This is a genomic window from Leucogemmata humicola, assembly GCF_055379415.1.
In genome coordinates, this window is the sequence record NZ_AP040875.1 from 1,090,184 (window position 1) to 1,205,526 (window position 115,343).

At 63.0% G+C, this 115,343-nt stretch carries 101 protein-coding genes and 1 tRNA gene (2 of these 102 running past the window's edge); 54 read left to right on the plus strand and 48 right to left on the minus strand.

The genetic code is table 11. The features are described 5' to 3' along the window. From AC6H4Z_RS04530 to AC6H4Z_RS04550, 5 genes are all read left to right on the plus strand, one after another. Positions 1-988 carry the 3' portion of a sensor protein KdpD gene (locus tag AC6H4Z_RS04530; RefSeq protein ID WP_497545546.1) on the plus strand. 143 nt of this gene lie to the left of the window's left edge, so only the last 988 of its 1,131 coding nucleotides appear in the window; the start codon falls outside the window, past its left edge; it ends in the stop codon at positions 986-988. Further along, a complete protein-coding gene (locus tag AC6H4Z_RS04535; RefSeq protein ID WP_497545547.1) occupies positions 985-1,950 on the plus strand; it encodes a sensor histidine kinase in 966 nt (321 codons plus the stop codon). The genes AC6H4Z_RS04530 and AC6H4Z_RS04535 overlap by 4 nt, the downstream gene beginning before the upstream one ends. Positions 1,951-2,018: 68 nt before the next feature. After that, positions 2,019-3,101 (plus strand): ABC transporter substrate-binding protein, encoded by a 1,083-nt coding sequence (locus AC6H4Z_RS04540; RefSeq protein ID WP_497545548.1) that lies wholly within the window; start codon positions 2,019-2,021, stop codon positions 3,099-3,101. A 95-nt stretch (positions 3,102-3,196) separates the two neighbouring features. Further along, the gene (locus AC6H4Z_RS04545) at positions 3,197-4,174 is read left to right on the plus strand and encodes a FecCD family ABC transporter permease (protein ID WP_497547014.1); all 978 of its coding nucleotides are present in this window, start codon (positions 3,197-3,199) and stop codon (positions 4,172-4,174) included. Between the two features lie 13 nt (positions 4,175-4,187). Continuing rightward, positions 4,188-4,934: an ABC transporter ATP-binding protein gene (locus tag AC6H4Z_RS04550; RefSeq protein WP_497547015.1), complete on the plus strand. Its 747-nt coding sequence runs from the start codon at positions 4,188-4,190 to the stop codon at positions 4,932-4,934. Between the two features lie 9 nt (positions 4,935-4,943). On the opposite strand, the gene AC6H4Z_RS04555 is transcribed toward AC6H4Z_RS04550, so the two are convergent. Further along, entirely contained in the window at positions 4,944-7,310 is a 2,367-nt protein-coding gene (locus AC6H4Z_RS04555; protein WP_497545549.1) for an ABC transporter permease, read from the minus strand. After that, positions 7,303-8,124 carry an ABC transporter ATP-binding protein gene (locus AC6H4Z_RS04560; protein WP_497545550.1) on the minus strand — a complete coding sequence of 274 codons (822 nt, stop codon included), beginning with the start codon at positions 8,122-8,124 and terminating at the stop codon, positions 7,303-7,305. The genes AC6H4Z_RS04555 and AC6H4Z_RS04560 overlap by 8 nt, the downstream gene beginning before the upstream one ends. Before the next feature lie 39 nt (positions 8,125-8,163). Here AC6H4Z_RS04560 and AC6H4Z_RS04565 point away from each other — a divergent pair, with 39 nt between their 5' ends. Genes AC6H4Z_RS04565 through AC6H4Z_RS04575 form a run of 3 tightly spaced genes read left to right on the plus strand, consistent with a single transcriptional unit; the run spans position 8,164 to position 10,553 of the window. Next, positions 8,164-8,757 (plus strand): hypothetical protein, encoded by a 594-nt coding sequence (locus AC6H4Z_RS04565; RefSeq protein ID WP_497545551.1) that lies wholly within the window; start codon positions 8,164-8,166, stop codon positions 8,755-8,757. Between the two features lie 45 nt (positions 8,758-8,802). Then, a complete protein-coding gene (locus tag AC6H4Z_RS04570) occupies positions 8,803-9,819 on the plus strand; it encodes a sensor histidine kinase (protein ID WP_497545552.1) in 1,017 nt (338 codons plus the stop codon). Beyond that, positions 9,816-10,553, plus strand: a complete 738-nt coding sequence (locus tag AC6H4Z_RS04575) for a LytR/AlgR family response regulator transcription factor (RefSeq protein ID WP_497545553.1) — start codon at positions 9,816-9,818, stop codon at positions 10,551-10,553. Before AC6H4Z_RS04570 ends, AC6H4Z_RS04575 begins: the two co-directional genes overlap by 4 nt. Positions 10,554-10,562: 9 nt before the next feature. On the opposite strand, the gene AC6H4Z_RS04580 is transcribed toward AC6H4Z_RS04575, so the two are convergent. After that, positions 10,563-11,408, minus strand: coding sequence for an intradiol ring-cleavage dioxygenase (locus AC6H4Z_RS04580; protein WP_497545554.1), 846 nt, complete (start codon positions 11,406-11,408; stop codon positions 10,563-10,565). Positions 11,409-11,525: 117 nt separating this feature from the next. Between AC6H4Z_RS04580 and AC6H4Z_RS04585 the strand changes: the two genes are divergently transcribed. The 4 genes from AC6H4Z_RS04585 to AC6H4Z_RS04600 all read left to right on the plus strand — a co-directional run bounded on the left by AC6H4Z_RS04585 (position 11,526) and on the right by AC6H4Z_RS04600 (position 16,420). Then, complete coding sequence (locus AC6H4Z_RS04585; RefSeq protein ID WP_497545555.1) at positions 11,526-13,001, plus strand: ABC transporter substrate-binding protein/permease; 1,476 nt, start codon at positions 11,526-11,528, stop codon at positions 12,999-13,001. Further along, complete coding sequence (locus AC6H4Z_RS04590; RefSeq protein ID WP_497545556.1) at positions 12,998-13,666, plus strand: amino acid ABC transporter ATP-binding protein; 669 nt, start codon at positions 12,998-13,000, stop codon at positions 13,664-13,666. Before AC6H4Z_RS04585 ends, AC6H4Z_RS04590 begins: the two co-directional genes overlap by 4 nt. A gap of 67 nt (positions 13,667-13,733) precedes the next feature. After that, complete coding sequence (locus AC6H4Z_RS04595; protein WP_497545557.1) at positions 13,734-15,131, plus strand: lanthionine synthetase LanC family protein; 1,398 nt, start codon at positions 13,734-13,736, stop codon at positions 15,129-15,131. A gap of 509 nt (positions 15,132-15,640) precedes the next feature. Then, complete coding sequence (locus tag AC6H4Z_RS04600) at positions 15,641-16,420, plus strand: hypothetical protein (RefSeq protein WP_497545558.1); 780 nt, start codon at positions 15,641-15,643, stop codon at positions 16,418-16,420. A 12-nt stretch (positions 16,421-16,432) separates the two neighbouring features. Here AC6H4Z_RS04600 and AC6H4Z_RS04605 read toward each other — a convergent pair whose 3' ends face one another. Further along, complete coding sequence (locus AC6H4Z_RS04605; RefSeq protein WP_497545559.1) at positions 16,433-18,133, minus strand: sensor histidine kinase; 1,701 nt, start codon at positions 18,131-18,133, stop codon at positions 16,433-16,435. Positions 18,134-18,301: 168 nt separating this feature from the next. Between AC6H4Z_RS04605 and AC6H4Z_RS04610 the strand changes: the two genes are divergently transcribed. After that, on the plus strand, positions 18,302-18,640 hold the full coding sequence (locus AC6H4Z_RS04610) for a circadian clock KaiB family protein (RefSeq protein ID WP_497545560.1): 339 nt from the start codon (positions 18,302-18,304) through the stop codon (positions 18,638-18,640). Further along, on the plus strand, positions 18,637-20,220 hold the full coding sequence (gene kaiC / locus AC6H4Z_RS04615; RefSeq protein WP_497545561.1) for a circadian clock protein KaiC: 1,584 nt from the start codon (positions 18,637-18,639) through the stop codon (positions 20,218-20,220). Before AC6H4Z_RS04610 ends, kaiC begins: the two co-directional genes overlap by 4 nt. 8 nt (positions 20,221-20,228) lie before the next feature. Here kaiC and AC6H4Z_RS04620 read toward each other — a convergent pair whose 3' ends face one another. Both AC6H4Z_RS04620 and AC6H4Z_RS04625 read right to left on the minus strand, forming a co-directional pair. Continuing rightward, positions 20,229-21,815, minus strand: coding sequence for a DHA2 family efflux MFS transporter permease subunit (locus AC6H4Z_RS04620; protein WP_497545562.1), 1,587 nt, complete (start codon positions 21,813-21,815; stop codon positions 20,229-20,231). Then, positions 21,812-23,059, minus strand: a complete 1,248-nt coding sequence (locus AC6H4Z_RS04625; RefSeq protein ID WP_497545563.1) for an HlyD family secretion protein — start codon at positions 23,057-23,059, stop codon at positions 21,812-21,814. Before AC6H4Z_RS04625 ends, AC6H4Z_RS04620 begins: the two co-directional genes overlap by 4 nt. A 51-nt stretch (positions 23,060-23,110) precedes the next feature. Between AC6H4Z_RS04625 and AC6H4Z_RS04630 the strand changes: the two genes are divergently transcribed. Next, a tRNA-Arg gene (locus AC6H4Z_RS04630) sits at positions 23,111-23,184 on the plus strand. A 55-nt stretch (positions 23,185-23,239) separates the two neighbouring features. On the opposite strand, the gene AC6H4Z_RS04635 is transcribed toward AC6H4Z_RS04630, so the two are convergent. Further along, positions 23,240-25,216 carry an HD-GYP domain-containing protein gene (locus AC6H4Z_RS04635; RefSeq protein ID WP_497545564.1) on the minus strand — a complete coding sequence of 659 codons (1,977 nt, stop codon included), beginning with the start codon at positions 25,214-25,216 and terminating at the stop codon, positions 23,240-23,242. A 74-nt stretch (positions 25,217-25,290) separates the two neighbouring features. On the opposite strand from AC6H4Z_RS04635, the gene AC6H4Z_RS04640 reads away from it, so the two are divergent. Then, complete coding sequence (locus tag AC6H4Z_RS04640; RefSeq protein WP_497545565.1) at positions 25,291-25,797, plus strand: YidH family protein; 507 nt, start codon at positions 25,291-25,293, stop codon at positions 25,795-25,797. Here AC6H4Z_RS04640 and AC6H4Z_RS04645 read toward each other — a convergent pair. Then, the gene (locus AC6H4Z_RS04645) at positions 25,794-26,633 is read right to left on the minus strand and encodes a helix-turn-helix transcriptional regulator (protein ID WP_497545566.1); all 840 of its coding nucleotides are present in this window, start codon (positions 26,631-26,633) and stop codon (positions 25,794-25,796) included. The two genes, AC6H4Z_RS04640 and AC6H4Z_RS04645, sit on opposite strands and share 4 nt — an antisense overlap. 96 nt (positions 26,634-26,729) lie before the next feature. On the opposite strand from AC6H4Z_RS04645, the gene AC6H4Z_RS04650 reads away from it, so the two are divergent. Both AC6H4Z_RS04650 and AC6H4Z_RS04655 read left to right on the plus strand, forming a co-directional pair. Continuing rightward, entirely contained in the window at positions 26,730-27,680 is a 951-nt protein-coding gene (locus tag AC6H4Z_RS04650; RefSeq protein ID WP_497545567.1) for a tetratricopeptide repeat protein, read from the plus strand. A gap of 181 nt (positions 27,681-27,861) precedes the next feature. After that, a complete protein-coding gene (locus AC6H4Z_RS04655) occupies positions 27,862-28,521 on the plus strand; it encodes a hypothetical protein (RefSeq protein ID WP_497545568.1) in 660 nt (219 codons plus the stop codon). On the opposite strand, the gene AC6H4Z_RS04660 is transcribed toward AC6H4Z_RS04655, so the two are convergent. Continuing rightward, positions 28,498-29,700, minus strand: coding sequence for a glycosyltransferase family 87 protein (locus tag AC6H4Z_RS04660; RefSeq protein ID WP_497545569.1), 1,203 nt, complete (start codon positions 29,698-29,700; stop codon positions 28,498-28,500). The genes AC6H4Z_RS04655 and AC6H4Z_RS04660 overlap by 24 nt on opposite strands. A gap of 143 nt (positions 29,701-29,843) precedes the next feature. On the opposite strand from AC6H4Z_RS04660, the gene AC6H4Z_RS04665 reads away from it, so the two are divergent. The 4 genes from AC6H4Z_RS04665 (at position 29,844) to AC6H4Z_RS04680 (ending at position 34,748) form a co-directional block, all read left to right on the plus strand. Beyond that, a complete protein-coding gene (locus AC6H4Z_RS04665; protein WP_497545570.1) occupies positions 29,844-30,932 on the plus strand; it encodes a peptidyl-alpha-hydroxyglycine alpha-amidating lyase family protein in 1,089 nt (362 codons plus the stop codon). Between the two features lie 13 nt (positions 30,933-30,945). Next, positions 30,946-32,418: an aldehyde dehydrogenase family protein gene (locus AC6H4Z_RS04670; protein ID WP_497545571.1), complete on the plus strand. Its 1,473-nt coding sequence runs from the start codon at positions 30,946-30,948 to the stop codon at positions 32,416-32,418. 81 nt (positions 32,419-32,499) lie between these two features. After that, on the plus strand, positions 32,500-33,696 hold the full coding sequence (locus tag AC6H4Z_RS04675; RefSeq protein ID WP_497545572.1) for a pyridoxal phosphate-dependent aminotransferase: 1,197 nt from the start codon (positions 32,500-32,502) through the stop codon (positions 33,694-33,696). 62 nt (positions 33,697-33,758) lie between these two features. Continuing rightward, complete coding sequence (locus AC6H4Z_RS04680) at positions 33,759-34,748, plus strand: YncE family protein (RefSeq protein ID WP_497545573.1); 990 nt, start codon at positions 33,759-33,761, stop codon at positions 34,746-34,748. Here the strand turns inward: AC6H4Z_RS04680 and AC6H4Z_RS04685 are convergent, their stop codons facing one another. Beyond that, a complete protein-coding gene (locus tag AC6H4Z_RS04685; RefSeq protein ID WP_497545574.1) occupies positions 34,749-35,330 on the minus strand; it encodes a hypothetical protein in 582 nt (193 codons plus the stop codon). A 210-nt stretch (positions 35,331-35,540) separates the two neighbouring features. Between AC6H4Z_RS04685 and AC6H4Z_RS04690 the strand changes: the two genes are divergently transcribed. Continuing rightward, complete coding sequence (locus AC6H4Z_RS04690; RefSeq protein WP_497545575.1) at positions 35,541-36,461, plus strand: YybH family protein; 921 nt, start codon at positions 35,541-35,543, stop codon at positions 36,459-36,461. A 9-nt stretch (positions 36,462-36,470) separates the two neighbouring features. Here AC6H4Z_RS04690 and AC6H4Z_RS04695 read toward each other — a convergent pair whose 3' ends face one another. Then, entirely contained in the window at positions 36,471-36,749 is a 279-nt protein-coding gene (locus AC6H4Z_RS04695) for a hypothetical protein (RefSeq protein ID WP_497545576.1), read from the minus strand. Between the two features lie 231 nt (positions 36,750-36,980). Between AC6H4Z_RS04695 and AC6H4Z_RS04700 the strand changes: the two genes are divergently transcribed. Together AC6H4Z_RS04700 and AC6H4Z_RS04705 are read left to right on the plus strand one after the other, a co-directional pair. Then, the gene (locus AC6H4Z_RS04700) at positions 36,981-38,072 is read left to right on the plus strand and encodes an OmpA family protein (RefSeq protein WP_497545577.1); all 1,092 of its coding nucleotides are present in this window, start codon (positions 36,981-36,983) and stop codon (positions 38,070-38,072) included. A 159-nt stretch (positions 38,073-38,231) separates the two neighbouring features. Then, the gene (locus AC6H4Z_RS04705) at positions 38,232-38,744 is read left to right on the plus strand and encodes a CHRD domain-containing protein (protein ID WP_497545578.1); all 513 of its coding nucleotides are present in this window, start codon (positions 38,232-38,234) and stop codon (positions 38,742-38,744) included. 140 nt (positions 38,745-38,884) lie between these two features. On the opposite strand, the gene AC6H4Z_RS04710 is transcribed toward AC6H4Z_RS04705, so the two are convergent. The 10 genes from AC6H4Z_RS04710 to AC6H4Z_RS04755 all read right to left on the minus strand — a co-directional run bounded on the left by AC6H4Z_RS04710 (position 38,885) and on the right by AC6H4Z_RS04755 (position 52,394). Continuing rightward, the gene (locus tag AC6H4Z_RS04710) at positions 38,885-39,733 is read right to left on the minus strand and encodes a L,D-transpeptidase (RefSeq protein ID WP_497545579.1); all 849 of its coding nucleotides are present in this window, start codon (positions 39,731-39,733) and stop codon (positions 38,885-38,887) included. 373 nt (positions 39,734-40,106) lie between these two features. Then, positions 40,107-40,934, minus strand: coding sequence for a putative outer membrane beta-barrel protein (locus AC6H4Z_RS04715; RefSeq protein WP_497545580.1), 828 nt, complete (start codon positions 40,932-40,934; stop codon positions 40,107-40,109). 326 nt (positions 40,935-41,260) lie between these two features. Continuing rightward, positions 41,261-42,115, minus strand: coding sequence for an outer membrane protein (locus AC6H4Z_RS04720; protein ID WP_497545581.1), 855 nt, complete (start codon positions 42,113-42,115; stop codon positions 41,261-41,263). 540 nt (positions 42,116-42,655) lie between these two features. Further along, complete coding sequence (locus tag AC6H4Z_RS04725; protein WP_497545582.1) at positions 42,656-43,612, minus strand: hypothetical protein; 957 nt, start codon at positions 43,610-43,612, stop codon at positions 42,656-42,658. Positions 43,613-43,964: 352 nt separating this feature from the next. Further along, on the minus strand, positions 43,965-45,302 hold the full coding sequence (locus AC6H4Z_RS04730; RefSeq protein ID WP_497547016.1) for a sensor histidine kinase: 1,338 nt from the start codon (positions 45,300-45,302) through the stop codon (positions 43,965-43,967). A gap of 37 nt (positions 45,303-45,339) precedes the next feature. Next, positions 45,340-46,707: a sigma-54-dependent transcriptional regulator gene (locus tag AC6H4Z_RS04735; protein ID WP_497545583.1), complete on the minus strand. Its 1,368-nt coding sequence runs from the start codon at positions 46,705-46,707 to the stop codon at positions 45,340-45,342. A gap of 82 nt (positions 46,708-46,789) precedes the next feature. Next, entirely contained in the window at positions 46,790-49,243 is a 2,454-nt protein-coding gene (locus tag AC6H4Z_RS04740; RefSeq protein WP_497545584.1) for an ABC transporter permease, read from the minus strand. 249 nt (positions 49,244-49,492) lie between these two features. After that, complete coding sequence (locus AC6H4Z_RS04745) at positions 49,493-50,167, minus strand: ABC transporter ATP-binding protein (RefSeq protein WP_497547017.1); 675 nt, start codon at positions 50,165-50,167, stop codon at positions 49,493-49,495. A 177-nt stretch (positions 50,168-50,344) separates the two neighbouring features. Further along, the gene (locus tag AC6H4Z_RS04750; RefSeq protein ID WP_497545585.1) at positions 50,345-51,097 is read right to left on the minus strand and encodes an ABC transporter ATP-binding protein; all 753 of its coding nucleotides are present in this window, start codon (positions 51,095-51,097) and stop codon (positions 50,345-50,347) included. Positions 51,098-51,137: 40 nt separating this feature from the next. Continuing rightward, on the minus strand, positions 51,138-52,394 hold the full coding sequence (locus AC6H4Z_RS04755) for an efflux RND transporter periplasmic adaptor subunit (RefSeq protein WP_497545586.1): 1,257 nt from the start codon (positions 52,392-52,394) through the stop codon (positions 51,138-51,140). Between the two features lie 322 nt (positions 52,395-52,716). On the opposite strand from AC6H4Z_RS04755, the gene AC6H4Z_RS04760 reads away from it, so the two are divergent. Both AC6H4Z_RS04760 and AC6H4Z_RS04765 read left to right on the plus strand, forming a co-directional pair. Further along, positions 52,717-53,256, plus strand: a complete 540-nt coding sequence (locus tag AC6H4Z_RS04760; protein ID WP_497545587.1) for a hypothetical protein — start codon at positions 52,717-52,719, stop codon at positions 53,254-53,256. Continuing rightward, complete coding sequence (locus AC6H4Z_RS04765; RefSeq protein ID WP_497545588.1) at positions 53,253-54,401, plus strand: CapA family protein; 1,149 nt, start codon at positions 53,253-53,255, stop codon at positions 54,399-54,401. Before AC6H4Z_RS04760 ends, AC6H4Z_RS04765 begins: the two co-directional genes overlap by 4 nt. A gap of 55 nt (positions 54,402-54,456) precedes the next feature. On the opposite strand, the gene AC6H4Z_RS04770 is transcribed toward AC6H4Z_RS04765, so the two are convergent. The 7 genes from AC6H4Z_RS04770 to AC6H4Z_RS04800 form a co-directional block, all read right to left on the minus strand. After that, a complete protein-coding gene (locus AC6H4Z_RS04770) occupies positions 54,457-55,044 on the minus strand; it encodes a C40 family peptidase (protein WP_497545589.1) in 588 nt (195 codons plus the stop codon). A 109-nt stretch (positions 55,045-55,153) separates the two neighbouring features. After that, positions 55,154-55,783: a 7-carboxy-7-deazaguanine synthase gene (gene queE, locus AC6H4Z_RS04775; protein WP_497545590.1), complete on the minus strand. Its 630-nt coding sequence runs from the start codon at positions 55,781-55,783 to the stop codon at positions 55,154-55,156. A 14-nt stretch (positions 55,784-55,797) separates the two neighbouring features. After that, entirely contained in the window at positions 55,798-56,490 is a 693-nt protein-coding gene (gene queC / locus AC6H4Z_RS04780; protein WP_497545591.1) for a 7-cyano-7-deazaguanine synthase QueC, read from the minus strand. Then, entirely contained in the window at positions 56,490-57,611 is a 1,122-nt protein-coding gene (locus AC6H4Z_RS04785; RefSeq protein ID WP_497545592.1) for a trans-sulfuration enzyme family protein, read from the minus strand. Before AC6H4Z_RS04785 ends, queC begins: the two co-directional genes overlap by 1 nt. A gap of 160 nt (positions 57,612-57,771) precedes the next feature. Then, positions 57,772-59,481 carry a methyl-accepting chemotaxis protein gene (locus AC6H4Z_RS04790; protein ID WP_497545593.1) on the minus strand — a complete coding sequence of 570 codons (1,710 nt, stop codon included), beginning with the start codon at positions 59,479-59,481 and terminating at the stop codon, positions 57,772-57,774. After that, positions 59,478-60,566 (minus strand): ABC transporter substrate-binding protein, encoded by a 1,089-nt coding sequence (locus tag AC6H4Z_RS04795; RefSeq protein WP_497545594.1) that lies wholly within the window; start codon positions 60,564-60,566, stop codon positions 59,478-59,480. The genes AC6H4Z_RS04790 and AC6H4Z_RS04795 overlap by 4 nt, the downstream gene beginning before the upstream one ends. Before the next feature lie 97 nt (positions 60,567-60,663). Beyond that, positions 60,664-61,068 (minus strand): OsmC family protein, encoded by a 405-nt coding sequence (locus tag AC6H4Z_RS04800; RefSeq protein WP_497545595.1) that lies wholly within the window; start codon positions 61,066-61,068, stop codon positions 60,664-60,666. A gap of 196 nt (positions 61,069-61,264) precedes the next feature. Here AC6H4Z_RS04800 and AC6H4Z_RS04805 point away from each other — a divergent pair, with 196 nt between their 5' ends. The 4 genes from AC6H4Z_RS04805 to AC6H4Z_RS04820 all read left to right on the plus strand — a co-directional run bounded on the left by AC6H4Z_RS04805 (position 61,265) and on the right by AC6H4Z_RS04820 (position 68,979). Next, positions 61,265-61,933: a hypothetical protein gene (locus AC6H4Z_RS04805; RefSeq protein WP_497545596.1), complete on the plus strand. Its 669-nt coding sequence runs from the start codon at positions 61,265-61,267 to the stop codon at positions 61,931-61,933. 245 nt (positions 61,934-62,178) lie between these two features. Further along, positions 62,179-62,988: a hypothetical protein gene (locus AC6H4Z_RS04810; protein ID WP_497545597.1), complete on the plus strand. Its 810-nt coding sequence runs from the start codon at positions 62,179-62,181 to the stop codon at positions 62,986-62,988. 106 nt (positions 62,989-63,094) lie between these two features. Then, positions 63,095-67,801 (plus strand): tetratricopeptide repeat protein, encoded by a 4,707-nt coding sequence (locus AC6H4Z_RS04815; protein WP_497545598.1) that lies wholly within the window; start codon positions 63,095-63,097, stop codon positions 67,799-67,801. A gap of 143 nt (positions 67,802-67,944) precedes the next feature. Further along, positions 67,945-68,979, plus strand: coding sequence for a sigma 54-interacting transcriptional regulator (locus AC6H4Z_RS04820; protein WP_497545599.1), 1,035 nt, complete (start codon positions 67,945-67,947; stop codon positions 68,977-68,979). 85 nt (positions 68,980-69,064) lie between these two features. Here the strand turns inward: AC6H4Z_RS04820 and AC6H4Z_RS04825 are convergent, their stop codons facing one another. From AC6H4Z_RS04825 to AC6H4Z_RS04845, 5 genes are read right to left on the minus strand one after another with little or no spacing between them, the layout of a single operon-like run. Continuing rightward, complete coding sequence (locus AC6H4Z_RS04825; protein WP_497545600.1) at positions 69,065-69,742, minus strand: dienelactone hydrolase family protein; 678 nt, start codon at positions 69,740-69,742, stop codon at positions 69,065-69,067. Between the two features lie 24 nt (positions 69,743-69,766). After that, on the minus strand, positions 69,767-70,807 hold the full coding sequence (locus tag AC6H4Z_RS04830; RefSeq protein WP_497545601.1) for an agmatine deiminase family protein: 1,041 nt from the start codon (positions 70,805-70,807) through the stop codon (positions 69,767-69,769). A gap of 23 nt (positions 70,808-70,830) precedes the next feature. Beyond that, on the minus strand, positions 70,831-71,766 hold the full coding sequence (locus AC6H4Z_RS04835; RefSeq protein WP_497545602.1) for a carbon-nitrogen hydrolase: 936 nt from the start codon (positions 71,764-71,766) through the stop codon (positions 70,831-70,833). A 53-nt stretch (positions 71,767-71,819) separates the two neighbouring features. Continuing rightward, a complete protein-coding gene (locus tag AC6H4Z_RS04840; RefSeq protein ID WP_497545603.1) occupies positions 71,820-73,148 on the minus strand; it encodes a DUF4147 domain-containing protein in 1,329 nt (442 codons plus the stop codon). Positions 73,149-73,158: 10 nt separating this feature from the next. Further along, on the minus strand, positions 73,159-73,764 hold the full coding sequence (locus AC6H4Z_RS04845; protein WP_497545604.1) for a peroxiredoxin: 606 nt from the start codon (positions 73,762-73,764) through the stop codon (positions 73,159-73,161). Positions 73,765-73,980: 216 nt separating this feature from the next. Here AC6H4Z_RS04845 and AC6H4Z_RS04850 point away from each other — a divergent pair, with 216 nt between their 5' ends. Beyond that, on the plus strand, positions 73,981-74,481 hold the full coding sequence (locus AC6H4Z_RS04850) for a YMGG-like glycine zipper-containing protein (protein ID WP_497545605.1): 501 nt from the start codon (positions 73,981-73,983) through the stop codon (positions 74,479-74,481). A gap of 81 nt (positions 74,482-74,562) precedes the next feature. Beyond that, complete coding sequence (locus AC6H4Z_RS04855; protein ID WP_497545606.1) at positions 74,563-75,180, plus strand: DUF1003 domain-containing protein; 618 nt, start codon at positions 74,563-74,565, stop codon at positions 75,178-75,180. A 90-nt stretch (positions 75,181-75,270) separates the two neighbouring features. Here AC6H4Z_RS04855 and acnA read toward each other — a convergent pair whose 3' ends face one another. From acnA to AC6H4Z_RS04870, 3 genes are all read right to left on the minus strand, one after another. After that, positions 75,271-77,997, minus strand: a complete 2,727-nt coding sequence (acnA, locus tag AC6H4Z_RS04860; protein ID WP_497545607.1) for an aconitate hydratase AcnA — start codon at positions 77,995-77,997, stop codon at positions 75,271-75,273. Positions 77,998-78,148: 151 nt separating this feature from the next. After that, entirely contained in the window at positions 78,149-79,339 is a 1,191-nt protein-coding gene (locus AC6H4Z_RS04865; RefSeq protein WP_497545608.1) for a DNA glycosylase AlkZ-like family protein, read from the minus strand. 10 nt (positions 79,340-79,349) lie between these two features. Further along, positions 79,350-80,537 carry a glycosyltransferase family 2 protein gene (locus AC6H4Z_RS04870; protein WP_497545609.1) on the minus strand — a complete coding sequence of 396 codons (1,188 nt, stop codon included), beginning with the start codon at positions 80,535-80,537 and terminating at the stop codon, positions 79,350-79,352. Between the two features lie 210 nt (positions 80,538-80,747). On the opposite strand from AC6H4Z_RS04870, the gene AC6H4Z_RS04875 reads away from it, so the two are divergent. Further along, a complete protein-coding gene (locus AC6H4Z_RS04875; RefSeq protein ID WP_497545610.1) occupies positions 80,748-81,770 on the plus strand; it encodes a M20/M25/M40 family metallo-hydrolase in 1,023 nt (340 codons plus the stop codon). On the opposite strand, the gene AC6H4Z_RS04880 is transcribed toward AC6H4Z_RS04875, so the two are convergent. Together AC6H4Z_RS04880 and AC6H4Z_RS04885 are read right to left on the minus strand one after the other, a co-directional pair. Next, positions 81,767-82,864 (minus strand): patatin-like phospholipase family protein, encoded by a 1,098-nt coding sequence (locus AC6H4Z_RS04880; protein ID WP_497545611.1) that lies wholly within the window; start codon positions 82,862-82,864, stop codon positions 81,767-81,769. The genes AC6H4Z_RS04875 and AC6H4Z_RS04880 overlap by 4 nt on opposite strands. 42 nt (positions 82,865-82,906) lie before the next feature. Then, positions 82,907-83,299 (minus strand): hypothetical protein, encoded by a 393-nt coding sequence (locus tag AC6H4Z_RS04885; protein ID WP_497545612.1) that lies wholly within the window; start codon positions 83,297-83,299, stop codon positions 82,907-82,909. Between the two features lie 124 nt (positions 83,300-83,423). On the opposite strand from AC6H4Z_RS04885, the gene AC6H4Z_RS04890 reads away from it, so the two are divergent. From AC6H4Z_RS04890 to AC6H4Z_RS04900, 3 genes are read left to right on the plus strand one after another with little or no spacing between them, the layout of a single operon-like run. Next, positions 83,424-84,770: an APC family permease gene (locus AC6H4Z_RS04890; RefSeq protein WP_497545613.1), complete on the plus strand. Its 1,347-nt coding sequence runs from the start codon at positions 83,424-83,426 to the stop codon at positions 84,768-84,770. Beyond that, positions 84,767-85,963, plus strand: coding sequence for an aminotransferase class V-fold PLP-dependent enzyme (locus AC6H4Z_RS04895; RefSeq protein WP_497545614.1), 1,197 nt, complete (start codon positions 84,767-84,769; stop codon positions 85,961-85,963). Before AC6H4Z_RS04890 ends, AC6H4Z_RS04895 begins: the two co-directional genes overlap by 4 nt. Then, complete coding sequence (locus AC6H4Z_RS04900; RefSeq protein WP_497545615.1) at positions 85,960-86,853, plus strand: serine hydrolase; 894 nt, start codon at positions 85,960-85,962, stop codon at positions 86,851-86,853. The genes AC6H4Z_RS04895 and AC6H4Z_RS04900 overlap by 4 nt, the downstream gene beginning before the upstream one ends. 117 nt (positions 86,854-86,970) lie before the next feature. Here AC6H4Z_RS04900 and AC6H4Z_RS04905 read toward each other — a convergent pair whose 3' ends face one another. Beyond that, on the minus strand, positions 86,971-87,165 hold the full coding sequence (locus tag AC6H4Z_RS04905; RefSeq protein ID WP_497545616.1) for a hypothetical protein: 195 nt from the start codon (positions 87,163-87,165) through the stop codon (positions 86,971-86,973). 81 nt (positions 87,166-87,246) lie between these two features. Between AC6H4Z_RS04905 and AC6H4Z_RS04910 the strand changes: the two genes are divergently transcribed. The 8 genes from AC6H4Z_RS04910 to AC6H4Z_RS04945 all read left to right on the plus strand — a co-directional run bounded on the left by AC6H4Z_RS04910 (position 87,247) and on the right by AC6H4Z_RS04945 (position 101,682). After that, the gene (locus tag AC6H4Z_RS04910; protein ID WP_497545617.1) at positions 87,247-88,170 is read left to right on the plus strand and encodes a pseudouridine-5'-phosphate glycosidase; all 924 of its coding nucleotides are present in this window, start codon (positions 87,247-87,249) and stop codon (positions 88,168-88,170) included. Positions 88,171-88,279: 109 nt separating this feature from the next. Then, positions 88,280-89,422, plus strand: coding sequence for a tetratricopeptide repeat protein (locus tag AC6H4Z_RS04915; RefSeq protein WP_497545618.1), 1,143 nt, complete (start codon positions 88,280-88,282; stop codon positions 89,420-89,422). Continuing rightward, the gene (locus AC6H4Z_RS04920) at positions 89,419-90,462 is read left to right on the plus strand and encodes a tetratricopeptide repeat protein (protein WP_497545619.1); all 1,044 of its coding nucleotides are present in this window, start codon (positions 89,419-89,421) and stop codon (positions 90,460-90,462) included. The genes AC6H4Z_RS04915 and AC6H4Z_RS04920 overlap by 4 nt, the downstream gene beginning before the upstream one ends. 90 nt (positions 90,463-90,552) lie before the next feature. Further along, positions 90,553-93,183 (plus strand): M16 family metallopeptidase, encoded by a 2,631-nt coding sequence (locus AC6H4Z_RS04925; protein WP_497545620.1) that lies wholly within the window; start codon positions 90,553-90,555, stop codon positions 93,181-93,183. A gap of 217 nt (positions 93,184-93,400) precedes the next feature. Next, on the plus strand, positions 93,401-93,730 hold the full coding sequence (locus AC6H4Z_RS04930) for a PadR family transcriptional regulator (RefSeq protein WP_497545621.1): 330 nt from the start codon (positions 93,401-93,403) through the stop codon (positions 93,728-93,730). Between the two features lie 9 nt (positions 93,731-93,739). Then, the gene (locus tag AC6H4Z_RS04935; RefSeq protein ID WP_497545622.1) at positions 93,740-96,385 is read left to right on the plus strand and encodes an ABC transporter permease; all 2,646 of its coding nucleotides are present in this window, start codon (positions 93,740-93,742) and stop codon (positions 96,383-96,385) included. 733 nt (positions 96,386-97,118) lie between these two features. Then, entirely contained in the window at positions 97,119-100,250 is a 3,132-nt protein-coding gene (locus AC6H4Z_RS04940; protein ID WP_497545623.1) for a SusC/RagA family TonB-linked outer membrane protein, read from the plus strand. Positions 100,251-100,272: 22 nt separating this feature from the next. Continuing rightward, positions 100,273-101,682 (plus strand): hypothetical protein, encoded by a 1,410-nt coding sequence (locus AC6H4Z_RS04945; RefSeq protein WP_497545624.1) that lies wholly within the window; start codon positions 100,273-100,275, stop codon positions 101,680-101,682. A gap of 81 nt (positions 101,683-101,763) precedes the next feature. Here AC6H4Z_RS04945 and AC6H4Z_RS04950 read toward each other — a convergent pair whose 3' ends face one another. From AC6H4Z_RS04950 to AC6H4Z_RS04960, 3 genes are read right to left on the minus strand one after another with little or no spacing between them, the layout of a single operon-like run. Beyond that, positions 101,764-103,284, minus strand: a complete 1,521-nt coding sequence (locus AC6H4Z_RS04950) for a hypothetical protein (protein ID WP_497545625.1) — start codon at positions 103,282-103,284, stop codon at positions 101,764-101,766. After that, positions 103,281-103,622 (minus strand): S-adenosylmethionine decarboxylase family protein, encoded by a 342-nt coding sequence (locus AC6H4Z_RS04955; protein WP_497545626.1) that lies wholly within the window; start codon positions 103,620-103,622, stop codon positions 103,281-103,283. The genes AC6H4Z_RS04950 and AC6H4Z_RS04955 overlap by 4 nt, the downstream gene beginning before the upstream one ends. A gap of 22 nt (positions 103,623-103,644) precedes the next feature. Next, the gene (locus tag AC6H4Z_RS04960; protein WP_497545627.1) at positions 103,645-104,109 is read right to left on the minus strand and encodes a cyclic nucleotide-binding domain-containing protein; all 465 of its coding nucleotides are present in this window, start codon (positions 104,107-104,109) and stop codon (positions 103,645-103,647) included. An 87-nt stretch (positions 104,110-104,196) separates the two neighbouring features. Between AC6H4Z_RS04960 and AC6H4Z_RS04965 the strand changes: the two genes are divergently transcribed. Both AC6H4Z_RS04965 and AC6H4Z_RS04970 read left to right on the plus strand, forming a co-directional pair. Next, entirely contained in the window at positions 104,197-104,724 is a 528-nt protein-coding gene (locus AC6H4Z_RS04965; RefSeq protein ID WP_497545628.1) for a CDP-alcohol phosphatidyltransferase family protein, read from the plus strand. Further along, positions 104,721-105,203, plus strand: a complete 483-nt coding sequence (locus tag AC6H4Z_RS04970; RefSeq protein ID WP_497545629.1) for a hypothetical protein — start codon at positions 104,721-104,723, stop codon at positions 105,201-105,203. Before AC6H4Z_RS04965 ends, AC6H4Z_RS04970 begins: the two co-directional genes overlap by 4 nt. A 71-nt stretch (positions 105,204-105,274) precedes the next feature. Here AC6H4Z_RS04970 and AC6H4Z_RS04975 read toward each other — a convergent pair whose 3' ends face one another. From AC6H4Z_RS04975 to AC6H4Z_RS04985, 3 genes are all read right to left on the minus strand, one after another. Next, positions 105,275-105,541 carry a hypothetical protein gene (locus tag AC6H4Z_RS04975; protein WP_497545630.1) on the minus strand — a complete coding sequence of 89 codons (267 nt, stop codon included), beginning with the start codon at positions 105,539-105,541 and terminating at the stop codon, positions 105,275-105,277. 126 nt (positions 105,542-105,667) lie between these two features. Then, on the minus strand, positions 105,668-106,477 hold the full coding sequence (locus AC6H4Z_RS04980) for an alpha/beta fold hydrolase (protein ID WP_497545631.1): 810 nt from the start codon (positions 106,475-106,477) through the stop codon (positions 105,668-105,670). An 88-nt stretch (positions 106,478-106,565) separates the two neighbouring features. Continuing rightward, a complete protein-coding gene (locus AC6H4Z_RS04985; RefSeq protein ID WP_497545632.1) occupies positions 106,566-106,799 on the minus strand; it encodes a hypothetical protein in 234 nt (77 codons plus the stop codon). Positions 106,800-106,885: 86 nt separating this feature from the next. On the opposite strand from AC6H4Z_RS04985, the gene AC6H4Z_RS04990 reads away from it, so the two are divergent. Both AC6H4Z_RS04990 and AC6H4Z_RS04995 read left to right on the plus strand, forming a co-directional pair. Then, a complete protein-coding gene (locus AC6H4Z_RS04990) occupies positions 106,886-107,695 on the plus strand; it encodes a DsbA family protein (protein WP_497545633.1) in 810 nt (269 codons plus the stop codon). Beyond that, entirely contained in the window at positions 107,692-108,135 is a 444-nt protein-coding gene (locus AC6H4Z_RS04995) for a vitamin K epoxide reductase family protein (RefSeq protein WP_497545634.1), read from the plus strand. The genes AC6H4Z_RS04990 and AC6H4Z_RS04995 overlap by 4 nt, the downstream gene beginning before the upstream one ends. Here AC6H4Z_RS04995 and AC6H4Z_RS05000 read toward each other — a convergent pair. From AC6H4Z_RS05000 to AC6H4Z_RS05010, 3 genes are all read right to left on the minus strand, one after another. Beyond that, positions 108,122-108,532, minus strand: coding sequence for a hypothetical protein (locus AC6H4Z_RS05000; protein WP_497545635.1), 411 nt, complete (start codon positions 108,530-108,532; stop codon positions 108,122-108,124). The genes AC6H4Z_RS04995 and AC6H4Z_RS05000 overlap by 14 nt on opposite strands. Before the next feature lie 67 nt (positions 108,533-108,599). Then, on the minus strand, positions 108,600-110,564 hold the full coding sequence (acs, locus tag AC6H4Z_RS05005; RefSeq protein ID WP_497545636.1) for an acetate--CoA ligase: 1,965 nt from the start codon (positions 110,562-110,564) through the stop codon (positions 108,600-108,602). 24 nt (positions 110,565-110,588) lie between these two features. After that, positions 110,589-111,809 (minus strand): alkaline phosphatase family protein, encoded by a 1,221-nt coding sequence (locus AC6H4Z_RS05010; protein WP_497545637.1) that lies wholly within the window; start codon positions 111,807-111,809, stop codon positions 110,589-110,591. 63 nt (positions 111,810-111,872) lie between these two features. On the opposite strand from AC6H4Z_RS05010, the gene ccmA reads away from it, so the two are divergent. The 5 genes in view from ccmA to cobA are tightly spaced (each overlapping or abutting the next) and all read left to right on the plus strand, a layout consistent with a single transcriptional unit that may run on beyond the window. Then, the gene (ccmA, locus tag AC6H4Z_RS05015; protein ID WP_497545638.1) at positions 111,873-112,616 is read left to right on the plus strand and encodes a heme ABC exporter ATP-binding protein CcmA; all 744 of its coding nucleotides are present in this window, start codon (positions 111,873-111,875) and stop codon (positions 112,614-112,616) included. Further along, complete coding sequence (locus tag AC6H4Z_RS05020; RefSeq protein ID WP_497545639.1) at positions 112,613-113,308, plus strand: heme exporter protein CcmB; 696 nt, start codon at positions 112,613-112,615, stop codon at positions 113,306-113,308. Before ccmA ends, AC6H4Z_RS05020 begins: the two co-directional genes overlap by 4 nt. Continuing rightward, positions 113,305-114,033, plus strand: coding sequence for a cytochrome c biogenesis protein (locus AC6H4Z_RS05025; protein WP_497545640.1), 729 nt, complete (start codon positions 113,305-113,307; stop codon positions 114,031-114,033). The genes AC6H4Z_RS05020 and AC6H4Z_RS05025 overlap by 4 nt, the downstream gene beginning before the upstream one ends. Further along, positions 114,023-114,151 carry a hypothetical protein gene (locus tag AC6H4Z_RS05030; protein WP_497545641.1) on the plus strand — a complete coding sequence of 43 codons (129 nt, stop codon included), beginning with the start codon at positions 114,023-114,025 and terminating at the stop codon, positions 114,149-114,151. Before AC6H4Z_RS05025 ends, AC6H4Z_RS05030 begins: the two co-directional genes overlap by 11 nt. Further along, positions 114,148-115,343, plus strand: the 5' portion of a protein-coding gene (gene cobA, locus AC6H4Z_RS05035; protein ID WP_497545642.1) for a uroporphyrinogen-III C-methyltransferase. Its footprint extends 316 nt past the window's final position; 1,196 of the gene's 1,512 nt are visible here — the first part of the coding sequence; its start codon is at positions 114,148-114,150; the stop codon falls past the right edge of the window. The genes AC6H4Z_RS05030 and cobA overlap by 4 nt, the downstream gene beginning before the upstream one ends.

The window sequence follows — 115,343 nt, forward strand, 5'->3', positions numbered from 1 at the left end:
GCGGCCGGAGACCGACGCGCAGATTCGCGAGCTCGAGGTCGTGCCGCGGCAACGAATCGAGTATCGAGGAGTTGTCCTCGAAGAGATGGACGTCGACGCGGTCGCGCGCCGCCAGCCGGAGGTCGCACTGGTCGACGAGCTGGCGCACAGCAACGTGCCCGGCACGCAACACCGGAAGCGGTGGGAAGACGTCATGCAGTTGCTCGACGAAGGCATCAACGTGATCTCAGCGGTCAACGTCCAGCATCTCGAGTCGCTCAACGACGTCGTCGCATCGATGCTCGGCGTCACCGTGCGCGAAACGGTGCCCGATTGGGTCGTCGCGTCTGCGGATCAGGTCGTCAATCTCGACATCTCGTCGGAGGACCTTCGCCAACGGCTTCGCGAGGGAAAGATCTACTCGGCGGACAAAGTCGACGCGGCGCTGCGCAACTTTTTCACCGACGAAAACCTCACGACGTTGCGAGAGCTCGCGCTGCGTGAGGTTGCCGGTGCTGTCGATAGGACGCGCGAGGCCATCGTTCGCCGAGAGACCGGCGAGACGCCAGCCGTCGCCGCACGATCGGCTCAGCGGATGCTCGTCGCAATGTCGAGCAGTCCGCCGTATACGGCCGCGCTCCTACGTAAAGCAAGCCGAATCGCCGGGCGCCTGAATAGCGACTGGTACTGCGTGTATGTACAGACACCCGACGAACGCGCCGATCGAATCGATAGCACCGTACAGCGCATGCTCGTCGACAACATTCAGCTCGCGCAGTCGATGGGTGCTGAAGTCGTGAAGCTCGAAGGCACCGATGTCGCCGACACGATCCTTCACTTTGCCGCGAAGCGTGGAGCGAGTCTCGTCGTGGTCGGGCAGAGCAAGCGGTCGCGCTGGCATCATCTCATGAAGGGATCGGTCGTCGATCGGCTCGTCAACAACAACGAAGGGGTCGACGTGCTTGTCGTCTCGTTCGATCCGATCACGGCAGGAGGCCGACAGCAATGAAGATCGGCTATCGCCTGTATCTCACCGTCACGCCAGCCATCATCGGTGTGTTGTTGATGGCCGGATTGTTCTATTGGGGACAGTATGCGCACGCGGCACCCACCGCCGTGCTCCTCGTTGGTACGGTCGCCGTCGCCGCGTCGGCGATCCTTGCCTGGATCAACGCGCGCTTTGTCGCGCAGCGAATTGAGCGCCTTGCCACGAGCCTTGCGCCAATGGAGGCCGACGGCGCGCCAGACGAGCTGGATCGAATCTCTCGAGGCGTCAATCGCCTGAGCACCGACGTACAGATCGCCGAAGCTGACCGCGTCGATCGAGAGCGTCGACTCGTCGAGCGCACGCGGGACTATGCAAAGCTGCTCGCGAGTATCGCCGACGACACGGCTGGGCGTCTCGAGGAGATTCGGCTTCCGCTGCACATCCTCCTCGAGAATCGTTTCGGAGACCTCAACGAAAACCAGGAAGAGATGCTCGGCGCAGCGCGCGTGGCGGCCGAAGCGGCCGACGCAGACCTCGTGAGTCTGCGCCAGATCGCGGAGCTCGACCTTGGCGATCATCCGCTTCGGCGCGATCGCATGAAGCCGTCTGATCTTGTCGATGCGTTGCGGCCGATGCTCGTTGCCGCCGCCGAGTCGGCAGGGGCGACGGTTGAAATCAACGTGGCGCCGTTGCTGCCGGCGATCATCGGCGATCGCGCGCGCCTTCAGGATGCGCTGGCGACCATCCTCGGGGGTGCTGTTCGCGCGAGCCCCGCCGGTGCTCACGTCCGTATGTCGGTGGAGCAGCAGCAGGACAATCTCAGCGTGGAGATGCTTGGGAACCACGGCGCGCCGTCGTCGGTGCGGTCGACGGCCGCCGCTCGCGTCATCGACGCTCATGGCGGCACCGTCGATCGAAAGGAGGAAGGGATGCGCTTGACCCTCCCACTCGAGAACAGGGGTCGATTTCAGCCCGGGAAATAGGCAAGGGCGCGCGAGACGATATATTCCCGCCGGTACATCGACTCCCCTGTCGACACGGAGTTCTCCCGGTGAGACGTAGCTTCATTTCGCTCTGTGCCCTCACGGCTGGCGCGACGCTGACCGTTGCCGCGGCGGCGCACCAGACGCAGTCGATCACCGATCAGCGTGGAAAGACATTCATCTTCACTGAGCCGGCGCGCCGCGTGGTGACGATCGCGATTCCGCTCTTCTGGACGTTCATGACGGTGGACGGGAGCGATGCGCGCGTTGTCGGAACGAACTCCGTTGCGTCGGCGCAAATGCGCGACGGCATTGTCGGTCGAGTCTTTCCGCGCGCGGGGCAGGTGCCGACCGAGATCACTCGCGGCGGAACGTTCACACCGAATCTCGAAGCGCTCTTGGCGCTGCGTACAGACGCTGTCTTTCAGTGGGCAGACCGCGGCGACGAGTTGATCAACGCGCTCGATCGCGTCGGCCTTCGTGCGCTGGGCGTGAAGAATACCAGCAGCGATTCCGACATCGAGGCATGGATCCGGATGAGCGGCGTGGTTGCTGGGCGCGAGGCACGCGCGGATTCGATGATCCGATGGATGCAGGCTGGGAATCGTCGTTTCGATTCGCTCACCGCATCGATTCCTGATGCAGAGCGTCCGCGCGTCCTCGTGCTCGTCGAGTACTCGCGCGCGATTCGCATCGACGGACCCACCAGCTATTCGACCGGAATGCTTCGACGCGCCGGCGCTGTGAACGCGGCGACGAGCGATGGAAACGTCGGGATCGAAGAAGCGTTGCGATGGAATCCCGACGTGATCGTGCTCTCGCACTTCGAGGCGAAACGGCCGTCAGACCTGATCGCAGATCCGCGTTGGGGACAGACAAAGGCGGCGCGGAGCGGCCGAGTGTACAAGCTTCCGTTTGGTGTCACGCGATGGGGAGGATATGGGCCGGAGTCGCCACTCTTTCTCGGATGGCTGACCAACCTCCTCCATCCTGGTCGGTTCGATGTTCCGCTGCGCGCTGAGATGCGCACCGCGTATCGCACGCTCTTTCACTACGACGCGTCGGACGCTGATCTCGATCGCGTGCTGCAGGTGGAGGAGAATGCAACGTCAGCCGGCTATTCGCGGCTCATGAGCCGCTCTACGCGGTGAGTGTTTCCGCGCTCGAAGCGTCCATCACGCCACTTGCGAGCCGAACTCGCGCGCGACTCATCGTCACGGGCCTCATCATCGCGCTCGGCGCGGTGATGTTGCTATCACTCCGTGTTGGCAGATACCCCGTTGCGACTGATACGACGTTGCGGATCCTGTGGGCGTTGTTGCGCGGCGGCGCTGACCGGGCGCGGGCGTCGTCGTGGACCGACACCGAGTTCATTGTGATTTCCACAGTGCGATTACCGCGCGTTCTCGTGGCGGCGATCGCCGGTGCTGGACTCGGTTTGAGTGGCGCCACGTTGCAAGGATTGTTTCGCAATCCGCTCGTTGGCCCACAGGTGGTTGGTATCTCGAATGGCGCGGCGTGGGGTGGAGTAGTCGCGATCCTCCTTGGCGCGAGCGCGACGGGCCTCGTCGGCTGGTCATTCGGTTTTGCACTCCTCGCTCTCGTCGCCGTTTTCATGCTCAGCCGATTGAGCGGCTCGGCGAATATTCTCTCCATCGTGCTGGCCGGCGTAATCGTCAGCGCATTCTTCTCGGCGTTGGTGGGGCTCGCGCAGTTCTTTGCCGACCCAGAGCGACAATTGCCGGGCATCGTTTACTGGCTGCTCGGCAGCTTCGCGTCGGTATCGGCGAGGTCAGTGGCGATCATCGCCGTTCCAACGCTCATCGGTGGAGGCGTTTTACTGCTCCTCCGATGGAGAATCAATATTCTCTCACTCGGCGACGCCGACGCCGCAGCGCTCGGAGTCAACGTCACTTTGTTGCGTTGGATGGTTCTCGGCCTGGTCACACTGATCGTGGCGGCGCAGGTTGCGGTGAGTGGCGCGATCGGTTGGGTAGGGCTCGTCGTGCCGCATCTCGCGCGACGCCTGGTTGGTCCGAATCATCAGCATCTGATACCAGCGTCAGCCGCGCTTGGGGCCGTTTACCTGCTGCTGGTTGATGACATCGCGCGATCGATCGCCGCGCAGGAACTTCCGATCGGCGTGTTGACCGCGCTGCTTGGCGCACCGGTCTTCGCGGTCGTGTTCTGGCGGTCGCAGTCGCGAGGATGGTCGCGTGACTGACAGCTCGTCTAGCATGGCGGTCAGCCTCGACGGGGTGTCTTTCGCCTACCGACACACGACGCCGATTCTACGCGGCTGTAGTGTTGGCGTTCGCCGCGGTCGCGTGATGAGCATTCTTGGCCCAAATGGCAGTGGGAAAACGACGCTGCTCAAGCTCATCGCCGGAATCCTCCGTCCGTCGACGGGAAGCGTTGTCGTGGATGGACGCATCGGGTACGTGCCCCAGTTCATCCAGCTCAGCTTTGCGTATTCGGTGATGGACGTCGTGCTCATGGGACGGGCACGCCAGATTGGGACGTTCGCGACTCCATCGCGCAAAGACGAAAATGCGGCCGCGTCGGCGCTCGATCGCGTCGGCATGCTCTCGTTCGCGCGCCGAGGCTTCGACGATCTCTCCGGGGGAGAGCGACAGCTCGTCGCCTTCGCGAGAGCACTCGCCGCAGAGGCCGACATTCTCGTGCTGGACGAGCCGACGGCGTCGCTCGACCTTCGCCACCAGGAAGTTGTCCTGCGGTGGATGCGTCGTCTCGCGAAGGATGACGGTCTGACGGTGATCTTCAGTACGCATCAACCGCAGCATGCGGACGCCGTCTCCGATGATGTCGCGCTCATTTTCTCTCCGGAGCGCGTCGTCGTCGGAACGCCAGTTGACGTGCTAGAGCCTGGGCTGCTTGCTGAGTTGTTCGGTGTCGACCTTCGCCGCGTGTCTCGGCCTGACGATTCACGCGGCGATCTCGTGCCGACCTGGAAGCTAGGTTAAGCGCGCGCTCTACTCGTACGCGAGCGCCTCGCGAACCTGGATCGTCGATGCACGTCGTGCGGGCAGCAGAGCCGCAACGAGACTGACCGCCATGACAATACCGAGCCATTGCCCCACGCTTACAACGCCTGGGAGCACGGCGACCCGCACGGGCAGCATGATGCGCCCGAAGGCGTCGCCGAGTCCGCGGCCGATCGGAATCGACAGCGCGATTGCGACGAGCGAGCTCAGAATCACGATGAACAAGCTCTCGACGTGAACGAGGAGCTGAATCATTTGCGGCGTCGCTCCGATCGCGCGTAACACGCCGATTTCGCGCGTTCGCTCGATCGCCGCAATGCTCATCGTCGAGGCGAGTCCAAGTCCGCCAACGATGATCATCACCTGGGCCATGATGCCGAGAAACGACACCACCATCACGAGATGATCTTCGAGCGCGGCGCGACCAGCATCAACGATCTGCGCCGAACGAACGTTGAGGCCGGCGATGCGCAATGCTTCGCGAACACGACGGATGTTGTCAACGCGACCGACCGACGTCGTGTCGCCCATGTCCATCACAACGCTCGACGCATTCGCGTGGCCTGATACGCGGGCGAGCATGTCTCGCGTCGTGTACGCACTGCCATCGATTCCTGTCTCAGCGACGCCGACGACCGTCCACTGCTCGGTTCGATCGCCAATGCGCACCGCTGCTCGCGAGCCCACGGCGATCGACGGCTCTTCGGAGAGGAGTCGCTTGCTGACGACGAGGCCGTGATCGTCGTTCGCAGCGAGCCAACGTCCGGCCACGAGTGGCGGACGCAGCATGCGCGTGTTTGCGGGTAGGCCGACGATTGAAAAGGTGTTGCCGAAGCTGCCGTCGGCAAAGCTCATTCGCCCAGAGCTTCGCGACCACGCCTCCGCGCCGCGGACGCCATTCATGAGTCGCAGCGCCGACTCGATGGAGTCGACAGCATGAGCTTCGGTGAACCGCATCGTGAAATCGAAGTGGTAAATCGTGTACGAGTCGTCGACCGCGTGCATCACGCCGTCGCGCAGCGAGCGGGCGCCGAGAAAGACACCGCCTCCAACCGCGAGCGTGAGCATCGCCATCGCGCTGCGTAGCGGACGCCGCGCGACCATCCGTAGCGCCAGTGCGAGCGGCTTTGGCATGCTCTCGAAGCGCATCCATCGTTGCAATCGCGACCCAATGCCGTCGTCCAGAGTTGGCCCGCGCAGCGCCGCGGCGACAGAGATGCCGCAACCGCGAGACACGGGGATCGCCGCCGCAACAACCGGCAGCAGAATGCCAGTCAGAATCTGAATTGCGAGCGCCCAAGCGGGGATCGGAACGTGCGTCACGTCGAAGTTGAGCAGTTGCGCCGTGAACTGGGCGTACGCGCGGCCAACGATCGCCGCGGTTGGAATTGCAATTACACTCGCGACGATCCCGAGGACCGCGGCGAGCGTGAGGTACAGTGTCGAGATCTGTTCGCGTCGTCCACCGATCGCCTTCATGATGCCGATTTCGCGAACCTGACCGGCAAGCATTGCGCCGATGAGATTCACGACGAGAAAGGCACTCAACGCCGTCGCGAGCAGTCCGAACGCGCCCTGCGTGAACAGCAGGGAATCCATCTGCGCTGCGTGCGGATGTCGGCCTGGTTGCGGAACGTCGATGCTCAGGACCCTGTGTCCGGCATGTTCAATCGCCGTGGCGACGTCGCGTGACGCGTGACGTACGACGGCAATATCTCGCGGCGCGCCGCGAAGTGTGAGCTGAATCTCGTCGAACGACTGGTTGATGCCGAGATACTTGAGCGCTGCGCGACCTCCGAACGCCGTGACGTCGTGATCCATCCATCCCGGGGGAATGCTCACGTCGCGGGCAATTCCGGAGATGAAAAAACGTCCAGACTCGCCAGCGACGGTGCGAAGATCGGTCGAGCCGCCGAGCGCAACGCCAGCGAAGTCGACCGACGAACGCTCGAAGACAATGGAGCTATCGTTTTGCGACCACTGACCTTCCTCGAGCGTGAGCGCTCCAATTCGGCGATCCGCTGGGTCGTCGAGAATGATCAGCGAGCCGCTCGCGACGCCAGACGCTGCACGAAGCGTGATTGGAACTGCTCGCCGCCGCCGTGCGGATGCGACACCAGGCAGCGAACGCACGAGGTCGAGTAGCGCGATGTCCACTGAGTCGACGCGCAGTGTCATTGCGGGCGGATGACTTGCCAGATACTGCTCGGCGGTCGCCCGTCGCACGAGCGACCAGGCGTCGAGCACCGTGCCGGAGCCGACGAGTCCGATGACGATGGCGAGAAGAGCCAGCGTGGTTCGTGTTTTGTGAACCCACGCGTCGCGCGCGATCTTCTTCCATCGCGGACTAAACAAGCGCACCTCGCAGCGGCAATTCGAGCGATGCATCCGCCGCGGCGACGCGCCCGTCAGAAAGGCTGATCGTTCGTGTCGCTTGAGCGCGCGCGGCGGCGTCGTGTGTCACCATCACGACCGCGCGGTCTCCGGTCGCTAAGCTGGCCAAGACGTCGATCGTCTCACGCGCCGTGCGCGAATCGAGGTTACCCGTGGGCTCATCGGCGAACAGAACCTTCGGATCGTTGGCCAGCGCGCGTGCAACCGCGGCGCGCTGTTGCTGTCCGCCCGACAGTGTGGCTGGGCGTTTGTCGGCTTGATCGGCGATTCCCAATCGATCGAGCAACTGCATTGCCCGCTCGAGGCGTTCACGTCGCGGCCACCGCGCGCAGAGATCCATCGGTAGCATGACATTCTCTGCGACGGAGAGGGTCGGCAGCAATTGGAAGAATTGGAAGACGATGCCGATATTCGTGCCGCGCCAGATGCTCGCTGCTCGCTCAGTGAGTCGCGCGATGCTGGTGCCGTCAACGATGACGTCGCCACTCGTCGGTCGATCGAGGCCAGCGAGGAGATTGAGTAGCGTCGACTTGCCGCTGCCGCTCTGACCAACGATGGCGACGAACTCCGCCGCCTCGATGGTCAGCGTGATGTCGGTCAACGCGGCGAACGAGCCGTGCGGCGTCGAATAGGTCTTTCCAACCTGATGAAGTTCGATCATGTGCCGACGATACAATCGGCGCGTGCCCGTGAGCCATGGCTCCAGGCGCCGTTCGACGCACCCGCGATACCGTTCAGCGAAATGGCGCTGGCCACGCGGCGTGTTCGAGCGCATTCATCGTCTCCACACGCCACGTTCACCACCGGAGATCGTATGCGCCGTTCATTGCTCGTGACTGCTCTCTGCGTCACGCTTCCGTCCGTCTCGTTCGCGCAGCACGGTGGCGCGTCAATCGCCCTTCCGTCCACGACGCCGCCGCGCGAAGCGATGCAGTTCGATTTCCTCGCTGGAGAATGGTCGGTCGCGGCAGTTCAGCGCTTCGCGGGTCTCGCCGGAATGATTCATGGCGGACCCAAGATGACGGGAACATGGAAGGCGCGTCGCGCGTTCGATGGCTTTGGCGTCGAAGACGAACTTCGCCTCGCCGACGCGTCGGGCAATCCCGTTCTCTTCGCCAACGCGATGCGCGTCTTCGACGCCGCGGCGCACCGCTGGTCGGTCTCTTCTCTCGACGTCTACAGGACGCGCTTCTCACCGAGCACCGCCGAATGGCAAGACGGCAAGATGGTGGTCACGACGCAGGCGACTGACGCCGACGGGAAATCGACGCTGACCCGCATTCGCTTCTTCGACATCAAGCCCACGAGCTTCTCCGCGTGGCAGGATCGATCAAACGACGGCGGCAAGACGTGGGACGAGGGACGACTGCGGATGGAAGCGAAGCGCACGAAGCCTGCACAACCCTGACGCGACGTCGTTGCGCACGCGCCGTCGCTCTCCCAGTTTGTCCGAATGAAGCGCTCCGGACTCTGGCCGCAGCTGATGATCGCCTGGCTTCCACTCTGGGCGTTCTTCACGCTATCGATTCTCGTTCTGCATCCCGGAACGCGGCTCGACACCGGCGTGTCCACGGCGCTGCGTTTGATCACGACGGCCGTAGCCCTCGGCTCGATCGTCTACGCGTTCGTCGGCAAGTACCCGTGGCCGTCGCCCGTGCGCGCTTCGTCGCTGGCGTTGCACGTCGGCCTCGCGGTGTGTTTCGCCGCTGCGTGGGTGGCGATCAACGCAGGCATCGACGTGTTGATGCATCCCCGTCGCCCAGTTGGATTCGGACCTGGACTCGGGCCATACATCATCGTCGGCATGTGGGTGTATTCGATGATCGCCGGCGCGAGCTACGCGACGCACGCGAGCGAGCGCGCAGCGCGGGCCGAAGTAAACGCTGCGCGAGCGCAACTGTCTGCGTTGCGAACGCAGCTCAATCCGCACTTTCTGTTCAACGCGCTGCACACCGTCGTTCATCTCATTCCCGTCGAACCGGCCAGAGCATCGCAGGCCGCCGAGCAAATATCGAATCTGCTGCGTACGGCCATCGATGAAGATCGCGATCTCGTTCCACTCGACGCAGAGCTCCGTTTCGTTCGGCGCTATCTCGACATGGAGCGCCTGCGCTTCGGCGATCGGCTCGATGTTCACGTCGACGTTACCGCGGGCGCCGAGCCGTTGCTCGTCCCCTCGTTCGGCGTGCACTGTCTCGTGGAAAACGCGGTGCGTCACGGTGTCGAGAACACCATTGGCCAGACGCGAGTGAGCGTATCCGCCGCGGTCGATGCAAACGTGCTCACGATCGTCGTGCGCGATTCGGGTCAGCCGTCGACTCCCCACAGTGCGACCAGCGGCACTGGCCTCGCACGCCTCCGCGAACGGATTGCGGTGCTGTTCGGCGATCGAGCCGCGCTGGTCGCAGGCCCAGTGACCTCTGGCTATGAGGCGCGGTTGACGCTACCGGCCCGAACGGACGACGCATGAAGGTCACGACGCTCATCGCCGACGACGAGCCGATAGCCCGCGCCGGACTTCGTCGGCTGCTCTCGACGATTGAATGGATCGACGTGATTGGCGAGGCGGAGAATGGGCCAGCGACCGTCGCCGCGATCGACGCGCTGCGACCAGAGCTCGTGTTCCTCGACATCAAGATGCCGGGGTTGCTCGGCACCGATGCGCTTCGCGCAGCCGCGCATCGGCCGCACGTGGTATTCACGACGGCGTATCTCGAGCACGCGGCGACAGCGTTCGAGCTCGGCGCGCTCGACTATCTGCTCAAGCCATTTGGCGCCGAGCGTCTCACTTCGGCACTCGACCGTGTACGCTCCGCGCTTGGCGAGCCGGCATCGTCATCAGCACTCGAGCGCATGCACGATGTCTTCGGCAGCGGACCAATGAGCCGCCTGTTCGTTCGTTCCGGCCGCGCAATCACACCGATCGCCGTCGCCGACGTGACGCATTTCGACGCCGATGGCGACTACGTGATGGCGCACACCGATCGCGGTCGACATCTGCTGCACGTCGCGATCAGCCGGCTCGAACGCCGGCTCGATCCAGCGACGTTCGTGCGCGTGCATCGTGCGCACATCGTCAACCTCAATCGCGTCGTTTCGTTCAAAGCGGGAACGCGCGGCCAACTCTTCGCACACTTCGACGATGGCACGCGCGTTCCGGTGAGCCGCGGTCGAGCGCAGGAACTTCGCGCACTCGGCCTGTGAGTCGAGCCTCTACGCTGCGACTGCGACCGTTAGCGTAGAGGTCAGTCCCGTCGCGATATTGCCAGTGATGGTCGCCAGCTCGAGCGCCGAGCCGTCGCTGAACACCATGTCGCTCGCCAGCGTGACCTGTGAGAGATTTCGAACGCTCTGTTCGTAACCCGTCGTTGCGTACACGAGGTCACAGGTTGCTTTCGGAAGCGCCAGCTGGGATGTCGCGATCTTGTTAGACACGCTGGTGGCCGCCGTCAGACTCCGGTACACCTCGAAGTGAATGTGCGGCCAACGCCCCGAGTAGCACGCTGGAAAGATCGACGTGAACGTCACCTTGCCGTTTGCGTCCGCCTGTTGCACGCCGCGCAAGTAGTTCTGGTTCGTCACGCCAGGCGAGTACAGCGAGTAGTTACCGCCGCGATCGCAGTGCCAGATGTACACCGCGTAGTTGGCGAGCGGGTTGCACGTCGTCGCAGACACGATCGTCAGTGCGATCGAGAGGGGAATGCCGGCCGCGGTGCCGCTGAGACCCGCGAAGCTCGTGCGGATGTCGCTGCGCACAACGCCCGTCTGATTCAGCACATTCGGTCCGTTGGAGCTGTCGCCGGGATACGGGCCCGCGGTCTCCTCGGGGACCTTGCTACAACTTCCGTTGCTTGTGGTATTCGACGGATCAGTGCCCAAGGCGCTCGTTACGCTGTCGCCCGAGCAACCGAGGATAGTGAGCGCGCCAAGTCCAGCGCCAACGCCAGCAAGTCGAAGCAACTGTCGTCGGTCCATCGCTGCACCGGTACTGAGAAGATCTCGGTGCAATCCGCCAAAATCATCATGATCGTCGTCGTCGTGCTTGTGTCGGTGCTTCATCTATCTACCTCGAACGAATCGGTGAGTGGGTGCTCGCTTGTAGGACACGCGACTTCGGCCATCCCCCTGATGGTGCCAATGCCGCGCCCGAAACCGATCTGATGTAAATTTGATCGCGTGAAACTGATCGCGATCGTTTCGCTCTTCGTCGTCACTGCGACGGCGCCACTGGCCGCGCAGAATGGCGCGCGTCCGCCGCTCCGCTGGGGCGGCGACGCCGAAGGCGGTGCACCATTCGTCGAAGCCGATCCCAGCGATCCGTCGAAGGTGCGCGGCTTCGACGTCGAGATCGCGCGAATGATTGCGCACGGTCTCGGACGCGAGCCGCAGTTCGTTCAGGTCCAATGGTCGTCGATCGAACAGTCGCTCGAACGCGGCGACTTCGACCTCGGCATGTCGGGCCTGGAGGATAGACCAGAGCTGCGCGCGCGGCATTCCGTTTCCATTCCGTATTTCGAATTTCGCGAGGTGCTCGCCGTCCGAACGGCCGATAGCGCACGCTACCGTCGGCTGTCCGACCTGCGCGGCAAGCGCATCGCGACATTGGGTGCGACCACAGCCTACCAGATCCTGCTCGACGCACGCGACAGTCTCGGCATCACGCCGATTTCGTATGACGACGACGTCCATCCGTACGCCGATCTCGTCGCCGGTCGCGTCGACGCGGTTCTGCTCGACAACATCATCGCCGATCGATCGCGGCGGCGGCTCAGTGGCTTCGTCGTAGAGCCTGACCCCGTCGCAATCGGCCACTATGTCGCCGTGTTCCCGCTCGCCAAGGGGGCCGAGCGCGACTCGGCGGACGTGATTCTTCGTGCGCGCATGCGGGACGGATCGCTGGAGAAAGTGTTCCGCACCTGGAATGTGTGGGACGACACTCAGGCGAAATACTTCCAGCGGGCAATCGCATCCGCGCCCGAGCAAGCCGCACCGACAAAGTCTGGTGCAACCACTGCGGCGTCGGCCGCGACGTATCTGCCCGCGCTACTGCGCGCCGCGGGAATCACGCTGCTGTTGTCCTGCCTCGCGATGCTGCTGGCCGTGAGTATTGGTATTGGCGTCGCTGCGGGGCGCGTCTACGGTCCGCCGCTCGTTCGCGCGTTGCTCACGATCTACGTCGAAGCAATACGCGGCACGCCCGTATTGTTACAGCTGTTCGTCATCTACTACGGTCTCTCGAGTGTCGTACGCCTGCCCGCGTTCGCTGCCGCGGTCCTCGGACTCGGCCTCAACTATGCTGCGTACGAATCAGAGATCTATCGTTCCGCGCTCGAGGCCATCTCGCGCCAGCAACTCGAGGCGGCGCGCACGCTCGGGTTGAGCGAGTACCAGATTCTTCGACTCGTCCGTGGACCGCAGGCGCTGCGACTCGCGCTCGCGCCGATGACGAATGATTTCGTCGCACTGCTCAAGGATTCGTCGCTCGTATCGGTGATCACCGTGGTCGAGCTCACGAAGCAGACCGCGATCTACGCGACGAACGTCGGAAGCTGGGTCGTGCCCGGGCTGCTCTGCGCGCTCGCATACCTCGCGCTGTCGCTGCCGCTGTCCCACGCCGCGCGCAGCCTGGAACGACGCTGGAGCGCCCCATGACGCTTTCCATACGCGGGCTGCGTGTGATGCGCGCCGATCGCGAGGTGCTGCGCGGGGTCGATCTGGACGTCGCCCCGGGAGAGATCTGCGCCCTCATGGGTGCGTCAGGCGCAGGAAAGACGACGGTGCTTCGTGCTGTTGCTGCGCTTCAGTCGTTCGACAGTGGCAGCATCGCCATCGATGACGTCGTGCTGCGACCTGGTTCGCTACCACCGCAATCGCAGCTCGGTGCATTGCGACGGCACGTTGGAATGGTGTTCCAGGCACACGCGCTCTTCGAACATCTGACGGCGCTCGACAACGTCACGCTCGCGCTAATTCACGTGCTGCGCTGGGATCGCGCGCGCGCCGAGTCGGTCGCGCGTGATCTGCTCGAATCCCTTGGCGTGGGTGCCCGAGCGAGCGCGTTGCCGCGGCAGCTTTCCGGCGGCGAGGCGCAGCGCGTCGCGATCGCCCGAGCACTCGCGCCGAATCCATCATTGCTTCTCATGGACGAGCCCACAGCCGCGCTTGATCCGGCGCGACGCGGCGCGCTTGGCGAGAAGCTTCGCGAACTCGCGAAGCAGGGCAGGGCGCTGCTCGTGTCGACGCACGACATCGATTTCGCACGCGGATTCGCCGATCGGGCCATCACGCTCGCGGATGGGGCGATCGTCAACGCGTAGTGCACGACCTACGCTGTCCGAGCTTCGCGGAGTAAATTGCATGGTCTTCCATGGAACCTAGAGGGCCATGCTCGGACTGAATGTCACGCGACGCGAGATGATTGCGATGAGCGCCTGCGCCGCGCTGTCGCGCTTCGCGCTTCCCTCGCCGGCGCCGAGCAACGTCGACGTGGCGCTCGCGGCGGCACGATGGATTCGTCGGTCGCGCATCACGACGAAGGATGGCGTCACCTGGCCCACCGATCCCACGAAGCCTGACTCGGTTGGGCTCGACCTGTTCGATGGTTCGCCGGGAATCGTTCTATTCCATCTCGAGCTGTTCGACGCAACGCGCGACAGCACCTGGCTCGACGACGCACGACTCGGCGCGAACGAGTTGATCGCCAAGCTGCCCGTGTTGCAACAATCCGAATCATGTGGATTGTATGATGGACTCGCCGGCGTCGCATTCGTGCTCGAGGAGACCCATCGCGCGACCGGCGATGGTCGATACCGCGACGCGTCGAAGCTCGCGATCTCGATGATTCACGGTCTGGCGCGCCGCGGAACCTCGGGCGCCGAGTGGTCTGGACGCAGCGCCGGCCCCGACATCGTGAGTGGGTCAGCCGGAATCGGACTGCTGCTGCTCTGGGCGGATGCGGTGATGGACGATGCCCCGAGTCGCGCGCTCGCCCTGGCAGCGGGGCGGCGATTGCTCGAGACCGGAGTTTCCGATCGCGGTGGCACGAAGTGGGTGTCGCTCAAAGATCGAGGCGTGTCGTTTCCGAATTTTGGGTTCGGCACCGCCGGAGTTTCGTATTTCCTTGCGGAGCTCCTGCGTGCCACGGGAGATCGCACGTGCATGGCCGGCGCGCTGTCGGGCGCGCAGTACCTCGAGCGATTGGCGAACACCGACGCAAAGGGGTTCAAGGTGTTTCACTATGAGCCGGGTGGTGAAGGCGTCTATGAAATGGGTTGGTGCCACGGTCCCGCCGGAACCGCGCGCCTGTTTCGCGAGCTTGGCGCAGTTACGGGGCGGCCGAAGTGGATGGACCTCGCGCACTCGTGTGCACGCGCGATCGTTGCGAGCGATGGCACCGACTCACCCCGCCCTGTCGATCAGTGCAGCGGAAGTGCCGGAGTCGGTGAGTTCTTCATCGCGTTGCAGCGAGAAACGCTATCGGCGCCGTACGCCGACATGATCTCTCGCGCATCGGCGAACATCATCGCACGCTCGGTCGCCGACGGCGATGGTGTGAAGTGGAATCGGTCTGATGAAGTGTCGTTGCCGCGCGCGGAAACGGGATTCATGCACGGTGCCGCTGGCATGGGAACGTTTCTGTTGCACGCGGATGCACTGGCGAATGGACGAACTCCTGCGATTCACTGGCCGGACTCTCCGTGGTCGCGCCCGTGCGCTGCGCCGAAGGCGAAGACGGCGCGCGACATGTCGGATCTCACCGGTGGCACGTCGCGCGCGTGTTGAATCGTCGCAAACGATCGGTGTGACTTCGGTCGACGTTGGAGCGGTTGTGCCAATGACACCGCTTCGACTGGAGGGAATTCGTAATGCGCCTATCTCGTTTGCTTATTTGTATTTGCCTATTGACTGCCTGTTCTAACTCTACCGAGCTCGGCGGCCAGGCCCGTGGTACATCCCCTGGCACCGAGCGTTTTTCTGTCAGTCGCGGCAGGCTGGCCCTCGCGCCAGGGCGCGACGCGTGGCTCTCGGTCTCCGCATACGTGGTTGTGAGTGCAACAGCGATGACGTATGTCGAACCGAAATTTACGTTAGAAAGTTCGAATACGTCCGTTGCAACGGTGAGTGCTGACAGTGGTATCTATGCTCACGTGGTGGCAAAGGCCTCTGGCAGCGCGACGATAACCGTACGCTCCACCCGTGAGCCACAGAACGTCGTCACCGTCGCCGTAACCGTGCAACAGGCACCTACGAGTAACGACGTTGGTGTAAGGTACTCAGCGACTGCCGCTCTCGTGCCGACGTCCACGACGCCCATGGCGTCGCGGCTTGGGCCGTCTGAGCTGTCGGTCAACGTGACGGTGGTCAACCCAACGACTGGTATACGAGACGTGTTGCTCGCTGGCTGCCCCGCCTGGATTCGTCTCTACGACAATGCCGGCTACTCCGGGAAACCCGTCGCGGACATCCCGCGTGGGGTCGAATGTTCGGTGGATCCACGTCGTCTGTCGCTTGCAACGGGGCAATCCGAGAGCTTCCCGGCTGAAGGATTCCGGCTGACTCTCTCGGGGCAGTCCATCGTGCCGGGCCGCTACTACGCCGCTGCTGCGGTCGATCGCGTGAACGATCTGCTAAGCGTTCCGGCTGGTCCTGTCGATATTGTCGACCCGAATGCCGGCTTGGCTTTTATGGCAGCGACGACAGTAAGCGATGGACAGCTTCGATCGACTGTGTCATTCACGAACACGAATAGCGACCCGGTTCGGCTCGAGTTCGGCGCTTGCCCAGTGTCGTTGCAGGCCTATCGCACTGCTGATCGAAGCGGAACCCCAGCCTGGGATTCGAATCGGCGACAGGATGCCAACGGCTTCGGGGCGGTCTGTGTGAGTTCTCTCACGACGACGGCGATTGCACCGGGCGTGACTGCGTCCTCGAAGGAGTACAGCCCAACGTTCCCGGTAGCCAACATGCTAGGCGACTCGCTTCCTGCGGCGCACTACTACTTCAAGGTAACGGTAGGTCTCAACTGGCGTTACGTCGACGTCGTCGCCGGCGACGCTGACGTGAAGAAGTAGCCGGCGCTCGATCTACGAACGGTGCGGCACCACCAGCGACGTCGGTCGCTCAGCTGTCGCACGTTCGAGTGCGCGCGCACTAACCTCCACGCCTTGCGCAATGATCCGCTCGACGATCCGCAACGCTTCGCCGAGTGCGGGCTCGAGAAAGCCACGACCGTTCAACCGTAGCAGTCGTTCGACCTCCTCGCGGAGAATCGTCCATTCGCGCCGCAGCCGGTCGGTCGTCCAACCCAACTGACTTCGCTGACGCCCGTGGAATTCGGCGATCGCCGCATGAATCTTCGTCGCGTCGGCGACCTCGATCGACATTTCGCCACTCATTTCCTCGACTGCAATCAACGTCGCCGCGATCGCCGCAACGTAGGCGATCATGTGGTTCGACAGCTGGCAGCCACGCAGCGCGCCGACGCCGTCGATGATCGGCTCGTCACGTAGACGCGTTGTGAACGCATCGAGCAAGGATTCTAGATCTCTCACAAGGACCTTCCCCACCTCGCCGAGGCCCTGGAGCCGCGCCGCCGCTTGTGGCGAGGTGGCGTTCCATCGAGCGGCGCGCTCCGCGGTGTGAGATCCGTCACGCAACCAGAGCGTGAACGTCGATCCACGACCTGCTTCGCTGCTGACCACCAGATCGCCGTTCATGAGTCGAGCCAATCGGCGGCTGATCGTGAGCCCCAGGCCGGACCCGTCCTGCGAGCGCGTGTGTCCCTGTTCGACCTGCACGAACGGATCGAAGATCGCCCCGAGTTTATCGCGCGGAATGCCGCGGCCCGTGTCGGTGACGCTGAAATACGTCCACGGTCCCGACCCCATGAGTTTCGCGTCGGCCGGCCCTCGATCGGCGGCGCCGCACTCGAGGTGCACACGTCCGCCGCGCGGAGTGAACTTTACCGCGTTGTTGAGGAGGTTCACGAGCACCTGGCGTACTCGGTCTTCGTCGCCCTCGAACGCCGCTTTGACGATCGACGACGCGTTCGACGTCAGGCTGATCCCGTGACTCTCGGCGATCGGATGGACGAGCGTCAGCGCCGCGTCGAGCACGCGCCGGCCTTCGCCAATGCCGAGATGCAACGATAAGCGGCCGGCTTCGACTCGAGCGAGATCGAGCACCTCGTTCACGAGGCCGAGCAGGTGCTGTCCACTCAGACGAATTCGGGAAACCTGACGGTGCTGATTGTCGGAAAGCGTTCCGCCGATTCCGAGGTCGAGCAACTCCGCGTAGCCAATGACGGCGTTGAGCGGCGTGCGAAGCTCGTGACTCATCAGCGCGAGGAATTCCGATTTCGCATGGTTCGCGGCTTCCGCTTCGGATCGAGCGGCGCGTTCACGGCTGAGCTGCGCGACGCGTTCTTCATGGCGCTTGCGGTCGGAGACGTCGCGAAGGGAGACGAGCAGTGCACTCTCGCCATCCCAATCAGTATCCACGATTCGTAACTCGGCGGTTACCGGGCCACCCGACGGCCGCACGACATCGACCTCGATGCTCTCGCCAGCGACGACGGGAAACCCCAGGTCGCGGCCGATCAAGTCGTCGGCGTCGCGACCGAAGAGTTCCGCGGCGGCACCATTGGCAAAGCGAATCACGCCATCACGATCGACAATCGTGATTCCGTCAGGCAAGCGATCGATGATCGATCGCAATCGCTCCTGGTTCGATCCGCCTCGCTGTTGGTCTGTCGCCTGCCGAACGTTCGCCATCGCGGCTTCCATCGCAGAATGTGTCGGGCGCGCCGTCGCGTTTGACCGTCCATTGTCAAACTCCGTGCCTTCGCCGACTGACCGGAGCAACGCGATCGCGGACTGGTCCGGATTCTGCATTTTGCCGCCGCAACCCGATACGAGCCGAATGACAACGCCGCCCCTCTGGAGTCGTTGGAAATGAGTATTCCGAAGACGGCTACCGAGTCGGAACGCCGGTTCGTGCTCAAGCTGTTCGTCTGTGGTGTGAGCCCGCGCACCGATTCCGCAGTCGCGAATCTCCGACACCTCTGTGAGGAGGAGTTGCAGGGGGATTGCGTCCTCGAGGTGGTCGACGTTCTCGAAGAGCCGGATCTCGCCGAGGAGTCGAAGGTCCTGGCCACGCCGACGCTGATCAAACTCCTTCCGCCGCCCATCCGTCGGATTATCGGCGATCTGTCGGACCGCGAAAAACTGCTCGTCGGTCTGGAGATCGGCCGCGGCGATCTACGATCCAACCTCGAACGCGATCCGAAATGACCGACGACACCGAAGCGGAACTCGTCAAGCTTCCGACAGGCATCGAAAGCTTTGACCTGATCGCCAAGGGCGGCCTTCCCAAGGGTCGGACCACGCTCATCTCCGGCACCGCGGGCAGCGGCAAGACAGCACTCGCCGTTCAATTCCTGGCCGCCGGAATTCGGCAGGGGCAGAACGGCGTTCTGGTCACCTTCGAGGAATCGGTCGCCGACATCCGAACCAACATGCGCGGCTTCGGATGGACACTCTCGCAGTGGGAACGTGAGGGAAAGTTGGCAGTGGTGGACGCATCGCCCGATCCGAACATCGAGACCGTCGAAAGCGGGAGCTTCGACCTCGGCGCGCTGCTCGCACGCGTCAAACGCGCCGTCGAGCGCGTTGGCGCAGAGCGCGTGTCGGTCGATTCACTCGGCGCGGTGTTCTCGCAGTTCTCCGATCAGTCGATCGTTCGCCGCGAGTTGTTTCGTATCGCCTGGGCGCTCAAGTCGATGGGCGTCACCGCAATTCTCACCGCCGAGCGCACCGCTGACTACGGGCCGGTTGCGCGTTTCGGCGTCGAAGAGTTCATCGCCGACAACGTGATGATTCTGCGCAACGTTCTCGAAGGCGAGAACCGCCGGCGAACGATCGAGATTCTGAAGTTCCGCGGCACGGATCACCAGAAGGGCGAAGTCCCGCTGACGATCGTCGCAGGAACGGGCGTGGTCGTGATGCCGCTGTCCGCCATGCAGCTCCGTCAGAAGTCGTCCGACGTGCGCATCTCGTCGGGCAACGAAGACCTCGACAAGATGTGCGGCGGAGGATTCTTCCGTGATTCGGTGATTCTGGTCTCAGGCGCGACGGGTACAGGAAAGACGCTGACAGTCGCACAATTCCTCAAGGGCGGCGCCGCAGTCGGAGATCGAGTTCTCCTCTTGGCGTTCGAAGAGAGTCGCGAACAGCTCTTTCGTAACGCGATTGGCTGGGGCGTCGATCTCGACAAGATGGAACGCGACGGCTTGCTGCGCGTCGTGTGCGAGTATCCGGAGACGGAAGGTCTGGAGGATCGGCTGCTATCGATCCAGCGGATGATTGCCGAGTTCAAACCAAATCGCGTTGCGCTCGACAGTCTGTCGGCGCTCGAACGAGTCGGGACGATCAAGGCGTTCCGTGAGTTCGTGATCGGGCTGACATCGTTCATCAAGCATCAGGAAATCACGGGATTGTTCACCGCGACGACCGCTTCGTTGATGGGCGGCACGTCGATCACCGAAGCACATATCTCGACGGTCACCGATTCGATCATTCTGCTCCGCTACGTCGAGATGTTCGGCGAGATGAAGCGCGGTATGACGGTGCTCAAGATGCGCGGCTCGGTGCACGACAAGGGCATTCGAGAATTCCGGATCGACCAGACGGGCATGCATTTGGGCGTTCCGTTCCGCAACGTCACCGGCATCATGGCGGGAACGCCATCCTACGTCTCGCCTGGCGAGCTGACGCGCGTCTGGACCGAGTTTGACGAGCAGCGCGCGGGCAGTGAGCCGGTGGGCGCTGCGCCGCCGGTGGACCGTAGGGGCGGGGAAGATCGACGGCGGTAGCGCGAGCGTTAATGCGCGGCGACCTGGCCGCCCGCTCCTGGATCGTTGCGTTTGAGCGCGAACGATAGAACGAACATCACGACCGACGCGAAGCCAAGCAGCCAGAACGTGTCGATGTACGCCAACGTCTCGGCCTGTGCGAGCACCGATTGGTAGACGCGTGCGATCGCTTGCCGCTGCGCTTCATAACTGCTCAGGCCTGCGTGCGCCAAGCTTCGCGTGATCGCGGCAAGCTGCTCCTGAAACGTCGGATTGTCGGACGCGACGTGCGGCACCAACTGCACCTGATGGAGCTGTGCGCGTCGCGCAATAATCGTCGTAACGAACGACGTGCCGATGCTGCTCCCCATGTTACGCATGAAGTTCAGCAGTCCCGCCGCATTCGTGTTCTTGTTGGCTGGCAGTCCGACGTACGCGGCGAGCGTGATCGGCACGAAGAGCAGTGGAAGTCCCGCCGCCTGAAGAATTCGCAGCCAACGCGCCGTCTCGAAGCTGATCGTCAAATCGAGCCACTTGGCCGAGATGAACATGGAGCCGGCGATCAACGCCCAGCCGGCCGCGACGAGATACCGCGCCTGAAAGTGCGACGTGAGCCGCCCGACGATCGGGAGCATCGCGAGCAGCAGAATGCCGCTGGCCGATAGGACGAGCCCAGCTTTCTCGCCCGTATACCCAACGAGCGTCTGCAGAAAGCGGGGCATCATCACGAGGCTGCTGAAATAGACCACGCCCAACATCAGCAGCATGAGATTGCTGCTCGTGAAGTTCAGGTTCTTGTACAAATGCACATCGACGATCGGGTGCTCGTGAAACCACTCCCACACCACCATCGCGACGAGGCAGACGACGGCGATGATGCTGAGCACGACGATGAATCGCGATGAGAACCAGTCGTCCTGCTGACCCTTGTCGAGCGCGACTTGAAGCGCACCGACGCCGAGCGCGAGTAGGCCGAAGCCGATGTAGTCGAGCTTCACACCACCACGCGCGAGTCGCTTGAGATACGGCGGGTCCTCGAGCACGTGGAAGACGAGCACCAGCGCGAGTGCGCCAACCGGAACGTTGATGAGAAAAATCCAACGCCACGAATAGTTGTCCGTGAGCCAGCCGCCGAGGGTCGGGCCCACGAGTGGCGCGAGCACTGCGGTGACGCCATACAGGGAGAACGCTACGCCGCGTGTTTCCGGTGGAAAGGTGTCAGCCAGAATCGCCTGCGCCATCGGCTGCAGTCCGCCACCCGCAGCGCCCTGCAGAACGCGGAAGAACAGGAGCAACCCCAAGCTCGGTGCGATGCCACACAGAAATGAGCTGATGCTGAACAGGAGGATGCAGGTCATGAAGAACCGCTTCCGCCCAAAGATGCTCACGAGCCAGCCGCTGATCGGCAGCACGATCGCGTTCGCTACGAGATACGAGGTGAGTACCCACGTGCTCTCGTCGTAGCTCGCGCTCGTTGCACCGGCGATGTGAGGCAGGGCGACGTTGGCGATGCTCGTGTCGAGCACCTCCATGAACGCCGCCATCGATACGACCACCGTGATGAGCCACGGATTGTGCGTGGGGCGCCAATGCGCCTCCGCGGCCGGTGCCGTCATCGCACTCTGACGGTGGGTACCGCGGACATGCCCGGCCCGAGCACCACGTGCGCCGGATCGGGCCGGTCATCGATGACGATCTTCACAGGAACGCGCTGAACGACTTTGACGTAATTCCCCGTGGCGTTCTCGGGCGGTAGCAGGCTGAACGCCGCGCCACTGCCGGCCTGAATGCTCTCGACGTGTCCGTTGAAGATTCGATTCGGATATGCGTCGAATTTCACCGTCGCATGCTGCCCGCGTCGAATGGTCTTGAGCTGCGTCTCCTTGAAGTTCGCCACGACCCAGACATCGTCGGGGACGAGTGACAAGATTCGCTGCCCAGGCTGCAGATAGTCGCCGACTTCCACGTTCCGGCGCGTGACGCGCCCGTCGGTCGACGCGTAGATCTTCGTGTACGAGAGTTCGAGCTCTGCCAGCCGCACGGCCGACTCGAGCTGCGACACCTGGGCTTCTGCTTCCTGCGCCTGTGCCTTGCTGTACGCGATCTGATCGGGCGCACTGCGGGCTTCAGAGAGCTTCGCCATCGCCTCGTCGACCTGCCCCTCGGCCTGCGCGAGCGCGGCCTTCGCGGCCTGTTCGCTGCGAATTGCCGCGTTGAGTCTGGCATTCGCCGTCCGGTGCGTTGCCACGGCATTGTCCGTCTGCTGACGGGACACCGCGCTCGTCTTGAGTAATGTCTGATACCGCTGGACGTCGGCACCCGATCGCGTGGCCTCGGCCTCAGCCGCGACGCGCTCAGCCTGCGCGGCGCCGATCTGCGACCGCGCCCCGTCCGCCGAACTGCGCGCTGCGGCTACGGCGGCTTCTGCCTGACGGATCCCGGCGTTCGATGTCTTAGATACGACGCTGACGTTGATCGATGCGGCCGAGTGTTGCGCAGCTCCCGCGGCGAGATTCGCACGAGCCTGACTCAGCTTTGCTTGAAAGTCGCGCGGGTCGAGCTCGACGAGTAGCTGTCCCTTCGTGACGTGCGTGTTGTCGTCGACGAGCACTCGTGCGGCGTAGCTCGACACGCGCGGGCTCACGGCCACGACATGCGCGTCGACGAACGCGTCGTCGGTCGTCTGGAAGTTCCGTGCGTTCAGAAAGCGTCGGATGCCGAAGAATGCTCCGAACACCAGCACACCGGCGATCAGCGCGAGCACGAGCGGCCGCCGTAACAGCGATCGCTTCGGTTTGACTGCTACGGGTTCCTTCGGCGTCTCACCAGCACCAGGCATCGGGCCCTGGTCGGGCAACAAGAAGGCCACTCCGTGTTAGATTCCATGGGCCGCGCTCGTTGCGGCCGTGTCGCGCCCATAGCTCAATCGGATAGAGCGTCTGACTTCGGATCAGAAGGTTGGGAGTTCGAGTCTCTCTGGGCGCACTGTAACGCCGCCGTCACCCGCTGCTCGGGTACGGCGGCGTTCCTGTTTTCAGAATCAGAGCTGACGCCAGTCGTGCTGCAGAACGTCCTCGTACGGCTTGCTGTCGGCCATGACGCGGACGAGTTCGGAGTCGAGCCGTCCAGCCTCCGCTTCCGACTTGAGAATGTCGATCGCCTTCTCGGGCGGAACCGCTCGTTTGTACGGTCGATCGGACTCCGTCAGCGCGTCGAACATGTCGGCGACGGTGATCATCCGCGTTTGCAGCGCGATCTCGTTGCCGTGGAGCCCGCGCGGATAGCCGACGCCGCTGAGCTTCTCGTGATGTCCGTACGCGAAGTGAGCGAGATGCTTCAGATCGTCCGTCCATGGAATGCGCACCAGAAATCGATATGTCTCGCTGACGTGCGACTCGACCTCGGCGCGCTCGCGTTCATCGAGCGTTCCATGAGTGATCTGGAGAAAGTGTAGTTCGTCCTCGGTCAGATACGGCGAAACGGTGCCATCGGGCAGCGTGAACATCCGTCGAGATATGTCCACCAGTTCTGCAGGTGGTGGCTCATCAAGCACGGCCGGCTCATTCGCTTTGTCCACCACGCGTCGCATTCGTGCGAGTTCCTCGATCTGCCCGGCGAATTCGGCGTCGAGGCGCGCTGTCGCTTGCGGATCCGACGCAGCGGCGAGCCGCCGTTTGTAGTACTCGACTTCGAGGGTGCGATAGATGAGGTCAAATCGACCCTGTGTGCGCACCCAGAGAGCCGGAGGCAGCTTCTTTGCCTTCAGCAGCACGGCGTCACTGACCGTGACTTTGCCGAAGTCGTGCAACAACGCCGCAAAGCGAAGCTCACGCATTTGCTTCGCGGAAAAGTGCACGTCGCGATAGACACCACTCGTCTCGCGCTGCACGGCGGCAGCAAGCCGCGTGGTGAGCGCGGCGACACGCACGGAGTGGCCGGAGGTCGTCGGATCTCGCTGGTCGATGGCCGATACCGCCGCCTTGACAAAACTCTCCAGCATTCGCTCGATCTGCCCGTACAGTCGCGCATTCTCGATCGACACCGCCGCTTCTCCCGCCAACGACTCGGCGAGGCGCACTTCTCGAGCCGAGTAGGGAATCACGTAACGGTCGCAATCCTCTTCCGTCCTGATGATCGCGTCGCGCTTCGTCTTGCGATTCACAAAGAGGAGAACGCCAACGACGTGATGCAGCTGATCGACCATCGGGACGATCAACATCGATCGGCGGTGATACCCGTACTGCTCGTCGAACGTGCGGCTGGCCTCGAAGCCAATGTCTGCTGGAAGGTCGTACGCGTCAGCGACGACGACCGTTTTGCCCGTGAGCGCAGCGTGGCCGAGGATGGTCGAATTGTCGATGGGCAGCCTGCGGTCCATCATTCCGGACACTTCAGTGAGCGAGTCGAATTCGTGAAGTGCCATGCGTAGCACGGGCGCTTCGCCTTCGTTCCTCTCCACCAGAATGAGAACGCCGGCATCGCTCTCGGTAAAGCGCTTTCCCACCTCGAGGATCTTGTGGAGCAACGCAGTTCGATCGTGCTCGGTCATCAGTGCCATGCCGATGCGAATCAACTCGTCGAGCTCACGATTGCGTCGCATCATGTGCCGCCAGCGAGTCACTGCGGTGGATCGGGCACAGGCGAGTTCGCAGGCAGCCTGGAGAATGCCGAACCGTGCGGCCGCGTCTGTGACGCCGGCCATCGAGATGTGCGCCCCGCGCCCGAGCGCCCTCTCGGCGTCGCGATCGGTGACGACGACGACGACGTGACGCGGCAGGTGCCGTACGGCCTCCATGCGATCGAGCATCGAGCCATCAGCGAGAACGACCGATGGCTGGGGGCGTGCCTTTGAGTCGAGCAGCGCATCGACCGAGCGCCATTCGACGTCGCCAGCAACCTCTGGTCGGGTCGCGCCGTGATACACGGGGCAACTCAGCGGCCGCTGGTCGCCATCAGACGGGTGGGTCATGGCGGCAATGAGCGCACCGAGTGTGCCGATTGACGTTGTAACGAGCATCGGCGCAGCTCGCGATCGCCGCATAGGCTCTTGGCCCACTGGCTCCGATTGACGTTGGCTCGCCAACGTCAGTGATGGCCGACGGATCATCTGCGGAAAAGCCCAAGCCGCCGTTCGAAGTGCCGCCAGCGCTCGCCGCCGGCGCCGATGCCGATTCGATCTCGGTCGAGCTCTCGGCTCGCCGCACCGGAATGTCGTTTCAGCGAACGCGGATGAGCGCGGATCGCACGCTGATGAGCGTGATTCGAACGTCACTCTCTCTCATCAGCTTCGGCTTTACGATCTACCAGTTCTTCGAGCACCTGCAAGAATCCAAGGTCGTGAGCGGGACGCACTCCGCGAGAAATTTCGGCGTCGCCCTGGTATGGCTTGGCGTGGCGATGATCGCGATCGGAATCATCTTCCACCTGCAGTTCATGGTCGGGCTGCGCAAAACTCGGCGCGAAATGGCCGACGCCGGACTCATTCACGCACAGAGCCACTTCCCGCCGTCGTTCACGTTGGTCACAGCCGTTCTCCTGCTGCTCCTCGGGCTCGCGGCCATCGGCAGCGTCGTGTTCAAGGTCGGTCCGCTCTCCTAGTCGTGTAGCAGCGCCCGCAGCGCGCGCGGCGTATTTCCGAGCGAGCGCCGGCATATGCGAACGAGATGAGAATGGCTCGCGAAGCCAACCGCGTGCGCGACGGCGGACAGCGTTCCGTCACCCACCAGCTCGAGAGCGGCGCGCACTCTCAGTTCGGTACGGTAGTCATGCATCGTGCGCCCCGTCTGCGCGCGAAAGACACGGCACAGGTGGAAGACCGACGTTCCAATCTCATGGGCGACGTCGCTCGCCGGGCGATTGACCGGCAGCGTGCGCAGTAACTCGGCCTTCGCATGCTCGGTGAGTTCGCGCTGACGACGAGCCGCTGTTGCGCGACGAGCGAGTGGGCGTGGCGGGGCGCGATGCGCCAGGCCAATCACCTGCGCCACGATTCCGATGACAGTTTCCTCAATTTCGAGAGAATCCACGTCGCTGCGACGCACGCGCTGTATCAGACGTCGCTGCCTCAGGTATAGCTCCGGCGAGCTCGGCCCGCGCTCGAAGCGAAATGCGGGCGCGGGTGCGTCGGCGACCGCGGGGTCGAACGATGCGGCAATGTCGCGCGCCAGGTCGTCGGACACGCCAAACCAATCGCACCTGTCACCCTCCGGAGCGATCGCGAACCGCTCGTATCGTTGGCCGCGATTGTAGATCGTGACGAAATTCGCGTCGGCGACGAACGAGTCGGATCCCTCATGCTTGATCCACACGCTCGTTCGCGGAAATACCACGATCGACCGCTCGATGGGCCCGGAGTCGCGAAAGGACGGATGATGCACCGGACACCGAAACTCTCCGATCGACGCCGCGTCGCCGTCGAACAGGAGACGATCCACTGGCAATGTGTCCCGCCGAATCGAGCAATGGGGTGGAAGCGCGCGACCATGCAGCGCGCTTGTATGTGCAGACACCATTTCGTCGGAGATCACCACATGTGTCACAGCCGTCGCGTCCTGTTCGCGTTGCTCTGTTCAATGTCGGCCGAGCGCGTTGGGGCGCAAGCGATCACCCCAGCGTCGCAACAACCACAGACCGAGGAATTACAACGCGCTAACGCGCTCTTTACCCAAAGTGATTGGTCGGCCACGCTCGACGCATACACGGCTCTCGCCAAACGATATCCGACGCATGCGCTCTCTCGGTTTCGCATCGGCGTCGCGCTGGTCGGCCTCGGTCGTTTCGCCGAGGGCGAAGCGAACCTCCGTCAGGGCGAGCAGCTCGGCGTCCCCGTTCCGCAAGCAGGATTCCGTCTGGCCGAGTCGTTGGCCGAGCAACACAAGAGTGACGCGGCGATCGCTGAACTCCTACGCTCGGCCGCCGCTGGTGCCCTAATCGGTCCACAAGCCGTCGAGAGTGACGCGCATTTCAGTTCACTCAAAACGCACCCCAAATGGGCTGCGGTGCTCGACGCCTTCGACGCCGTCGTGCAGCCGTGCAAGCACGACGCGCGCTTTCGCGAGTTCGACTTCTGGGTCGGCGACTGGGACGTTCGGCCCACTGGCGTGACGAATCCGGCCGGCCCTCCCGCTCGAAATACTGTCACGGCCGAGGACAACGGGTGCGTGGTGATGGAGCACTGGACAGCGCCGAGCGGAAATGCCGGCCAGAGCTTCAACATCTTCGACCGCTCGGTCGGGAAATGGCGCCAGACGTGGGTCGACAACTTTGGTGGCCAGCACGACTACCGTGGCGGCCTCGTGAACGGCAACATGGTTCTCATCGGTGACACCCCGGCGCCGAATGGTGGCCTTGGGCGTATTCCGACGCGGCTCACGCTCTTCCACATCAGCGGCGATTCGGTTCGCCAGTTCTTCGAGACTTCGCCGGACAGCGGCCGTACGTGGGTGACTAGCGCTGACCTGATGTACGTCCGCCGCAAATAGGCGTGATCTGTATCACTTCGATGCAGCGCTGCAACGAAATCACGTGATCCAAATCACGTTGATGCGAACATGCAACAACAGCGATCCGTGATGCGAATCACGAAGACCTGGCGCGCACACGCAACACCGGTTCGATTGCACCCACGGCCCAGGCCGGCGTGTGGCTTCCTACTGCGTGATGATGAAACGACTCGATCCTGCCCTTACCAACGACCCCGCTTTCAAAGCCCTCAAACGGCTGACGTCGCCCAAGATGGTGCAGGACTTCCTCGACCGCATTCCAATCAACATGGAGCCGGACGGGGAAACGTGTACCTCGCCATTGGTCACGCTACGCCGCAACACGGCGCATTGCCTCGAGGGGGCGCTGGTCGCTGCGCTAGCGCTGTGGATGCAGGGGCAGCGGCCGCTGATCATGGACCTCAAGACGACGGATGACGATGTCGACCACGTCGTGACGCTGTTCAAGCAGCACGGCCACTGGGGCGCGATCACCAAGACGAACCACGCCGTGCTGCGCTTCCGCGAGCCGATCTATCGCAATCTTCGCGAGCTCGCCGCGTCGTACTTTCACGAGTATTTCCTCGTGAACGGCAAGAAGACCCTTCGTTCTTACTCCACGCCCTTCGACCTGGCGAAGTATCGCGGCGACTGGATTACGTCGGAGGAAGATCTCTGGGCGCTCGAGCGCGCCATCGATCGCGGACCGCACCGCGCACTATTGAACCGGCGTCAAATTGCGGGGCTGCGACGCGCCGACGCGATCGAGATCGAGGCCGGCGAAATCCGCGAATGGCGAAAGGGGCGACGGCCAGGACTACGCCGCGATCTGCGCCGGTGAAGCGTCGATTTGCGCTCCTTCTCGCACCGGAGTATCGCCGACGATTGACATCCACACCGCCAGCGCGCCGACGAGCGGGGCGTATACGTACGCCTGCGTGACCATGGGCAGCCAGAGCTTGAGCTGCGGCAACGGTCGCGGCAAGAGCGCGGCAACGATTACGAACGGGACTGTCTGCAGCGTCGCGCGCGACAAGGCGTACCACGCCACGGGCAGCAGCGCGACGTATGAGTAGTCTTTCATGCGCGGCATAACGAGCGCATACACCGCGAGCGTCACCAGAACGATCACCACGCGATCCGTCGTGCCGTTCGCGCGAGTTCTCTGCCACCAACGCACGGTGTACACGAACACCGCCGCGACCACAGCTGCGTAGAGGATGTACGCCACGGTCATCGGCACAGGCAGCTTGAGGCCGTTGAGCTGATCGACCAGATCCTGAAATACGCCGAGCGTCGAGGGGTCACCCCATCCACGTTCACCAAGCTGCGACACGCTGGCAATGAATTCCTTTGTCGCCGCGGGCATGAGGAGCGCGTTCGCGCCAAGCAAGGAAACGAAGAACGCCGTTCCGCCAACGAAAGGCTTCCAGAGCGGACGTTCATCAATGACGAGCAGCGTGCCAAGGAAGAAAATCGGCGTGAGCTTGAATTGTGCGACGAGCACGACGAGTGCCGCGAACAACCAGGGACGTCGCGCGAGCAGTGCCGTGAACGCCAGCCAGAGTCCGAACTGTTCGAATACGGCGATGTTACCCGCCGTGAAATCCACCAGTGCCGCCGAGCCAAACGCGAACGTGAAGAAAAAGATCGGTGGCATGAGCGTCATGCGCGCATTGATCGCTCGCATCCAGAGGCGTAGCGTGATCGTGAACGCCAACGCCTTCGCGGCTATCCATACCAGTTTTGCAACGAGGGGATTCAGCTGCCCCAAGGGCGCGAAGGCCGCGGCGGTGAGCGGCGTGTATACGTAGTGGAAGTACGACGCCTGCCCCGGCATCACGCTGTACAGCGAATGGCCGGCGGTGAGTTCATGGCCGGCCCACCAGTAAACCATCACATCCCACTGGTACGCGGCAAGACTCGTAAACACCTGCACGGCCGCCGCCAGCAAAATGGCGATGGCCCAGGCGTCGAGCGCGACATGCCATCGAGGACGGTCCGAATATCGAAGCAACACGGGCGTGAGGACGAAAGGGCGAAGGCGGCGCAATTGCCACACGAAATGCGACGATTCCCTCGACGCCGGGGTCACTCTACGCTCGACCCGGAGCCAGTAGCGCGGTAACTTCGGCGGTCTTCAGCAGCTCCGATCGCCTCAACATGGCGATCGACGCTCTCACCACCGAGGCGCTCTCCATGAAGCGACTGACGCTGGCCGTTCTGACCTGTCTCGCCGGCACATTGGGCGCGCAATCCGTGCCCGAAATCCGATTCGACGCCACAGCGGATTTTCTCAAGCTGCCGACGAATACCAATTTCGGCGAAGTCGCCGGCGTCGCGATGGACGCGCGCCGTCATCTATTCGTATTCAGCCGCACCGGAGTGCGCAGCACGTTGCACGGTCAATCGTCAGCGCAACTCTTCGAGTTTGGCCCTGACGGTGTGTTCATCAGAGAAATCGGAAAGGATCTCTACAGCTTCGCCTTCGCTCACACCGTGCGCATCGATCGCGACGGCAACATCTGGGCGACCGACGAAGGCACGAACATGATCACGAAGTTCAATCCCGCCGGCAAAGTGCTCATGGTACTTGGCCGACGCGCCGAGGCCGTGGAAGAAGCTCCGCCGCGCGCTCCCGGCGCACCCGAGCCCCGGCCGGGCTGGGGAAGCTTCAATCGCCCCACCGACGTCGCGTGGGACCTCGCCGGCAACCTGTTCGTCGCCGACGGCTACAACAACTCGCGCGTCGTGAAGATCGACAAGAACGGAAAATGGGTGAAGACATGGGGGGACCGCGGCAAGGACACGTCGCAGTTCAACATTCTCCACTCCATCGCCAACGACGCAAAGGGAAATATCTACGTCGCCGATCGAACGAACCGTCGAATTCAAGTCTTTGATCCCGACGGAAAGTTTCTGCGCCAGTTCACCATCGACGTTCCGTTCACCAAGGACGTGGACGTCATGCTCGGCGCGCCGCCAGGACCCAACTCACTCAGCGTATCCGGCGCGCCCTGGGCGATCTGCATTACGCCAGGACCGACGCAATACCTCTACAGCTCCGACGCCGTACCTGGTCGGATCTACAAACTCACTCTGGACGGAAAGGTCGTCGGCGTTCTCGGCGAATCCGGAAAACAGATCAAGCAGTTCGGTTGGATTCACCAGATTGCCTGTCCATCGGAAAACGAGCTGTATGTCGCCGAGTTGCTGAACTGGCGCGTGCAGAAGTTGACGCTTCATCCGTAACGCGCAGCACACGATGTCATCGAGGCAGCGCTTCTACGCACTCTACATCGACGGCAAGTGGGTCGATTCGGCGTCGCGTCGGTGGATCGACGTGATGAACCCGGCGACGCAGGAGATTTTTGCGCGCGTTCCCGACGCTGATGCGGCAGACGTCGCGGCTGCGATCGGCGCCGCCCGACGTGCGTTCGACGACGGGCCGTGGAAGGATGCGAGCGCGCAGGAGCGTGGCCGAATTCTATTTCGCCTCGCGCAGGTCGTACGCGATCACGCCGCTGAGTGGGCGCAGCTCGAGACGCTCGACAACGGGAAGCCGATCGTCGAATCGGAATTCGACATCGCCGACGTCGCTACCTGCTTCGAGTACTATGGCGGACTCGCGACGAAGATTCACGGCGACGTGATTCCAGTGCCCGACAACGCACTGAGTCTCGCACTGCGCGAGCCGATTGGTGTTGCAGGTCAGATCATTCCGTGGAATTACCCACTGCTCATGGCGGCGTGGAAGCTCGCCCCCGCGATTTGCGCGGGTTGCACGATGGTGCTCAAACCCGCGGAGCAAACGCCGGTGACAGTGCTCGAGCTGGCGCAGCACTTCGAGGCCGTGGGCTTGCCGCCAGGTGTGGTCAACATCATCACGGGCTACGGGGCAACGGGCGCCGCGATCGTTGCGCATCCCGATGTCGACAAGATCGCCTTCACGGGGAGCGCTGAGGTTGGAAAACACATCATGCGCTCGGCGGCCGACACGCTGAAGAAGATCTCGCTCGAGTTGGGAGGAAAGTCGCCGAACATTCTGTTCGCCGACGCCGACTTCGAGGCAAGCGTTGATGGCGCGTTGTTCGGCTTGTTCATCAATCAGGGCGAAGTCTGTTCGGCGGGGAGCCGCATTCTCGTCGAGCGGTCGATCTACAAGAACGTCGTCGATGCGATGGTCGAGAAGGCGAAGCGCATCAAGCTCGGCCCGGGCATCGATCGGGCGACGAAAATGGGTCCACTCGTGAGTCGCGAACAGTTCGACCGCGTTCGCGAATATCAGGAAATTGGAAAGTCGGAAGCAAAGTTGGCGATTGGCGGCGGCGCAGCGCGTGGCGACGCGTTGGATCGCGGCCTGTTCGTCGAGCCAACGATCTTCTACGACGTTGACAATAGTGCGCGTATCGCCCGCGAAGAGATCTTCGGGCCTGTCGCGTCCGTCATTCCCTTCGACACCGAAGACGACGCCATTCGCATTGCCAATGACACGGACTACGGTCTCGCGGCGGCCGTGTGGACGCGCGACGTCTTCCGCGCCATGCGTACGGTGAAGCGACTGCGCGCAGGAATCGTCTGGGTGAACCACATGCAGCCCACGTTCGTTGAAGCACCGTGGGGCGGTTACAAGCAGAGCGGCATCGGCCGCGAGCTCGGGCGGTGGGGCGTCGAGGAGTACCTGCACGTGAAGCAGGTGCACATCAACCTCAACGAGCAGCCGATCGGCTGGTACTGAGGCTAGGGCGAGGCGGGAAGAGGTCGCTATCGGACGGGGCTCGCACGCGATACTTTCGAGGCACTTCGACCCGGAGAGCCCATGTCCGTCTCACGCCGTTCGTTCGTCACCACCATTGGCGGCGGCGCCGCCGGACTCCTCGTCTCGCCAACGATCAATTGGCGCGGCCACGAAGCACTGCTCGCCCAGCAGGGAACGCAGGGCTCTCCAGGCGTCGCCGAGCGACGCGCCGATCGATTGCTCGCGTCGAAGCCCGGTATGATCCGGATCGACAGCAACGAGAATCCGAATGGCCCGGGTGCACGCGCGCGTGACGCGATCGTCGCTCATCTCGTCGACGCAAACCGCTATCCGACGAAGGCTGAAGACGATCTCATCGCCGTGATCGCGAAATTCCACAACATCGCGCCGGAGAACGTCATCCTCGGTTGCGGATCGGGTGAGCTGCTTCGCGCAGCCGTCCAGGCGTTCACGTCGACGACCAAAGGCCTCGTATCGCCGGAGCCGACCTTCGAAGCGCCGGCGAGCTTCGCGAAGTTCATCAGCCGCCCTGTCGTGTCGCCCAAAGTCGACTCGAAGTTGCGGCTCGATCTGAACGCGATGGCCGACGGAGCCAAGGGGACGGGACTCGTCTACTTCTGCAATCCGAACAACCCGACCGCCACCGTACACGGCAAGAGCGATGTCGCGTCGTACGTCGAGCAGGTGAACCGCACATCGCCCGACACGACTATTCTGATCGACGAGGCGTATCACGAGTATGTGGAGGATCCAGACTACGCCACCGCGATTCCAATGGCGTTGGCGAATCCGCGCGTCGTTGTCACGCGAACCTTCTCGAAGGTATTCGGCATGGCGGGCATGCGCGCCGGCTACGCTATCGGCCAGCCCGCGACGCTCAAGAGCATGTCGGCCTGGCTACTCGGATCGAACGTCAATCAGCTCGCGCTCGCCGCAGCGATGACCACTGTCGCGGACTCCGCGCACATTGCCGCCGAGCAGAAAAAGAATCGCGACGCGCGCGCGTTCACGCGAAAGTTCTTCGAGAACGCGGGATTCACCGTGCACGCCGCGGAAGCGAATTTCATGATGATCGATATTCGTCGCGACGCGAAAGCGTTCAAGCTCGAGTGCGTGAAGCACAATGTCGCGATCGGCCGCGCGTTCCCGGCCGTGCCGACGTACGCGCGCGTGTCGGTCGGCACGATGGCCGAGATGCAGAAGGCGGTCGCCGTCTTCAAAACTGTTCTGAGCCAAAAGGTCGCATCGTCGCACTGAGTGCCTGTAAGGGTCTTGTTGTCGCCCTGACCGAGTTACGGGACGGGCGACAAATTCATCGCATGCGCCCACACCACGCACTCATCTCGCTCGCGATGCTTGCGAGCGTCGCCACCGCGCAGCAGCCGCGCGTCACAACTGGAACCGTGCTCGTTGCCAATCAACAGGCCGCGAGTGCAACGATCGTCGATGTTGCGACGCAGGCGACGACGACGCTCGACATCGGCGCCGGACCGCACGAAGCCGTCGTGTCGCCCGATGGCAAATGGGGCGTGATCACGATCTACGGAGTCGCCGGCGCTCCCGGCAATCAACTCGCGATCATCGACCTCGCCGCAAAGAAAGTCGTGCGCACCATCGACCTCGGCACATACACTCGGCCGCATGGTGCGTCGTTCCTGCCGGGAGAACCGAACACGATTGCCGTGACGTCGGAAACGACGCAGAACGTCGTGTTCGTCGACATCGCGCAAGGCAAGGTGCTCGGCGCCGTGCCGACGCAGCATCCCGGATCGCACATGCTCGGCGTCACAGCCGACGGGAAGCGCGCCTTCACGGCGAGCATTCAGTTCGGCGGCATCAGCGAGATCGATCTCGAGAAGCGCGCGTTCGTGCGCGATCTCAAAGTCTCCGAGTCCACTGAAGGCGTGGCCGTCGCGCCCGACGGCAACACGGTGTGGCTCGGCTCGCGCACTCTTGCGACGGTGAGTGTGGTCGACGCGAAGTCGTGGACGCCAGTTGCAACGCTTGCCGGATTTGGCCTTCCGTACCGCATCGGCATTTCTCCCGACGGATCGCTTGCCGTGGTATGCGACGCGAAGGACAACAAGATTCACATCGCCGATGTTCGTACGAGAAAACTGATTGGCGAAGTCGCAATGCCTGGTTCGCCGCGCGGCGTGAAGATCGCCTCGGACAATCGAACTCTCTTCGTGACGCTCGGCCCCGAGAATTCACTCACCGCGGTGGATCTGGTCGACCGCAAGGTGCTGTGGACGGTGCCGGTGGGAAAAGCGCCTGACGGAGTGTGGTACGGCCCCGCGCCCCGATAATTAGTCGGCGGTGAAGTACGCGCGTATGCACCACGACACCGCGTTGTCGACGAGATCCTTCGACACGTGGTCGGGGCACTTCGGGGCTTGATCCAGCCCTTCGTTGACGGCGATTTTCACGAGAACGATGGATCGTTCGGGGCTCACGCCGCTCGCTTTGAGCGTCTCCGTGTAGTTCACTACGGCCAGACGCATGAGGCGACCAGTGCGCCCAACGCGCGCCATGGGCGTGTCGTCGCCCGCCACGACAAAGTCGTTGCCGTCGGGGTCGTTGAGCGCGGTGAACACGGCGCGCGCATCCGCGGCCGTGCGCGCCGCTGTCACAACGTCCGAATGCTCACCGTGACCTGACGAGCCACCCTCTTGCCGATTGGTCTCGATTGGGGCCGGTGGCTCGAGCTCGAGAAGCTCCCAAATGCTCTCATCGTCGAGCTCGGCCCATGATCGCGGAAAGCTCCAGGCTCGGCGAACGATACCCTCGCTGTCGAAGATCAGGCAGCGGCTGGCGCGCGCGCCCGGAATATTGGTCGCGTCCATCTCGCGCACTCGCCACGCCATTCCTTGGTGTCGAAAATCTCTCACACCTACCTCGACCACGGGACCTCGTATCGGACTACGTAACGGACGCGAATATTCAGGAGTGTCGACCGCTACCGCGCATGGTTCGTGCTCGCGCAAAGATGCCGCCGCGTTTCTCGCCAGGAATCTCCGATTGGCGTTGGGTGCGGACGGTAATGGGCTGCGGGCGCAAGGCTAGCGCGCGACTTTCGGGCGCGGTACCGTGTTGAACACATGACGCCCCGCTCGCTCCTGCCCGCAGCGCTGCTGCTGATTGGGTGTAGGCTGCACCGCACCCCCGTCGCGCCCGAACCGGCGCGCGGTCCAGCGCGTGACAGCCTCTTCCAACTGGATCAGTCCCGCGGCGACTCGGTCGCCTCCCGCGGCCCCGTCCCGGGAGGGCTCGCCCTTCTGGACGCTGACGTCATCTTCCTGCGTGCGGGCGTTCCAGCGACGTATGGACGTGACGCCGCGCGTGCATTGCTCGCCGCCGCCCCGGAGAACGCTGGCGTCCCCACCTGGCAGCCGCTCGGCGGAAGCGTCTCGTACGATCTCCGTTCCGCCTACACGTTTGGGATCGCGGCGCGTGAGGGCCAAAAGGGCACAAGGCTCGAGCGGTATATCGCCTACTGGCAGCGCGCTCGCGGACAGCCCTGGCGCATCGTCGCGTACGCCGAGGTCAACGCGCCGGCTGGGGCAGAGGTGAGGTTGACGCCCGAGCAGCTGACACCGCCGGTCCGCCAGCTGTCGAAAGACGCTCGCGAAGCCGCCGCGAAGATTCGTGGAGTCGACAGTCTGTTCTCCGACCTCGCTGACCGTATGGGGACGGCCTATGCGTTTTCGAATACCGTGGCCAAGTATGGCGCCGTATTCGGAGGCACGCGCCTCGTCGTCGGGCCCGACGCGGTGAACGAGTTCTACACCACGCAGAATGGCGGCACCGCACTCACTTGGCGTCCCGTGTACGGGTCGGTCTCTGCCGCTGGCGATCTCGGCTTCACGATTGGCGAGTATATCGCTACGGGCCGAGGACCATCGGGCGCCGCGGTGCAACGCTTCGGAAAGTATCTCACCGTCTGGCAGCGTCAGCCCGACGGCACGTGGAAATTCCTCGTCGACGGCGGCAACGGTACGCCGGCGCGTCCCGAGCGCTGACGACGACGTTCACCAATCGCCGCGCTTCTCTCCCTGTCGGTATGCGCGCAGCAGCGTGAACGACACACCGCCGTACGTGACGATGTACGCGAGCCACACGAAAATCTCTCCGATGCTCTTGTCGGTGGTGTGGAGCGCGAATCCGTAGCAGAACAGTCCGAGAAACGCCCACACGAGACAGGCAAGTCCGGCGCGAATGAGCGCCCACCGGCGTACGCGCTCGGCGTCTCGCTCCTCGGCTTCGCGCTTCACCTGCATCTCTTCGTAGAGCTGCTTGTTGACCGGCATCGCGCGCCTTCCTGAACGAAAAGGGGGAGAAGTACGATGCTCGTACCGCGCCCCCTGCGGTCCTGTTCCGCGAGGCCGGTTTACATCCGTATGGGCGCAAGTACATTAACCTACAAGCGTGCTCTGGCGTTGACTCGCGCGCGCGTCATTCGACAAAAGGTCGCATTCGGGCCGCGCGCCCGGTTGCAGAGCCTGTCATCTTTGTCACATCACCTTTTGACCGGAGATTCGATGCATCGACAGCGTCTGTTGATCGCCGGACTCGTGTCATTGTCGGCCGCCGCGCCACTTGTTGCGCAGAGCGCCGGGAATGTCGAGCTCGGAGGGTTTGGGCAGTTCACACGCGCAGATGGCGCGTGGCAAGTGAAGAACGGATTCGGACTTGGTGGACGCGCTGGCGTCTTCCTCACTTCGCGAGTGGCTCTGGAGGCCGACGCGAGCTTTTCAACGTTTGATAACAAGGCGTCGCGTGGCTCCGGTACGTCTGATCAACAGACGTTTGCCGGACGCATCGCGTACAACCTGCCGTTCGGCATGGGCGGGCGTACGCATCAGTTCCTGCTCGAGCCTGGTGTTGGAGCGCAGCGCTTCAACGGACACTCTGACTTCTCGTTCAGCCCGGGTGCCGGCCTTCGCTTCATGCTCAACGATGCGCTCGCGCTTCGTTTCGACGGGCTCGTCGAGTACGTAGAGAATCCAACGGCTGCAACGTTCGGCTTTCCTCCGACCCCGGGTGTGAACTCGGAAGCAGCTCGTTCGACGAACCTCGAGTTCCGCGCCGGTATCAGCTTCCTCCTCGGAAACAAGAAGGCCGCTCCGCCGCCGCCGCCACCGCCGCCGCGCACTGAAGCTCCGCCGCCGCGTCGTGAAACGCCGCCGCCACCGCCGCCGCGTCAGGAACCGCCGCCGCCGGACCGCAGCGGAATCATTCGCGATTCGCTCGCGAAGGTTGATGCCGCGCGTACGGCGTTGCTCGCCAAGGTGATGTTCGACTTCGATCGTTCGGAGCTGCGCGATGACCAGCGCGCGATTCTCGATTCGAAGATCCCGGTGCTGCGTGCCAACCCGGGCGTTCGCATTCGCATCGAAGGCAACGCCGACGAGCGTGGGTCTGACGAGTACAACATGGCCCTCGGCATGCGCCGCGCGCAGGTTGCTCGCAAGTACCTCGTCGATCACGGCATCGACGCCGCGCGCATCGACATCTCGAGCAACGGTGAAGAGAAGGGCGTTTGCCAGGAGCACAACGAAGCTTGCTGGGCTCAGAACCGTCGCGACGAGTTCGTGATCGTCGCCGGTGGCAGCACGCTGATCGCGCCGTAAGTCGCGAGAGGTGAGCGAAAGGGGGGAGAGAGCGGATCACGCTCTCTCCCCTTTTTGCATTCGGAACTCTGGGCCGAAGCCTGGGATTGGTCGCGCACGGTAGGGTCGCCCGGTGTTCGCGGCGGCCACCGCATCGACTTCCCACGGAGAAAGCCCACGATGCAGAAACGCATTGCAGTACTCTCGATTGCCGCAGCCATCGTCGGCTTGACGGCCTGCGGTAGCGACAAGACGACGGCGCCCGTCGTTTCGAAGATCGTCACGTTCAAGGCAACGATGGTCGGAACTAACGAAGTGCCCGCCAACGCCTCGACGGGCTCAGGTACGTTTGTCGCGACGCTCGACACGTCGACGAACGTGTTCACCTACGACGTCACCTTCACCGGCCTCACGACGAATGTGACCCTCGGTCATGTTCACGCGCCTGCCGCCGCCGGCGTCAACGCCAGCCCGGCGATCAACTTCCAAAGCCTAGCGGGCGCGACGTTCACGACCGGCGTGACAGCGGGAACGGCCCACGGCTCGGTCGTGCTCACGGCCGCGACGGCGATCACCAACGCGATCAATGGGGATTCTCTCAAGAAGCTTCTGTTTGCCGGGCTGACGTATGCGAACATTCATACGACGCAGAACACCGGCGGCGAAATTCGCGGTCAGATCACGAAACAGTAAAGCCACCTGACGCACTCATGACGCTACTTCGCTAAACTATCGGCGCAGGCCGAGCGGAGCGGGCGTCCGCGAGCGGAGCGGCCCCGAAAAGAAGAACCCCCGTGCGGCGAAGCACGGGGGTTCTTTGATTTTCGGCGCCGTTAGTAGATGTATACCTTCGTCCCAACGGGCACGTGGTCGTATAGCCACTCGATGTCCTCGTCGCGCAGGCGCACGCATCCGTGCGTCGCGGCCATGCCGATCGATTCCTTGTACGGCGTGCCGTGCAGGAGGAAGCCGTCGCCCATGTTCAGACGATACTTGCCGAGCTCGCCCTCGACCTTGCGGTTCTTGGTGCCCATTGGCGGCACGTAGAGCGTTTTGTCGAACACGATGTGCTCATCGGTCGGCATTGCGTCGAACTGACCGTCTTCGATCACGCCAACGACGCCGTCGCGAACCGTGAGGATGCGGCCGTCATCGAGCTTGATCGGCTTGCCCGGATAGATGTGCCCGAGGCGAAGGCCGTTTTCAACGGCGGTCTCGGCGTACAGCCACTCGGGCGGCTGCCAGATCGGGTCGGATTCTTTGCTGAGCACCGTGCGGACACCGCGCGGTGTTTCGAACTTCCACTCGGAATTACCGTACTCGAGCGTGGTGCCCTTGGCGACCGCGGCCGGCGCGCTCAGGACCGTGTCGGCCCCGATGATCGCCCACAGGTGTCGGTCTTTGAGAGACACGACGAGCCTGAATCCGTCGCTGCGAGCGGCGGTGGCGCGGCTGCGTTCCCACGAGAGGCTGTCCGCTCGTGATTTGAAGCGATATTCGACACGGCTATTGTCGTCTGAATCGGCGGCTGCCTCTGGGCTAGCGGCCGAGACACCGTATCGCGAGTTGAGATCGCTCTGCCCGGCGCGTGAACGCTGAGCGTCGGCGTGTGATGGCGCGGCGAGAATCGTCGCCGCCGCTCCGATCGTTCCGAGAAGTTGGTTGAGGTGAATGCTGCGCATGATCGGCTGTAGCTGGAGAGCGCTGGGATGACCGTCGTTTGAGCGCTGTACCCGGTTCATACGCCAAAACCGTTCCACGCGCTCCACTGTCGTGTGCGCGGGGATCGGCTGAACGTTCGGCACTCCGCGTTCGGAGTGTCTGGAAGGGTCGTTGCTTCGTCGACTCATGGCTCTCATACCGCCTCGACGAGGACCGGTCCGCGGTGCGATCAGTGGCAGATGGCATGCCGCTCGTCGCACGATCGCGCGAATCCTCGACGCGAAAATGGCGTTCCTGCGGAACGCGACTCTCGTAACGTGCACCAAGGACCACAAAAAAGGCAGGCCGGAGAACTCCGGCCTGCCCTTGACGACTTGCTACGGTCCAGTCGGTCTAGAACCAGCTGATTCCGACGACGAGCGGAACGTGCGAGATGTTCGTGTTCACGCCGTTGAAGCGGGTAAAGCGGGACTCGACGAAGATGTTCGTGATGCCCCAGCCCATTTCAACACCGCCGCCTGCGTTCCAGCCCCAACCGCTGTGCCAATCGCTGTCGACGGTGAGGAACTGACCGTTCACCGTGCCGCCATCGCCGATCGTCAGCACGCCGTGATCGTTCTCGAGAATGTTCTTGAAGTGATTCCATGAACCGCCGGCGATGCCGTAGAACTGAACGCGCTTCGCAAACGGGGTGATCGCCGGAACGCGAATCTTGGCATCCAGGCCGACCGTGAAGACCTTGGCGTCATCGAGGAAGCTGTTCGCAAAGCTGTGCGGCGAGTACTGGCTGTAGCCAATGTTCGCGCGCCCACCGAGCCAGCTGCCGACCGGATCGACGCCGAGCAGTCCTTCGACTCTCCAACCCGGATGATCAGAATTGTTGAAATCCGCGGCAGGCATCGCCGTTCCAGCAGCCACGCCGAGGTACAAACCACCGATCTGCCGCAGACGCGGAATCGGCGGAATCACCGTGTCGACGCGGGTGATCGTGTTCGTCTTGATGATCGTGTCTGTCTTGCCGGGCATCATCAGCGTATCGGTGCGATAGACCGTCACCGAGTCAACGCGAACCTGTACTTCGCCCGGTGCCTCTTTCGTGACCGGAATGCGCCGTGTCGACGTGGGGCGACGCGTGCGCGTGGTGTCTTGCGCGGATGCTGCAGACGCGTCGAGAGCGAAGATCGCCGCGCCAGCAACGAACAGCAGAGCATTTTTCAACATGGGTCTCCTCCCTCAACGTCGTCCCATCATCACGCCCCCGAGGACGACTACCGGGCGAGGATACTCGAATGCGGTCCTTCGAGGTCCCCGGTCGACGCAAATCGTCGCGGCACCGCGGACGGAGCAAAGCAGAGTTCGTGCCGTGCTTGCGCGCGGTGTGACGAAGTGTGGCGATTTAGTTCCTGTTCATATTTTTCAGCGAGCCATGCAGAGAACACTGAACAAACGACGAAGGCAGCCCGGGCCGAAGCGCGGGCTGCCTAAGTAGGGGTCCTGCAGTTGATGGTGCGATACTAGTCGTGCGATACCAACTCGTGGTGCAAGGGCTAGTACCAGTTCATGCCGAAGACAACGGGGATCTGGCGAGCCATTGGCGCGTTGGTCGGGTTGAAGGCAAGCACACGGGACTCGACGAACAGCTCGCTATGACCGAAGGCCATCGAAGCACCGCCGCCAGCATTCCAGCCGCTCGTGTTGTGCCACGTCGACTCACCGGGGACGAAGACTGCGACGTTCTCGTTGCCATCAGGCGAATCGACGCGCATCGGAAGGTTCTTGTACATGGTGTAGGTGTAGCCACCGATGCCGTAGAGCGAGAAGCGATGCGACGCGCCGAGCAGGTGATTGATGAACGGGAGCTGGAGCTTCGCGTCAGCACTCAGGTTTGCAAGCTTGGTCTGACCCTGAAGATTCGAGAAGCGCGAATCCTGTCCAGGCATCGTGCCGTTCGCATCGAGACGAACACCGAACACCTGCTTCGCGTTCTGCCAACCGAGTTGCGCCTGCACCGTGCCACCCGCGCTATTCGGCGTGTACAACGCACCTGCTGGTGAGCTGAATCCCGCGGCCAAACCGGCGTAGAAACCATTCGGCAAACGAATCGGCGGCGGCGTCGGAATCACCGTGTCGACGCGTGTGACGGTGTTCGTCAGTCGCAGCGTGTCGACGATGCGCGTGGTGAATTGCAGCGTGTCCGTCTTGTAGACGGTGACCGTGTCCGTGCGCACGACTTCACCCGGTGCTTCCTTCGTGACCGGAGCATCCTTGGAAATCGGGATGCGGCGATCGGAGACCGGCCGGACCTTGCTCGTGTCCTGTGCTGCGGCCGCGGTGGCGCCAAGGGCGAGGATCGCCGTTGCGCCAATCATTGTCTGTGCCGAGAAACGGAATGTCATAATCACGAACTCTCCCTTTAAACCTCGTTTGCCCCCGTGGGCGACACCGGGCGATGGGGGCTTGTAGTGCTGGCCCGCCGGACGACCTGATCTTCGTCGCGGCACCGCACTGAGCTAAAGCACGCACCGTGCCGCGGCGACGGTAAACGCGACAAAGCTCGGTAGCGAGACTCGTGGGTCCGCTTCCGGGCGAGAGTTCCAAGTGGCGCGTTGTTTGTGGCGTCGCGCCTTTCCGCCTCGTGTCTTTGCTACGTCGTTCGTGTGCTACTTCGTTCGTTCGCTACGTCGGTCGTGCGTTACATCGTCCGTGCGCTACTTCGATTCCTTCATCGCTGCACCCACCGACCACGGATAGCCCGTCGTTCAACCAACCCTTTGCGATCTTCCGCATCGGCACCTCGCGGCTCGTGCCGCAGCCGCGAGGTGGGGCTGTCCGTGATCGACTTCACAAGATCATGAGTGCGAGTCCATCACAATTCTCGCAAGTGGAGCAGTACCTACAGGAGCTAGTGTCGTACGTGGTGCCTACAGCCTAGTGCCTGAGGTCTAGTACCAGTTCATGCCGAAGACGACCGGAACCTGACGGGCCATCGGGGCATTGCTCGGGTTGAAGCCAAGGACGCGCGCTTCGAGGAACAGTTCCGAATGTCCCCACAGCATCGACACGCCGCCGCCAGCATTCCAACCACCCTTGCTGTGCCAGTTGTCGTCGCCTGGGACGAAGAACGCGATGTTGTTCAGATTCGTGTTGTTGACGATGAGCGGGTTGTTGCGATCGATGACCGTGACGGTGTTGCCATTGATGACCGTGACGCTATCGAAACCACTCGGCGAATCAATGCGCAGCGGCAGGTTGTGGTACGTCGTGTACGTAAAGCCACCGATGCCATAGATCGCGAAACGATGGAAGGGTCCACGCGTGTACGAGGTCTTCGGCTCGCACGGATCATCCTTCGTGTACATCTTGGTGCCACCAAAATTGAATGGCCACTGGAGCTTGCCGTCGAGGCTGAAGTTCCACAACGTCGCCTGACCCTGGAACGCCGAGAAGCGCGAATCCTGTCCCGGCCATGCGCCGTTCACGTCGAAGCGTGCGCCGAGCGCCTGCTTCGCGTTCTGCCAGCCCAACTGCAGCTGACCTGTGCCGCCCGTGCTGTTCGGCGTGTAGAGCGAACCAGACGGCGTGCTGAAGCCGCCCGCCAGACCACCGTAGAAACCCTTCGGATAGCTGTACTTGGGCAGACGCGGAATCACCGTGTCCACTCGCGTACGAGTCATGCGAACGGTATCGACCACACGCGTCGTCAACTGCAGCGTGTCCGTGCGATAGATCATCACGGTGTCGGTGCGCACGACTTCGCCTGGAGCTTCCTTCGAAATCGGAATCCGTCGATCCGAACGCGGCTTGGTCTTGCTGGTGTCCTGTGCAGAAACCACGGCCGCGCCGACGACGAGCATGGCCGTGGCGCCGAAGAGGGTCTTTGGTGTGAAACGGAATGTCATAAACTCTCCCTGTGAAGTCATCCTCGCCTTGCCCCCGCGGACGACAACCGGGCGAAGGCTCAGCATGCTGCTGACCCTCCGGACGACGTACCTCGTCGCGGCGATGACGTGCGGGGCAGACGGTGTGCCGGGAGACGCGCCGACACCGGAAAGCATGATAGGCTGTTGGGGAGACGAACCGAAGCAAAACGGCAACCTGATGCACGCGTCACGGCGTCAACGCAACGTGCTGAGGAATTCAATCAGGCGCTAACTACTAGAATAGAGGCGAGAGAAAACGCGAATGAGTAAATGATAAAACAGAGCGCTCGCGCGTCACGCCGCCCGCCTCGCGCCGTACGCCTCCCGCGCCCTACTCCTCCACCGTCAACCGCAACGTCGCAATCCCTCCGCGACGGTCGGCGCGATTCTCCAACGACAACGATCCGCCATGCGCCTCGGCGATCTGACGGCACAGCACCAACCCGATGCCCGAACCCTGCGGCTTCGTCGTAAAAAACGGCACGAAAAGATTTGCGCTGTTCGCGATCCCAGGTCCTTCATCTTCGACCATCAGCGCAACGGAACCGTTCTGTCGCTGCCACCGAAGCCGCACGGCGCCGCTCGTCTCGAGCGACGCGTCCACAGCATTGCGCACCAGATTGATCAGCAGCTGATCGAGCTGGTCACCGTCAGCGCGAACAGTCGTCACCGGGCCCGGCTCGACACGGACCGGCATACGCGTTTCGAGCGCCGCCACGCGGTGCACCCACGTGCCCACATCGAGCGGCACACGATTGGGCGCCGGCAGCCGCGCGAGTCGCGCGTACGCCGACATGAAGCGCACCAACGCCTCAGACCGCCCACCGATCACGGTCAACCCTCGACGCAGATCGTCGTCCGCATCCGATGGACGTGGTTCGCGATCGATCAGTGCGGTGAGGCTGCCGGTAATCGACTTGATCGGCGCGAGCGAGTTGTTGATCTCATGGCTCAGCACGCGAACGAGACGTTGCCACGCTTGCAGCTCCTCCTCACGTAGGGTCTTGCTGACGTCAGCAAGCACCAGGAGCGTGTGTCGCCGCCCGTCCTGACGGAATGGTCCACGCCGAACTTCCCATCGCCCAGCGCCGCCAGCAAACGTCACGTCCATCGTTCGTGGCGACGGACCCTGCAGCGAATCGGCAAGCCCCACCTGATCCGCCGTACGTCCGAGCAACCGTTCAGCCGGCTGACCGAGCAAACGTTCGCCGGCGCGATTCACCAGTCGCACGCGATCATCTTCATCGAAGGCGAATACGGCGACGTCGATCTCTGCCATGACCGTGCGCAGCAGGGCCGTCGCTTCCATGGCGCCCAGCCGCTGCGTCCGCAGCGTTTCACCGAGCAGATTCGATTCGAGAAAGGCGAGGCCGAGCGCGTCGTCGCGATCTGCACCACGGGCGCGAATGGAATAGTCGCCCTCGCGAAGCGCAGCCAGCATGTTCGATAGCGTCTGCAACGGCCGCACGACGCGCTCACGAAGGATGAACGCCGTGACCAACCACGCGCCGATCACGACGAGTCCAAGCGTCCATTGTACCTTGCCGCTGTAGCCGCCGCGCCAGAGCAGAACCATCGACACGACCACGGCGGGCAGACCCGCCAGCAGCGTCAGGCGAAAGACGAGTCGTTCGTGATTCGGAACGCGTGGCACACGCGGAGCGCGCATCTCGCCGCGAGGCGGCGTGAGAGGACGCGCGTCGCGGTCAGAGTCCATAGGACGCGATGCGCCGATAGAGCGCGCTCCGCGACAGACCGAGCGCCTGCGCCGCTCGGCTCACATTCCCGTCGTAGCGGGAGAGTGCTTTCTGGATGAGAAGTTTCTCAACGCCCTCGAGTGGCAGATCTTCCATTCGCGGCGCGGCGCTCGACACTGCGCGAAGTCCGAGATCCGCCGGACGTACCTGATCGCCCTGCGCGAGCAGCACGGCACGTTCAACAGCGTGGTCCAGTTCGCGAATGTTGCCCGGCCACGGATGCGCGAGGAGCAACTGCATGGCGGCCGCGTCGAAGCCACTGAGGTTCTTTCGATACCTCACGGCGTGGCGACGCAAAAAGTGCGAGGCCAGCACCGGAATGTCCTCGCGCCTATCACGTAGCGCCGGCAGGTGGATCTCGATCGTGTTCAAGCGAAAGAGCAGGTCTTCACGAAACCGCCCCTCACCGACTTCCTGCTGCAGGTTGGCGTTCGTCGCTGAGATCACACGCACGTCGACGTGCCGAGCCTTGGACGATCCGACGCGCTCGACGTCGCCGGTCTGAAGCACGCGAAGGAGCTTGGATTGCAGCGCCAGCGGCACCGTGCCGATCTCGTCGAGAAAGAGAGTGCCTGCGTCCGCCAATTCGAACCGGCCGACGCGATCCGTCTTCGCGTCGGTGAACGATCCCTTCACGTGACCGAATAGCTCGCTCTCGAACAATCCTTCGGAGAGGCCACCCATATTCACGGCGATGAACGATCGAACGTTTCTCGGTGAAGACGCGTGCAGCCACTGTGCGACGAGTTCCTTGCCCGTGCCGTGCTCACCGGTGATGAGCACATTGGCGTCGGACGGGCCCACGCGCTCCATGAGCTGCAGAATCGGCTTCATCTTCGGCGACTCGGCGATCATCTGAGGCAGATGATCGCGGCGCAGGAGCTTGTTCTCCGTTTCCAGTCGTTGCGTGCGACGAAGCGCGCGGCCGAGCTCGACCTGGGTTGCCAGAATGGAAACGAGACGCGTGTTATCCCACGGCTTTTCGACGTAGTCGCGCGCGCCGCGACGCATCGCCTCGACGGCGTTGTCGATGGTGCCCCACGCCGTCATCACGACGACGGGCAGGTTTGGTTCGAGCGTCTGCAGCGTGAGCAGCAGGTCGAGCCCTTCTTTGCCGGACGTCGTGTCGCGCGTGTAGTTCATGTCCAGCAGCATCGCATCGTAGTCGCGTCGCTCGAGTGCGGCGAGCGCGGCGGCAGGCGAGTTGACGGTGTCGACGTCGAAGCCATTGCCCTTCAGCAGTAGCCGAAGTGCTTCGAGTACGTCCGCCTGATCGTCGGCGACGAGAATGTGTGGCTGGTTGTTGTCGGCTTTCATCGATGAGAAAGCTACGCCTTTACAGGGTCGAGGATAGTTGGCCCGAGGGCTCTGGGCTTCAAACCTCGAACCGTCTTCCTGGCTATTCAGTGCGTAGCGCGACCATCGGATTCACGCGCGCGGCACGACGAGCAGGGATCCAACTCGCGGCGGTTGCCGCGATCGCGAGCACGCACGCGCCGGCGGCGAAGGGAATGGCGTCGCTCACGCGGAGGCCAAGAAACGTCGATGAAAGCAGCTTGGCGACGCCAAGCGATAGCGCGATACCAACGCCAAGTCCGATGACGGCCAGTCGAACGGCTTCGCCGACGAAGAGGCGCAGGATCTGTCCCTGCGCCGCGCCCAGCGCGACGCGTAGTCCGATTTCGCGCGTCCGTTGGTTCACCGTGAACGCCATGACGGCATAGACTCCGATCGTCGCCAGCAGTAGTGCGAGTCCACCAAAGACCGCGAGTAGTGTCGAGCCGAAGCGTGACTCACTACCGCGATCGACGCGATACTTGGCGAGTGTTTGGACATCGAACACAGGCAAGTCTCGATCGAGCTCGCGAATGATTCGCCGCAGTTCTGGCGCGAGTTGCGTTGCGTCCGTTGTTCGGCGCACGAGGATTGTGAGATCCATCGTGCGTGGGCGCTGCGCCTGCGGCACGTAAATGACCGGGCGATGCCGCTCTGAGAGACCCATCGTCAGCGCTTCACGCGCGACGCCGACGACGGTCAAAAACGGACCGTTCGCGCCGTTCGTGCTCACACGCTTCCCGATCGCGTCGCCGTCGGGCCACGCTGCGCGCGAAAAATCTTCGCTGACGATCGTGACAGGATCCGATCCCGCGCGGTCATCGCTAGCGAAATCTCGCCCGCGCGCCAATGGAACCCCGATCGCCCGGAAGTAGTTCGGGCGAATCGCGCTCTCGTAGGCCTCCCGTCCGCGCTGTTCCCCGAGTCGCTGCGTTGCAGTCGGGTCGTTCTCGATCGTGATGAAACCGCTGATGTGGCGCTCGCCCATCGGGACTTGGTTTGTGAACGTGACGGCTTCAACGCCAGGCAGCGCCGCCGCGCGGTCGCGCAGCTGATCGACGAATGTGCTCGCGCGTTCCGGGGAATAGCCTTGCACGCCGAGATCGAACGACGCGGCGAGGACTCGATCGGTCGCGTCGAAATGCACGTCGACGCGACTCGCTTTGTACAACGCGCCGAGGAACATGCCGGCAGTGATCAGGAGGACGAGGCTCAGCGAGATTTGCGCGACAACGAACCCACGCTGCAGGCGAGCGCGCGTACGGTCGAAGCCGACGGTCGCACCCTTGAGCGCGGCAGTCACGTCGCCGCGCGTCGCATGCAGTGCTGGCACGACGCCGAACCCGATGCCGGTAAGACCGGCGGCCGATGCGGTGAACCAGAGCACGCGCGCGTTCATCGATAGGTCGATCGGACCAGGAATGATCGACGCGACCACGTCCGTGGCCCACGTCGCTATGACGAACCCGAGTAAACTGCCGAGGCCGGCCAACAAGACGCTCTCGGTCAGGAGCTGTCGCACGATGCGCCGCCGTGCGGCGCCTAGGGATAGTCGAACGGCGATCTCGCGTCGACGCGCAACGGCACGACCCAACAGCAGGTTGCTGACGTTGGCGCAGGCGATGAGAAGGACCAGCAGGGTAACTGCCGCGGCAAGCGTCGCGACGCTGTATATGTCACGGCCCTGGCTCGGACCGAGCCCGCTGTGGACGGCGGTGACGCGTGCGGTCACGTCGCCATGTTCAGCCGAATCCGCCAGTGCCGTGCGCGCGGCAATCGTGGCGACCGCGGTATTCGCTCGTTCTAGCGAGACGCCCGGTGCGAGTCGTGCCACACCTTCGAGCCACCATTCGGTGCGACTCGTGAGCAAGCTGTCGAAACCGGGCAGCGCGGTTCCCGCGAGCGAGATTGGCACCCAGACGTCGCGTCGCTCGGAATGGTCAGGGCCATTGAAGCGTTCCGGAGTGACGCCGACGATCGTAAACGGTCGTCCGTCGACGACGAGTCGTGCGCCAACGGCAGTCTGTGCGCCACCGAATCGCTCCTGCCAAAGGTGGTAGCTGATGACGGCAACCGGATTCTGGACGCCCACCCGATCGTCGTCGGCAACGAAGCCTCGTCCGAGCGCCATCCGCACTTGGAGAGTGCGGAAGTAATCGGCGCTTGCGAGAGCGCCACGCACGCGGATCGGCTCGCCGCTCGACGAGATCGAGAATTCCGCTCGCCCGTACGCGGCGGCCGAGGCGAACACTTTCGTCGAGTCGCGGTAATCGCGGAAATCGGGATAAGACATCTCGAGCGCCCGTCCGCCTCGGATGCTGAACGGCGTGACCCAGACGAGACCTTCAGGTGATCCGATCTCCGGCAGCGGCTGCGCGAGAATCGCATTGGCGAGCGAGAAGAGTGCGGTGTTCGCGCCAATCCCGATTGCCAATGTGAGTGCGGCGACTAGCGTGAACCCGGGCGCGCGCGCGAGCTGTCGCACGGCGTATCGCAGGTCCTGGCGGAGATGATCCATGGGGCGGTGGGGCGCGGGGAGGGAGAGAATAGGTGCGTCGGTCTTAAGGAAGACGCGTGCCTCGTTGCCGTAACCGTAAGTGTTTGCGCTGCAGCATGTTCACGCGGAGTGCAGCACCGGCTGCCGCTCGCCTATGGCCGAACGTGGGACCATCCGTCCCACATCCGCACAACTGCGAGTCGAACAAGCAAAAGGGCCGCGCATTTGCGCGGCCCGTCATCCGAATCTCTAGCAGCTAGCACCTAGCACCTATTCCGTAATCCAGCCGTCCTTCAGCTCGATGATCCGGTTGCCGAACTTCGCGTTCTCTTCCGAGTGCGTTACCTGAATGATCGTCGTGCCTTGGGTGTTCAACTTCTTGAACAGCTCCATGATCTCGCGGCCCTGACTCGAGTGCAGGTTGCCCGTGGGCTCGTCGGCGAGAATCAGCTTTGGCTTGGCAATGACCGCTCTGGCGACACCGACCAGCTGTTGTTGGCCGCCGGAAAGCTGTCGGGGATAGAGATCCTTCTTGCCGACCATCCCGAATCGATCGAGCGTGTCGGCCACGATCGCCTCGCGCTCTGACTTCTTCACGTTTCGGTACGACAGCGGAATGTCGAGATTCTCCGCCACCGTAAGATCGTCGATCAGGTGGTACTGCTGGAAGACGAACCCGATGTGCTCCTTGTTCAGGGCAACGCGCTGCTTGTGCGACATTGCGTGCACCGGGTGGCCGACGAAGTAGAACTCGCCCGTCCACACGCTGTCGAGCATGCCAAGGATGGCGAGGAGCGTCGACTTGCCGGCGCCCGACGGACCCATGATCGAAACGAATTCACCCGGCTGGATGTCGCCACTGATGCGACGTAGCACGAACGACCGGCCGGCTGCCGTTTCGAACACTTTCTCGATGTTGCGCATCGAGATGAGCGGCCCGACGATCGGCGCCGGGACGGCGTCGCGAAGCGGCGGCTTGGGTTGCGCGGAAAAGAATGACATAGGTGACTCTCAAGGTAACGGCGCGTGGCCGCCCCGGTTACTGGCGGGACGCGGGACACGTAGAAAACGAAGCGGGAAGCGTGCGTACGCTTCCCGCTTCCTCACTTCCCTCGACCAGCCTTAGACCGAGGCCTTTTCGGCGCGGCGCTCTTCCACGACACGGCCGTCGAAGAGATGGATCGAACGATCGGCGTGTGCGGCGTAGCGCGGATCGTGCGTGACCATGCAGATCGTGGCACCACCGCGGTGCAGCTCGCGGAGTAGTTCCATTACGGCTTCGCCGTTCGTCGAATCGAGGTTACCCGTCGGTTCGTCAGCGAGGAGGATCAGCGGATCGCCAGCGACTGCGCGAGCCACTGCGACACGCTGCTGCTGACCGCCGGAGAGCTGCGCAGGATAGTGCTTCATGCGGTGGCTCATGCCCACGCGCTCGAGCGCATCGGTGACGCGCTGCTTACGCTCGGCCGCCGACATGCCGCGGTACGTGAGCGGAAGTTCAACGTTCTCGTAAACCGTGAGGTCGCCGATGAGGTTGAACGCCTGGAAGATGAAACCGATCTGACGGTTTCGGATGCGGGCGCGCTGCGACGGCGTGAGCTGCGCGACGGGCTCGCCGGCGAGCGTGTACTCGCCGTCGGACGGCGTGTCGAGCAATCCGAGAATCGACAGAAGCGTCGTCTTGCCGCAGCCAGACGGTCCTTCCATGGCGACATATTCGCCGGGTTGGACTTCAACGTGGATGTCCTGAAGCGCGTGGGTCTCCACCTCGTCGGTGTAGAAGACCTTCTTGATCCCGGACAGTCGGATCAGCGGCTGGTTCCCCGTATTTGCGGAGAATGCAGCCGGCGACGAGGACGTTGACTCGGTGGCCATGGGGGGCTCTGGGCTGGGGTTGGTAACGGGGAAAGACTGACTACTTGATGCGAACGCGATTGGTGGCGTCGAACTGCGACATGTCGGAGATGATCACGCTGTCGCCGACCTGCAGGCCACCCTTTACTTCGATGAGGTTCACTGAGGCGCGGCCGAGTAGGACGTTCACGCGGCTGGCCTCACCCTTGTTCTTCGTGACTTTGAAGATGCCCACCGAGCTTTCTGCCTGACCAAAGCCAGGGCGGCCGATGTACATCACGTCGTTGAGCTTTTCGATCTGAATCGTGCCGTCCACGGCGAGTGCGTCGCGCGTGCCCGGCGGAAGCGGATCGAGAATGGTGACTTCGACCGTGACCGTGCCCTGAACCGATGACGGATCTGTCCGCAGGACGCGGCCTTTCACGATCGTGTTGTTGTGAAGGTCGATCGTGGCCGAGAGTCCGGGCACGACGTCCTTGGCGAGATTTTCTGGTACCCGCAAAACCGCTTTGAGTTTGCCGGGCTGAACAACACGGGCCAGCAGCATGCCCGCGTTGACGTACTGACCGAGCTCGAGCGGCGGGTTGCCGAGCGCCTGAAGCTGACCCGACTCGGGCGACCGCACACGCATTGAAGCGACACGATTCTGCTGATCGGCGAGGATGCGCTTGAGGCCGTCGATCTGCTGTTCGTTCAGCTGGATCTGCGCCTTCTCCGCCTCCTGCATGTCGACGAGGCGCTTCTGTTCGATATCGAGGCGCTGCTTGAACTCGGTGACATTGTCCCGAGCGAGCGCGACGTCATTCGTCGACGACAACTTTCTCATGGCCAGCGAGTCCTGCACCGCAGCCAATCGAACGGAGTTGTTGTACTGCGTGCGAACCGAGGCAACGCTGCCTTCCTGGCTCAGCAGCTGCTGGTGCAGGTTGGTCTTGAGGCTCGCGAGGTTCGCGTAGGCCTGGTTGAGCTGCTGCTGGTCCTGAAGCAGCGTGAGGTTCACGTCGGGGTTATCCATCACCACGAGGACCGTACTCGAAGTCACCGTGACGCCGGGCCGCACTGGCAGCTCTTCGACGCGACCGCTGGTCAGCGCCGTGATGTTGCGAACGTATTCCGGCTCGAGCGTCCCAGGTGCATTGACGTCTCGGCTCATCGACCCGCGTTTGACCGTGTCGAACCAGAGCGTGCCGCGTTCCACCGGTGGTGCGGCGGGCTGCAGTCTCGTGATGAATGCCGATATGACGATAACGCCGAGGACTCCCACGGCTATACCGATATATCTCTTGGTCTTTTTCGGCGGATCGCGCTTGATGTCCACAGTGACGTCTCGTGCGGGGATGGGCGGGGGGCGAGGACCTAGTGACGACGAGGTGCTTTAGGAAGGACCATGCCGAACGCAGTCATCGATTAACGCACGTTGAATCAATGAGTTACGGTGCTTCACGAAGGTCTGATCTCGGAGGGCTTTGCTCGACTGTGGGATTGAGTGTCCCACAATCGAACAGTCCTGACGGGCGCAGCATCCCCGAGGTTTCAGACTCTATGAGACAACGGCAGAGCGAAATAGGTTGACTCGGGGTCAGCCGAAGCCGTGCAGTCAGGCCCCGGGCTCAAAGTTTGTATTCGTACGGGAGGGTTCCATGCGTGCAAACCTGAAAGGCGCCATCGCAGTATTGATGTTCTCGGTCGCCGGAAGTGCGGCGGCCCAAACCGTTCACAAGCCAGCGCCAACGACGGGCGCGGCCGCTCCACGGGCAGTCGCCGTCGCCCCGCCGCCAACGGCCGTCGTCGTTCCCAATAACGGCGTGTTCTACGTTCCGCCCGGTTCATACCTGGCCAACGTTCCAGTCGTCGCGCTGTCCGACGGGCGAGTCTTTGCCGATTTCGGTCGTGGCTTCGAGCAGGTGGTTCGCGGTTGCGGGTCGGGCACTGCCTTCGTCACCAGCGTGCTGCCGGCGCCCGCGCAACCTGCGGTCGTCCAGCCGTCGGTGGTTCAGCCGCCGGTCGTCGTCACGCAACCAGCGCCATACAATCCGCCCATCGCCGGCCAACAGATCGTGTCACAACCCTTGAACAGCATGACTGGAGGGCAGGTGGTCTCCGGCCAATCGGCGATCGTCAACGCCAACGCATGCTGGGCCATGAGCGAGCGCGGGCAGGTGTTCGTATTTCGTCCATGAGAATATGCTCACGGAGCGTGACGCTGGTCGCGCTCCTGAGCGTGCCGGCGCTCGCTGGCGCACAAGCCGATCGTCGAACCGCCGACAGTGCGTCGCATCGACCGCGACCGCTGTCGGCGCCCTTTCGCATCTGTGCCGGCGGCGACGTCACGCTCGGCACCAATCTGGACCAGACGTGGGCGAAGTTCGCTGCCGACACGCTTCGCAAGCGCTTCGGCCTTCGCTCCGATCCAGATAGTCTCGCGCAAACACTCAAGCCGTTCGTGCAGGGCGCCGATGTGCTGCTGCTCAATGTCGAAGGCGCGATCGGCGCCGGACCTGCGCCGCGCAAATGCGGTCCGCGGTCGACGAGCTGCTTTGCCTTTCGCCAGCCGCGCGCGACAGCGGGGGCACTTCGGCGTCTCGTCGACAGCAGCGTCGCGGTCGTAGGCAATATCGCCAACAATCACTCGCGCGATGCCGGCGATGCGGGCCGCGACAGCACAGTCGCGTATCTGCGGGCCGCAGGCATTCGCGTCACTGGCGACGACACACTCGCTACGCCCGTCGCACTCGCCACCGGCGACACCATCGGCGTCCTTGGCTTCTACACCGACACGACTGCTCCTGACGCCCGTGACCTCGCGGCCGTTCGCCGGCACGTCGCGCGCGCCGCGGAGCAGTATGGTGTCGTCGTCGTGACCATGCACCTCGGTGCCGAAGGCGTCGACGCGCAGCGTACACGAAATGCCAGTGAGCGTTTTCTAAAGACGATCAATCGCGGCAATCCAGTCGGCTTTGCTGACGCCGCGTTTCGTGGCGGCGCAACGATCGTGATCGGTCACGGTCCGCATGTCCTTCGCGCCGCCGAGTGGCGTGGCGATCGTCTCGCGCTGTACTCGCTGGGCAATTTGCTGACGTACGGCCCGTTCAAGCTCCGGGAGCCGACGAATCGCGGCGTCGTCGCATGCGCGGCGATCGACTCCGTCCGCCACGTTGCGTCGGCCGAGCTCCGTCCGACGATGCAGCTGTGGCCAGGTGTTCTGCTGCCCGATTCCAGCAAGCGCGCGTGGAAGTTGATCGACTCGCTGAGTGCTCTCGATTTTCCGGCTACCGGAGTGCGTGTCGACTCGATCGGCATTTTAGGAAAGCGAAAACGCCCGTAGCGGACGCAAAAAAGGCGACCGCGAGGTCGCCGAATCCATTCAAAACAGCGGAACGCTAGTGGTTGGTCTTGCCCGGCGGAGCCGAGATGACCATCAGCGCCGGAAGACTATCTCCGGTGGCGACGATTCGTCGCGCGCCGCGCCAACCCTTGATGAGCGGCGAGTACGGACGGTCGATCGCGCTCTCGATCACCTTACCGGCAACGCTGCTGGCATGGACGTACCGTCCGTCGCCGACATAGATGCCGATGTGGCTGATCGCGCTCTTCTTGGTCTTGCCGAAGGTGAGCAGATCGCCCGGGAGGAGACGGCTCGTGTCCTTCGTAACCGCCAGGCCCTGCTTGGCCTGCTGCTTGGCCGTGCGCGGCACCTGAAGGTTGAGCGCCTGCATGATGTAGCTGACCAAACCGCTGCAGTCAAAGCCCTTCTCAGGCGTCTGACCGCCGGTGCGATAGCGCTTGCCGATCTGCGCCCGAGCCATCTGGACGACTGAATCGCGGATGGACTCCGCCGAATTGCTGAACGCCGCAAACGGCTTGGCTGCCTGCTGTGCTCCAACCAACGTCATAGGCGCGCACAGTGCCGCCGTCGTGCAGAGCACGATCGCGAGGCGCAGTGGGCGTGTCGATGACTTTGGGTTCATGGCAGCTTCACAAGATTACGAACGTTGGCCGACAAGTCTAGGACCATGACTGATCGGGGTCAACAATGCAAAAACATAGCGAACTCGGCCGTGCCTGGTATCACACTAACTATCTGATCTTGAGCACCTTATGCGCCTGGACACTCAATCGCCACCAGGGATGCGCCAGGCAGTATTCGATCGCCGCTTGGGTATTCTCCGCGGCGCGGGGACCGTCCATCGGCTGGAGGAAGAAATGGCCGAATTCCAGCCCTCGTACGCTCTCTGGATCAAGATCGGCTTGGGGGAACACAAGCTTGAGTTCATCCCCTCTTTTCAGCTTGAGCTCAGCCCGCGCCTTTGGGCTGACGCAGATCCAATCGAGGCCGGCCGGTGGTTCCTGCGTCCCGTTCGTCTCCACGGCCACGGCAAAGCCGCGGGCGTGCAGCGCATCAATCGCAGCCTCGTCGAGCTGAAGGAGCGGCTCGCCCCCGGTGCACACGACGAATCGATTTTCCGTATCCGACTCCGGCCACCGCGAGGCGATCGCGTCTGCCAACGCCTCAGCCGTCGCGAACTTTCCACCGTCCGGGCCGACGCCCACGAAGTCGGTGTCGCAGAAATCGCAGATCGCCGAGGCGCGGTCCGACTCACGGCCCGTCCACAGATTGCAGCCCGAGAAGCGACAAAATACCGCCGGACGTCCGGCGTTCGCTCCCTCGCCCTGCAGCGTGTAGAAGATCTCTTTGACGGTGTACATCCCGCCTAATATCGCTACCGGACCACGTACGGTGCGGGATCGACCAACCCGGCCTCAGCGAAGCCACGCAGGCGTAGCTGGCAGGCGTCGCAATGGCCGCAGGCCGCGCCAGAGGCGTCGGGATCATAGCAGCTCTGGGTGATCGAATAATCCACCCCCAGCTCCACGCCGTGGCGGATGATCTCGGCCTTGGTCAGGTCGATCAGGGGCGTGCGAATATGAATCGGGTTTGTGCCTTCGACGCCGCCGCGCGTCGCGAGGTTGGCCATTCGCTCATACGCAGCGATGTACTCGGGCCGGCAGTCCGGATAGCCCGAGTAGTCGAGCGCGTTCACGCCAATGAAGATGTCGCCCGCGTCGAGCACCTCGGCCCAGGCCAACGCGAACGACAGGAAGATGGTGTTTCGCGCCGGCACGTAGGTAATCGGAATGCCGTGTTGGTTCGCGGCATTCACGTCGCGGTCCTTGGGGACTTCGATGTTGCTGGTGAGCGCCGAGCCGCCAAACGTGCGCAGATCGATGTCGACGATCACGTGGTCCGCGACGCCGTACGCGGCTGCGACGCGACGCGCAGCGGCAATCTCGGTGACATGCCGCTGGCCATACCGAAAGGTCATGGCGTGCACCGATACTCCATCCCGGAGTGCGTGCGCGAGCAGCGTTGTCGAATCGAGACCGCCGCTGAGAAGCAGAACCGCCTTCGACATCAGCCGCGCAGGGCCGCGTCGAAGTCGTCCTTCAGATCTTCGACGTGCTCGAGGCCGACCGACACGCGAAGGAGATTCTCCGGCGCGCGCGTGCCCGGACCTTCGACCGACGCACGATGCTCGACCAGACTCTCTGTGCCGCCGAGACTCGTTGCCTGCGTGAAGAGGCGAAGACGACTCGCGATGGCCATCGATTCCTCGCGGTTCGCGCCGGCTTGCACTGACAGCATTCCGCCGAAATCAGACATCTGTCGTTTCGCGATGGCGTGCGCCGGATGCGATTCCAGCCCCGGATAGTGTACCGCTTCGACCTTTGGATGCACGGAGAGAAACTGCGCCAGCGCGTTGGCGTTCGCCGTCTGCGTTCGTACTCGCACCGCCAGCGTCCGAATTCCCCGCATGATCAGCCAGCAGTCGAACGGCGCAGCGACTGCGCCGCCCGACATCTGAATTGCGTTGATGCGCTGAGCAAGGTCGTTGTTCTCGCGCGAGACCAATGCACCACTCAACACGTCGCTGTGGCCGCCGAGGTATTTGGTAGTCGAGTGCATGGAGACGTCGGCGCCGAGGTCGAGCGGTCGCTGCAGCACCGGCGTGCCCCAAGTGTTGTCCACGGCACAGATGGCGCCGCCGCGATGCGCGATCTCGGAGACCGCGGCGATGTCGACGACTTGCAGCAACGGGTTCGACGGCGTTTCGAGCCACACGAGCTTCGTGTTGGGCCGCATAGCCGCCTTCACGTTGTGGATGTGCGTCATGTCGACAGACGACACCTCCATGCCCCACGGTCCGAAGATGTCGCGCGCCAACTTCGTCGTGCCGAAGTACGCGTCGTCCGGAAGAATGACGTGTGCGCCAGGCCCGAGCGCTTGCAGGAGCGTCATCGTTGCGGCGGAGCCCGACGAGAACGCTGCGGCCGTGGCGCCGCCTTCGAGTTCGGCGAGACAACGCTCGAGTGCGGCGCGATTTGGATTCTGGTAGCGCGAGTAGAGGAATCCGGCTCGATAGCTCCCGTCGGCTTCGCGCGCAAAGGTCGTGGAAAGGTGGATCGGCGGTGTCACAGCGGCCGTGGTCGGATCGACATCGTGGCCAGCGTGAACGGCTATGGTCTCGATACGCACTTGGCGAAAAGCGGAAGAGGTGGAAGGCTGATCCAGGGAAGAAACAAGGGACTAGGCCGTAGGCGCTAGGCACTGGGCGCTAGAAAACAAGGAAAGGGGGAGCGGCCATGGCCGCTCCCCCTTCGTCCATCTCTCTAGTGTCTAGCGCCCAGCGCCTAGCTCACGTTCTCAGTCCGCCCACCAACTCTCGCAGTTGCGTGGAGCCGGCCAGAAGAACATTTGACGCCGACGTCATCTGTTCGCATGCGGCGCTCTGTTCCTGCGTCGACGCGTTCACCTGCTCGGCGGCTACGGCGTGGCCCTCGGCAGTCTTGGCGATCGATTCGAGACTCGATGCGGCGGTGGTGACGGCGTAGGCGTTTGCCTCGGCCGCACCGGTTACGCCAACCGCTGCGACGCGTGTGCGCTCGGCGGCCTGGCTGATCACACTCAACGCACTGTCGATATCACGTGACACGCGCTCGATCTCGCCGACGCGGCCGGCGCTTGCTTCCATGGCGCGTGTGCTCGTGGTGACGCGAGCCGTGACTACGCCGGTCATGTGGACGATGTCGTCGGCCGCCTTTTGCGACTGCTCGGCAAGCTTTCGCACTTCGTCGGCAACCACGGCGAACCCGCGGCCGGCGTCGCCTGCACGGGCGGCTTCGATGGCGGCGTTCAGGGCGAGCAAGTTCGTTTGATCGGCGATTTGTCCGACTGACGCGACGAAACGATTGATGTCGGAGACCGTGCTATTCAGCGCGCGGATTTCTTCGGCGGCGCGTTCGACGCTCGTCTTCACGTCGACGAGAATGCCGAGCGCCCGGTCGATCTCGATTCGCTTTGCCTGAGCCGCGCCTTCGATGCTGCGCGCGAGCTCGGTCACTTCCGATGAGCGTTCCTTTACACCGTCGGCGGCTTCACGAATTTCCTGCAGCGTGTCATCGACGGTACGAAGCTTCTTCACCTGCTCGTCGGCACCGTGCGACACTTCCGTCATCGCCGTCGCCATCTGGCTCGCGGACAGAGAAATCTGTTCGCTCACCGACGCGAGATCGTGCGCCGAGCTGGAAACGTCTTCCGCCGTTCGCGCTGCGACGGAAACGATTCGCGAAAGCGACTCGCCCGTCTGATTCATGGCCGATGCGAGAATACTGAATTCGCCCGGCATGTCACCTTCGGCGCGACTCGAGAGGTCGCCGTCACGCTGGCGACGAGCATGCCGCACGAGAATGTCGAGCGGTTCACCGATTCGGCGCACCGTGTACATGACGACGACAATGGCCAGCACCAACGCCATGCCGATCAAACCAAGGAGCCAGGCCGAGCGTCGATCGGTTTCGTCGGACAGTCGTAGGCGCGCAGTCGCAACCTTCTGTGCTTTGACCGCGCCGAGTCGCTCGATGTTGTTCAGCAGATCGTCGATCGAGCCGCGTGCTTTCATGGCGACGCTCTGCGCCGCCTCGGTTCGACCGAGATCTGCGAGCCGGTGGGCCATGGCGTACGACACTTCCATTGCCGACAGCTTGTTGTCGATCGATGCGACGATTGCGACTTCCGTGGCCGCCTGATTCGGGCGGTCGTTCATCTGTCGCTGAATTTCGTGCGCGGCCCAACCGTAGCGTCTAAAGGCGTTCTGCGCGGCGGAGTCTTTCGTTTCCAGATAGCGCGAACCCGCCTCGATGGTCTTCGCAATGTCGGCCGACAGGGAGCTCGCGAGCTGCGCTTCCGTCTGAACTTCGGCCAGGGTTTGCGTAATCGCCGTGGACATTCCCGTGAACGACCGTCGTGCGACGACGCCGGCGACAACGAGCAGAGCGACGAGCACACCGAAGCCCTGCCACAGGCGTCCGCGAATGGTGTTCAGGCGCACGCGTGAGAGTCGCTTCACTGGTTCGACTCCACGAGTAGCGCGCCCTGACGGACACGCGTCATGACCATGCGCTTTCCGATTGGATCGCCGTCGGCGCCGAATCGAATCGTGCCGGTCACTCCGCCGTACTGTTCGGCGGTGGACAGGTTCGCGAGGTAGTCGCGAATCTTGATGCGATTCGGACCAACTTTCTCGACCGCGGCAGCGAGCAGCTTCGTCGCGTCGTAAGCCAAGGCTGCGTTTCCGTCGGGGACCGCGTTGTTGTATTTCCGCTTGTATGCCGCGACGAACGCCTGCACTTCAGGGCGAGGATCCTGCGCGCTGAACGGAGCGCCAACGTAGATGCCCTCGGCGAGCGCATTGGGTGCGAGTGTCTGCCAGCCATCGCCACCAACGAGGTCCGCGGTCAACTGCTGCTTGCGCGCTTCCTTGAGAAAGGCGATGCCCGACGCGTCGGTGCCCGCGACGAAGACCAGATCAGGATGTGAGTTCTTATACCAGCTCACGAACACTTCGAAGTTGCCTTCGCCTTCACCGATCGGATCGATGCTGACGATCTGGCCGTGGAAGCTCTTGCGGAAGTTGTCCGCGAGCCCGCGACCGTACGGATTGTTTTCGTAGAGAACGGCGGCGCGCTTTCGACCGAGCTTGTCGGCAAAGCGTGCAATGGTGAGTCCGTTGGCTGAGTCGCTCGGAATGACGCGAAATGCCCAGGGCGAAATGCCGGTGAGGCTTGGCGACGTGGCCGTGGTGGCAACTGCCGCGAGATGTTTATCGTAGACGTGCGCCGCCGAGACCATGGCGCCAGAGTTCACGTGTCCAACGACGGCGACGATCGAGGTGCTATCGACGAACTGCTGAGCGACCGCGCTGGCGCGAACACCGTTGCCTGAGTCGTTGGCGAAAACGATCTCGAGCCGGCGATCCTTCGACCAGGCTGGGCTGGCGTTGATCTCGTCGACGGCGAGCTCGATGCCTTTCTTGTTGGCATCGCCGTACGCCTCGTTCCATGGGCCTGCGGCGCCAAATACAACGGTGCCCGCTTTCGTTTGAGAGCAGGCCGTGAGTGCGAGCAGTAGTAGCGAGCGTCTGTAGACCGACATCATCCGGCCGGGCCTGGGAAGGGAGCCGAGCTACGTCGCCCTGGCACAGCGATGACGACACATACGCTGGGGGTGTAACAGCTTATGCCCTTGCGATCTAAGTCGCGGCCGATGTCCCGACGGCTAAAGGTGCGTTCGTTCCGTCGACTTCAATCTCGGGCGGATGCTGGAGCGTCGCGTGAACCGTGCAGGCTTCGACCACCCGTTTAGCGGCGGCGAGACGGTTGGCCGGCAGCGAAGGCCAAGTGAATCGCAGGTCGTATCGTCCCACGCGATATGGGTTTTCGACGAACGTCCACGCAACCTCGAGCGATAGATCGCTCGATTGCAGTTCGGCGGTCTCGGCCCACACGAAAAGCACGGACAGGGAACAGTGCCCCAGTGCGCCGGCCATCATATGAAAGGGCGAGAAGCTCTGCTCAGGCAAAACGGACTCGATGGTCAGCGAGTCGCCAACAGGCTCCAAGCGAACGGCGGTGTCGGACAGCAGAGTGAGCTTCATGGGTGGTCAGTGGCGTTCTCGCCGCATGGTGCACGATCCAAGCCCTGATGCGATTCGTGCCAACGTGCAACGAGACGTTGCAATTCTCCGACGCGGATTATCCCTGTGGCGTGCTGGCCGATAATTCGAGTTGCCTGGTGCGTCCGCGATCGACGCGGGTCGCTGAGAAACTGGCGCACATCGAATACGAGCAAGAATGCCGACGGAGGCAGTGGTGAAGATTGCATCGAGACTCGCACCGTTCACGTTCGCACTTCTAGTCGCGAGCTGCAGCGAGAACGTGGTTGCACCGCAGAACGACTCGGCCGATCAGCTGGCCATCGCGCCGTCGGGCGGCGTCACGCAGTCGCTGACGGTTCGCGATACGACATCCTTCGGTATCACGATCGATCCGTCCCGAGTGACGTACTTCAATCTCGGCGCCGGCAACTCGATTTCGTTCCCGGCGCATTCGCTGTGCGATGCAAGCCAATCGTCGTATGGTGCGACGGAATGGGACAAACCGTGCTCGCTGGCTTCGCGGCCCGTCACGGTTCAAGTGAAGGCGTGGCTCGACGCAGGCGGACATCCACGCGTGGACTTCACGCCGAATGTGAGATTCGCGCCGTCGTCGACGCCACTGGGTTGGGTCGTGCTGACGTTCGCCGATCGACAGGCCTCGCTCGATCCAATGTTCGACATTCGATACTGTGCGTCGCCCGCGAGTGCGTGCACTAATGAAGCGGCGACGGATGCGTCCCTTCGCACGGCGCATGATCCGATCAGCGGCAAGGTGACGCGACGGATCAAGCACTTCAGCGGCTACAACGTCACGGCAGGTGTCGACGATGCCTCAGGTGAATCCAGCGCGATGAAGCGTCGATAGGGTTCGCGGCCGTGAGGCAAATGAGCGCGTGCAATCGATGGTTGATTGCACGCGCTTTTTTTGTTGCTCGGCAGCGCGACCGGTGCGCTGCGTCACATTGTTCCACTCTGCAACGATGTGTTGCAGTCGCTGAGGAAAGATTAATCCGCAGAAACTTGCGCCGATAATTCGACATGCAAGCTGCACCCATCGCCGTCGAGGACTCCTGGCGATGAGCAAACAGTCAAGTGCCGATGGAGGCTTTGATGAACAAGGGACTCAGCGCCGTTTTGATCGCAATTACCGCGGGACTTGCCGCGTGCAGCGACAACACGGTTGCACCGCGTAGCCAGGCGATCGACGCCTCGGCAGATGGGCAGGGCAACGGAGCCACGACGGCGTTGACGCCGTGGGACACGATCCGCTTCAGCATCACCATCGACCCGTCGCGTCAGACAGTCTTCAACCTCGGGGCGGGCAACACGATCACGTTCCCGGCGCACTCGCTATGCGACCCGAACAAGTCGACGTACGGCGTCACCGAGTGGGACAAGCCGTGCGTTCAGGCGACCATAACGACGACCGTTCAGGTCAAGGCGTGGACGGACAAGGGTGGCCATGCTCGGCTCGACTTCGACAAGCATCTCCGCTTCGTCCCAACGGCCAGCGCTGCGGGTTGGGTTGTGCTGACGTTTGCCGACGCCGAGGCCGCGCTCGATCCGTTCTTCAATATTCTGTACTGCCCGCAATCGACCGGTGCGTGCTACGACGAGTCGAAGACGGACGTGTCGCTGCTGACGGTTCGCAATCCGCTCACCGGTAAGGTGACCCGCCGCATCAAGCACTTCAGCGGCTACAACGTCGCGGCAGGCGATGATCAGCCGAGCGATGGCGCCTTCAACCTCGCGGCAGGCGGCGAGAGCGTCCTCTCGGTGTCCACGGCGGATTTGAGCCTCGATGACCTAGAATCAGTCGCGCGGGCGCACCCGCATCTCAACCCGAGCCAGGTGTCGATGATGCTGACCAACATTCGATTCGTGCGCCAGTTCTCCGGTTATATCCTGGCCTCCGGCTGAGACCTGCCGATACTGGCTCAGGGGGCGTGCGTGTTCGCACGTCCCCTGTGTCAGTTTTTTTTACTCCCTCCCTCATGAGACACGCAGTGGCGAACCCCGAGTGACGATGGCGGCCTCGGTGGAAGTGCTCATCCAACAGGCGCAGATAGCCGAGCGCGAAGGCCGGCGAGACGACGCCCGCTCTCTATATGAGCGCGCGTTGTACTCGCTCAAGCGCGCGCACGACGGTCGGGTTGCGTCGTCGCTGCTGCGCTGGGTTGGACGCACATACCAGCTGGATGCCGACGTAGACAGCGCACGCGACTGTCTCGAGGCCGCCATCGCGGTCGGTGAGCTTACCGGCGACGCGGCTGCCATTGGTCACGCGATCAACGTGCAGGGGAACGTCGAACAGCAGCAGGGTCACCTCGATCAGGCCGAGGCGCTGTATCTCCAGGCGCGCTCGCACGCCATCGACTCGGGCGAAACGCGGCTCGCCGCCATGACGGCGCAGAATCTCGGCGTCATCGCCGCCGTTCGCGGCGATCACGAGAAGACGCTCCGCTACTATAAGACCAGTCTCGCATCGTACCGCACGCTTGGTGCGCCGAAAGAAGTGCTCGGCGCGCTGAACAACATGGGTATGCTGTGCACCGACCTCGAACGTTGGGACGACGCCAATCGCGCGTTCGAAGAGGCCGTACAGATTGCTGAAGCGCTCGGCGACATCCCGGCTCGTATTCTCATTGAAGTCAACCGCGCCGAATTAGAGATCGTGCGCGGCGATTTCATCGCCGCTAAGGCGGCGTGCGAGCTCGCGCTATCATTGTCCGCGCAGACGCAGGACTCGATTGGCCGCGGCGAGATCGAAAAGAATCTCGGGACCGTGGCTCGCGAGATGGGCGAGCTATCTGTGTCCGAAGAGCATTTCGAGCGTGCGCAGCGCATCGCCGTCGACCGTCGCGACATGCTGCTCTCGGCGGAAACCGCACGCGAGCACGCAGAGCTCTGTCGCAAGCAGGGGCGCAATCGCGACGCGCTGATGCACCTGAATCGCGGCCATCGGATCTTCTCGCAGCTCAATGCCAAGCGCGATCTCGCCGACCTCGATCGCCGCAATGCGCGTCTCGAGCGCGGCTTCATCGATGCCGTGCGGCATTGGAGCGGCTCGATTGAATCAAAGGATCGATACACACAGGGCCATTGCGAGCGCGTTGCCGATCTCGCGTGCGCGCTGGCGCTGCGCGCTGGACTCGAGCCGCGCGAGTTGTTCTGGTTCCGCGTTGGCGCGATCGTGCACGACGTCGGCAAACTGATCATCCCGTCGGAGATCCTGAACAAGCCGGGCAAGCTCGCGCCCGACGAATGGGAGTTGATCAAGCGACATCCGGTCGCCGGCGTCGAGATGCTGTCGGACATGGATTTCCCAGGCGACGTCATCCCGATGGTGCGCTCGCACCACGAGCGATGGGACGGCCAGGGTTACCCCGACAAGCTCGCGGGCGAAGATATTCCGCGAAGCGCGCGAATTCTCTGTATCGCGGACGTGTACGACGCACTGATGTCCAAGCGCAGCTACAAGGGCGCGCTATCGCATGAAGCCGCGATGGAGATCATGCGGTCCGACGTCGGCCGACAATTCGATCCAGAGCTGTTCGTGCAGTTCGAGGAGTTGACGCGCACACGAGCGCCGTCGCTCCGTCAGCGGGTCGTGGTTGAGTCGAAGGCCGCCGATCGCGCAGCCGTTCGCGATCTCAGCATCTCAGGGCCGTCGGACGATCTCACGGGCCTGCTCATGCGCCGGCCATTCGTCGATATCGCGAACAAGATTCTCTCTGAGCGTGGTCCGTTTGCCACGATTTCGCTCATCGCAATCGACGTCGACGAATTCAAGACGGTCAACGACACGCACGGCCACTTGCAGGGCGACGCGGTGCTCCGCGTCGTCACCGGAACGCTCCGTGAGCTCGCGCAATCGACGGGCATCATTGGCCGATATGCGGGCGACGAATTCCTTGTACTCCTGCCGCATACGCCGGCTGACGAAGCGGCGGAGTTGGCGGAGCGAATTCGTAGCACCGTTCGCCGGGCCTCGGTTCCGTTGCGTGAACGTTCCGGCTCCATTTCGGTGTCGCTCTCGATTGGCGTGGCCGCGGCGCGTCCAGACCACACTGACTTCGACTCGCTGTTCGAAGCGGCCGACCGCGCGCTCTACGAAGCGAAGCGTCGCGGTCGCGACACCGTCGTATCGGCGGCCGAGACCGAACAGGAAGAGCAGGAACCGACGATCAACCTGAAGCAGTTCGTTGGTCGCGAATCGGAAATGCAACGTCTCACGCGTCTGCTCGAATCGACGATGGAGAGCGGGCCGTATCTCGTTTCCGTCGTCGGTGAAGCGGGCGTTGGAAAATCGACGCTCGTGCGCCGCCTGATGAGTGAGGTACGCTTGCGTGCGGGATCGCTCGCCACCGGACGCTGCGTTGAAGCGGACGCGAAGCCGCCGTACGCGCCGTGGGCAGAAGTCATCGCTGGCATCCATCAACTGGGCGTCGTTCCGGCGCATGATTGGCGCGAGCTCTCCCGCCTGGTGCCTGCACTCGGCTCCGGACTGCACGAGCCGAGTGGAAACAAGTACACGCTGTTCGACGAGATCGTGCAGTATCTGCGACTCGCCGCCGCCGCGCGCCCGACCGTCATCATTCTCGATGACATGCAGTGGTCGGATTCGGCGACGTGGGACGTGCTCGAGCATGTCATGGCGCAGTTCGATCAGGAGCGCTTGCTCATCTGTCTCACCATGCGTTCCGAGGATACACGCGGTGAAGCATCGGAACGTCGCCATCGCCTCCTTCGCGATGAGCGATTCAGCGAAATCGAACTGTCGCGCCTCACGCAGGCCGAAGTGCAACAGTGGCTGGCCGGTGTGTTCGCGGGCGACGCAAGCCGCGAACTGCTCGCCTATCTGCAACGCTACTCTGAAGGCAATCCGCTACTCGCCACGCAGCTCGTGCGCATGTTGCTCGACGACGGCGCAGTGCGGTACGAGCACGGTCGCTGGGCGCTTCGATCGGAGCGCGAGCGCGATCTTCCCGCGGCGCTCACCGGCCTCATGGATCGTCGCCTCGAACGGCTATCGGCCAACACTCGCCGGATTCTCAACACGGCCGCGGTGATTGGCCGGGCGTTCGACATCGACCTCGCTATGGCTGCGGGTGCCGGCCCCGAAGACGAAGTGCTCGACGCACTCGACGAAGGCATGGCGCACGCAGTGATCGAGCCGGCGCGAGAGATGAGCGGCAGCGATTTCTCGTTCACGCATGGACTACTCGTGGACGCCGTTCGGCGTACGATCAATCCACGCCGCCTGGCGCGAATTCACGAGCGGGTCGCCGTGGCGATGGAGCAGCGTGTGCCGGACAACGCCGCGGAGATCGCCATTCACTACGATCGCGCCGGAATTCCCCACAAGGCTTTCCGACACGCGATGGCCGCAGGCGGTTCGGCGCTCACTGTATACGCACACGCCGACGCGCGTCGCTTCTTCGAGATCGCGGAGCGCGCGGCGAGTGAACCGGTCGAGCGTGCGCAGGCGCTGCATCGGTTGGCCGAAGTCGCGGAAACAGAAGGGCGCTATGCGCTCACCGAAGAATTGTGCGATCGCGCTCTCGCCGGTCTTGCCGGTCGCGCAGACGATCATGCCATTCTCGGCCTTCGTCGAATGCGTGAACGCACGCGTGCTCTGCAGGGGCAACCTGCTGCGGAAACGATTGCGGCCTGCCGCGACTTGCTGAACAAGGCGCGCATGCTCGGTGATCGATCGGAGCAGGCCGCGCTGTTGAACATGATCTCGCAATACCAGGGTCGCCTCGGCGACTGGAAGGACGCAGAGGAAGTTGCACGTGACGCAGTCGCTGCCGCCGAGGAAGCGAACGACGGTCGGCTCATGGCGGAAGCGCTCACGCGGCTCGGCACATCGATGATGGACCGTCGCTCGGACGAAGCGAGCCAGAACTATCATCGCGCGCTCGCTCTCTTCAGAACCGTGGGCGACCGCTGCGGCGAAGCCCGTTGCTACATCAACATCGGCATCATCCACCAGCGCGCGGGTCAGGTTCCCGCGGCCGAATCGGCGTACGACCGTGCGCTCGAAGCCGCTACGAGCGCTCACGCGGTGGATCTTGCTGGTCTCGCGTCGCTCAATCTCGGCGTACTGTATCTGCGGCGCGGACAGACCGATCTGGCAAGCGAGCGATATAGCGAGGCGCTGGAGCGCTTCACCGAGTCGTCGAACGAGTCGCATCGATTGGCGACGCTGTACAACATGGCGCACCTGGCGCGCGAGGGCGAAGACTGGGCCACTGCCTCGGCGTTGTACGATCAGGTCGTGGCGGTTGCCGCGCGGATCGGCCAGCCGGACGTGGAACTCGGTGCCCGCGCGGGGCAGGCATTGGCGGCGCTGGCGGTTGGGGCTCGGTCGGTGGCTGAAGATGCCATGCGCTGGATTCGCGCGAACGTGGAGCCGCGTCCTGAATGGTGGTTCCAGGGCCGTGATCTCGTCGACGCGCTTCGAATCCGTCTCGCGGCCGAACGTGGTGACGATGCTCACGCCATGCGACTGCTGCACGAAGCAGTGGCAATTGCGGGCCGATACGACCCGTACGTCGCTGCGTATCTCGTGGCCGAGTGCGCGCCGTCGCTCCGTCGTTCGACAGAGGCGTTGATCGCGCTGATCGACCAACTCAGCCCCGAAGTCGAGGCCTTGGGCTTCGCCGGCGTCGCTGAGCGCCTGGCCGTGTTGCGCATTGCCCTCGGCAGCACCACACAAGCGGCTTAACGTCGCGACGCTGTGAGATGTCTCACACGGCGGCCACAAAGCCGCTGTGCGGTTTCCGCGTTTGGCTGCCGATACTGATGTGAGAAGGCGTGTGTCGCTCACGCACATGCGCGAAGGCAGTTCTTCTCGATCGTACTCCTACCATGACAGCGCCATCCTTAAAACAAGCGGCTCCCGGTTCACGCGAAGCGGCTGACGAGTTTGCAGCCATCGTCGCGGAGAGCGCGGGAATGCGTCACGCGCTGCACATGGCGCGTCGGGTCGCAACGACTCCTCTTCGCACTCTGCTGCTGAACGGCGAAGCCGGCACAGGCAAAGAGCTCGTCGCGCGGTGTATTCACAACGCCGGGCTGAATGCGAACTCGCCATTCGTCTCGATCAACTGCGCATCGATTCCGCTGCCGCTGCTCGAAGTGGAACTGTTCGGCATCATGTCGGCTCGTAGCGATGCGCCGCGCAAGCTTGGCGTGCTCGAACTCGCGGGACGCGGCACGGTGTTCCTCGATGAAATCGGCGAGCTACCGGTCAGCCTGCAGGACCGTCTGCTTCGCACGCTCGAGGAATACAGCATTCCGCGCTTCGGGATTGGCAACGAGTCGCCGGTGCATTGCCGCGTGATTGCGTCGAGCAAGTCGCGTCTCGAGGACTACGTCACGGCTGGGTTGTTCCGCGAAGATCTGCTCGCCCGCCTTGCCGTCCTGCGTATCGAACTCCCGCCGCTGCGCGAGCGCGAAGACGACGCGCGGTTGATTGCCGATCGTCTGCTCGCCGACGCATCGCGTCTGCAGGGCATTCCGCGCCGTCAACTCGGTCTCGACGCGATTCCGCTGATGCGGTCGCACCGCTGGCCGGGCAACGTCCGCGAACTCAAGCATGTCATCGAGCGCGCGATGGTGGTGTCGGACAGCCCGCTCATTGGCGCTGATCACCTCGTGATCAATCAGCGTCGTACTGGTGCGGGTGCAGTGCGCGGCGCAACGACCTTCGGCGAAATCCGTATTCCGGCCGACGGCAAGCGTCTGCGGGACATCGAGCGTGAAGCGCTCGAGCTCACGCTACAGCTCACGGATTTCAATCAGAGCGCGGCGGCGAGAATCCTGTGCATCTCGCGCCCAACGCTGGCTCGCAAGCTCCGCACGTACGGGCTCGAGAAGCACGCGACGCCGGCGGACAAATAGCGATCGGCGGTTGAGCTACGAAAAACACGAAGGGCACGGAGGAATTCGATTCCTTCGTGCCCTTCGTCGTTTTCCCGTGCTCGAACTACACCAGGGCCGACCGCAGGAACTTCAGGGTACGATCCCACGCCAGCTTCGCAGCTTCGGCGTTGTAGACCGCTGGGCGCTGATCATTGAAGAAGGCGTGGTCTGCCTCGTAGAAGTGCGTCTCGACCTGTTGCCCGACATCGCGGATTCGCTGTGTGAGAGCGTTGGCGACGTCTGGCGGCGTCGATTTGTCGCGCGTCGCGAAGTGCTGCAGCACAGGCCCCGACAGCCGCGCGACGTCGAGCGTAACGGCAGGGTGCACGCCGTAGAAGTTCACTGCTGCGCCAATGCGATCGGGATAGTCCGTTGCCGCGAAAAGCGCGAGCTGGCCGCCCATGCAGAACCCGATGGTTCCGACCTTTTTGGGTGATACTCCGTCGAGACCGACCAGGTAGTCCGCGGCGCCACGCATGTCCTTGCCCGCCTCGGCGATGTTGAGTGCCATCATCAGCTTGCCGGCGTCGTCGGGACTCTTGGTCTTCTCGCCGTGATACAAATCCGGCGCGAGTGCGAAAAACCCTTCGGCGGCGAATCGGTCGGCAACGTCGGTGATGTGCCCAACGAGGCCCCACCACTCTTGAATGACGATGATTCCCGGACCGCGGCCCGAGGCCGGCTTGGCGAGGTATCCGTCAGCGGTCCGACCATTGGCCTTGAACGTCACCATCTCGCCCATGAGTGTTTCCTCAAGTTTGCGTGACTACTTACCCTGCGGCTGTTGCTGCGACAAACAATGGAGTGTGCCGAGTCCCCACACGAGATCGACGGCGTGAATGCCGACCACGTGACGATCGGGAAACAGTTCGGCCAATGTGTTGAGCGCAACGCGATCGTTGGGATCGTTGAAGGTCGGTACGATCACAACCTCGTTGGCGATGTAGAAGTTTGCGTAGCTCGCGGGAAGCCGCTCGCCATTCATCTCGACGGCGCGAGGGTAGGGGAGTTTCACGACGCGTAGCACGCCGTCGCTGCCGCCCGCGAGCTGCAGCCGATCCCAGTTGTCCACCGACCGACGATGGTTCTCGTCGTCCGCTGGATCTTCTTCATAGGCGAGGACGATCACGTCAGGCGCCGTGAAGCGCGCGATGTCGTCGACATGGCCGTGCGTGTCGTCACCGACACAGCCTTCACCCAACCAGATCGTTTGCCGAATGCCAAGCGCGTCGCGAAAAACCTGTTCGTAGCCGTCGCGCGTGAGGCCTGGATTGCGCGATTGTATCGGCGAGAGCAGACACTCTTCGGTCACGAGGAGCGTACCCTGACCGTCGGTGTCGATCGCGCCGCCTTCCAGGACCACGCGCTCGCCGTTGTCGGGGCGCACCGGCTCGATGCGTTCGAGTCCCGTGATTCGTTGCACCGCTTCGCCGACCTTCGCGTCGAGCTCGAAGTTCGGATACTTCGCCCACGCGTTGAACTTCCAGTTTACCAGAACGTTCTTTCCGTCATCGCGCCGAACGACTGTGGGGCCGGAATCGCGAAGCCAGACGCGATCGTTCGGAACCACGTGAAGACGATAGTTACCGGCAACACCGTGCGCCGCCAGCGCCGCCTCGGCGTCGGTCTTCACGATCTCGTCGTGACACAAAATCTCGACGCGCTCGTGCCGGTGCAGCACGCGCACGATCTCCGCGTACACCCACGGAATGGGCGCGAGCTTACCGGGCCAATCTGGCTCGTGGTGCGGCCACGCAATCCACGTTGCGGCGTGCGGCTCGAATTCGGCCGGAAAACGATAGCTCATCGAACGTCCGTGTGAAGCGCGCGCTACGCGCCGAGGTAACGGCTCAGAATCGGCGCGTAGGCGTCGATGCGACGATCACGCAAGAAGGGCCAATTCCGACGCGTGTCCTCGATGATGCGCGGATCGCACGTCGCGACGAGAATCTCGGTATCCGTTCCCGCCTCAGCGATGATGCGACCGAACGGATCGGCGATGAACGAATTGCCAAAGAACTCGATGCCATTCGTGCCCGGCTCGTCTTCGTGGCCAACGCGATTCGGCGACGCGACGAATACGCCGTTCGCGATCGCGTGCGACCGCTGCATTGTGCGCCACGCCTCGACCTGCGCCTTTCCGAACTCCGCCTTCTCCGCTGGATGCCAGCCGATGGCCGTGGGATAGAAGAGGATGTCCGCGCCGAGCAGCGACGTGATGCGCGCCGCTTCCGGATACCACTGATCCCAGCAGATCAACACGCCGATGTTGGCGTAGCGTGTTTTCCAGACGCGAAAGCCACTGGCCTGCTTGGCAATATTGCCAATCGCGTCGATGCGATCGTCGATCGCGGCGTCGCCCGGCGTGAAGTAGTACTTCTCGTTGAAGAGCGGATCGTCTGGAATGTGCATCTTGCGATACACACCGAGGAGCGAGCCGTCGGCATCGATGATCGCCGCGGAGTTGCGGTATACCCCAGCCGCCTGGCGCTCGAAGATCGGCACGATGAGTACGATCTCGAGCTCCTTCGCCAGCGCCTGCATACGATCCGTCGTTGGACCCGGAATGGATTCGGCGAGATCGAATCGCTCGCACTTCTGCGACTTGCAGAAGTACGGCGCGTTGAAGAGTTCCTTGAGGCAGACGATCTGCGCGCCGCGCGCTGCCGCTTCACGAACTCGTGCGACAGAGAGCGCGACGGTTTCCGCCGCGTCGTGACTCGCCGAGTCCTGGATGATGCCGATGGTAAATGGAGAGTGCGCCATGGGGCGAAACCTAAAACGACCGTGGAGCGCTTGGGAAAACCCAAACGCTGGTGTTACACCAGTCCGATGACCACGTCGTTGACGTTCGTGCCCGTCTCTCGGCGAGGAATCAGCACGTTCGCCAGACGGAGGGCGCCGTTCGACTCGTGCGAGGCGAGCGCGTGCATCGGGTCTCGGCCCGCTGCGGCGATCGCTCCCCATGTAGACGCGTCGACGATTGCTCCGGCGGAGTCCGTCGCTCCATCGCGGCCGTCAGTGCCCGCAGCGAGCAGCGTGATGCCGCTTGCCTCCGCTCCAGCGGCAGCGAGAATGCGCGCGGCCGCGAGCGCCAACTCCTGACACCGGCCGCCACCAGTGCTGCGACCGGCCTGCGGTCCGGCGCCGAGGTTCACCGTGGTCTCGCCGCCCCAAACGACGCAGCGCTTGGATGCGCCGGCCGCGCGAAGCGCGATCAGATGGCGCGCAATGGCTTCGCCGGCTGCGCCAGCGTCACCTGCCATGCGTTCGTCGATGATCTCGACTTCGAGATTCTTCGCGCGCGCTTCGGTGGCCACGCCGTCGATAGCCATGCGGTTGTTGCCGATCACTCGCGCGCTGACGTGGGCGAATGCAGGATGTGCCTTGGTTGGCGTTTCCGGAATCGCTCCGCGTCCCACCGAAGTGAGATAGTCGCGATACGCTTGAGGAACGCGCGTCGCGAGTCCGGACTTTTGCAGAATTCCGAGGACGTCTGCCGCGGTCGCGGTGTCAGGGACACACGGTCCGGAGCCGATCACCGCGAGATCGTCGTCCGTCACGTCGGAAATCGCGAGGCAATGTGTCGCCGCCGGAGCGAGCGCGAGCGCCAGGCGTCCACCGCCCCAGCGAGAAAAGCGCTTACGAACCGTGTTCGTGGTCGCGATGTCGAGTCCCGAGCCGAGCAGAAGCTCATAAAGCAGCGAGACGTCCGCTTCGCTCATTCCGCGAAGTGGCGCCCCGATCAGACTCGATGCTCCGCCGGAGATGAGTACGATCGCGACGTCATTGCCGCGGCGACCGGCGCTCACGTCGGCAATCTTCGCCGCAGCGGCGAACGACGCCGCGCCAGGAACCGGATGATCGCCGCGCACGGCGACGATCGTCGGATATGGAGACGCCGCGCCGTCGGTACTCACGACGACGCCGCCAACGATTGCGTGGAGTGATCGGAGGAGCGACGTGACGGCAGCCGTCGCCATTGGCGTCGCCGCCTTGCCGAATGCGAAAATCCAGACACGCGCGTCGCGGTTGATCGACAGCGCGTCTACCGCTCGCGCGGTCGCCGCACTCGGCGACGCCGCGGCAATCGCGGCGTCGTACAACTCGGTTACCAACTCCCGATGGAAAGTGATCGGGCCCGTCATGGTGCTGGAGCTAATGCGATCCTCCTCCTCCAGGCGGCTTCAGCGTTGCAGCGACGTCGTTCCCCAGCTCGGTGTACGCCTCTGCCGACAGGACATTGAATTTCATGATGCGCGCGGTGATGCGACCATCGGGTGCAACGACGAACACGTTGCGTGTATCGAACTTTGAATCAGCAGACCCATACAGCTTTGCAACGGTCTGATCGGTGTCGCTGGCGAACAGATTCGGGAAACCCGAGTCGTGCGCCCAATTACTCAGTGTCGTGTCGGCGTCGGTGCTGATTCCGAGGACAACGACCTTGAGGCCTTTATTGAAGAGCGTGGCGTACTGATCACGGTACGCCTCCATTTGAACCGTTCAGCCTTTTGTCCTGGCCTTTGGGAAGAAGGCGATGACGACAGTCTGACCGCGGAGTTCGCTGAGTTTGACGGGCTGTTTCAAGAGCCCGTATCGGGTCGCCCCGGGTAGCGTGAAGTCCGGCGCCATCTGGCCGACCGTCGGAGCAGTCGCGGCCGTTCCGGGCTGTGGCGTCGGCTGCTGCGCACTGGCGGTGGCAGCAAGAGCCACCAGCGCGAGCGACAGCAGACTCGTGCGTTGTAATGCGATGTGTGTCATGTGAATGCCTTGTGATCCAGGTCACGTGAAGATGTCCGTTTCAGATCGACGACGCAATGTCCATCCCGCGAGCGGCGTTCCTCGATGGAGGACAACCAGATGTCACAGAAATGGACGAGCTCGTAGCTCAACTGCGCATTAAGAGGCTTTAGTGCCGGAACGGCCCCTGCTAATCACTGCGTTGCCAAGTACGGCCACCCCTGGAAGGAGATCGCGATGCGCACCCTGAATAGTCTGACGGTTGTCACCCTGGCGACGCTTGCCGTTGCTTGTGGGAGAAGCAAATCGCCGGCGTTGGATGACGCGCTGAAGACTGACCTCGCGCTTGCCTCGCAGGCGCAGGGGTACAATCCGCAGCAGTTCGTTTCGCCGACGGAAGCGGGGTACGCCAACCAGACGCAGTACGCACCGCGCACGCTCCAGCCAACGGCGCGTCAGACATCCGCGCCGGTTCGTAGAACGTCGACTGCTCGACGCTCGAGTGGTTCGTCGAGCTCGTCGGGGAACGGGGGCTACTATCCCGCGCCAACTCCGCCTACGACGATCGAGAAGCACACCGGCCGTGACGCCGCGATCGGTGCGGCTGCAGGCGCTATCCTCGGCGCAACGACGAGTCGTGACAAGGTGAAGGGCGGGATCATCGGCGCGGCGGCGGGCGGAATTCTCGGCGCGGTGATCGGGAATAACGTGGACGTACATAAGAAGACAGGCTGGTAGCGAGGACGGAGGCGTACGCGTGACGCCGTACGCCTCACGCCGCACGTTTAGAAGGCGTGAATCTGGCGTTGTAGCGGGTCGATGACCGATGTACCCGACGTCCAGCCTCACGCACTTGGAGACGATCAGCCCGATCGCCGGCGCCGGCGACTCATAGCCAATCGCGCCTTTGGCGCACTCAAGGCGCAGCATTCCGCCGAGCGGACGGTGGTCGAGGCGATCGCCGACCACCTCAACGATATGGCGTCGTCGACGCCATACCTCGTACTGCACGTGGTGTGGTTCGTCGTGTGGATTCCGTGGAATCTCGGATGGATCGGCCTCACACCAATCGATCCGTTTCCGTTCGGGCTCCTCACGATGATCGTGTCGCTCGAAGCAATCTTTCTCTCGATCTTCGTGCTCATGGCGCAAAAGCGAGAGTCCGCTATTGCCGAGCTGCGCGAAGAGCTCGCTCTTCAAGTGAACCTGCGCATCGAGGAAGAAACAACGAAGACGCTACAGCTCGTTGCCGGACTCTACACGCGACTCGGTCATCGCGTGGCTGAGGATCCCGAGCTGCGCGACATGATGGAGCCGCTCGATGTCGTTGGGCTCGAGCGAGCGTTGGCGATGCAGATCGCCGAAACTGCGGCCACGCGACGCGCGCGGAAGCATGGAATGCCGCACGTGACGCCGCAGGAGCAGCCCGAGGCATAGGCCAGCGTCTGCGCGCCATGCACAGGCGGAAAGCAAAAGAGGGAAGCGCACCGCGCGCTTCCCTCTTCGCTGTTCTGTCCCTCGTTGGTGTTAGCGCCCGGAGACCAGCTGTCGCAACACGTACGGAAGGATGCCGCCGTTCTTGTAGTAGTTCATTTCTTCAGGCGTATCGATTCGCGAGAAGACGGTGAACTCCTGCGTCTTGCCGCTCGGCGGCGTCACTCTCACGGTGAGCTTTGCGCGCGGCTTGAGGCCGGCGTCGAGCCCTACGATGTCGTACGTCTCGAACCCGGTGAGGCCAAGCGACTGCCGCGTGTCGCCATTCGTAAACTCTAACGGCAGCACGCCCATGCCTACGAGGTTCGAGCGATGGATGCGCTCGAACGACTCGGCGATCACGGCCCGAACACCGAGGAGCAGCGTGCCCTTGGCCGCCCAGTCGCGCGACGAACCGGTGCCGTATTCCTTGCCCGCGACCACGACGAGCGGCGTGCCGGCCTTCTGATGCGCCATCGACACGTCGTAGATGAACTCCGGCTTGCCGCCGATGTCCATCGCCGAGAAGCCGCCCTCGGTCCCAGGGACCATCTCGTTGCGAAGGCGGATGTTGGCAAAGGTGCCACGCATCATCACTTCGTGATTGCCGCGTCGTGCGCCGTACGAGTTGAAATCCTTCTTCTCCACGCCGTGCGCGATCAACCACTTTCCGGCCGGGCTCGACGCCGGAATGTTGCCCGCCGGTGAGATGTGGTCCGTCGTGATCGAATCGCCGAGCATTGCGAGGGCACGCGCACCGGTGATTGGGCGAATTCCCGGTGGCTCCATCGTCATGCCTTCGAAGTAAGGCGGATTCTTCACATATGTAGAATTGCCGTCCCACGCGTAGGTCTCGCCCGTCGGCACATCGAGCGACTGCCACTGCTCGTCGCCCTTGAACACGTCGGCGTACTGCGTGCGGAAGAACTCGGCCTTCACGCTACGACTCACTTCGTCGCTTACTTCCTGCGGCGTCGGCCAGATGTCGCGCAGGAACACGGGACCGTCGCTACCGATGCCGATCGGTTCGCGCGTGAGGTCGAGATCCATGCGGCCGGCGAGCGCGTACGCCACGACGAGCGGCGGCGATGCGAGGTAGTTGAAGCGCGTGAGCGGATTGACGCGGCCCTCGAAGTTGCGATTGCCCGAGAGCACTGCCGCAGTCACCAGCTTGTTGGACTCGATCGCCTGCGAGATCGACTCGGGCAGCGGACCCGAGTTGCCGATGCAGGTCGTGCAGCCGTAGCCCACGAGCTGGAACCCGAGCTTGTCGAGATACTCCTGCACTCCTGCCTGATTCAGATAGTCCGTCACGACCTTCGAGCCCGGGGCAAGCGACGTCTTCACCCACGGCTTGGTCTTCAGGCCTTTCTTCACCGCGTTGCGCGCCAGCAATCCCGACGCGAGCATCACGCTCGGATTCGAGGTGTTGGTGCAGCTCGTGATCGCGGCAATCACGACAGCGCCGTTGCGCAGCGTGAACGTCTCACCGTTGTACTCTACTTTCACGCCGCCCTGATCTTCGTCTTCAGCGACCGCAACCGCGGTTGCAGCAGGCGCCGCACCCTTGCTCGCATCGGCTGCCAACGCTTCGCGGTACATCGCCTTGGACTTCGAGAGCGGAACACGATCCTGCGGACGCTTGGGTCCAGCAAGGCTGGGCTCAACCGTCCCGAGATCGAGCTCGATCGAGTCGGTGAACTTCGGATCGGGAGTGGCGTCCGTACGGAAGAGGCCCTGCTCCTTGGTGTACGCCTCGACGAGCTTGACGTGATGCTCCGGTCGGCCGCTCAGTCGGAGGTACTTGAGCGTTTCCTCATCGACGGGGAAAAAGCCCATCGTCGCGCCGTACTCCGGCGCCATGTTGGCGATCGTCGCGCGATCCGCGAGGGGCAGCGACGTCAGTCCCGTTCCGTAAAACTCCACGAACTTTCCGACGACCTTTTTCTTGCGAAGCATCTCGGTCACGGTGAGCACGAGATCCGTCGCCGTGGCGCCTGGCGGAAGCTTGCCGTGGAGCTTGAAACCAACGACTTCGGGAATGAGCATCGACACCGGCTGACCCAGCATTGCCGCCTCGGCTTCGATACCACCCACGCCCCAGCCTAGCACGCCCAGGCCGTTGATCATCGTCGTGTGCGAGTCCGTGCCGACGAGCGAGTCTGGATACGCCACCGACTCACCGCCCTCCTCCGACACGAACACCGTCTTGCCGAGGTATTCGAGATTCACCTGGTGACAGATGCCGGTGCCCGGCGGAACCGCGCGGAAATTCCGCAGCGCGTCCTGTCCCCAGCGCAGGAACACATACCGTTCCTTGTTGCGCTCGAATTCGAGCTCGGTGTTGATCATGAACGCTGCCGCTGAGCCGTATTCGTCGACCTGCACCGAATGGTCGATGACGAGGTCGACGGGCTGAAGCGGATTGATCCGCTGCGGGTCTGCGCCCAGCGCTTTCATGGCATCGCGCATCGCGGCGAGATCGACGACCGCCGGAACGCCGGTGAAGTCTTGGAGCAGAACGCGGCTGGTGCGGAACGCGATTTCTTTCTCTTCTTTGCCTGTAACGTCCCACTTTGCCATCGCGTCGATGTCGCCCTTCTTCACGAAAGCATCATCTTCGTTCCGCAACAGATTCTCGAGGAGAATCTTGAGGCTGAACGGAAGCTTGGCGGCGTTACCGCCGGACGATTGATCGAGGGCAGCGAGGCGAAAGATCGTGTAGGTCTTTCCGTCGACGGTGAGCGTCGCGCGGCTGCCGAAAGAGTTCTTGCTTGTCATGGGATTCGTCTCTCGAGCCCGGCCAACTCTGTGGGGCCGATGCGAGGGTAACAGACGGAGCCACTGACGGGGCGCGCACGCCATCCGCCAGGCTACTGAAGAATCTAGCCAATTCTGTTGCCGCGCGCCGGAACGGGCGCGCTAAGGTGGGTTAAGCCAGGGCGCGCAACGCGGCGAGCTTGGGTTGGCGACTCTTCGGGCTGTCCAGGCTGAACGACCGCGCGTCGCCCAGTTGGTCGCGCACGAAAGCTTCTGTCTCCTCCACGACAGTGCGGAGGGCCTTGTCCTTCTTGCCCGAGAACGTGGCCCATACCAGCTGTTGGGCGCCGGCGTCGAATTCCCAATAGCCGATCAGTCGTCCGCGATCGAGAATGGCGTGCGCGGCGAGGTCCGCGAGGTTGCCGCCTGATCGCGCGCCGAACGTCATGGCCGCCACCCGGTCACGATCCTTTTCGTCAACGAGTGATGCCACGTCGCGCCGCGCCGCGGAGATCGAGTCGAGACTGCTCACGAGCGAGTACTGCGGATCGCTCGGCGCATTGAACTTCGCGAATGCCTTGGCGTCGTCGGCCAGCAACAGCCGATCGCTTCCCGGCTCGATTGGCGTGAGCTCCACCGTTGCTACCGCATCCTTGGCCGCTTTGACGCCCAATCCGGAGAACCACTGGAATTCTTTCATCGTCGCTGGGCCTACCCAGCGAAAGAATTTTCGGGCGAGTACGGCGTACGCTTCGTCGGTCGAAAGCTTGGACTTCGCCAGCGGATTCGGCGACCACTTGGCGTACTTGTAGCGCTGCTGATCCAGGCGTCCATCAACCGGAACGCGACGAATTTCTCCCGCTGTCTGGAGGCGGCCTAACGCCAATGGCAGAGTGGTGCTCAGACCTTTTTTCTTGCCCTCTTCACCTAGGCTTCGAACCGCTTTGCCGGTCGCGTGCTTGATGCCGTCCGGGTCGAGCGCTTCTTTGCCGAGCGCGGTAACGACGGCGTCGCACAGCTTGTCGACTTCTTTCTCTGTCACTCCGAGCTTGGCCGCGACCTTCATTTCCGAGTCGCCGAGACTGGCGGCAAGCGTGAGGGCGAGCGCGTAGTCGGCCGCTGGCAGCACATAGGTGCAGCCGCGCGCCGCAGGCAATTCGTGAAGGTCGAGCTTTGCCACCGCCGCGTCCGCAGACGCTCGCGACGTTCCCGCGCGCGCGAACAGCGTGAGATATGGCCCAACGCCACCGACGGAGCGCGCCCAGCCCGCGGCTTCGAGAATCTCTGCGGGTTTTCGCGATGACGACGAGCCGTCGAGTCCCTGTCGATGCGACCACCAGGCTCGAAGCTTTGAATCGTTCATCGATCGACCGCTATGAAAGCGCGAGTTCCGGCAGCAGCTGCGACGCCAGGAGATACACGAGATAAAGAAGGCCTGACACGAGCAGCGCCAGTCGCAGCAACGCTCCGGCGGAGCCCCAGGCTTTTACTCGCTGCTTCGCGGCCCGCGTATATGGCAGCAGAAGCGGAAAGAGACTCGCGAGGAATCGAGTCAAGGTCCGCTTCTGGGGCCGCATCGTCAGGCTCTTCCACAAATGAGGCCGGGCGACGCTGGTATTGCCGACCGCCAACTCCTCGGCACCGACCCACGCATGTGCTTCCGCGACGCGCTCGCGGAGCAGTGCTGGCGACACGCGCGACGCGACACGCGGCGCCCAATGCTCCACCATTCGCAGATCAGCGTGCGATTCGAGGAGCGAATTCGTGGTGCTCATCTGTGTCGCATGCACGCGATAGTGGATCGTCGGCGCATCGAGGTAGGCCACCGTTCCCTGTTCGCAGATGCGAAAGTAGAAGTGGTAGTCCTCGGCCCCGCGACCCGTGACTTCAGGCTGGAAGCCGCCCGACTGCTGCAGCCGCGAGCGGCGAACGATGGCCGTGGGCGGATGCACGAGATTTCCAAAGAACATTTCGCGGAAAATGTTACCGACGAAATATCCGGAGTTAGCGACCTCGTGCGGCACGTCGCGCGATAGATCGCCCAGGGTTCCCGTGAGCTGGCAGATTTCACGGACTTCGTAACGATCGTATGCGCTGTAGTACGTCCGGAGATGCCGGTCGTGCAGGATCTCTCCGCGATTTACGAACGTCGACATGTCCGACCAGATCATTCCGACGTTCGGGTGTCGTCGGAACAGTTCCAGCTGGGTGCTCAGCTTCCACGGCAGCCACAGATCGTCGGAGTCGAGGAACGCGACGAATTCGCCGCGGACGTGCTCGAAGCCCACGTTGCGCGCCGACGACAACCCGCCGTTTTCCTTCCGAACGTACGTGATTCGCGGATCTGTATAGCGCGCCACTATCTCGCGCGTGTTGTCCGTCGAACCATCGTCCACGATGATCGCTTCATAATGCTCGTAGGTCTGCGCGAGCATACTATCGAGCGTTTCGGCGATGATCGCCCCACGCTGATAGGTCGGAATGACAATGCTGACCAATCCAGGTTCCCCGGGCCCCTCGAGGAATCTGGGGTTGATTGGCAGGAGTGCCGGCGTCGACATGTAGGTTCGTGGGTTCCAAAGCACCTCGAGACAAACGCCTGTGGCACCGGCGGATTATCTCGAATGCGGAAGCGGTATCGCAATATGTCGCCGTGACACCAGCACCGGCAATTGCGATGTCTCAAAACGATGCAGCTGGTGAAATCACTGACCAATTAACGCAAGCACGACGATGTTGCGGCCCGCGCGGTCACTGCCGATCTTGCGCGCATGCCAAGCAATCCGGTCGAGCTGACGACGAAACTGATGTCCATCGATTCCACGAGCGGCCGCGAAGGTCCGGTCATCGCGTGGCTCGATGCCTATCTCGCAGAGCGCGGGTGGAGAACGCAACGGATTCCAGTGTCTCCCGGGCGTGATGATCTGTTTGCGACCGTCGTTGACAATCCACTCGTCACGCTTTCGACACATCTCGACACAGTGCCTCCGTTTATCCCGCCGCGCCTCGAGCGCGACCGCATCTACGGACGAGGATCCTGTGATGCCAAGGGAATTGCCGCGGCAATGATCTGCGCAGCGGAGCGGCTGCGCGAGTCGCACGTTCCGGTTGCGCTGCTGTTCGTCGTCGGCGAAGAGGTCACGCATGACGGCGCCCACGCAGCGAACGAAGCAATCGCCGCGGGAACGCTCCCGAGGTCGAATCGCGTGATCATCGACGGTGAGCCGACGGAGAGTACGCTCGCGGTAGGAACCAAAGGCGCCATTCGCGTCATCGTGCGGACAAAAGGACAGGCGGCGCATTCTGCATATCCGCACTTGGGTCAGTCCGCGACGCGAGACCTCGTGCGAATGCTCAACGAGCTCGATGCGCTCGTTCTTCCCACCGACGCATTGCTCGGCGACACGACGGTCAACATCGGTGGTCTGTCCGGAGGCGTCGCCGACAACGTGGTCGCCCCATGGGCCGAAGCACGTTTGATGATTCGTCTCGTGAGCGATCCCGAAGACGTGATCGAGTTGATCGAACGCTGGTCCAAGGGTCGAGCGACGCTCGAGTGGGGTCCAGTGGTGCCGCCCGTGCGACTCGGAGTCGTGGACGGATTCAAAACGTCCGTGGCTGCGTTTGCGACGGACATTCCGGCGCTCACCAACTGGGGAACGCCGTATCTATTCGGTCCGGGCTCGATCCACGTGGCGCATCGCGACGACGAGTGCATCGCAATCGACGAACTGCACGCCGCAGTCGCCGCCTACGAGCGGATTGCGGCGGCGAGTATCGTGTCGACCGTCTAGGCTGCGCCGCGTTCGCCCGCTTTCAGCGGTACGATGCGCTCGATCTTCCGCGCGGAAATCGCGCGGCTCGGACAGTAGTGCACGAAGTCGCCGTCGGCGGGCGACCAGTCGACGGTGCGCGATCGCGGATACGCTTTGCCCTGCGCGTCGAGTGCCATGAGGTTCGGCGCGAGTGAAACACACAAGCCGCAGCCAATGCATTTTTCGCGATCGACGTCGAGCTCGAACCGCCGTCGTGGATACACGCCACTCGGCTGATCGAAGTACGCGTCGATGTCCTCGAGTGCCTTGTGGGCCGAACGATGTCCTTCTTTGATCGTGGCTCCGATGTTCGCGAAGCTGAGCCACTCTTCGCCGCAGCGTGGACGGATGAGCACCATCGGTGGTCCGTTCCAGTGCGCGAGCGGAAATTGCTGAAGCGCGTGCATCATCGTTGTTGCCGCGCGCATGTAGATGTTCGCGAAGCCGAGCGACATCGCACCGCTGATCGGTGTGAGGTCGGTGCTCCCGACGTCGACGGCGATGATCAGATCTGCGTTGAGCGCGGCGATGCCCACGGGCAAATTGTCGATCACACCGCCATCGACGCAAAGCCGGTCGCCGATCTGGCCGGGTGGGAAATATCCCGGCAACGCGCACGACGCATAGACCGCGTCCTGCACGTACACGTCCTGCAATCCGGGCGATCCCCAGATCACCGGCGATCCACGCTCCAGATCAACAGTGTTGACCAGGAGCGGGGTTGCCAGATCTGAGAATTTTCCCGGCGGCACTACTGCTCGCGTGAGATCGCGCAGCGGATCTTCGAGATAGATCGACGGCGACCGCATGCGCTCCATGAGCATTCCGAAATGATTCAGCCGAAACAGGTCGCGCCGGCGCAACGTCTCCGCGCGGCGTCCCAGTTCGTCCGGAGTCATTCCGCCAACCCGCGCTGCGGCCAGCATTGCACCAATGCTCGTTCCGGCGTACAGCGTCGGCGTGATTCCGCGCTCTTCCAGCGCCTTCATCACGCCGATATGGGCGAAACCCTTCATCCCGCCTCCGCCTAGCACGAGGGCGACGCGGCGCGATGTCGAAGTGGAGCGGTTCATCTGGAGAAGTAGCGGGTGGGTCGGGTCGTGAGTTGAGTCGGGCTACTGCAGATACTGATACAGACCAGCGAGGCCGACGACGGCACCTCCGACCATGATCAGCGTTCCTGGCGTGTGGCCGATGATCGCACCAACGATCAGCGCGGCACCGCCAACAATCATCATTGCGCGAGCCTGGCCTAGGCCTGCCCGGTCTGGCGCCATCAACGGATGGTCTGGGCGTGCGGTCGTAGAGGTATGAACGCCCGCGCGCAGACCGTCGCGCGACGGCCCGACGTTCGACGAATCAACCCGTGCCTGCGTCAACGAAACCGCACTGTCGGTCACGACAGAAGCTGACTGGGTGACTTGAACCAGTGTGGTATCCTGAGCGAAAGCGGGAAGTGCATTGACGAGCAAGACCGGTAGTACGAACGAGAGAACAGTTCGGCGCATGTCGACTCCTGAAGTTTAGATACGGTCCACCTGCGAAAGAAACGCGCCAGCGCACCCGGCGAGAACCCTGTCGGTTGCCGGTAGCGGCACATAGTCTTGTCCATGCCGGTTTCTGCCGGTCGCGATGTCGTCCTCCATCCAGGAAATGGGAAAAACCAACGAAGGTTCGCTCGTTCGCGCCCTCGGGACCTGGGGCTTGGCCGCCAGCATCGTCAATCTCACGATCGGCGGAGGAATCTTCCGGCTTCCGGCCGCCGCGGCCGGGGCGCTCGGAGCCGCCGCGCCCGTCGCCTACCTTGTATGCGCGTTGGCCATGGGACTCATCGTGCTCTGCTTCGCCGAAGCGGGCAGCCGAGTCTCGTTGACGGGCGGACTTTACGCATACGTCGAGGTGGCGTTCGGCCCGCTCGTCGGTTTTCTCACCGGCGTGATGCTCTGGGCAGGGCTCACCGCGGCGACCGCGGCGGTCGCATCGTTCTTCGCTGATGCACTGGGCGTGCTGGTCCCCGCACTGGCAACAGGAACCGCGCGCAACGTCACGCTCGTGGTAATCCTTGGATCGCTTGCCGTACTCAATCTCGCCGGGGTGAAAGGCGCGAGTCGGTTCAATGTGGTAATGACCGTGGCCAAGCTGCTGCCACTTATTGCCCTGGTCGTCGTCGGCATCGCGGCGGTCCATCGCGATAACCTTACATGGACCACCGCACCGGCGACGGGCGAAGTCGCGCGAGCGTCCGCGGTTCTGATCTTCGCGTTCCTCGGTGTGGAATCCGCGTTGGTGCCGAGCGGTGAAGTGAAGGACCCTTCGAAAACGGTACCTCGCGCCATCTTCATCGCGATGCTGGGCGTCACGCTGCTGTACCTCGCCGTGCAGATCGTGACGCAGGGCATCCTCGGCGCATCACTCGTCGGCCAGAAAGCGCCGCTCGCCGAAGCGGCGGCAGTGGTTCTTGGCGGCCCTGGCCGAACGCTCATTCTCGTTGGATCGGCGATCTCGATGTTCGGACACGTGAGCGGCATGACGCTGTCGGTACCGCGAATGTTGTTCGCATTTGGCCGCGACGGCTTCTTGCCGGCGCAGGTGGCGTTGGTCCACGAGCGGTATCGCACGCCATGGGTTGCGATTGTCGTGCAAACCATCGTTGTGATGGCGCTCGCGGTGAGCGGCAGTTTCGAGAAGCTCGCGATCGTCGCCAACGGTTCGATCCTGCTCGTCTATGTGGCGTGTTGCATGGCGGTGCTCGAACTGCGTCGTCGCGGTGTGCAGGAAAGTGGGACGCCCTTCCGAGTGCCGCTCGCTGGCGTCGTGCCCATTCTCGCGATCGCGATCATCGCGTGGCTCCTCAAGAGCCTCACCGCCGACGAATGGAAGGCTCTGCTCGTCGTCATCGGCGTGGCAATCGTGATCTACGCGGCGAGTCTGCCGTCGCGCCGAGCCGCCGGCGCAGCGCGCGCGGAGACGCCAGCGTGACCGGAATCGATCCGCTTCTCGCATTCCGCGCCGAGTTTCCGATTCTCGAGCGCTCCACGTACCTGGTCTCGAACTCGCTCGGTGCAATGCCGCGCGGTGTTCCGGAGCGACTTGCCGAGTACGTCGATCAGTGGGCTGAGTTTGGCGTGCGTGCGTGGGCAAAGGGTTGGTGGACCATGCCGGTGAGCGTCGGCGATGAGATCGCGCCGCTCATCGGTGCTGGAAAGGGTGAAGTCGCGATGCTGCCGAACGTGACGATCGCGCAGACGTCGGTGCTGTCCGCTCTCGACTATTCGGCACCGCGCGACACCATCGTCATGACGGATCTCGACTTTCCGTCGGTGCGCTACGTCTACGACGAATTGGCGACGCGCCTCGGTGCACGCATCGTCGTGGTGCCGAGCGAAGACGGAGTTTCGATCGACACGCAGCGGGTGGTCGACGCGATCGACGAGCGAACGCGGCTCGTAGCGATCTCACACGTGTTGTTTCGATCGGCGTTCATCATGGACGCTGCGGCAATCTGTGCTCGAGCCAGAGAGGTTGGCGCGCTCGTGTCGCTCGACGCATTCCACTCGGTGGGTGTGATCCCCGTCGACGTGAAAGCACTCGGCGTCGATTTCCTGAGTGGTGGTGTGTTGAAGTGGCTGTGTGGCGGACCGGGCGGCGCGTTTCTCTATGCGTCGCCGGAAGCAACGCGTTCGTTGTCGCCGTCGTTCACGGGATGGCAGGCGCACGAGCGACCGTTCGCATTCGAGAATGACATGCACTACGCCGATCACGCGTGGCACTGGCTGAACGGCACGCCGTCGATTCCGTCGCTATTCGCCGCCATTGAAGGGCCGCGCATCGTACGACAGGCGGGCATCGACGCCATCCGCGCGAAGAGCACGCGTCAGACGTCGCGCTTGATCGCGCTCGCCGACGAACGCGGCTACAAGGTGAATGCGCCACGCGATCCCGCGCAGCGCGGTGGAACGATCGCGTTCGATGTGCCGAACGCCTATGGCGTTTCGCAGGCGCTTTTGGCAAACAACGTCATCGTGGACTATCGGCCCAACGCCGGCATTCGCGTTGCGCCGCACTTCTACACGAGCGACGACGAACTAGAACGCGCCGTGGAGATGATCGACGCCATTTTGCGCGACGGAAGTTGGAAGCCGTTCGAAGACAAACGAGGAACCGTGACATGAAGCGACTTTCGATCGCGCTTCTCTTCGCTGCCGCGAACGTGTTGCCTGCGCAGTCGTTCGCGCGCGCCGATACGACTGGCCTTCGCCGAACGCTCGACGCGATTGCGTCGGCGCACCACGGCGTGCTCGGTTATTCGATTCTCAATCTCGACACCGGTGAGCGCCTCACTCATCGCGGCGACGAAACGTTTTCGACGGCGAGTCTGATCAAGGTTCCGATCCTCGTGACGTTGTACGACCTCGTCGAGAAGAAGCAGCTCGCGCTCGACGACCCGCTCACGGTGCTGACGATCGATCAGGTGCCGGGAAGCGGCGTGTTGCAGTTCATGCATCCGGGAATGAGTCTGTCCGTGCACGACGCCGCGTCGTTGATGATCATCTTGAGCGACAACACGGCAACGAATCTTCTGCTCGATCGCGTGGCGATGCGCCGCGTGTGGACGAAGATGGAAGCGCTCGGGTTGCCGCACACGAAGGTGCACTCGAAGACGTTTCTTCGTCTCACGAGCGTGGCGATGGACAGCTCGGTGAAGTACGGCCTTGGCGTGAGCACACCGAACGAGATGGCGCATCTCTTCGAGCTTCTCGCCCAGGGCAAGGCAGTGAATGCCGCTGCCGATTCTTCGATGCTCGAGATCCTCGGCGACAACGCCGATGGCGAGCTCATGCAGCGGACGATCAACGGCATGCGTGTACCGCACAAAACCGGCGCAACGGATTCGGTACGTACGGAGTGCGCGCTGTTCCGACTCCAATCGCGCGTGGTGGCGTGTGGCTTCACCAAGCAGAACACCGACATCCGTTGGGTGGTCGACAACGAGGCGCAGGTGTCACTCGGTAAGATCGGCGCGGCCGTCGTTGCTGCGTGGCCCAAGAAGCCTGAGAAGTAGGCGCCGCGCTCGCTGGCCCAGCGTATGCCCTCCCTGGCGTCGAAGGAGGGCACTCGTGTCGCTCAAACAACTGCTGTCGCTCGCATTGATCGCGGCGCTGCCGCGCTTTGCGCAGGCTCAGTTCACCACATTCATTCCGCCGCGCCCGCCGCCGCCGAAAATCGACTCGGCGAAGCCTGTGGCTGCCGCGAAGAAAAAACCGTCCGAAGCGTCCGACACGTTGAATCGCATTCGGCTCACGGACATGAAGATCTGGGTCGACTCGGCGGTTGGAATTCGATCGACGGGCCGGCCGGCCGCGCGACCTGACACGGCGAACTCGCGCGATGACTACCTCACGTCTCGGTCCGAAGTAACTTCGGTGCGCCCCGTCAACGTCGCGGTCACCGTCTCATGTCTCAGCCCGTTCGCATCATCCCGAGTGTCGACGCAGCTCTTCGTTCCGGCCAGCCGGTCGTCGCGCTCGAGAGCTCCGTGCTCGCCCAGGGTCTCCCAATTCCGCAGAACCGCGAGGCCGCGGAGCGAATGGTCGGCGCGGTCGAAGCCGTGGGTGCGGTTGCTGGAATCACGGCTGTAGTTCGCGGCACGCCGACCGTGGGTCTCGAGCCCGACGAGCTCGAGCGTTTCTTGCGGCGCGACGGTGTGCGAAAGGTGTCGGCTCGCGATCTACCGTTCGCGATGACGTCCAAGGCTGATGGCGCGACGACGGTCGCCGCGACGCTCACCATCGCAAGTCTCGCTGGCATCGAGGTTTTCGCGACCGGCGGAATTGGCGGCGTGCATCGCGATGCGCCGTTCGACGAGTCCGCGGACCTCGCCGAGCTCGCGCGAACACCGATGATCGTCGTGTGTGCTGGCGCCAAATCCATTCTCGATCTTCCGGCGACGTGGGAGCGACTCGAGTCGCTCGGCATTCCGGTCGTTGGGTATCGAACGAGTGAACTTCCCGGATTCTTTTCGGCGGAAAGTGGAATCGCGCTCGACGCGCGCGTCGAAGACGCATCGGAAATCGCGGAGATCTACCGAGCACATCGCGGGCTCGGGCGACAGCAATCTCTGCTCGTCGTTCAAGCGCCTCCGGCCGCGTTCGCATTGGATCGTGCGAGGGTCGAAACGGCCGTTCGCGATGCTCAGCGGGAGGCCGCGGCGAGCGGTGTTCGGGGGGCCAAAGTGACGCCTTTTTTGCTCGCCGCTGTAACTCGTTTAACGAGTGGCAGTTCGCTCGACGCAAATTTGGCGCTTCTCGAGCAGAATGCCCGGCTTGCCGCAGAGGTTGCAACGGCCTGTTCCCAGTCGCGCGAGCGCGCTCGAGAATAGGCCGATACTTCTCAACAAAACATCCACTGTGCCGGAGTTTTTACCATTGAACTTCGGCGTGCATTGATGGTACTATAGTCGTACCCTCATGAGCTGGAGGCTTGCTGAGATGGCCACCCCGTTCCTGAGTTCTGAAGAGTACGACGAGCGCGCGCATCAGCTGTACAACGAAGGTCAATACGATGACGCGCTGACCGTACTTCGAGAAGGACTCATGCTCTATCCGAATTCGGTAGAGTTGCATGTAGGGATAGGATACGCCCAGCTCGCTCGCGAAGAATATGCTTGGGCCCGCCGCTCCTTCGAGCAGGCGTTGGTGCTGGAGCCCGAGCACGAAGACGGACTCGCTGGACTTGGCGAGACGCTTCTCAAACTCGGTTCGGACGATGCAGCCATTCGCTGCTTTCGTCGAACACTCGAGCTTGGCTACGCGGACGACGTCGACCTGATGCTCCAAATCGGGCGCTCGCTTTTTCGTGAAGGTTCTCTCCGCGAGAAGCCCGAGTTCTTCGAAATCGCAAAGGAATTTTTCGAGACAGCCGTGCAGCAAGTGCCCGACTCCGCGGAAGCAGTCGCGTGCGTCGGATATGCGCAGCACCGTCTCGGCGACGACGACGCGGCGATTGGTTCGCTGCGCCGTTCGCTGCAGCTTGATGGCGACCATGCCGAAGCGCGCATCTACCTCGCGAACATTCTCTATGATCAGAGCGAGTTCGAGGCGGCGCTGTACCATTTCGAACGCACCAAGCCAGACGATCATTGGGACGAGCTTGGGATCTGGCGGTTGATCGAGCTCAAGCGCTCGCTCTATCGGCTGGAAGAGAACGACCCCGAGCTCAAGCCATGGGACGAGCGTGTGTCCGAGCTCGGTGGCGATCTCGATGAGGTCGACTCGATGTTGATGGAACTCGATGGCCGCACAGGCGCAGATACTGCACCTGAGGCTGAAGCAGCTCGGGGTCAGCTCGAGCTCTTCGGCAGCCTGCTCAGCTCATTCGCCGAGCAAAAGCAGGACGACCTGTCGGAGCACCAGATCGTCGCGTCGAATGGAGCCAAGTACGCCGGCTCCTGGGAGGAGGTCGTGCGTAGCCTTCGTGATCAAGTCGGGAATCCAGCACACACCATGGAAGAATTCATGAGTGATGCGTCGCAGCAGGGATTCCGTCAGACGGGGATTCGCATCCCAACCCACGACGCGGAGAGCTTTCTTCGCGGCAGCGCAGTAGCGGGGCTCCTCCGGATCGTTCGGTGAGCACGTCAGAACGACTCAAAGCGCGCGCCGGACTCGATCCGGCGCGCGCTGCCATTGCCCGGCTCGATCGCGATCGCGGCGCTGAAGATCTCGCCGCCGACTTGATTGAAAGCTGGCATTCAATGGAAGACGCGCTGCGCGTTCTCGTCGGCAGCAGCGTGCTCTCCGGCCAAGCGCTGATTCGCGAAGCGCGCCAACGCCAGCTCATCAATTTCGACCAGGCCAATTCACTCGCCGAATTCCAGGCGGTGAACGATCGCGTGCAGGACGTGAGCTATCGGCCGACCGACGCCGACCTCAAGGCTGCGCGCGACGCCGTGCTCAAGCTCGACGCCGCGCTGATCGGCGACACCGTCATCGTCGACGCGCCGCGCCCGGCTCCGCGTCCGCCGAATGAGACGTCGCCGATTACCGGCGAAGTGAAATCCATTCCGAATCTGTCGGACACCGACGGGCCGATCAAAGTCGTACCGCCGCCACGCCGCTTTCCGACATGGATGTTGGCGACGATTGGCGCCGTGCTCGTCGTTGGACTTTCCATTGGCGGCTACTTCCTCTTCTGGCCGCGGTCGAGCAGCGCGCTCGACCAGGGAATCGACGCGTATCGAACCGGACAGCGCGAGATCGCCGTAAGCGACTTCAATCGCGCGGTTCGCGATAATCCGTCGGCGCCGCTGCCACACATCTATCTCGCACGAATGGCGCGCGAAGTGGGGAACGCAACGCTCGCGTCGCAGGAGTTGCAACTCGCGCTGCAAGCCGATCCCAACAATGCCGTTGCTCTCCGCGAAATGGGTGCGAACCTGTTGGCGCAGGAGAACTATGAATTGGCGCGCCGGTTCTATGTTCGCGCGGTGCAGGCGGACCCGAGCGATAAACAAGCGATGGGTTATCTCGGCTGCACGTTGATGCGACTGAACCGCACGAGCGAGGCGACGAACTTTCTCAATCGCGCCGGACAGGGGCCGTGGTCGAACTGCACGCCAGCACCGGCGCCCAACGCCGCGGGCCGAGGCGCACCGGGCGTGATTCCCCGGTAGTTCTGCCGGCCGCTGGCATGGGTCGTTTTTGGATCGGTTATCCTTCGCGGATACCGATCTTCACCGACTGATCCCCGTCGAACCCTGCTCGTGCCAATTCCTGATTCTCCTGTCGCGATCGATCCAACAACGGTCATTCGCACACGCCTCGCGAATGGCCTGACCGTTCTCATTCGCCGCGATCGTTCAGCGCCCGTCGTCGCCATCGTGACGTATGTGAGCGCGGGCTACTTCGACGAAACCGACGACATCGTCGGAATCGCGCACGTGCTCGAGCACATGTACTTCAAGGGCACGCCGTCGCGCGGCGTCGGCGAGATCGCGAAGCAGACGAAAGCTGTCGGCGGTTATCTCAACGCTGCCACGATCTACGATCACACGAGCTACTACACAGTTCTTCCGTCGTCGGGGTTTGCACAGGGGCTCGATGTACAGGCCGACGCGTACGCCCGCTCACTGATCGACGCCGACGAACTGGCGCGCGAGCTCGAAGTCATCATCCAGGAAGCAAAGCGAAAAGCGGACAATCCTGGTGCAGTCGCGACGGAGACGTTGTACGAACTCCTTCACGATCGTCACCGCATTCGACGGTGGCGCATCGGCCGCGAGCCCGGTCTGCGCGCACTGACGCGCGATGCGCTCGTTGGCTTCTATCGCAACTACTATCATCCGGGCAACACCGTTCTGTCGATCGTCGGCGACGTCGATCCGCAAGAGGCGTTGGCTGAGGTGCAGCGCGCGTACGGTGGATTGCCGAGTGGTGAGCCATCGCGATATCCCGGACAGACGGAGGAGGGAGTTTCCGGCTTTCGGTATCGCGAATTGGACGGCGACATTGGACAGACGCAGATCGCCTTCGGCTGGAGAACGCCGGGCACGACGCATCCGGACACTGCGTCGCTCGATCTTCTCGCAGCGGTGCTAGGTAGTGGACGCGCGTCGCGCATGTATCGCGCTGTTCGCGAACGTCGGTTGGCGTCCTCGGTGTCGGCGTACAACTACACGCCCACGGAAATCGGCGTGTTCGTGGTGCACGCAGAAACACCGCCAGGATCGGCGGTCGATGCAGCGCGCGCGATGTGGGATCAGCTTCGCGCTGCGCGCGACGGCGACATCGGCGAGCTCGAAGTCGAGCGGGCCAAGCGCATCTATGAATCGCAGTTCGTTCGTCGCCTCGAGGACATGGAAGGGCAGGCGAACTACCTGGCGGAATGGGAAGCGCTGGGCGACTGGCGCATGGGAGATCGATATCTCGAGCGTTTGCTCACGACGACGCGCGACGATCTCGTGGCGGTCGCGAATCGCTATCTCGATCCCGACAATGCTGGCGTGATCGTCTACAGGCCGACGTCGAGTCCGGTGATTGCCGCCGATCCTGACGCGTTGCGCGCGCTACTCGATCGTGAGCCCGTACCGGTGCCACTGCCCGCGCCTGCGCCGTACACGCCGCACGCGTTGCCACCGGCGAAGAAACCCAAGTTCGACCGAGAAGAGTCGGGCGTGCGCGTGTATCACACCGAGAGCGGCACACCGATTCTCGTGCGACGCAAACCAGATGCACCGCTGGTCCACGCCGGCGTGTACATGCTCGGCGGGTCGAGCGAGGAAGATCCGGAGCGCGCAGGCACGACCACGTTGATGGTGCGGACGTCGCTCAAGGGCACCGCCACGCGCGGCGCGCTGCAGATCGCGGAAGAGGGCGAAATGCTCGGCGGAAGCGTTGGTGGCATGGCCGGATCTGAGACGTTCGGCTGGTCGATCTCCGTGCCCGCACGGTATTCTGCGGGCGCGATCGAACTGTTGGCGGACGTCGTGCAACATCCCGCGTTCAACGAAGACGCACTCGATACCGAACGGTCGATTGCGATCGCCGACGTCGCAGCGCTGCGCGACGACATGTACCGCTATCCAATGCGTTTGGCGAACCAGGCTGCGTTCGCTGGTCATCCGTACGGAATTCCGACGGGCGGCACCGAAGAAACGTTGGCGCGCATCGACGTCGACGCCATCCGGACGTGGCATCGTGAGCGCGCACTGTCATCGCCGTCGGTGATTGCGCTTGTGGGCGACGCAGATCCGGACGAGTTGGCAGAGCTTGCGGCACGTGCGTTCGGCGAGCTTCGCCCGATTCCACCGCGCTCTCTCGCCGCGCCGACCTGGCCGAGTCGGTTGGTCACGAAAGTGGAGCCGCGCGATCGCGCGCAGACGGCGCTAGCGCTGCTGTTTTCCGGACCAACGCGCGATGATCCCGATCGATATTCCGCTGCAATGATCGCGAGCGTTGCGAGTGGTCTCGGTGGCCGTTTCTTCGACGAGCTCCGCGACAAGCGATCGCTCTGCTATACGGTGAATGCGTTCGCGTCGGACCGCCGGTTGGCTGGCACCTTTGGCGCGTACATCGCGACGTCGCCGGAGCAGGAGGACGCGGCACGCGACGGGTTACTGGCCGAGTTCCGGCGTTTGCGCGAGGAGCCGGTGACGGCCGAGGAGCTCGAGCGTGCGCAGACGTATGCGGTTGGGACGCACGCGATTCGGTCGCAGAGTGGCGGCGCGATGCTCGCTGACATGGTCGACGCGTATCTCTTTGGGTCGTTGGCCGAGTTGTCGGAGTACGACAATCAGGTGCGGGCGGTGACGGCGGCGTCGATGCTGCGTGTGGCGGCCGCGCACTTTGATCCGAGTCGGCGCGCGGAGGGAATTGTGAGGGGCGTTCGACGCTAGCATGGACGATAGGTGCTAGGTGCTAGGTGCTAGGTGCTAGGTGCTAGAGATTCGGAAGTTGTTTATGTGGTAACGGCGCGGCCTTGGTCGCGCCGTTCTCACATCCGTCATCGTCGTAGCCACGTTCAAACCCTCTCGCGCGGCCGAGTGTCTGATCTCCTGTTGACAGCTGACAGGGCCGTGTGCACGCTCCTGTCACCACCTGACAGGGAGAACCATGGCGGACCCCAACGAGCTGCTCCAAGGCACGGTCGACCTCATGATCCTCAAAGCCGTGTCGCTCGAACCGATGCATGGTTGGGGCATCAGCCAGCGCATTCAACAGATCACGCGCGGTGTGCTCGAGGTGAATCAAGGGGCGCTGTATCCGGCGCTCCACCGGCTCGAAGATCAAGGGTGGCTCGCCGCCGAATGGGGCACGTCGGAAAACAATCGACGCGCAAAGTTCTACACGCTCACCACGACTGGCCGTAAGCAGCTCACCGTCGAAACGCGGACGTGGCAGCGATACGCCACGGCGGTTCAACTTCTCCTACGCGCCGTCTGAGGCATTGCCATGCTGACTCCCCGCCAGGTCTTCCGTCGCATGCGTGATCTCGTACGCGGCCGCCGGCTCGACGACGACGTCGACGACGAACTCCGCTTTCATGTCGAGATGCAAACCGCGGCGTTCGTCAAGGAAGGAATGTCTCCCGGACGCGCACGCGCCAAAGCGGAAAGCGACTTCGGCGTTGGCGCCCGCGTGACCGACAGCGTCCGCGAAGCACGCGGACTGTCGGCTGCAAATTTTGCCGACGATGCGCTCCGCGATCTGCGGTTCGCGGTACGTTCGCTGTCGCGAACTCCGACGTTCACCGTCGTCGCGGTGCTGACGCTTGCGCTGGGTATCGGCGCCACGACGGCAATGTTCAGCGTGGTGAACGGAGTATTGCTCAAAGGGCTTCCGTACCCGCACGCCGATCGGCTCGTGATGTTGCATGAACGCGCACTATACGAGGGCCGCGCGTTCACGAGTAGCGTTGCGGCGGCAAACTTCACTGATTGGCGCACGCAGTCGCGGCGCGTCGAATTCATGACCGCGTACCGCGGGGGTGAATCATCGGTGCTCGGCCTCGCCGAGCCGATGCACGCGCAGGTGTATGCCGTATCGCACGACTACTTCCGGCTTCTAGGCGGCACGCCTTTCCGCGGCCGAGCATTTCTCGAGAACGAGAGTGCGCCGGGCGGCGAAGCAGCGGCGCTGGTGAGTTACTCGTTCTGGCGCGATCAGCTCGGCGCGCGCGACGAGCTCGAGTCAATTCGGTTGGAGACGTGGGGCGGACGATACCGGATCGTTGGCGTCATGCCGCGAGACTTCGTGGGGTATCCGGAGGACGGACAGATCTGGATTCCGCTCGAGCCGCAAAACGTCAACGCGGGTCGCGACGGTCACAACGATGAGACGATCGGTCGGCTTGTGTCGGGCGTGAGCGTCGCAGGCGCTGAGGCCGAGCTGCAGGGAATCGCCGAGCGTTTAAAGAAAGTATATCCAACGCATAACGATGCTGTTGGCGCGGAAGTCATCGGATTTCGCGACTCGTTGGTTGGGCCGGTTCGCACGTATCTGCGTTTGTTGCTTCTCGCGGTACTCGCCGTACTCCTCGTTGGATGCGTGAATCTCGCCAGTGCGAACCTCGCGCGCGGTGCTGGTCGCGCGCGCGAACTGGCAATTCGCACGGTACTCGGTGCCGGCCGCGGCCGACTCGCCCGACAGCTCCTCACGGAGAACGCGCTGGTCGCACTGTGTGGAGGCGCGCTGGGCGTAGTGCTGGCACACTGGCTCGTCCAGGTGATTCTTGCGCTCAATCCACACGCGCTGCCGCGCTCCGGAACGATCGGACTGGACGCGAGTGTTCTGGTGTTCGCGGCGGGACTGTCGGTTGCAACCGGAATTTTGATCGGCCTGTTGCCCGCGATCCAAGTTGGTCGCGCCGATCTTCGCGCCGGCATGACGGCAGGTGGCCGCGGAAGCGCCGTTGGGCGAAGTGGCATGCGTCGTACACTCGTCGCAACGGAGGTAGCGTTTGCCGTACTGCTTCTCGTTGCGGCGGGCCTGCTCACGCGCAGTTTCCGCACGCTGCTCGGCGAGAACGCGGGATTCGATGCAGACGGTGTGCTGGCGGTCAACGTGTCGTTGCCCGAGGCGCGATACGCGACAGGCGATCGTATCTCGCAGTACTACACGCAGGCGCTGGCGTCGTTGAGCGCAATTCCCGGCGTCGAACGCGCGGGCTACATGAACATCGTACCGCTCTCTCGCGGTGGCTTTGGCGGTGGCGTGCGTATCGCGGGACGGCCCGACGTTTCGGTCATGTACTCAGACTATCGCATCGTCAGTCCGAACTACTTCGACGCGATGCGCATTCCGCTGGTATCGGGCCGCATGATCACCGACGCCGACGATTCGACGTCGCAGCACGTGACGATCATCAATCAGGCGATGGCGAAGAAGTTCTTTCCCGGAGAGAATCCGCTCGGCAAACAGGTCGAGGAGCTGGGAATGGATCGCCATCGTGCGCAGTTGATGACGATCGTTGGCGTCGTGGGCGATGTTCGCAGCAGCGATCTTTCGAAGCCCGCTGGTCCACAGCACTTCGTGCCGTATCGTCAGCGCCCCGAGCGTGCAAAGTTCGGTGTGTTCGTTCTGCGAGCGAGCGTGCCGCCGTCGTCGATTGGCCAAGTCGCGCGCACCGCGCTTCGCTCGGTCGATGCGAACGTCCTCACCGTCGTGGAGCCGCTGACGGCCATCCGAGATCGCTCCGTGGGCGATCGCCGCTTCACGGTCGTTCTTCTCGGTGGTTTCGCGGTGCTTGGACTGCTGCTCGCGGCGATGGGGATTTACGGGGTGCTGGCGTACTCCGTCGCACGACGAACGCGCGAGATCGGTGTACGCATGGCGCTCGGCGCACCACGTCAACGCGTTCTCGGAATGGTGCTGAACGATTCGTTGATGCCGGTGCTCGCGGGCGCTGGCGCGGGGATAGTTGGTGCGATCGCGGTCACGCGGCTGATGCGCACGCTGCTCTACGGCATTACCGCGACGGATCCACTCACCTATGCGGTTGTCGTCGCGGTGCTGGTTGGTGTCGCGCTGCTCGCGAGTCTCGTACCGGCGTCGCGTGCGGCGCGCGTCGATCCGATCGTTGCTCTGAGAGAGGACTAACGTTTCGACCGCGGCCAGGCTGTTAGCTCAATAGGCGACGATCTCGGATTCGGCATCCGCGCGTCGCCGTCGACTCCGCCGACGTGAACGCTGTAGCGCCGATTCTGGCGCTGCAGTGGCGCGTCCCTGGTAGATGGTTTTCAAGAATTCGTCGTCGTCGGCCGCTTCCAACGACACAACGGTGCCAAGGCCGTCATCCCGCTTTTGGTGCGAGCGGAGATGGAGCGAGGTGCGTCCAGAACATTTCACCGCGCTGCGACTCGCCCGTGGCGATCGTTCGCGCGCGCTAACAGCTGTCAGCGAGGTGTTCGTTCGCCATGTCGTCTTCAGCGAATCGCGGTGAATCACGAGCCACACGGAGCGTCTGCTTACCCCTTCGTGTTATGAGAAATGGAAGTGTCTCGTGTACAAAGAAAACTATATCAGACCATTAATAGAGCGCTTTCCACGACGATGACACTGAGAAGTGCCGTGTCATGTTCGTGGGCGGACGGTTCATCACTCGCGCTGAACGAAACGCTTCCTCGTCGAATTAGTTTCGTCACTCCGGTCAACCGATCTGATGTGACCCCACGCACTGTGTTCGGGGTTTGTCAGCGCGCGCGTTCAGTTAACTGACACGTGTTAAGAAAAACCAACCCCACCACGCGCCAGGCCGGCTCCGCGACCGCCGATGTACGGCGATGCGGATCGATGACTTCATCGGCTAAACCTCTTTTTTGAGACATTGCAAATGGGACTGATTGCTGTGCGGGATGTCGGGCGTGCATGGCGCACGCTCGCGGTGCTCGCCGCCCTGTCGATGCCGGCGCTAGCGCAGGCACAACAGGCGTCCGTGACGGGACGCGTCGTGGCGGCCGGCACGTCGGAGGCACTCACTGACGTGCGCGTGATGGTCGTCGGGAGCACCGTTGGTGCGGCGACGAATCAGGAAGGCCGCTATACGATTCGCGGCGTTCCCGCTGGTGTGATCGAGATCCGCGTCATTCGCGTCGGATTTCAGGAGCAGAAGAAGTCCGTCACCACGACGGCTGGCGGATCCACGACGCTGGACTTCACGATGACCCCAGCGGTCGTCATTCTTCCCGACATCGTCACGACAGCGACGGGCGACCAACGCCGCGTCGAACTCGGAAACGCGATCTCGACGCTCGGCGACGTGAACAAGCGCGTCGAAACGTCGGTCGTCACGAACATGAGCGACCTGCTCGTCGCCAAGGCGCCTGGCCTCAACATTCTGCCGGGCAACATGACGGGTAGCGCGGGCCAGATTCACATCCGCGGCATCAGCTCCCTCTCGCTCACCAACAACCCGATCTGGGTCGTCGATGGCGTTCGCTTCAATGCGTCCGCGATCAACGTTGGCGTTGGCGGTACGTCGACGTCGATGCTCAATGGCCTCAATCCCGAAGAGATCGAGGACGTCGAGATCGTGAAGGGGCCGTCGGCGGCAACGCTGTACGGAACCGACGCGGCGAACGGCGTCATCGTCGTCACGACCAAAAAGGGTCGCGCCGGCAACGCGCGCTGGTCGTGGTTCGGTGAGGGCGGCTTGGTGCAGGACAAAAACAGCTATCCCACCGCGTACGCCGAGTGGGGACACAACGCCGCGGGTACGACGGTCCGCTGCTTGAACTACACGATCAACCAGACCTGCACGCTCGACAGCGTGACGTCGTTGAACGTGCTCGCCACGCCTGGCCTCACGCCGCTCGCCAACGGCAACCGCAACCAGTACGGCTTGCAGGTGTCCGGTGGTAGCGAAGCAGTGCGCTACTTCGTGAGCGGAGATCTGGAGAACGAGCTTGGCCCGGTAAAGATGCCGGACCACGACATCAACTTCTTCCAGTCTCAGGGCATTCCGGTTCGCGATGAGTGGATTCATCCCGAAGGGCTTCAGCGCCAGTCGATCCGCGCGAATATGGCGATGACGTTGAGCCCGACGTTCGACCTCACGTTCAACGGTGGTTTCGTCAAGACGAACCAGCGCTTGCCGGAAGTCGACAACAACTTCTTCTCGATCTACTACCAGTCGATGATGAGCCCCGGTTTCCAGGGCGCGGGACTGGGCGTGACCGGCGTTGGTACCCGCGGTGAGAATCTGTACGGCAACAACGGGTACAACTACGGCGACATCATGCAGGTGTACACCGAAGAAGACGTGCAGCGTACGTTGGGCAGCGTTCAGGCCAACTGGCGTCCGCTCTCGTGGCTAACGAACGATGCCACGGTCGGCATCGATCTCGCCGCGCGTCAGGATCCGTTCATCTGCCGCTACAATGAATGCCCCGATCAGGGCACGCTGCGTCAGGGTTCGGTTGGCGACCAGACGTCGCAGAACCGCAACTTCTCGGCGAAGGCGACGAGCAACGCAACGTGGGCCGCGAAGAGCTGGGCCAGCCTGCGCACGACGGTTGGCGCCGATTACACGAACGTCGAGTCGGACTTCACGTCATCGAGTGGCACGAACCTGCCGCCGGGCGCGCAGACGGTTGGCGCAGCTGCGACGCGTTTGGGCAGCAACCAGCTCATGACGGCGACGAAGACGCTTGGCTTGTTCGTGCAGGAGCAGGCGAGCTTGCGCGATCGTCTCTTCATCACGGGCGCGGTCCGTACCGACCAGAACAGCGCGTTCGGCACGAACTTCCAGCGTGTGTTCTACCCGAAAATCCAGGCATCGTGGATTCTGTCGGACGAAAGCTTCTTCCCGCGAATCAGCTGGTTGAATCAGCTTCGTCCGCGCTTCGCGTACGGTGCCGCAGGTGTGCAGCCGGGTGCGACGTCGTCGCTCCAGACTGTCGCGACGACCACCGTGAACGCCGCGAACATCGATCGCCCAGGTCTCCGCGCCAATGCGCTCGGCAACCCCGATCTGCGTCCTGAAAAGTCGGCGGAGATCGAGACCGGCTTTGACGCCAAGGTGCTCGACAACCGCGTGAACGTTGAATTCACGTACTACAACAGAACCACGCACGATGCGCTCATCAGCCAGCCGCTCGCCGGATCGTCAGGCGCAGCCGGCGGCGCCTTCGCTGGCACCACCGTTCTTCGCAACCTTGGCTCGGTACAGAACTCCGGTCTCGAGCTCCAGGTGACGACGACGATTCTCGACCGGAAGTATCTCGGTTGGGACATGACGATCACCGGCTCGCACAACAGCAACCGCATCGTATCGCTCGGCGTCGATGGCCAGGGCAAGCCCAACCCGACGATCGGCACGGGTGGTTCGCGTGACTCGGTCGGACTTCCGGTCAACGCGTACTTCTACGCGCCGTACACCTACAGCGACGCGAACGGCGACGGCAAGATTTCGCCGTCGGAAGTCACGGTCAGCTCCGCTGTCGTGTATCGTGGCTATTCGTTGCCACGCGACCTCGTGTCGTTCCAGAACGGCTTCGACCTGTTCAGCCGCAAGCTTCACATCAACACGCTGATCGACTACAAGGGCGGCTCGAACGTCTTCAACAGCACGCTTCAGTTCCAGTGCCAGCAGACGCCGAATCCGTGCTACGACGTTTCGAATCCGAATGCGTCGCTCGCACGTCAGGCGCGCGTTGTGGCTGAGAACCAGGGCACGGTGATCAACGGCACCAAGGTCACGTCGACCGGCGGCTTCCTCGAGAACTCGCAGTTCTGGCGTTTGCGCGAAGTGTCGGGAACGGTCACGCTCCCGCAGTCGTTCGCGACGCGAGCGCGTGCTCGCGACATCAGCCTCACCTTCGCAGCGCGCAACCTGAAGCTCTGGAGCGGTTACACAGGCGCCGATCCCGAGGCGAACTACGCTGGCAATGGCGACACGCAGTCGGATTTTGCGACGACGTCGCCGCCGCGCTACTACACCGTCCGCCTCAACCTCCACTACTGAGCCGTTCAAGGATTCTCATTCCATGATTAATATTCACTCACGAGTGCGACGGGCGGCCGGGCTGGTGGCTGGTGCGGCGCTCCTCGGCGGATGCGATGTCAAGCAGGAGCTGCTGTCTCCGCAGCAGCCAGGTACGCTCACCCCGGGCGACGTCGCCAGCGCCGGCGCAGCCGGCGCTGAGGCGCTCCGCATCGGCGCCATCGGTGGTCTGCAGCAGGCATTCACGGGCGGTACGGTGAACACCGAGAATGCGTGGATGTTGGCCGACCTCCTGACCGATGAATGGAAGTCGAGCGACACGTTCCTCCAGCGCAACGAGACCGACCAGCGGAGCATTCAGACCAACAACAGCGTCTGGGGCCCGGCATACACGCAGATCCAGCGCGCACGTGGCTACGCACGCGATGCGCTCGCCCCGCTCGCCAAGAGCGTCGCGAACCAGCCCGGCGAGCAGGCCGAGATGTGGTTCGTCATCGGCTTCGCCGAGATGCAGCTGTCGCAGATCTTCTGCAACGGCGTTCCGTACGGGATCACGGTGAATGGCGTTCCGCAGTACCAGCCAGGCATCACCAATGCGGCGGGTTTCGCGCTTGCCATGACGCACCTGGATTCGGCGATCACGCTCTCCGGTGGAACCGACTCCGTTGCGTCGCGCGCAAGACAGTCGGCGCTCGTTGCAAAGGCAATGACGCTGGTCGATCTCGGTCAATTCTCGGCCGCCGCAGCGCTCGTTCCGGCGTCGGCGGTTCCGACAAGCTTCCAGTACGCGATGACGTTCTCGCAGGCCACGCAGAGCAATGAGATTTGGACGCTCAATGCTTCGCAGAGCTCGGCGCGCTACACCGTCGGCGACAGCTTCGACATCATCGCCGGTAAGGTGAACCAGATTGGCAACGCGATTCCGTTCGCTTCGGCGAAGGATCCTCGCGTGCCGATCAGTGGCGGATCATCGGACAACGTCAAGACGCTCGGCATCGACAAGGCGACGGCGTGGGTTGGCGGTCCGTGGACGCAGCGCACGCAGGCAATTGTCATGGTGTCCGGCCTCGATGCGCGACTCATCGAAGCGGAAGCCAAGCTGCAGGCGGCCGACTACGCCGGCATGACGAGCATCCTCAACGCGCTGCGGGCGAGCCCGCCGAACGTTGGTCCGATCACTCCGACGGCAATGCCGGCTCTCGCCACGCCGACTACGAAGGATGCGGCCATCGATCTGTTCTTCCGCGAGAAAGCGTTCTGGCAGTTTGGTCGTGGCCAGCGGTTGAGCGATCTTCGTCGTCTGGTCCGTCAGTATGGTCGCACGCAGGACCATGTCTTCCCGACGGGCGCGTTCCACAAGGGCGACAATTACTCGGTCGACGTCAACGCCCCGGTACCTGACGCCGAGAAGAGCAACCCGCTGTTCACCGGTTGCATCGATCGCAACGCGTAATCAGTTCAGCGTTTCGTTCGGAACGAAAGACGGCCCGTCGAGCATTGCTCGGCGGGCCGTCGTGTTTCTGAGATCTCGTTTCTATCTCGCGGATTCGCGAATCTGCTGAATGCCGGTCATCAGCCGGCGTGTGACGGCGCGATATCGTCCGTCGGGAGCACGAAGACCGCGCGCCTGACCATAGTCGCCCGCTTCGTAAACGATCATGCCTTTGATGAAAGGATGGTCCGTCGCCCACGCCATCACTTCCCACACGGCATTTTCCTGGCTGCGTTCGCCGAACGCGAGCGGATAACCGCCTGTCGCGAAGATCCAATGCTCCTTGCGCGGTGGCGTGGCGCGCAGCCACCGGTCGGCGGTGCGGGTGTCGGCCTGAATTCCGCCGCCGACGTACGGCGAAGGAAAGAGCGAGAAGCCAACGACGTCGATTGGCGATTTTGGCGACGACGCCCACGCATACAACACGCTGTCGTTCCGCGTGTATGATGACGCCGCGACGCCAATGCGAACATTCTTATCGAGGCTTTTTGCGAGCCGCGCCGCGCTGGTGAGGTAGGCTTCCCAGCGATCGGGCTGCAGCGTGCCGACGATACGCGCACCCGCCGTGTACGGATCTTCCGCGGGCAGCACGATGTCCGGATGCAATCGCTGAATTACCTGCCGGAGCGTTGCAAGCCGCACCGTCTCGTCGAGCGGCGAGCGTCCGAACTCCGGCATGAGCTTTCCGCGGTAGCCGAGGGCGACGATGAGTGTCGTGCTGTCGCGCCGGGCGGGATCGATCACGCGGGCAAGGGAGTCGATTGCGGCACGGCTTGCGCCCGGTACCACGACCACGCTCACCGCATCAACCGACAGTGTGTCGACGAGCGCGGAGTCGCTTCGAATGGCCGGCGGTGGCGGTGGAGTGCGAACGTCGGGAAGAATCTTCACGCCGACCGCGAAATCCGCGTCGGGCCGCTCGCGCAATTGATCGCGCCGGTGAACTTCGTAGTTGCGTAATTGAACGACCGCGCGCGGTCCGCCAATCGCGATGATTGCCACCGACCAGACCACCGCGACGACCGACATGAACGCGCGAAATGCGACGGTGCTCGTGCGGATCGCCGGAAACGCCGGCGAGACCATTGGCATGTTGAGATAGAACGGCGTCGCCAGAACGTTGGCTGTATTGGTAATGAACACCATGCCAATACTCTGAGCGGCAAGCAGCGCGACGAGCGGATCGGCCGGCGTTTGCCCGTGCGCCACCATGTACCGCGTAACGCCGATCGTGGCGATCAGAATGTTATAGATCGCGATCGGGAAACCCCACGCCCAATTCACAAGGCGGCGAACAACGGCGTACGTCGACTGAATTGCGAACAGCACGAGTACCACGGGCCACAGCCAATCCATCATTGCGACTGCTCGACCGGTCATGACGGTAGACGTCGCGAGCGTGAACAGAAGGCCAGGGAGCACGAGCAGCGCGGCGAGTCCTGACACCGCCTGGAACGCCGGCGACGACTGGCGGTTTTGCGCAATGCGCCCCGCCAGTACGATGTCCCAAATCAGAATGACGACGGTCAGCACCAGGTGCGCTGGCGCGAAAAGATTTGTCATCCGCGGTTGCGGGTGTCGCTCTTGATGTCGCGCGCCGACAGTCGCCGGGCGAAGACATCCACCACTTTGCGAAAGTCGTGCGACGTCGGTGCGACCACGTCGAACAGCAGAGCCTGCCGGTCGGGAATCGAGTGGATGACCAGATGCGCGCCGTCGAGCAGGAGCATGGCCGATACACCACCGCTGACCAGCGTCCGCACGACAGGCACGCCGAGCGGGCTGAACCCGCCGGCACTCGCCGCGGCGATCAGAAGCCCGCCGAGGAGCGCGGAGTCGCGAAGGTGCTCGGCAGGAACGCCGGTGAACTCCGCCGTGAGGTGGCTATGCGATTTGTCCAAGCGTGGTATTGCCGGTCTCGCGTCAAAACATCGACATCGCGAGGAACGATCTCAGCGAATCATTGGTCGATCGAAGGCGCGACGACAGTAGTCGAACACATGACCAGAGCACCTTGTACGCCATCTCGCGGTTGAAATCGAGCAGCATCTCGAAATCGGGGCGGCTGATGGTGAGAACCGTCGTGCCGCCGTTGGAGATGGCGTCGGTGGAGCGCTCCGTTCGGTCGAAGACTGCCATTTCGCCGAACAACGCACCGGCCTTGAGGACAGCCAGTGCTTCCTCTCCACTACCGGGCACTTCGCGGCTGATGCGCACCTCACCCTCGACGATGAGGTAGAGGCGGTTGCCGCTCTCGCCTTCGCGAAAAATGTATTCGCCGGACTTGAATCGTTCTTCCTTGCACACGTCGGCCACCTGGCGGAGCTCATCGCTGTCCAGGTCTCTGAAGATCGCGACCTTTTCGAGCAGATCGGTAACTTCGGCCATGCCGTGCCTCGTTCTTGCGGGTGTTTGGCGAAGCTACCGGAGCCGTTCCGCGCTGGCAAGCATTCACGAGCCCACCTAGGTTTGAGCATGGCCGTGCGCGTGACGCTTCGCGCTCTCCCGAACATCATTTCGTCTTCACGTGTGTTATTGGCCGCGGGCTTCGTCATGGCGCCGGATGCCAATGCGCGCCTCTGGATGGCCGGGCTGGCAGCTCTCACCGATATGCTCGACGGATGGATCGCGCGGCGCGCCAAGCTCACGTCAAAGTGGGGCGCGCTCATCGATCCAATCGCCGATCGTATTTTTGCGCTCACCGCGGTTTTGACATTCCTGTTCACGGGAGTGCTATCGCTTCCAGCATTTTTCGTCATGATCTCGCGCGACATCATGACGGCGATCGGATTTTTCGTCGCGAAGATGATTCCGTGGCTCCGGCCGGTGGAGTTCAAGGCGCGCTATTCGGGCAAGCTCGTCACGGGTTTGCAGTTTGCAACATTCATCGCGCTGATTCGCTTTCCGCAGTGGGGCACGACGGGCATATGGCTCGTGGGAATCACGTCGCTGATCTCCGTCGCGGACTACACGCTCGCGCTCTGGCGGGCTCGCGTTCGGTGACGGCACGATTGGCGTTCGCAGCGTTCCTCGCGGTGGTGTGCGCTCCCACAGCCGCGCTGGCCCAGCAAAAGATCCCCACCTATGCCGAGTATCGCGCCGATGCAATCGTGGGGCGTGGCGCGGCGGTGGAAGCCGGCGCTGGCGTCGTAGTACCGGCGGGCGTCTATGTGCGAACCAGCATTGACGGCGCTGGCGGCGTGACGTTCCGCGACGGTGGCACGCATGCGAGCGGTCGCGTCGATGTGATTGGACGCTTCTTGCTCGACCCATATCGCGAGGTTCCGATCGGCGTGTCGCTCGGCGGAGGTGTGAGCGTTCCGTACGCGAGTGGCGACAGCCGCGTGCGACCGTATCTCACCGCGGTGGTCGATATCGAGGGCCGACTGCGACGTGGGATCACGCCAGCATTGCAAGTCGGGTTTGGTGGCGGCACGCGCGTGGGCGTCGTGCTGCGGACGTCGCGCGGCGCCTGGCGGTAGATCAACCTCGCCAAGGCGCCGTCAACGAAAACGCCTCCAGAGAGGAGGCGTGAATTTATTTACCAGCGATGTTAGGCTGCCGCCGTGTCGTCGCGCTTCTTTGGCGGTTGAGCGAAACGCTCACCAAGCTTACGAAGCTCGCCGATCTGCTCAGCGCCTAGCTCGGGATAGCGATCCGTCATGTACGTCATCGTTTCGGAAAACCATTCCTGCTGATGCTCCGGGTCCGATCCGACGACACCACACCGCATAATGTGCTGAAACAACTCGTCGCGAGCTTCCTCGAACGGCGAGGTGATCGCGGGCGCTTTCATCGTTCGGTTCTTCTGTTTGGCCATGTCTGGGGGGTTGGCGTGAGGGAGACTCGGAAACTTAACGGATCACCCTGGTTTCTTCTATACGTTTGGCCCCTGCCAAAACGTTGCAGAACGAGTGCATTCGGAGCCAGCGCAGGACCCGTTCCGTCACTCGCTTCTGACCATGCCTGCGGCGCCGACGAATTCGAGAATCATGTTGGCCAGCGTCTCTGGCGCTTCCTCGGGCACGAGGCGCCCGGTTCCCGGTAAACGCACCAGTCGGCTCGCCGGAATGGTGTCGGCCAGCTTCTCACCCAGCTTGGGCCCGACGAACGGATCCTGATCGCCCCAGACGATCAGCGATGGGCGATCGATCTGCCCGAGCTCGACCTCGGCCATATCCTCGTCGTCCACAGCGCGGGCGAGCCCCAGCAGGTGATTCAATCCGTCCTGCCCCACATAGGGCGCGAGATATCGCGCGACGAGCCCGTCTGGCATTGCCGCGGGGTCGGCGACGCTCCGCTCCAGCAGCTCGCGCATGAGCGGCGCCGCGCCAAGCACGCCGCGTGACACACGCAGCGCGAAGCGCGCCGTGTTGCGCTGCAACTGCTTGATGTCGTCGGCAGGGATGTCGTCGAACGCGAGCGCGTTTACGAGCACGAGGCGCTCGACGCGCTCGGGACGATTGAACGCGAGGTGCATGGCGATCGCGCCGCCGAGGTCGATGCCGACGACCGTGGCCTTGGTAAGGCGCAATGCGGTGAGCGCACGATCGAGATAATCCGACTGCGCCGCGATGCCGTACTGCGCGTCGAACGGACGGTCGGATTCGCCGTAGCCGAACAGGTCGATGGCGAATGCCGTTCGGTTCGCCATGGCCATGACGGGTCCGACGTTTCGCCAAAGGAAACTGCACGTGCCGAAGCCGTGTACCAGCAGAATGGGCGCACCGCCGTGCCCGTAGCGCTCGACGTGCATCGAGCCAGGGCCTACGGGAATGCGCAGCAGGTCAGCGTCTATGGTTCACCTCTGATGTGTGCTCGTTCCTTGCGCAACCTGGGTACCATCATAGCATCTTTCGTTGACGGTCACGACCGTAATTTGTACCTCGGCGATTTTCGTTGAGCTGGTGCCTATGGAGCAGGAACAGACGTACGACGATGGACGCGCTCGGAACCTCGAGGCTCTTCTCAGAGCCCTGGCCGAGCGGATTCGAGAGCTCGACGCGGAGGGTCGTCTCCTCGACGAGGCCGGCGAACTGATGCGCCTGATCGGCGATGTTCGCAGCGAGCTCTTTCACTACGAAGTCAGGGTTACGTACGACACCCCAGAAATCGCCGAAAGCCGGCGAATCGTTCGCGAAGCTCAACAAGACACCGAAGCCAAATGGCAAATAAGCGAGTGGAAACCGGAGGAGGACGAAAGTCCGGAGTCGTAAAGTCGTCGAAGAAGTCTGCAACGAGCAATCGAGCGTTCTATCTCATCATCGCCGGCGTTGCCATTCTCGGAATCGGCGCGCTGACATATCAGTCGACCAGAACTCCGGCGAGCACGATCGCCAGTCCGATCGATAGCACGCTCCCCTCGGTCAAATCATCGGGTTATCAAATCGGAAATCCGAACGCGCCTCTCCAGGTGACGGAATTCGGCGACTTCGAATGCCCGGCCTGCGGCCGCTTCGCCGAATTGACCGAGCCCGACATTCGCAAGAACTATGTCAACACCGGCAAGGTGTCCTGGCGCTTCATCGACTTCCCGCTGTCGATGCACAAGAACACGTGGCAGGCGTCGCGCGCAGCGGCATGCGCTGATGAACAGGGCAAGTTCTGGGAATTCCACGACGCGCTGTACTCCACGCAGGATCAGTGGAACGGCGAGGCTACAGGAAATCCCGACAAGTTCATGAAGCAGCTTGGCGCGAAGCTCGGACTCGACGCGTCGAAGTTTGGTTCGTGCGTCGATGACAAGAAAATGCAGGCCAAGATCCAGGCGCACTATCAACTGGCCATGGCGCGTCAGGTTCAGCAGACGCCAACGTTCATCATTGGCGACCAGCAGATTGCCGCAGCAATGCCGTACGACCAATTCGCCAAAATTCTCGACTCCGCGCTTGCCAAGGCGGCAAAGTCTCCGGCTGCTCCGGGCGGTGACACGGCGAAAGGCGTAGCGATTCCGGGTCCGAAGAAAGGTCAGTGAGCACCCGCAAGTGGATGGCCCTGATCAGCCTTCTCGGGCTGCTCCTCGGCGCGTACCTCACGTTGTACAAGTTCGGCGTCATTGGGACGCTGGCGTGCAACGTGAGCTCGTGTGAAACGGTTCAGACGAGCCGTTGGTCCACGTTCCTCGGGTTGCCTGTGGCAACGTGGGGCGCAGGATTCTATGTGCTGATGCTCGTGCTCTCGATCGCCGGCTTGCAGGAACGCTTCGAGACGTCGCGCGCGCTGTCGTTGACGATGCTGCTGCTTACGGGATGGGGCGCGCTATTCACCGCGTGGCTCAACTACCTCGAGGCGTTCGTGATTCACGCCTGGTGCGAGTGGTGTCTCGCATCGGCCACGATGGTGTTGATTCTGTTTGTGCTCGCGGTCGTCGACTGGAAGGCGACGACCGCTGAAGGAGAGGCTACGCTCTCTTGATCGTCCGCGGCGGCGCCGTCTGCTGCCGCCCCTGCGACGCTTCGTTGATGCGAAGCTTGGGACGATCTTCGACGTCGGTGTTCGTTTCGTCGCCGCTATCCACTGCGCGGCGCCGATACGGCACGAGGTCCTGGCCAAGAACAACCAGCGTGCGCGTGGCAACGATGCTCGCCAGCGGCTCGGGAATGGCCATTTCGCGAATGTAGGTCTCGATCGCGCGGTCGAACGTCAGATCTTCAGCAAGCGTGTCCACGAACATCAGCGCGTTGTCGACGTGCGCGCGGACGATCGCTTCTTCGGCGCGTGCCTGCGCGAGACGCAGACGTCGCTCCGCCGCGGGCTCGAGCTTGCGGCGGAAGATGCGTTCGGGAAAGAGCCGGCGAAGAAAGGCGAACATGGCCACCAATTTAGGGTTCGATGACGTCCCGAACAGGGGCACAAGCCGTACCAGCCGGGTACGGACGTCAACTTTCCTGCGCTTCGTACTGGTCCTTCAGACTCGCCACCACGTTCGGATCGGCCAGCGTCGTTGTGTCGCCGAGTGCTCGTCCCTCGGCAATGTCCCGAAGCAGCCGCCGCATGATCTTGCCCGATCGCGTCTTGGGTAGATCCGCGGAGAAGAGAATGTCGTCCGGTTTGGCAATAGCGCCGATCTTTTCGGCCACGAACGAACGCAGCTCTTCCCTCAGTTCCAGACTGGTCTTGAAGCCTTCGCGCAACGTGACGAAGGCCGCCAGCGCCTGGCCCTTGAGCTCGTGGGTCTTACCGACCACGGCCGCCTCCGCCACCGCTGGGTGCTCGACCAGGGCGGACTCGACCTCCATGGTGCCAATACGGTGTCCAGCGACGTTCAGGACGTCGTCGACGCGGCCCAGGATCCAGTAAAAGCCGTCGTCGTCGCGTTTTGCGCCGTCGCCGGGGAAGTAGAGGTCGGGCCGGCCAGGCCACTTGGAGAAGTACGTCTCGACGTAGCGTGCATCGTCACCCCAGATGGTGCGCAGCATCGACGGCCACGGACGTGTGATGGCCAGCAGTCCGCCACCGACCTTGATCTCGTTTGCCTTGGTGTCGAGGAGCGCGGCGGTGAATCCCGGAAAGGGGGTCGTCGCGCTACCGGGCTTCGTTTCGGTAATACCAGGGAGCGGTGTGATGGCGATCGCACCGGTTTCCGTCTGCCACCACGTGTCGACGATCGGGCAGCGATTGCCGCCGATCTTTTCGCGATACCACATCCATGCTTCGGGATTGATCGGTTCGCCAACGGAGCCGAGCAGGCGAAGGCGTGAGAGATCGTGCTTCGCGGGCCAATGGTCGCCCCACTTCATGAACGCGCGAATGGCTGTCGGCGCCGTATAGAGAATCGTCACGCCGTAACGTTCGCAGATCTCCCAGAAGCGATCCTTCTCCGGCCAGTCGGGCGCGCCCTCGTACATGACGCACGTCGCACCGTTGGCGAGCGGCCCATAGACGAGATACGAGTGACCGGTAACCCAGCCGACGTCGGCGGTGCACCAGAACACGTCGTCGTCCTTGAGATCGAAAACGAGCTTCGTCGTCGCCGTGACGCCAACGAGATATCCACCGGTCGTGTGGACGATTCCCTTCGGCTTGCCGGTGGTGCCCGATGTGTAAAGTGTGAAGAGGACGTCTTCGGCGTCCATCTTCTCGGGTTCGCACTTGGGGCTCGCGTCGCGCATCAGGCGATGCCACCAGTGATCACGACCTTCCTTCATCTCGGCGAATGACTCGTCTCCGGTCGCGCCGGCGCGACGCTGAACGACGACGACGCGTTCGATCGTCGGACACTCTTCGAGCGCCTTGTCGGAGTTCCGCTTGAGCGGAACGATGCCGCCGCGGCGATATCCGGCGTCGGCAGTGACGAGAACTTTGGCCTGTGCATCGTTGATACGATCGCGCAGCGATTCAGGCGAGAAGCCGCCGAATACCACGGAGTGAATCGCGCCGATGCGTGCGCAGGCGAGCATCGCGATCGCGACTTCGGGAATGAGCGGCATGTAGATCGCCACGCGATCACCACGCTTCACACCGAGTTTCTTGAGCACGTTCGCGAACTTCTGCACTTCGACGTACAGGTCCCAGTACGTGAGTGTGCGACGATCGCCCGGTTCTCCTTCCCAGATCAGCGCAGCCTTGTTGCGGTTCGCCGTGCGGACGTGTCGATCGATGCAGTTCACCGACACGTTGAGCGTGCCGCCAAGGAACCACTTGGAGTGCGGTGGCGTCCATTCGAGCACCGTATTCCACTTCTCGAACCATTCGAGTTCGTTCGCCTGCGCTTCCCAGAATGCCTCGGGATTCGCCGCCGCCTTGGTGTAGATGGCGGGATCGGATACGAGCGCGTCGCGGCGGAATTCGGCCGACGGCGGGAATTTGCGATTCTCGGTGAGAAGTGCGTCGATCTCAGACATGTGGCAGGACGAGGGAAGCGGGAATCAGGGAGCGCGAAGGCCGAAATCCGGTAGAGCGGTTGTAAGAGGATTCTTAAGGCCGAGTAGGTGGATCAACAGTTCGTGCAAAGTACGGTTCTCTCGAACGCCGAGTCGAGTACCGGGAAGGAAATCCGGGCCTGCGGCGAGGAAGATGCCCATCATCTCCGGCGTCGTCGACTCGTAGCCGTGCTCGCCCAGCGTATACACCGCGCGCGGAACGGTCCCGACGAATTCGTAGCCAGGATCGGCGAGCAAGAACAGATCGCCAAAGCGGCGGCTCTGTTCGGTTTGCCACTCCGGCGGGAAGCCACCTGGCCGAAAGAGCCGCATGTGCGGGATTGCCTTTCGCAGAGCAGTGGCGAGCGAGTCGAGATTCACCGTTGGGCCAGCGGGATCTTGCCAGATCGAGAGCGTCGCGTGCTCGTCGTCGACCAGCACGCCCGCTTTTGGCAGGAGGCTGTCGACGTCGATGTCGTGGTCGCGTGGAACGGAAACGAGGCCGTGGTCCGACACAACGATCAAGTCGATGTCGCTACGCCCGAGCCTCGACAGTGAATCGCGCAGTACACCGAGAATTCGGTCGGCATTTCGCACGCCGGCAAAGGCTTCGGGCGAATCCGGCCCATAACGGTGCCCGGGCACGTCGACGACGGGCGAGTAAAGCATCACCAGATTCGGACGCTGCGCCGCTGGGAGCCGCAGCCAGTGCATGATCTCGACGATCTTCACCGAGTCAGGTACGGTCGCGTCGAATGGATGCCAGTAGCTCGGCCGAATGCCTTTGATCTCGGCCTCGGTGCCCATCCAGAAGTACGCCGCGGTCCTGAGTCCCGCACGTTCGGCCGTCACCCAAATCGGTTCGCCGCCAAACCAGGTCCCGTCGTTCGCCGATGTGCGCAGAAAGGTGGCTTTACGAACGGGATCGAAGAACGAATTGAGCGTGATTCCATGCTGGCCTGGCGTAAGGCCGGTGGCCATGGAGTAGTGATTCGGGAAGGTCTTCGACGGGAATTCCGGGCGGAATGGCGCCCGGACGCCCTCCGACATCATGCGCCGGAAGTTCGGGAGCGTGTCACGATCGAGAAAGCGATCGCCGAGCGCGTCGAAGGACACCACGACGACGGTCGGGGGCGGGCGCCGCACCGGGGTTTGTGCACCGGACGGAAACGCCGTGAATGTCGCCGCGGCGAGCGCACAGGCGACCAGGGAACGCCGTGAAGCCATGCGCGGACAATACAGGGCAAAGCGCGAAGGGTGAAGGGCGCTACGAACGCTTATCTTTGTCGCATGGCTCCGACCTCCCCGGCGGTCGAGGCATCTGGCATTCGCCGGAGCTTCGGGCGCCGCCGCGCCGTAGACGGCGTGGACCTCACACTCAATCCCGGCGACTGTCTCGCGCTCTTCGGTCCGAATGGCGCGGGAAAGACGACGCTTCTTCGGGTGATCGCGGGTCTGCTGAAGCCGTCTGCTGGCACGGTGCACGTCGACGGTCGCGAGGTCCGTGGCGATGCGTCGGCTCGCGGGGAAGTGGGCCTGATCTCGCACCAGAGCATGCTCTATGGCGCGCTCACGGCGCGCGAGAACGTGGAGTTCGCCGCGCGACTCTACGGGGTGACGGATCCGCAGGCTGCAGCCATGCAGGCGTTGGAGCGAATCCGGATCGCCGACCGCGCCGACACGCGCGTGCGCTCGTTGAGCCGCGGCATGCAGCAGCGCGTGTCGATCGCTCGGTCGATCGTGCACGAGCCCAGAGTGGTGCTCCTGGACGAACCGTATACGGGTCTCGACGCGGCCGGCGGCGCGGCGCTCACGGACATGCTGCAGTTGCTTCGCGCCTCCGGTGCCGCTCTCGTGCTCGTGACGCACAATGTCGAGGAAGGCCTCGCAATAGCGTCGCACGCGGCGATCATGATTGCGGGCAAGATCGTCCGTCAAAACGAGTGCACCGCGCTCGAGCATCGAACCTACCTCGCCGAATACCGAGCGCTGGTCGTTGGCGGCACGGCGGGCACAGTGAGTGTGGCGCAATGATGGACCGACGCCCACCTGGAGTTCTCGCCGCTGCATGGCTCGTCGCGCGCAAAGATCTGGCGATCGAGTTTCGGACGCGAACCGCGTTTCTCTCCGCGTTGGTCTTCGCGGTCCTCGCGATCGCGATCTTCTATTTCACGTGGGACGAATCGATCATCACCGCCGCCGACCGCGCTCCGGGTGTGCTCTGGGTCGTGCTCACGTTCTCGGCGCTGCTCGGACTCCAACGCTCCTTCAGCCTGGAAGAGCACGATCGTGGCATCGACGCCCTGCTCGTCTCACCGATCAGCCGTGAGTCGATCTACCTCGGCAAGGCGTTCGGCAATCTAGTTTTTCTGACTGCCGTGCAGATCGTGGCGATTCCGGCGCTCGCACTGTTTTACAATCTTCATCTCGGACGATCGATGCTGATCGTCTCGGGCATCGTGCTGCTGGCGATGATCGGCATCGTGGCCGTTGGCACGCTGTTCAGCGCCATGGCCGTGAACACTCGGCTCGCCGAGTTGTTGCTGCCCATGCTCAGTCTTCCGTTCTTCGTGCCGGTTCTGCTCTGCGGCGCGCAGGCGGGCAACCTCGTTCTCGCTGAACGGCCCATGGCCGAGGCGATGCCCTGGTTGAGGATTCTGGTCGCGTTCGACATTGTGTTCGTCGTCGCATGCACGCTCGCATTTCCCTTCACGCTCGAAGAATGACACCCGCTGCTCCCCGCGTTCATACACCGCCACCGCTCGAGGCGAAGCCGATCTTCGATTGGTTTTTCGCGTTCGCGGTGCTGCTCGTCATTGGTATCTACGTTCGCGCGATTTACTTCACGCCGATCGAAGCGATTCAGGGTCCGGTCCAGAAGATCTACTATCTGCATGTGCCGGCGGCGATCGCTGCGTACACCGCAGTGAGCATTACCGCACTCGCTTCGATCATCTATCTCTGGCTCGGCGACCAACGTGCCGATCTTCTCGCTGCTGCGGCAGCGGAAGTCGGGCTGATGTTCATCTTCGTCGTGCTCACGACGGGACCGATGTGGGCGAAGCAGCAATGGGGGGCGTACTGGGTGTGGTGGGACATGCGACTCACGCTCACGCTGTTTCTGGCGTTCGTGGTTGCGGCGTATCTGGTGATGCGCGGTGCAATCGAAGACGAAGCGATGCGCACGCGCTACTCCGCCGTGCTTGGGGTTCTTGCGGCGCTGCTCATCCCGTTCATCCATCTCAGCGTATACCTGTTTCAGGCGCGTTTGCACCCGATGCCGGTCGCGCTGAAGCCGGGCCAACCGTCGATGTCGCCCGAGATGATGTGGACGTTCTTTCCGTCGATGATCGTGTTCACGATCATGTGCATCGCTTTCATTCGCGTTCGCTATCGAATCAGTGTGTTACGCGAGCTCGCCGCCGAGGCAGGAGACTACGATGCAGCTTGATTCGACACAGACGTATCACGTCGTCTATGTGTGGGTGACGATCGTGTACGTCGCGTACACCGTCTCGCTTGCCGTACGTGGCCGCAAAGCTCGTGACGCGTCGCGCCGGTCTGGATGAGCGGCATCGTCTATCTCGTTGGCGCGGGACCAGGTGATCCCGGGCTGCTGACGCTTCGCGGTGGTGAGCTGCTCGTGATGTGCGACGCGATCGTTTACGACGCGCTCGCGAATCCGGCGCTGCTCGCGCTCGCGTCGGTTCAAGATCGTGCCGCGCCCGTGGAGCTTCACGATGTGGGCAAGCGCGGCGGCGCGAGCGAATCGGCGTCGCAGGACGAGATCAACGAGCTGCTCGTTCGGCTGGCGCGCGAAGGAAAGCGCGTCGTGCGGCTCAAAGGCGGCGACCCGTTCGTCTTTGGGCGAGGCAGCGAAGAGGCGCAGGCGCTGGCCGACGCGGAGATTCCGTTCGAGGTCGTGCCAGGCGTCACCGCGGGCATCGCCGCGCCAGCGTACGCGGGAATCCCCGTCACGCATCGCGGCGCGTCGACATCGGTCACGTTCGTTACCGGGCATGAGGATCCGTTAAAGGCAACGAGCACGACGGATTGGTCGGCACTGGCGCGAGCCGGCGGAACGATCGTTTTGTACATGGGCGTGAAGACGCTGCCAAGCATCGCGGCAGCGTTGATCGCCGGCGGGAGGTCTCCCGAGACTCCAGCGGCCGCGGTGCAGTGGGGCACGCATCCGCATCAGCGCACGGTCGCTGCCACGCTCGCGACGCTTGCAGACGCGATTGCCGAGAATGGACTGTCCGCGCCCGTGATTACGGTGATCGGCGACGTCGTGTCGCTGCGCAATGAAATCGCCTGGTTCGACACGCGCCCGCTATTCGGCAAACGCGTGGTCGTAACGCGCGCGCGATCGCAAGCAGCGACGCTCAGCGAGCGCCTCGCCGCGCTGGGCGCGCAGGTGATCGAGATGCCGGCGACGCGCGTGGAGTTGCTCGATCCCGCACCGCTTCGTGCTGCGCTCCAACGACTCTCGGAGTACGGTTGGGCTGTGTTCACCAGTCAGAACGCGGTGAAAATCTTCTGGGATGCGCTCCGAGAGGACGGGCGCGATGCGCGCGCTCTCGCGGGCGTGAAGATCGCCGCGGTGGGACCAGCGACGGCGGCAGCGTTGCTCGATCGCGGGCTGGCCGTGGACGTGTCGCCAGAGCGATTCGTCGCTGAAGCGCTCCTCGATGCTCTCCGGGATCGTCGCGACGTCCGTAGTGTGCGCGTGCTGTACGCCGCGGCGGAGGGTGCGCGCGA

Excerpts from the sequence above, each read along its gene's own strand:
- AC6H4Z_RS04535 (WP_497545547.1), top strand. The coding sequence starts at position 985 with ATGAAGATCGGCTATCGCCTGTATCTCACCGTCACGCCAGCCATCATC.
- AC6H4Z_RS04545 (WP_497547014.1), top strand. The coding sequence starts at position 3,197 with ATGTTGCTATCACTCCGTGTTGGCAGATACCCCGTTGCGACTGATACG.
- AC6H4Z_RS04550 (WP_497547015.1), top strand. The coding sequence starts at position 4,188 with ATGGCGGTCAGCCTCGACGGGGTGTCTTTCGCCTACCGACACACGACG.
- AC6H4Z_RS04560 (WP_497545550.1), bottom strand. The coding sequence starts at position 8,124 with ATGCGCTCGAACACGCCGCGTGGCCAGCGCCATTTCGCTGAACGGTAT.
- AC6H4Z_RS04565 (WP_497545551.1), top strand. The coding sequence starts at position 8,164 with ATGCGCCGTTCATTGCTCGTGACTGCTCTCTGCGTCACGCTTCCGTCC.
- AC6H4Z_RS04570 (WP_497545552.1), top strand. The coding sequence starts at position 8,803 with ATGAAGCGCTCCGGACTCTGGCCGCAGCTGATGATCGCCTGGCTTCCA.
- AC6H4Z_RS04575 (WP_497545553.1), top strand. The coding sequence starts at position 9,816 with ATGAAGGTCACGACGCTCATCGCCGACGACGAGCCGATAGCCCGCGCC.
- AC6H4Z_RS04580 (WP_497545554.1), bottom strand. The coding sequence starts at position 11,408 with ATGAAGCACCGACACAAGCACGACGACGACGATCATGATGATTTTGGC.
- AC6H4Z_RS04590 (WP_497545556.1), top strand. The coding sequence starts at position 12,998 with ATGACGCTTTCCATACGCGGGCTGCGTGTGATGCGCGCCGATCGCGAG.
- AC6H4Z_RS04595 (WP_497545557.1), top strand. The coding sequence starts at position 13,734 with ATGCTCGGACTGAATGTCACGCGACGCGAGATGATTGCGATGAGCGCC.
- AC6H4Z_RS04605 (WP_497545559.1), bottom strand. The coding sequence starts at position 18,133 with ATGGAAGCCGCGATGGCGAACGTTCGGCAGGCGACAGACCAACAGCGA.
- AC6H4Z_RS04610 (WP_497545560.1), top strand. The coding sequence starts at position 18,302 with ATGAGTATTCCGAAGACGGCTACCGAGTCGGAACGCCGGTTCGTGCTC.
- kaiC (WP_497545561.1), top strand. The coding sequence starts at position 18,637 with ATGACCGACGACACCGAAGCGGAACTCGTCAAGCTTCCGACAGGCATC.
- AC6H4Z_RS04620 (WP_497545562.1), bottom strand. The coding sequence starts at position 21,815 with ATGACGGCACCGGCCGCGGAGGCGCATTGGCGCCCCACGCACAATCCG.
- AC6H4Z_RS04635 (WP_497545564.1), bottom strand. The coding sequence starts at position 25,216 with ATGCTCGTTACAACGTCAATCGGCACACTCGGTGCGCTCATTGCCGCC.
- AC6H4Z_RS04640 (WP_497545565.1), top strand. The coding sequence starts at position 25,291 with ATGGCCGACGGATCATCTGCGGAAAAGCCCAAGCCGCCGTTCGAAGTG.
- AC6H4Z_RS04650 (WP_497545567.1), top strand. The coding sequence starts at position 26,730 with ATGTGTCACAGCCGTCGCGTCCTGTTCGCGTTGCTCTGTTCAATGTCG.
- AC6H4Z_RS04655 (WP_497545568.1), top strand. The coding sequence starts at position 27,862 with ATGAAACGACTCGATCCTGCCCTTACCAACGACCCCGCTTTCAAAGCC.
- AC6H4Z_RS04665 (WP_497545570.1), top strand. The coding sequence starts at position 29,844 with ATGGCGATCGACGCTCTCACCACCGAGGCGCTCTCCATGAAGCGACTG.
- AC6H4Z_RS04670 (WP_497545571.1), top strand. The coding sequence starts at position 30,946 with ATGTCATCGAGGCAGCGCTTCTACGCACTCTACATCGACGGCAAGTGG.
- AC6H4Z_RS04675 (WP_497545572.1), top strand. The coding sequence starts at position 32,500 with ATGTCCGTCTCACGCCGTTCGTTCGTCACCACCATTGGCGGCGGCGCC.
- AC6H4Z_RS04680 (WP_497545573.1), top strand. The coding sequence starts at position 33,759 with ATGCGCCCACACCACGCACTCATCTCGCTCGCGATGCTTGCGAGCGTC.
- AC6H4Z_RS04690 (WP_497545575.1), top strand. The coding sequence starts at position 35,541 with ATGACGCCCCGCTCGCTCCTGCCCGCAGCGCTGCTGCTGATTGGGTGT.
- AC6H4Z_RS04695 (WP_497545576.1), bottom strand. The coding sequence starts at position 36,749 with ATGCCGGTCAACAAGCAGCTCTACGAAGAGATGCAGGTGAAGCGCGAA.
- AC6H4Z_RS04700 (WP_497545577.1), top strand. The coding sequence starts at position 36,981 with ATGCATCGACAGCGTCTGTTGATCGCCGGACTCGTGTCATTGTCGGCC.
- AC6H4Z_RS04705 (WP_497545578.1), top strand. The coding sequence starts at position 38,232 with ATGCAGAAACGCATTGCAGTACTCTCGATTGCCGCAGCCATCGTCGGC.
- AC6H4Z_RS04710 (WP_497545579.1), bottom strand. The coding sequence starts at position 39,733 with ATGCGCAGCATTCACCTCAACCAACTTCTCGGAACGATCGGAGCGGCG.
- AC6H4Z_RS04715 (WP_497545580.1), bottom strand. The coding sequence starts at position 40,934 with ATGTTGAAAAATGCTCTGCTGTTCGTTGCTGGCGCGGCGATCTTCGCT.
- AC6H4Z_RS04725 (WP_497545582.1), bottom strand. The coding sequence starts at position 43,612 with ATGACATTCCGTTTCACACCAAAGACCCTCTTCGGCGCCACGGCCATG.
- AC6H4Z_RS04730 (WP_497547016.1), bottom strand. The coding sequence starts at position 45,302 with ATGCGCGCTCCGCGTGTGCCACGCGTTCCGAATCACGAACGACTCGTC.
- AC6H4Z_RS04735 (WP_497545583.1), bottom strand. The coding sequence starts at position 46,707 with ATGAAAGCCGACAACAACCAGCCACACATTCTCGTCGCCGACGATCAG.
- AC6H4Z_RS04740 (WP_497545584.1), bottom strand. The coding sequence starts at position 49,243 with ATGGATCATCTCCGCCAGGACCTGCGATACGCCGTGCGACAGCTCGCG.
- AC6H4Z_RS04750 (WP_497545585.1), bottom strand. The coding sequence starts at position 51,097 with ATGGCCACCGAGTCAACGTCCTCGTCGCCGGCTGCATTCTCCGCAAAT.
- AC6H4Z_RS04760 (WP_497545587.1), top strand. The coding sequence starts at position 52,717 with ATGCGTGCAAACCTGAAAGGCGCCATCGCAGTATTGATGTTCTCGGTC.
- AC6H4Z_RS04765 (WP_497545588.1), top strand. The coding sequence starts at position 53,253 with ATGAGAATATGCTCACGGAGCGTGACGCTGGTCGCGCTCCTGAGCGTG.
- AC6H4Z_RS04770 (WP_497545589.1), bottom strand. The coding sequence starts at position 55,044 with ATGAACCCAAAGTCATCGACACGCCCACTGCGCCTCGCGATCGTGCTC.
- queE (WP_497545590.1), bottom strand. The coding sequence starts at position 55,783 with ATGTACACCGTCAAAGAGATCTTCTACACGCTGCAGGGCGAGGGAGCG.
- queC (WP_497545591.1), bottom strand. The coding sequence starts at position 56,490 with ATGTCGAAGGCGGTTCTGCTTCTCAGCGGCGGTCTCGATTCGACAACG.
- AC6H4Z_RS04795 (WP_497545594.1), bottom strand. The coding sequence starts at position 60,566 with ATGTCGGTCTACAGACGCTCGCTACTACTGCTCGCACTCACGGCCTGC.
- AC6H4Z_RS04800 (WP_497545595.1), bottom strand. The coding sequence starts at position 61,068 with ATGAAGCTCACTCTGCTGTCCGACACCGCCGTTCGCTTGGAGCCTGTT.
- AC6H4Z_RS04805 (WP_497545596.1), top strand. The coding sequence starts at position 61,265 with ATGCCGACGGAGGCAGTGGTGAAGATTGCATCGAGACTCGCACCGTTC.
- AC6H4Z_RS04810 (WP_497545597.1), top strand. The coding sequence starts at position 62,179 with ATGAACAAGGGACTCAGCGCCGTTTTGATCGCAATTACCGCGGGACTT.
- AC6H4Z_RS04815 (WP_497545598.1), top strand. The coding sequence starts at position 63,095 with ATGGCGGCCTCGGTGGAAGTGCTCATCCAACAGGCGCAGATAGCCGAG.
- AC6H4Z_RS04820 (WP_497545599.1), top strand. The coding sequence starts at position 67,945 with ATGACAGCGCCATCCTTAAAACAAGCGGCTCCCGGTTCACGCGAAGCG.
- AC6H4Z_RS04825 (WP_497545600.1), bottom strand. The coding sequence starts at position 69,742 with ATGGGCGAGATGGTGACGTTCAAGGCCAATGGTCGGACCGCTGACGGA.
- AC6H4Z_RS04830 (WP_497545601.1), bottom strand. The coding sequence starts at position 70,807 with ATGAGCTATCGTTTTCCGGCCGAATTCGAGCCGCACGCCGCAACGTGG.
- AC6H4Z_RS04835 (WP_497545602.1), bottom strand. The coding sequence starts at position 71,766 with ATGGCGCACTCTCCATTTACCATCGGCATCATCCAGGACTCGGCGAGT.
- AC6H4Z_RS04840 (WP_497545603.1), bottom strand. The coding sequence starts at position 73,148 with ATGACGGGCCCGATCACTTTCCATCGGGAGTTGGTAACCGAGTTGTAC.
- AC6H4Z_RS04850 (WP_497545605.1), top strand. The coding sequence starts at position 73,981 with ATGCGCACCCTGAATAGTCTGACGGTTGTCACCCTGGCGACGCTTGCC.
- AC6H4Z_RS04855 (WP_497545606.1), top strand. The coding sequence starts at position 74,563 with ATGACCGATGTACCCGACGTCCAGCCTCACGCACTTGGAGACGATCAG.
- acnA (WP_497545607.1), bottom strand. The coding sequence starts at position 77,997 with ATGACAAGCAAGAACTCTTTCGGCAGCCGCGCGACGCTCACCGTCGAC.
- AC6H4Z_RS04865 (WP_497545608.1), bottom strand. The coding sequence starts at position 79,339 with ATGAACGATTCAAAGCTTCGAGCCTGGTGGTCGCATCGACAGGGACTC.
- AC6H4Z_RS04870 (WP_497545609.1), bottom strand. The coding sequence starts at position 80,537 with ATGTCGACGCCGGCACTCCTGCCAATCAACCCCAGATTCCTCGAGGGG.
- AC6H4Z_RS04875 (WP_497545610.1), top strand. The coding sequence starts at position 80,748 with ATGCCAAGCAATCCGGTCGAGCTGACGACGAAACTGATGTCCATCGAT.
- AC6H4Z_RS04880 (WP_497545611.1), bottom strand. The coding sequence starts at position 82,864 with ATGAACCGCTCCACTTCGACATCGCGCCGCGTCGCCCTCGTGCTAGGC.
- AC6H4Z_RS04885 (WP_497545612.1), bottom strand. The coding sequence starts at position 83,299 with ATGCGCCGAACTGTTCTCTCGTTCGTACTACCGGTCTTGCTCGTCAAT.
- AC6H4Z_RS04890 (WP_497545613.1), top strand. The coding sequence starts at position 83,424 with ATGTCGTCCTCCATCCAGGAAATGGGAAAAACCAACGAAGGTTCGCTC.
- AC6H4Z_RS04900 (WP_497545615.1), top strand. The coding sequence starts at position 85,960 with ATGAAGCGACTTTCGATCGCGCTTCTCTTCGCTGCCGCGAACGTGTTG.
- AC6H4Z_RS04910 (WP_497545617.1), top strand. The coding sequence starts at position 87,247 with ATGTCTCAGCCCGTTCGCATCATCCCGAGTGTCGACGCAGCTCTTCGT.
- AC6H4Z_RS04915 (WP_497545618.1), top strand. The coding sequence starts at position 88,280 with ATGGCCACCCCGTTCCTGAGTTCTGAAGAGTACGACGAGCGCGCGCAT.
- AC6H4Z_RS04930 (WP_497545621.1), top strand. The coding sequence starts at position 93,401 with ATGGCGGACCCCAACGAGCTGCTCCAAGGCACGGTCGACCTCATGATC.
- AC6H4Z_RS04935 (WP_497545622.1), top strand. The coding sequence starts at position 93,740 with ATGCTGACTCCCCGCCAGGTCTTCCGTCGCATGCGTGATCTCGTACGC.
- AC6H4Z_RS04940 (WP_497545623.1), top strand. The coding sequence starts at position 97,119 with ATGGGACTGATTGCTGTGCGGGATGTCGGGCGTGCATGGCGCACGCTC.
- AC6H4Z_RS04945 (WP_497545624.1), top strand. The coding sequence starts at position 100,273 with ATGATTAATATTCACTCACGAGTGCGACGGGCGGCCGGGCTGGTGGCT.
- AC6H4Z_RS04950 (WP_497545625.1), bottom strand. The coding sequence starts at position 103,284 with ATGACAAATCTTTTCGCGCCAGCGCACCTGGTGCTGACCGTCGTCATT.
- AC6H4Z_RS04960 (WP_497545627.1), bottom strand. The coding sequence starts at position 104,109 with ATGGCCGAAGTTACCGATCTGCTCGAAAAGGTCGCGATCTTCAGAGAC.
- AC6H4Z_RS04965 (WP_497545628.1), top strand. The coding sequence starts at position 104,197 with ATGGCCGTGCGCGTGACGCTTCGCGCTCTCCCGAACATCATTTCGTCT.
- AC6H4Z_RS04975 (WP_497545630.1), bottom strand. The coding sequence starts at position 105,541 with ATGGCCAAACAGAAGAACCGAACGATGAAAGCGCCCGCGATCACCTCG.
- AC6H4Z_RS04980 (WP_497545631.1), bottom strand. The coding sequence starts at position 106,477 with ATGCACGTCGAGCGCTACGGGCACGGCGGTGCGCCCATTCTGCTGGTA.
- AC6H4Z_RS04990 (WP_497545633.1), top strand. The coding sequence starts at position 106,886 with ATGGCAAATAAGCGAGTGGAAACCGGAGGAGGACGAAAGTCCGGAGTC.
- AC6H4Z_RS05000 (WP_497545635.1), bottom strand. The coding sequence starts at position 108,532 with ATGTTCGCCTTTCTTCGCCGGCTCTTTCCCGAACGCATCTTCCGCCGC.
- acs (WP_497545636.1), bottom strand. The coding sequence starts at position 110,564 with ATGTCTGAGATCGACGCACTTCTCACCGAGAATCGCAAATTCCCGCCG.
- AC6H4Z_RS05010 (WP_497545637.1), bottom strand. The coding sequence starts at position 111,809 with ATGGCTTCACGGCGTTCCCTGGTCGCCTGTGCGCTCGCCGCGGCGACA.
- ccmA (WP_497545638.1), top strand. The coding sequence starts at position 111,873 with ATGGCTCCGACCTCCCCGGCGGTCGAGGCATCTGGCATTCGCCGGAGC.
- AC6H4Z_RS05020 (WP_497545639.1), top strand. The coding sequence starts at position 112,613 with ATGATGGACCGACGCCCACCTGGAGTTCTCGCCGCTGCATGGCTCGTC.
- AC6H4Z_RS05025 (WP_497545640.1), top strand. The coding sequence starts at position 113,305 with ATGACACCCGCTGCTCCCCGCGTTCATACACCGCCACCGCTCGAGGCG.
- AC6H4Z_RS05030 (WP_497545641.1), top strand. The coding sequence starts at position 114,023 with ATGCAGCTTGATTCGACACAGACGTATCACGTCGTCTATGTGTGGGTG.